Genomic DNA, 115,343 nt, shown 5'->3' with positions numbered 1-115,343 from the left:
ATATGGGTCTCATTAAACCTCCCCATCGTTCTAATTCAGGGTCTTCATTACTTGTATTAAAATTATACGGTCCTCTTTCTTTGGGATAAAAAGATACATCAAACGTATTCATGTATATTTGTTCTCCGGCTATGTAATCTCTATCCGTGAATATTTCTTGATATTTAACTCTTCGTTGTAAGTGTAAGGATAATGCATTATTATCTATACCCGATGGTTGACCTCCACCAATTCCAAAAAATCTAGGGTCAATATTATACCAACTAATCAATGCCCTTCCATCGCCATTTCTTATATCATTCATATAAGTATTACCAAATCCACCTTTTTCGGGTTTACTTGCGATTCCCCAATAGCCGGGTTCTTTAAGACTTATTTTTGATGCAGTTGTTTCAAAATCATCAATGTAAGAGTTATCATTGATTGTTTTATTTTCACCCGGTAATAAAGCTGCTCCTTCTACTTTAAAACTTACATTGGATTCTGCTTCCGTTTTAATTCCCGGAATCCAGTTGGTAAGCTTTGTTAAAAAAGGAAATTCTTTATTCAGCATCATGTTAAATCCGATCATTGAATTATTAACCGGTTCAGAGCCAAATTGTACTTTTTGCGTTAACGGTCTTTCTTTATAATTAAGAAAGGTGGCTCCCACTATAAATTCATCACTGAATTTATGTTCTACATTTAATCCCATGAACCTTTTTTTCTGCATATTGAATGCAAATTGATTCTCCAGGCTTATATTGATCGGAACTCCTGAATTTTTGTAGGTTTCATTAATAATGGTTACCATTCCCATTTGATAGTCTACTACATAATCAATTCCTTCATTTAATGTTTGACCGTTTGCCGTAACTTTAACTGACCCTCTCGGAACGTTAAATGCTCCCAGGGATATGCCGTTACCTATACTTCCTTTGAATCTACCTTCAATGGTGTATCGATTGGCTAGAGGATCTGATGTGACTATATTACCTCCTTTTAGATTTTTGTATAAATTTTCAAATATAAATTTTTCGTCTACTGATTTACTTTTTAAGAATTCCCCGAATGGTTCTACTTTAGTAAATATCAATTTACCTTTCTCTGAGTTTATGGTAATTCCTTCTACAAAGTCAAATATACCATCTCCTTTACCACTACTGGTAGCATCGTTATTTTGATTTAACCTGTCCCAATTTAATAATTGCAATAACTGTAAATTTCTTACATTGGGATCCGGTAAATAATTGATTTTTCCTTGAGAGGCGTCTTGGTACATAACATTAACCATAAAACCATCAGTAGAAATTTGAGATGCATCCATTGAATAGATGTTTTTCATCATCAAATCCCACATAGGTGATTCGGGAGAAACGATTTGATTAGGTTTTAGTAATTTTAAGATCAATACTCCGGTCACTTCATTGGAAAATTCCCCAACTTTATATATTTTGCCCGGATTTTTAGAATCTGTATATTGAAATGCTACCGCTAAAAGTTGATCATTATTTAGTTTTTGATTTAATGATATATATCCTAATTGTGGATTATAAGTATATTCTGATTCAGAAAGTTTTTTTACTCTTTTATGAACAACAAATTCTTTTCCACTTTCATAATTCTTCATAGTTGCTGAAGAACTTGAGGTGGGTACAACCGGTAAAGAAACACCATTCACGCTATTGTATGCTGTGGAAGCGTCCCTGATTCCCGATAGATTTGAAATGGTACTATATAAATTTAAATTTGAATTATCGGGAAGTTGTCCTGTGGTACTTTCTCCTAAGTCTCTTAATGCTATAACGGGATGCTGCTCTTGAAGGTTTGAGTTTCCTAAATCGATCCTCCACACTTCCATCTTAGTGATATTAATGGTTGAACCTATTACCGGATAATTCTCCAGAGCTTTATCGTAATTATTTCTGAAATAGTGCGTTAAGAAATAATGTTGATTTTCATCGTAATCAATTGCTTTAATTTTAAATGTATTGATTACTCCTCCTCCTTGAACTGTTATATTTCGTGCTTCGGATTGTTGTTCTGAAAATACGGTAGTCAAAAATGTTCTCCCGAATTGAAATTCCCCTTTGATTCCAAAAAGTGATTCAGCACCTGTAATTAAACTGGTGCTAAGGGGCATATTTACATTACCAAATTCGATTTTCTTAATTATATTATCCTCTCCACCGCTTGTCCCATTGGGTAAATTCGCCCCACTTCCCGAGCCCGGAATCCATGCTAAATTTAATTTATTTTCGAAGTTGAAACCTGCCTGAGTATCATAGTTTACCCCTAAATGTACATTATTACCAACATTTCCTATAAGACTCATTTGTATTCTTTGCCTTAAATCGATGGTAAAGTTCTTTCTGTTTTGTGGTAAAATTTGCGGATTGTCTATTTTTTGATGCAATATTCCTAAATCAAAGGATGCAAATCCTGAAGGTTTTAGTTCAATTTTATTACCTCCGAATATTTGCTCAAATAATTTGGATTTAACCGTAATTCCCGGAATAAAGCCTTTTTTTTCTACTTCTCTTCCTTCTTTTTTCGCTCTTCCTATTTCATCTTGTAAACGTGAACGTTCTTTGTAATATTCATCAAACTTTTGTTGCATTACATATTTAGTATAGTCTTCAGCTGTCATAGTTATCGGAGTACCGACAACTACACCTCCCAGCTTGGGATATAATATGTAATTTCCACTTTTATAATCATAATACGCCTCATATTTTACAGGGTCATCCAATTGCAAAACTTGTTCATCATCATTTTCCTGAGCAAATAAAACACTACCACTTAAACAAAATATGGTTGCCAATAGCAAATAGTCACGAATATACCTTAACACTTTCAACGTTTATAGTTTTTTTAAAGTATCCTTGATAAGCTCTTCTACTTCGATATCCGGATTATCCTTTAAAATTTTATCAATTATTTTTTCGGTAATTTTTTTAGAAATACCTAACACCTCCAATGCACTTAACGCTTCAGATTTGTTTTTATTGCCTAAATTATAATCTAATATTTCAGACGTTTCAAATATAGAAATTTTATCCCGCAAATCAACTATTATTCTTTGAGCGGTTTTAGCTCCTATTCCTTTAATTTTTTGAAGTGCCAGGTTGTTGCCGCCGGAAATAGCCGAGGTTATTTCCGATACAGACATTGAGGACAACATCATAATGGAGGAAGCCGGACCTACTCCATTAACACTTATTAAAAGATTAAATAAGGATCGCTCGGTTTTTGTTGAAAAGCCATATAAAGAATGGGAATCTTCCCGTATAATTTCTTGAATATATACTAGGGCTTTTTTTTCGTTTTGAATGGCTTTATAGGTTTGTAAACTTATAGTGGCAAAATACCCCACTCCATTGCAGTCTATAACTACACTGGAAGGGGATATTTCAAAAATAATTCCTGACAAATGGGTTATCATTTTTGTTTATTTTACGGAAATACTAATTATTTTCTTTATTGAGCAGCAAGGGCAGCAAGGGTTGCTAAATTTACTATATCTTCTACCTTAGAATTTTCTGTAATTATTTGAATAGATTTATCTAATCCTAATAGAACCGGACCAATAGATTTTATAGACCCAATACCTTTTGCTAAACTCGCACTTAAATTAGCCGAAGTTATGTCAGGAAATATTAAAACATTTGCCGATTTACCACCTAATTTACTAAAAGGAAATTTACTGATTAATTGATCATTTAATGCATATTCGGGCTGAATTTCTCCGTCAATCAGCAAATCAGGATTTGTTTGGTTAAGTTTCCAAACCACTGCATCAACACTTTTAGATGCTACTGAATTTCCAGCAAAATTTTCATTAGATACCATAGCTATTCTAGGTTCAATACCCATTTTCTTTACGAAATCGGCTGTAATTTGAACTATTAAATCTAAGTTATTACTGCAAGGATTGCTGCTTAATGAAGTGTCCGAAATAAATATCGGTCCATTTTTAGAAAGAAGAACCATGGCAGATGCTACTTTTATATTTGATAATTCAGAATAATCTACAACTTTTATAATTTGATTTAAAGCTTCCGTATAATCTTTAGTAAATCCGGTTAAAAATGAATCTGCTTCTCCCATTTCAACAGCAATGGCTCCTAAATATTCGCTGTTATTTAATAATTGAGCGGCTTGTTGTTGAGAGGTTATTCCTTTTCCATTTTTTTGTTTTAGATCATAAAGATACTCTACATATTTGTCAAATTTATGAGTAGACGAAACCGTATCTATATCCAATATTTCTGCCTCAATTTCTAAATTATAGTATTGCTTTGTTTTTTCTATGAGATCTTTTTTACCTAACAAAATTGGTTGAGCGATCTTTTCCTCAGCAATGATTTGCGCAGCTTTTAATACATTGTATTCTTCAGCATTGTCGAAAATTATTCTTTTTGGATTACTTTTAGCCTTTGACTTAAATTGTCTTATAATTTTTTCATCGTTACTCCCCATTCGATCTAATAATTCTTCCTCATACGCATTCCAATCAGTAATAATGTGTTGTGCTACCCCACTATCAATTGCAGCTTTAGCCACTGCCATCGAAACTTTAGTTATTAATCGCTTATCAAATGGCTTAGGGATGATATAATCTCTTCCAAACTTCATATTTTTAACATTGTAGGCTTGTATCACCTGCTCAGGAACGTTTTGTTTAGCCAAATCAGCTAAGGCTTTTACTGCAGCTAATTGCATTTCTTGATTTATGTCAGTTGCTCTAACATCTAATGCTCCTCTGAAAATATATGGGAAACCTAAAACATTGTTTACCTGATTAGGATAATCACTTCTACCGGTAGCCATAATAACATCTTTTCTAGTTTCAACCGCCAAATTATAATCAATTTCGGGAGTTGGATTAGCCATGGCAAAAACAATCGGATTTTCATTCATAGACAAAAGCATTTCAGGAGAAACCAAGTTTCCTTTAGATAATCCAATAAATACATCGCTGTTTTTCATAGCATCTTCCAAAGTTCTATCCGGAGTATCTACAGCAAACTCAAGCTTTTCTTCATTCAATCCGGTTCGTCCTTTATATATCACCCCTTTACTGTCGCACATTAATATATTTTGTGGGCTGGCTCCTAATGCTTTATATAATCGGGTACAAGAAATGGCCGCTGCACCCGCGCCACTGACTACAATTTTTACCTCTGCTATATTTTTTTTGGAAATTTCCAATGCATTTAATAAGGCAGCGGCTGATATAATTGCTGTTCCATGCTGATCATCATGCATTACCGGAATGTTTAATTCCGCTTTTAATCGTTTTTCGATTTCAAAAGCTTCAGGAGCTTTTATATCTTCTAAATTAATACCTCCAAAGGTTGGAGCTAACGATTTAACTATTTCAATAAATTTTTCCGGATCTTTTTCATTTATTTCAATATCAAAAACATTGATTCCGGCAAAAATTTTAAATAATAAACCTTTACCTTCCATAACCGGTTTAGAGGCATCTGCACCAATATCTCCCAATCCTAACACGGCGGTTCCGTTGGAAATTACTGCTACCAAATTTCCTTTTGAGGTGTATTTGTAACTATCTGCACTATTTTTTTGTATTTCTAAACAGGGTTCCGCCACTCCCGGAGAATAGGCTAATGATAAATCTGTTTGAGTTGAATGTGGTTTGGTAGGTATAACTTCTATTTTACCTTCTGGTTTGGAACTATGATATTCTAAAGCAGCTTCTCTTAAATTTTTTTCTCGTGACATTGTTTTAATAATATTTTGACATACAAAAGTAAATATTTTTATTTTATAACATAGATACTATTTTTCACCTAGAATTTATATGATAAAAATATATAGGGTTAATAATTTATTAACTTATAGACAATCACTTAATTAGTATATTTTTAAATTAAATGTTACATATCCATAAATTTATATTTTTTTAAAATATATAATCCTATTAATTATATCTTAATAATATAGTTACTTAGCTTTTCCAATGGTTTTTATATTTTATTTTTCAGATATTTATTTTTAACGGGCTTACCCTTACGAAATGCGCCTAAATATACATATTATAGGTAATATTTGTTTAATTTTGTAAGCTAATAAATTATTTATGAATAGTACTCTACAAAGTAAATTAGATAAATTAAAGGAGAACGGTTATAATTTATCTATTAATCAAGTAATTATGGATGGGTTTACCGCTTGGAAAAATATTATTTTTTATGGAGTATTTAGTATTTTGTTTACCTATATTTTTACTAACTTAATTAATAATTTATTGGGTCGCTATCTAGGAACTAATATAATTGATCTGGAATTTATTAAAGCGATTAATAAATTAAATAATCCTCAAGCGTTCAACAAAATTATCCCATTAGTTCAAAACTATATATCAAATCCTTTAATAATTGTAAAAAATTTATTGTCTTCAGTTATTGGTATTCTTTTATACCCTTTAACTGCAGGCGTTGTTTATTGTGCTTATCAAACAGATAAAAACGGAAAAGCAAGTTTTAAAGAGTTTATAAGTGGCTATCAAGGTACTAAGTTTTTTAAACTTATTGGATTAGCTTTCATTGTACTAATTTTACATATCATTAGTACTTTCCTTTTGTTTATTCCTTCTCTTTATTTTACACCTGCTTTTATTTTAGCCGGAGCTTTTATAATTATTGATGATGTCCCCTTAATTCAAGCTATTACTTATAGTTTTAGAATCGTAAATAAGAAATTTGGAAAAGTATTTTTATTATTAGTAATATCCTGTTTGATTAGTAAAGTTTTAGGAATCTTTTTGTGTGTTGTAGGTATTATTTTCACATATTCTTTTTCTCAAGCCATAGTTTATTCTTTGTATAAAAATACTGTTGGTTCAATAGATGTTGATGATGAAATAAATGAAAATTAATCAATCTATTATAAAAAAACATTTTGAGTCCTATTGGGATTCAATTAAAAAATTACGAGTAAAATATAACATCGTAATACGAAAATTCAGGAATCAAAATCCTCAAGCGTTTATTTACTTAGCAAGTACATTAATTGGAATAATTGGAGGAATAAGTGCGGTAATTTTAAAAAATTTAGTTAGTTTAACTGAAGAACTGATTTATCATAATAAAAATTTTAATTTCAATTATTGGACTATTTTTTTCCCTACCATCGGCATTATTTTGACCGTTATTTTTATTAAATATTGGGTTAAAATGGATATAAGTCATGGAGTTGAAAAAGTCTTATTTGCTATTTCCAAGAAACGTAGTATAATAGATAAAAAAAATACATACAGTTCGATTATAGCCAGTTGTTTAACCATCGGTTTTGGAGGATCTGTAGGTACCGAAGCTCCCATTGTATATACAGGAGCAGCCATTGGATCTAATATAGCCCAGGAATTTAAACTTAACTTAAAATTAAGAACTTTATTCATTGCTTGTGGATGTTCCGCAGCCATTGCTGGTATTTTTAAGGCTCCGATAGCTGCCATTATTTTTTCGCTTGAAGTTATTATGATCGATTTAAGTATGTGGTCATTAATACCTATTTTAATTTCTTCAACCACAGGGGCTTTAATTTCTTATTTTTTATTAGGTGATAATATATCGTTTTATTTTGCGATTTTTGAGCCATTCGATAAATCGAAAATTCCTTACTATATAATTTTAGGTGTTATTTGTGGTTTTTTTTCATTGTATTTTATAAAAATCGGTCGTTTAATTGAGAAGAAATTTTCTACCAGTAAAAGCATCTATTTAAAAGCTATTTTGGGCGGTTTAGCAGTAGGTATTCTGATCTTTATTTTTCCTCCGCTTTTTGGTGAAGGATATATCGGGCTGCAACATTTAATGAGTTCTCACCCGGAAAGTATAGCAAAAAATTCTTTCTTTTATATATTGAGAGAAAATGATTATTTTCTTATTCTTTTTTTAGTAGGCATTTTGTTTATAAAAGTGGTTGCCAGTAGCTTTACTACTTCGTCTGGGGGTATTGGCGGGGTATTCGCTCCTGCTCTTTTTACCGGAGGAATTTTAGGTTTTGTATTTACAAAAATTATTAATCTTACTAGCTTTACCAAGCTTTCTGAACATAACTTTACTTTAGTGGGAATGGCGGGTGTAATGGCAGGTATCATGCATGCTCCCATGACCTCGATTTTCCTTATTGCTGAAATTACAGGAGGATATAGTTTATTATTTCCTTTAATTATTACTTCTACCATTGCTTATCTTGTGAAATATCATTTTGATAAACATTCTGTTTATACCTATAATTTAAAAAGAAATAATGAGATGATTACTCATAATAAAGACAAAGAGGCTATTCGTAGAATGAATATTAAAAATCTTATAGAAAAGAATTTCGTTAAAATTTCTTTATCTTTATCCTTTTCTGAGTTTATAAATGAAGTAATTCCTTCTTCAAGTAAAAAGTTTTTTATCGTTGAAGATTCGGATCAGAAATTTAAAGGATATATCATTTTGGATGATCTTATTAATATTTTGCTCCATAAGGAACGTTATGAAAGTTTACATATTGTTGATCTTGTTACCCAACCGTCTGAGTGTATTTCTTTACTTGATGATAATGAAACTATTTTTAGAGTTTTCGATAAGTCAAATTCTTTGTATTTACCGGTAGTTGAAAATGATCAATTTATCGGAATGCTTTCTAAATCTAAATTATTGGATAAATACCGAAAATTAATCGTAGATTTTTCAGAAGATTAAGTTATTTATTTAATAATACATTACCGGAATTAAAAACTATTGGAATAATAGATTTCTTATGTCGCTAAGTATTAAGTGTAATGCCGGTAATGTTTACTAAAAAATTATTTTTATTTGTGTTTACTTATTTAATTCCAAGAATACATCGGAAAGACACTGTATTATACTTTGAGCTGTCATAGCTTCTTGAGAAAATTTCTCTGAGGCATAATCTCCTGCTTTGCCGTGAATGTAAACCCCTAAAATAGCTGCCAATTTCGAGTCATAACCTTGTGCCAATAATCCGGTGATAATACCTGTTAAAACGTCCCCACTTCCCCCTTTTGCCATTCCGGCATTACCTGTAGCATTATAATAACAAAGACCATCCGGTAATAAAATTGCTGTGTTATGTCCTTTAATGACTATAACAATTTCATGCTCTTTTGCTTTTTTCCTGGCAAGTTCGCATTGCTCTAAAGTAGAGTTAGTTTTACCAAACAATCGCTCAAATTCTTTAGGGTGTGGAGTGATAATAGAATTTTTAGGAACTAAATTTAATAAATCTTTGCTTTCTGAAATTATATTGAGTGCGTCAGCATCCAAAACCATCGGATTTTTTTCATTTTGCAGCATTTTTTCAAATGCCATTTTTGTTAAAACCTCTGTACCTAGCCCCGGGCCTATACCTATGGTATAATTTTTAAATGGAATTTGTATGTCTTCTATGTATTTATCTCCGCATGAGAAAAACATAGCTTCGGGAGCAACGGTTTGAAGTACTAAACTGCCGTATTCAGGAGCTCCGGTAAATACTAATCCGGTACCCACGCGTAAAGCAGACAAGGTGGAGAAGGTTATAGATCCCATTCTTCCATAGCTTCCCCCTATTATTATGGCTTTTCCGAAAGTTCCTTTATTACTGAACGGACTTCTTCTTTTATAATTTTTTTCAAAAAAATCATTTTCTATAAGGTAATTATCGGTTTGTTCATTTTCAATGAATTTTTTGTCCAAACCTATATCCAGTACATGTATTTTACCGGCATATTGTGCTGCTTCAGGATGTAAAAAAGATCTTTTATAAAATTCAAAAGTCAAGGTTTCATCTGCCCTAAACACCGTTTGGTTTTCTTCGGGAAGTGAATCTGTAAATAATCCTGAAGGTATATCAATTGAAATTTTTATAGCATTGATTTCATTTAATTTTGAAACTATTTTTTCAGCTTCTCCTTTCAATTTGTTATTTAATCCTATACCAAATAAAGCATCAATAATAATCGCTTTTTCTTCATTAACTTCAAAATCGTCTCCTTCAATAAAATCTACTGATTTTGGAAATTTATCAAAATTGATTTGAGTATCTTCTGTAAAGTCAGAAGAGGATTGTATAATAAAAGCTTCAACATTATAATTTTCATTATTCAACAATCTAGCTAAAGCTAAACCATCTCCTCCATTATTTCCTTTTCCACAAAAAATGTAATAGGTATATTCGTTCGAGTATCTGCTTTTTAGCCATTCAAAACAAGCTAAAGCTGATTTTTCCATTAAATCTAAGGATGTTGTCATTTCACTTTCAATGAATTGACTTGCACATTCTTTTATTTGCGTTGATGTTAATATCTTCATAAGTATTGTTAGTTTCAAGTTATTATAAATCTCCAAAGTTTATTCTTCCAAATTTCTCCTGCATAGTCTATTCCTACTCGTACGGTGGTAATAAAATTTGGTTTAATTTGAGAATCTTCAACCCAAATTTTTTTAGAAGAAGCTAAATCTTCTCCATAAAAATCTTTATTTAACTGTAATAATTTGCCAACTCGTCCCGGACCGGAACATTCCTCAACGCCTCTTATTAATACTGCTTGAGGTTGGTTCTCTTTACCCGTAACAAAGTTTAGCATCCAATATATTCCATATATCAGATAAACATATACTTTTCCTCCTTCATGGTACATAATCTCTGTTCTTTTGGTTCTACCTTTACTTGCATGACAGGCTAAATCTTCTTCTCCTCCGTATGCTTCTGTTTCCGTAATAGTATATTTTACTATTTCTCCGGAATCATAAGCTCTTACGATTTTTTTCCCTAATAATTCCTGCGCTACAAAAAATGCTTCTTTTTGAAAAAATTTAGTATCGATTCTCATTTTATCTTCACATCGGTAAAAATAAGTACTTTTTTTGAATTATAAGTTATTAAAATAAAATTTGATTAATAAAAATAACATTTTATTTTATTTATCTAAAATCACCTGATGAAATCAAGTTTTTTTTATTTATATATCAAACATTTATCAAATTATTTATAATTTTAAAAAAAATACTTAAAATATATTTTATTTTATAAAGAAATATAATATATATTGAATTTATTTTTTACTCTTTAGGAAGTTGAAATTCGATTTTATTTTCTTTTAAGCTTTCAAAAATGAAAATAAAGTTTCGCTACCTATACTAATTCTGCCGCTTTATTTTCAATACTGTTGTTATTGCTTAACTGTCTTAAGTTATCTAATGTTACTAATGCTATTTGTGTTAATGCTTCTTCTGTGAAAAATGCCTGATGCGCCGTTACTAAAACGTTAGGGAACGAAAGTAATAATTGTATTTTGTCATCTTCAATGATGGTTTCAGATAAATCCCTAAAGAATAATTTATCTTCTTGTTCATAAACATCAATCCCTAATGCACCAATTTTTTTAGATTTTAATCCGTCAATAATATCTTGTGTATTAATTAAACCTCCTCTACTGGTATTAATTAAATACACGCCGTTTTTCATTAAGCTTATCGTATGTTTGTTTATTATGTGATGTGTTTCAGGGGTTAAAGGGCAATGTAAAGAAATTATATCGGATTGTTTTAGTAACTCTTCTAAGGTAACGTATTGAAATCCTTCTTTTTTTAGTTCTTCATTGGGATAGACATCGTAAGCTAATACGTTTGTCCCTAAGGCTTTTATTGTTTTACAAAATACTTTACCAATATTACCTGTTCCTATAACACCCACCGTTTTTTTATAGATGTTGGTACCCAATAATCCATTAAGGGAAAAATTTTGCTCTCTAACTCTATTGTATGCCTTATGTGTTTTTCTGTTTAAGGTTAAAAGCATCGCCAATGTATGCTCTGCTACTGCTTGAGGAGAATATGCAGGAACTCTGCATACTTTTATTTCATATTTTTTTGCAGCTTCTAAATCTACATTGTTGAATCCTGCATTTCTTAATGCTATATATTTAATTCCTCTTTTTTTTAGTTTTTTAATTACCCCTTCGTTTAATTTATCATTTACAAAAACGCAAATGGCATCGGTTCCTTCTTCAATTATATTGACTGTATGTTCATCCAAATTGGGTTCAAAATATTCTAAATCAAAATTAAAATTTTTGTTACATTCATTAAAGAATTTTATATCATAGGGCTGTGTTGAAAAAAATGATACCTTCATATTTAAACTTTTATCATTAAACTTAATTTTTATATAATTACAAATATTGTACAAAATTATATATAAATTTTTTCCGGTATAAAGTTTATTTTTTTAAAGATAAAATATAAAGTGGCGGTATAATAGGTAATAAATTTATATTCAATAAGTTAATCTAAATAACAAATTTACATGTTGGTTATATTAAATAAAAAAAGAACCGTAAATAAATACGGTTCTTTATGAATTATTTTAGGAAATGGCTATATTATAAGGATTATTGTCCTTCTTCCATTTTTCTTTTTAATTCTTGTAATTCGTCTAAATCACCTAAAGTAGATTTTTCAACAGTTTGATTTTGTGATTTAACTTGTTTTTCTGTTTCTTCTCTATTTTCTTCTTCACGGAAAGTTCCTGTATGAGAAACTACAATTCTTTTGAATTCTTTATTAAATTCAATTACTTTGAATTCAGTTTCATCACCTTTTTTAATTTTGGAACCGTCTTCTTTTTCTAATAATCTAGATGGACAGAAACCTTCTACTTCAGCGTCTTCAAATTGAACAGTAGCTCCTTTGTCGAATAGCTGAACTACTTTACCTGTGTGTACAGTTCCTTCAGCATATTTAACTTCGTATTTTTCCCAAGGGTTTTCTGTTAATTGTTTGTGACCTAAGCTCAATCTTCTAGCATCTGTATCTAATTCTAATACTACTACATCTAGTACGTCACCAACTGAACAGAATTCGGAAGGATGTTTAATTTTCTTAGTCCAAGATAGATCTGAAATGTAAATTAACCCATCTACTCCAGCTTCTAATTCAACAAATACTCCAAAATTGGTAAAGTTTCTTACTGTTCCTTTGTGTTTAGAACCAATTGGATATTTTGCTGTTATATCAGTCCATGGATCCGGAGTTAATTGTTTCATACCTAAAGACATTTTTCTTTCTTCTTTATCTAAGGTAAGAATAACACATTCTACTTCATCTCCGATTTTAACAAAATCTTGAGCTGATCTTAAATGAGTAGACCAAGACATTTCAGAAACATGTATTAATCCTTCTACTCCCGGTGCAACTTCTACAAAAGCTCCATAGTCTGCTAAAACAACTACTTTACCTTTGATTTTATCTCCAACTTGTAAGTTTGGATCTAATGCATCCCAAGGATGTGGTTCTAATTGTTTCATTCCTAATTGGATTCTAGATTTTTGATCATCAAAATCAAGAATTACCACATTAACTTTTTGATCTAATTGAACTACTTCAGATGGATGATTTATTCTGCTCCAAGATAGGTCTGTAATATGGATTAATCCGTCTACACCTCCTAAATCAATAAATACTCCGTAAGAAGTTATATTTTTAACAACTCCTTCTAATACCTGACCTTTTTCAAGTTGTCCGATAATTTCTTTTTTCTGATCTTCAATATCTGCTTCGATCAATGCTTTATGAGAAACAACTACATTTTTAAATTCGTGGTTAATTTTAACGATTTTAAATTCCATAGTTTTTCCTACGTATTGATCGTAATCGCGGATTGGTTTTACATCAATTTGTGAACCCGGTAAGAAAGCTTCGATGCCAAATACATCTACAATCATACCTCCTTTAGTTCTTGATTTTACATAACCTTCAACGATTTCCCCGGTCTCATGAAGCTCATTAACTCTATCCCATGCTTTAAGCATTCTTGCTTTTCTATGAGAAAGTTGTAATTGACCGGTTTTATCTTCTCTTTGAGCAACCATAACTTCAACCTCATCTCCAACTTTAAGATTTGGATTGTAACGGAACTCATTCAAAGAGATAACTCCTTCTGATTTAAAGTTTATATCAACGATTGCTTCTTTGTCAGTAATACGAACAACTTTACCTTTGAAAACTTGATTTTCGTCAAGTTCTCTCAAAGAAGTATCATACATTTTTTCTAACTCAGACTTTTCTTTTCTATCCTCAGCATTTAATCCGGATTCAAAAGAATCCCAGTCAAATTGCTCAGGAGCAACATTTGCATTTTTAAGAGTTTCTTGCTCTTCTACTAAATTTTTAGTCTCTTCGGACATATTTTTATAAACATTGTATTCCTTTGCTTTTCAATGTAAGATAAAGGCGAAATTGATGCTTAGGAAGTGGTTATACTTGATGTTATTACGATTTTCTTACTTTCGCCAAATCGAGGCGCAAATATACTAAAAAAATTTTAATTAAACTTAATTTTTATCTTCTTTTTTACTGATTTACTTTAAGTTAATCAATATTTATTAAAAATTATTACCTTTTAGCTCATAGAAATATAAATAATTAAAAAAATAGTTTATTATACCTTTATTTAATTTATTAACCAACTATATTTCAATTGACTACTATCAAAAAAACTAATTTTCTTTTCAAAAATCCTAAGTAAAAAATATTAACAATTAAAATAAAATCAAATGTTAAATCCAAATAATTTTTTGTTTCCCTATGAATTCGAGTATCCTAAACACAAAGCCATATAAATTTATATTCCCGGTTCAATTATTAAATTATAATACAATATAAATTACTACTAGTAGTGATCTTTCAGTTTTTAAAATTAAAATAAGTTAAAATAAGACTTATCTATTATAAATAAAAAATCTTACTAATTCTAAGAATAATGTTATTAATAGGTAAAAAAATTGTATTAAATTTGAGGTATGGATTGGTTTGCAGAATGGTTTAATACTCCTTATTATCATATATTATATAAAAATCGTGATGATCAGGAAGCTCAAGAATTTATAACGAATTTATTAAAATATCTTGCCTTACGTAAGGAAAGTAAAATTTTAGATTTGGCTTGTGGTAAAGGTAGACATAGTATTTTTTTAAATAAATTGGGATACGATGTTATCGGCGTTGACCTTGCACCGGAAAGCATTGCTTATGCAAAGAGTTTTGAAAATGAACATCTTAAATTCTTTGTTGCAGATATGAGAAGAAGTAATTTCCCGAACCATTTTAATGCCATTTTCAATTTATTTACCAGTTTTGGCTATTTTAGTGATGATGAAGATAATTTAAACGTTTTTCAATCTGTTTTTGAACAATTGTTAAGTAAAGGAATATTTGTGATGGATTTTATGAATGTTTCCTTAGCAATGGATACACTTGTTAAACAAGAGGACAAAGAAGTAGACGGTATTTTATTTCATCTGCAGAGGAAAATTGAAGATGGATTTATTATAAAAGATATTACATTTCAAGATAAAGGTAAAAATTTTCATTTTCAAGAAAGAGTAAGAACTTTTAAACTGAATTATTTTGAAAGTCTGGCCAAAAAAGTAGGATTTACTTTAAAAAATGTATTCGGTGATTATCATCTCCTCCCATTTGAAGAAAAAAATTCTCCCCGTCTAATTTTAATTTTTGAAAAATAAATGGATTATATCGTATTGATTTCTGCTGTAATCATCGGAGCAGGAATAGCTTATTTTTTCCAAAATAATTCAAAATTTAATAAACAACTTTTAATGTTTAGTGCTGGATTGCTTTTAGCAATTACTGTATTAGATATGTTTCCTTCTTTGTATATAGATGGAGGTATAAATGCAGGAATATGGATTATTATCGGGGTTTCCATACAATTAATCTTAGAAGGATTATCTAAGGGAATCGAACACGGTCACTTACACAGCTCGGAACATCATACGGACAGCGTTATTCCGATTAGTGTAATGCTGGGTTTGTTTATTCATTCATTTTTAGAAGGAACTCCATTGGAAGTTCATCATATACATAATCATGGTGCTCATGATCATTCCATGCATTCATCAAATATTTTATGGGCGCTAAGCATCCATAAAGTTTCGGAATCCATTGTTTTATCTACTTTTTTATTTTCTTTACCTATTAAAAGGATATATTCTTTCTCTATTCTTGTTTTGTTTGCCGTTTCAGCTCCTATTGGGGCTTTCTTTGGTTCATTCTTAGATCCTCATATTTATCCTAAATTGTTGGGTATCGTAGCCGGAATTTTTTTACATATTTCTTCTGTGATTATATTTGAAAGTAATGAAAAGCATTCCTTAAATTGGCAAAAATTACTTTTAGTATTTAGTGGAATGTTCGTAGGTTTTTTAATTTCTGTAGTTTAAAATATGCGGTTTTTACCTAAAAAAATTCCCCTAAAATGTTAGGGGAATTGATCTTTATATAAAAATATGATTAGTTGACGGGTATATCTTTATTTACATTTTTACTTCCGATTAATGCATAATAAAGGATATAAGCAAATTCTATGATAATTAACCAATAACTGGATAAAAAGCCAAATAAATCAGCAAAATAATTTTGTATGAGGGGCAAAATTCCTCCTCCACATACCATCATCATAAAAATTCCGGATGCTGCTGATGTGTATTTTCCTAATCCTTCTACCGCTAAATTAAATATACCTCCCCACATTACGGAAGTACACAATCCACACAATACAAAAAATACGATGGTAATAGGTAATTCTGCAAAACCTATAGATATATCCGATTTAAATACTGGCATACTTACCGTAGAAGAAATAGGACTAATAATTGCTAAAATTATGAATATTAAACCTAGAAGTGAGGTAAAGGCCAACATAGCCTTACTGGATATACGAGCTCCTAATGATGCTCCTATTAATCGACCAATGAGCATTAAAAACCAATAGGTTCCTACTACCGTTCCAGCCACAGTTGTATCAATACCTAAACCTCCTTTGTCTGGTGCAGAAGTCATAAATAAATTGGCGGTATTGGGAATTCCTACTTCAATACCTACATATATAAATATGGCTACTACTCCTAAACAAAAATGTCTAAATGAAAATGCACTATATTTTCCTTCAATTTTTTCTTTTTTATCTAAAAAAGGTTCCGGTATATTTACCAACAACAACACGATAAAGGCAAGGACAAATATCCCCATAGCCAAGAAAAGAGCGGGATTTGCTTCTTTTATGGTTGCTCGTGATGCATTTCCGATTAAATACCCTACCAACACAGGTACAATAGTAGCTCCCATTGAATTTATTGAACCGCCTAATTGAAGCAAAATATTCCCTTTTTTACCTCCTCCTCCTAACGTATTTAACATAGGATTTACAACGGTATTTAGCATACACATAGAGAAACCGGAAATAAAAGCTCCTATTAAATAGGCAACAAAACTTTCCATTCCCCCGGATAAGTATTGAATTCCAACGCCTAAAAATCCAACCACAATGGCTACTAAGGCTGTTTTTTTATATCCTATTTTTTGTAACAGCATACCCGCCGGAATACCCATAAATGCATAAGCTATAAAGTTTGCAGCATTACCTAGTTGAGACATAAAGTTGGATGCCCCAAATTGATTTTTGACAATTATTCCCATAGGATTTTGTAAGCCTGTTACAAATGAAATCATAAAAAACAGGGCAAACATCATTGCTATAGGTAATGCGTAATTTTTTTCTTTATTAGTCATATTTAGTATTATTTTTTAATTATTATTATAGGTTAAAAAGAGTATTTAAGACCAAACTCAACTGTAAAAGGACGGATGTATGTTCCCGAAAGAATAGTTCCTTCCTTCTTTTTAGCTTCTTCGGAAGTTAAGATCAAATCAGAATCCCCCATATCTCCTTTAGCTCCCCTTTGATTGAATAAATTTATCACAGTTGATGAGAAACTTAAGTTTTTGGTAATAGCATATTGTAAACCGGCAAAAGTTTCCCAACGACTTGCAAAATATATTGTATTCGGTCTATTGGCATATTGTTTACTGAAATATCTTGCACTCGCCCAAATCCTTAAATCTTTCCAAACATAGCTCGGATCAATCTCTAATAAAACTTTAGAAATACCCGTTACATATTTATCTGTGAAATCGTATTTAGCTGCTGCACCGTCTTTAAATTTAACTTCTCCGACAAAATTTTTATATTTTGGACTTTGTAAAGTGATCAAAAAGTGTAATTCAAAGTTTTTTATGGGTTTTGATATGATATCTGTAGTCCATCCTATAGTTTCAATATCATAATTTGTAGTTTCTCTTTTCACTTCTCCCGGATTATTGGGATTGGAAAAATTTACTGTTGAACGATATTCATTACGGGTGATATAGGTTGCCTTAGAAACTATACTTGCTAACGGATGATTGAAATATACTCCAAACCCTGCAGTTGGTATTTTAGATTTTTTGATTTTAGGATCAACTCCAATGTTATAGTATTCTAAGTGTCCGGCTTGTTCATTGTAATTAACCTCACCTAGTAAACCAAATTTAGGGGTCATTTTATATACTGCATTTAACATGTAGGATTGATTAACCCAATCTTTATCAATATCAATTTTAGGTCCTGTTAATGTTTGCAATCCTAAATTTCTGTCCTGGTAATCTCCCCGTAATGCTTGATACTCAATACGTCCACCCAAATTTAATTCTAATTTATCGGCCAATAACCATTTATCTAATATATATAATGCTAATTTATTTTCATTCCCATTATGATATTCTAGTCCTTGATTTAAATTAAAATCTCCATTGGCATTTGCCGTACCTCCTACTTGAATTAATTTTCTTGGATTCGGTGCCACCTCTTGAAAATACATAGCAGATTCTGTAGCATATTTATCCACTTTATAATGCCATTCGTTTAAACCAACTTTCAAATCGTGGTTTCCTATCTTTTTACCTAATTCAACGGTACCGGTTATAGATTTAACAGGAGTTTTTCTTGTTGCTAATATTAATACCCCTTGTGCGTTATTTCCCATATAAGCTTCTCCCGTATCAGCATATACATACTCTCCCGGTTTTGCTTCGGAAACTCCTGCCATAATAGGTATGTAAATTCCCACTTTGGATGAATGGTAACGAACCATGTAATTTAAATAAAATCCATTATCAAATTTGTTATTACCCAGTAGATCAACTGTATGGGATTCTGTTCCGAAATCGTCTAATATATCTTTTTCTACCAAGTTTCCGGTAAAAGCATCCATTAATGTTATTTTTCCGGATCTTTCATGATACGATTTCCGCCCAATTTTAAATCCCGATATTTCACTTACATCCCCATCTTTTCCATACATAAAAGGGCTGTAATTATAGGTTAGATTTTTAACATTAACATATTTATATAATACTGAAACAGAGCCTTCTCCTCCTCTGTATTTATAGTCTTGAGTTAAGGCCATTTTATACATTTGAGTTTTATCGGCATAATATTTATCTATAATTGATGGTTTAAAAGTACCCGGGTCAAAGCTCAGATAAGCACCGGCTGAATATTTAAGTCCCTTAGTATTTATAGGTCCGCTCACATTTGCACTTCCTCTCATTAATCCAAAATGATTGGATTCCAGGTTAATTATACCTTGAAGCTTATCTGTGCCTAGATTATCAAACGTATTTAAGGAAAAACCTACATCTCCAATATTGATAAAGGTTTGTCCTAAGTCAAATAAACCCGTACGATTAAGCGTAACATCGGATCTCCATGCTTTAGTAGGTAGTTCCGGCCAATAGTGGAATACTACCGGCAGACCATTCTCAAGAATAGTAGTACCTCCTACTGAAGCGGGTAGACCGATATTTACATCTCTGGGACCGGTACTATTTGCTGCATTTAACATGACATTCCTATCATTTTTCTGTTCTATGTCTACTTTTATCGTATCATTTTTTGTTTGATTTTGACTATATATTTCATTGGTACTTATCAGTAATAAAAGTACTGATAATGAATATATACTTTTTTTATTTCTCATCTTTTATAAATTTTATTTCAGTGGTTTCGTGCTCTGCTCTTTTTTATATACACAGAGTTTTATGTTCTTTGAAATTGATGAATTATAACAGTATCAAACACTAAAAATTTTTAAGCCGACTTAATGATAGTTTTTTCATGAAAACCATATATTACAAATAAATTAAAGTATTTATACTATTATGTAAATGCGTATGCGTATAAAACATCTTATTCAATTATTTAGAATGCAGTAAATTTTAATTGATCTTTAACTTCTTATTTGATTTATTTTTATTTGCCTAATACCTTTTTTCCTTTTTCCACATAACTCATATCTCCAAAAGATTCAATCGTAAACTTTCCGTCTTTGTAGATTACCTTGGAAACTGCTGCATTTCCCATATGTGTACCTGTTATTTTTTTACCGCTACTGTCTAAATCTGAAAGAAAAACGCTAATTGCCATTCCATGAGCGACTAATAATATGTTTCCTCCTCCTGATAAAGCCTCTTTTTCTGCTATTTCACGAATGGCTTTCTGTCCTCTCGCTTTAACATCTTCATAATTTTCTCCTATTCCTAAGGTTTCTAACGTTTTAAATGTGTTCATGGCTTTCTTTAATATTTCAGGATTTTTTGCCATATCGGCAAAAAGTTCTTTTGATGATTTATAGTGTAAGTAGAGAGCCGCATCCCCCCACATTTTCGAGTTTAAATCACCTTCGTAGCTACCAAAATTGGTTTCCCTTAGTTGAGGTACTTCTGTTATTGCTAATTTTTCTTGACCTTTAGTATCTAAGACTATACGAGCTGTTTGTCTGGCCCGTCCTAAGTCACTGGAATAAGCTGCTTTAAAATTTACATCTTTAATTCCTTCCCCTAGAAACTTAGCCACTTCCACTCCTTCGGGTGTTAAAGGGGTGTCTGCCCAACCTTGCACTCTATCCATGGTATTCAATATAGTCTTACCATGGCGGGTAACATATAAGATTACCGTCTTATCTTGTTTCGATGCTTTTTTATTTTGCCCATAAACTTGTGGGTTAATTGATACGGTCAATAGCATGAAAACTATCAACTTAACGTTTAGTAGTACAGAGTTTTTCATTTATTTACATTTTATTTATTTAATTATTAAAATACAACACCACCGGATAATGATCTGAATAGAGATCAGTAAATTCATCTTTGATTACATCACATTTTATAAGATCTTTTTTCATATTTCCGCTAACATAGAGATAATCATATCTTACCGAAGATTTAGATTGATCATAAAATAATTTTGTTGGCGCGGTCGCTTCAAATTCAGGATGGAATAAACGAAGTGCATCTATAAATCCAAAATCAAGTATTTTTTGCTGGATAGTATAATCTAACTCGTTGTCTTTACCTAAATTCAAATTATACGGTCTTTTCTTTCTGTCTTCCCGTATAAAATTTCTGAGTTTATTATCTTTATATGCACTTTTATCCAATGGAGAAACTGAATTTAAATCCCCCATAAACAACCATTTATCATTAGATGGTTTGGATTGGATGGTAGCTAAAATTTGATCCACTTCATAACCTCTTTTCTCAGATGAAAATGGGTGAAAATGAGTAACTATAAAATGATATCCTTCAATTTCAGCTTCTATATATCCATGAATATTATTATCTAATACCCGATGAACATTTACAATCGGGTATTTTGAAGTTATGGCCACCGGAAAAGTTACAGAGCCATCGGTAGAAGGTTCTCTGACAATAACACAATAAGGGTGACCATAACTTTCAGCTAATTTTCTTAAATTTTTTGGATTCGCTCCTTCAGGGGCAAACTCATAAATTCCTGCAGTAAATCCATTCATTTCCTGCAAGGCCAAAATATCCGGATCTTGTTTACGAATCCATTCAGCAAATTTGGATTTATCTTTGGTTGAGTCCTGTTTCATTCCCCAGTATACATTATAGCTAATCAACTTTATTATTTTCTTTTTGGTAATGCCTTGTGCATGAATATGGCCTAAAGGAATTAGAAGAAATAAAAAGAAAACCAACCTATATTTAAAATAAATCCAATACTTGCTCATTTTTTATTTTTTAAAATTTAAACTTAGTTTTAAATTCCAGGGTAAAAGGTCGGATGTAAGTTCCTGCTACCGGTTTATTATAGTAAGGAGTTGGATCTATAGCTGTATTAGTTCCAGATATAGAGCCTTGTGCTCCACTTTGATTTAATAAGTTAACCGCACTTACTCCAAAACTCAGGTTACTGTTATATTTAAAATCTATACCCGCAAACGTTTCCCATCTTCCTGCAAAAAACAATGAATTCGTATAATTTGCATATTCTTTACTGAAATATCGCGCACTTCCCCAAAATTTAAATTTCTTCCAATTATAGCTTGGATCTAATTCTATTATGGTTTTTGAAACGCTTCTTGCTATATTCCCATCGTAATCATATTTTACATCATACGCTTCAAATTTGTAATTTTTGTATTCGGGATTTTGTAGGGTAAGTAACATATGAAATTGAAAATTTTTAAATGGTGTAACCAAAGCATCGGTTGTCCATCCTATAGTTTTAACGTCATAGCTAATAGTTTTTTTCATGTAATCAGTTGGATCTTTTGGATTGGTAAAAGTGGAATTATTCGTAAAATTACTTCTTTGAATGTAGGTAACTTTAGATACTACTCTTACCAAAGCATGGTTAAAGTATACTCCGAAAGAAGCTCCGGGTATTTTTGACTTTTTAATTCCCGGGTCGTCTGCACCTGCATAACTACTTAACTTTCCACCTAATTCTCCATAGGTTGCTTCTCCTTGAAGTCCAAATGAAGGCATGATTTTCCATAGTGCATTGACTGTAAAAGTTTTATTAATCCAATCTTTTTTAACTTTTGTTTTATTTCCGGATACCCAATTAGTCCCTGCTAATTTTCTGTCTTCCCCTTTATACCATTCTCCGTTAATATTTTGCCATTCTAATCTCACACCTCCTCCCACTTGTATTTTTTCGGAAGGCGTCCATTTTTCAGTACCATACACAGCCATTTTGTTTTCTCCACCGGTATAGTATTGCATAGCGCCGTTATGATTATATCCTCCGAATTCGTCTGAACCTTTTCTTGGCGTCCAAGTGCCGGTAAGTGGATCGTAATTTTCTTGAATTAACAGTGACGGATTTGGAGTCACTTCATGGTAATAGGAATAAGAAGCCGTATTATAATTGTTTATGTGGTAATACCATTCATTAAATCCAATATTCCAATTGTGTTTAGACGTTTTTTTGCTTAATTCCACGCGGCTCATATAAGTATTGAATGGAGCTCGGGGGGTGAAAAGCATTAAAACCGATTGTACTTTTCCATTATAAATGTTATCGGAACCTACATAACGGAAACGTGTCTTACCTTCAACCGGATTACTTATGGATGAATAGTACGGATTAAAATATCCGGATTCAGCATATTGATATCTAAAAATATAATCCAGCTTCATCCCATTTGTAAGGCTATTTTTTCCGATGATATCAAAAATATGATTTTCTCCTCCACTTCCTTTCATTATATCTCGAGTAGTATATTCTCCGGAAAGCGGATCTATATAATGCACCAATCCGGATTTTTCCAGATAGGAATCTCTGCCTAATTTGAATCCTTCTACAGCATCTACTTTTCCATTGGAACGATAGTAATAAGGATTTTGTTTAGTTGTTATTGCTTGTGAGCTGATAAATTTATATTGTACTCCAATTTCACCTTTTCCGTCATTATATTTTTTATTTATAAACACTTTATAAATTTGAGTTTTATCTAAAAATTGAGAAAAGGCTGATGTAAATGTTCCGGGATCCATGTTAGCATAAGCACTAACCGAATAATAAAATCCGTTTTTCATCGGTCCACTTACATTAAAGCTTCCTCTTAATAATCCGTAAGAATTGGTGACAAATTCACCTTTACCTTGCAATTTTTCTGTTCCTTTATTGGTATAAGTATTTACTGATACTCCCACATCCCCTACGCTTATAGCGGTCTTTGCAACATCTAATACGTCCATCTTTTCAAAACTGGAATCTGACCTCCAGGCCCTCACGGGCATTTGTACGACGTAGTCCATCACAACCGGTAACCCATTTTCTAAAATAGTAGTTCCTCCCACACTTGCCGGTAAACCAATGTTTACATTTCTTGGCCCGTTATCGGCTGAGGCATTTAACATCACGGATGTGTTCTGATCTTTTTTCAAATCTGTTTTAGTTTTTAAACTATCAGATTTATTCTCTTGTGCCTGTATCAAATTCATAGTAGAAACAATCATAAAAGCACTAAGAGACTTAACTGCTCTTCTCATACTTAATTAATCTTTTTGTGGTTTTAGTTTAATTATGACTTTATATTTTATATCATTATAATTTTGTTTTTTTTATTTATAGCATATCATTAATCAAAACTTATATTTATTTTTTTATTCCGTATTTTGCTGTCCTAGAATCTTTGATAACACCTTTCCAATCTAAACCAAAACCAAAATTATAGACATTCCCTTCGCTGTCTTGATGACATTCCATATCAAAAGGAATATCTTCTTTCTGTTTTTCAACCGTGTTCATATTTGCAGGCATTTGAAGGGGTAATAATCCGGAGGGTTCGTATTTCCCGGAAATAATATCCATTATGGCTTGTTCTCCAATTCCAAATCTTGCTATTATCCCATCCACTCTAGATTCAAATTCATTAAAAATCATAGGACGATTGATATTTACTACTACTATGACCGGTTTATTTCCCATTTGACTTTTAGTAGTTAATATGGTAGATAGATCGGATGAATTGGAAACGGTCACTGTTTTATCTTTATAACTTCGATCTTTAATTGAAGGATCTATTACGGGATCTCCTGCTGCTATACTGTGCTCACGAGCATTTGTAGCCGTATAACTGTTATATTGTAAGGAGATGGGAACGTATCCATTCCCTCCATTATTTCTATCGGCTATATCATATCCCCCTCCATCGTTGTTAGTTTGAGGGCTTGTAACAAAGACTATGGAAAAATCTGCTTTTTCAGGATCTTCTGTAACATGATAATATTTCTTAACTAACTCTATATTAACCGAATAATCTAATTTTGGTTCAGACCATTTTCCCCACCAATCTTTTATGGAAGGTTGATAGTTTTTTGGTATATATACCGTTTTTTTATCTTTTATAGGTAGTATATGTTTTTTATTTTTAAGCAATACCACTGATTTTATTTGTGCTTCATAACCCGCTTGCATAAATTCAGGATTTCCAACTGTTTTAACGCTTTGCTCAACGTTTAAATACGGATTTTCAAACAATCCCAGCCTGAAAATATTTTTTAATAATCGTATTCCTGATTGCTCAAAACGATTTCTCATATATTTATTCCCGTATTCCTTTACTCCCATTTTGTAGGCTTCTAATATGGGTTGCATAATATTGTTGCCTCCAAATTGATCCATTCCGGCCATTAAGGCAATATAATGTCTTTGAGCTATCGTTTTATTTTCCACTCCCCAAGGCTTACCTTTAAATTCATCCGGAGTTTTACCCTCATTGGCTGTTATCAGCCAATCTGTACATAATACCCCATCATACCCAAACTTATCTCTAAGTAAATCGGTAATGATATATTTATTGAAGCCATTTGCATAATTACTTCCGTCTTTTGATTGATTATATGAAATGGTGTAATAAGGCATAACTGCTGAAGCTTTGGAAGTTTTTCCATTGAGATTAAAAGCTCCGTTAACAAAAGGGCTCATGTGTGTATCAAAATTATTTCCTGGATATACTGCATATTTTCCAAACGCCCAATGTGCATCTCTACCGCCCTCTTCCGGTCCTCCACCCGGCCAATGTTTAACCATTGTATTAACACTTTTATATCCCCATCCGTCTGCAATTTCATCTTTACCAAAAGAAGTTTGGAAACCATCTATATAGGCCCTGGCCATATCTGTAGTTAGTTCCGGGCTTTCTCCAAATGTCATGTAGATTCTATACCATCGGGGTTCTGTTCCTAAATCTATTTGAGGAGATAAAGCTGTAGTTATTCCTAAAGCTCTATATTCTTGTGCTGCTATATTACCAAATTTTTGTACAAGTGACGGATCAAATGTTGCTCCTAAGCCTAACCCATCCGGCCAAAGTGATATGGCGCCTCCTGCTCCTGCATTAAATTCAGATTTTATATTTCCGGTAACTTGGTCAGAATGTCGGGGATCTGAACTTGTATTTCCCGGAATTCCTAATCCCAACCCCTCCACGTATGCTTGCATTTGATTATTCCATCGTGCTGCAACTTCAGGGCTTTGAACCGAAGTTATTAATATATGTCTTAAATTATCCTTTTGCAGAAATTTTTTCTGTGCGTCTGATAGTTCCCAAGGTTGTGCTCCACTGGCAGAAAAGATTTTTCCATTATAGGTTCCAGATGCAAATCCACTATCGTTTGAAGGTATAGCTTGATGATTACTATAAAGCATTAATCCTGCGATCTGTTCCAAGGACATTTTTTGAACTAAATCTTTAGCCCTTTCATCTGCGGATAATCTCCAATCTTCATATTTATCAAGTTTTCCGTTTCTATTAAGGTCTTTGAATTTCAAACCGTCAACAGTTATAATTTTTACACCTGATAATGGGGAATATCCTAAATTGACTCCATTTCCATTATCGATTAAAATAAATTCTTTTTGCTGCGCTTTTGAAAAAAAAAGAGACAAGATTGTTAAAGTAGTAAAAATCTTTCTTCTCATATATGTAGTTTTTAATTTATTTTTTATAAAAATTACTATAAACATGTAAGTTTAACGTGTTTATACAAATATAAATTAAATATCCTATTATAGTATAAATTATCAAAGAGACGTAAGCTCACCTTAAATAATTATATATTTAAATATATCATTATCATATAATTAACAATATTATAATTGATTAATATCATATTTAGAAATGACTAATTTTATCTAATATTAAGGTTAAAATGGTGATTTTGATACTAGGATATCTTACCATTTCATTGACTTATTTGAAGTAAATGTTAATTTTTTAACAAAATTTTAATTTCTCTATATTCTATTGGCAGAACAGGGTATCCATAAATTTAATACGTATAAATTAAATTTATTTTATTTTTTATACCTAATCGTATGATTTAAATCAACTATTGATAAATATTTACTGTTTCAATGATATCTTTTATTAATTTTAGTCTGTAAAGAGATAGTTAAACTATTTCAAACATTAGTATATATACTTATTAGTTGTAATAAATTGAGCACATTAACCATTACTAATAAGATAATTTTACCAACATTTATTGAATATTTATTTTTATTATAAATATTTTTATTTTGTACTTTTGAAACATAACTAAAATTAAAAACAAAAAATATGATTCTTCTAGCAGATTCAGGTGCTACTAAAGCCGATTGGATAGCCATTGATAATAATGGCAATCGTATATTCTCAACACAAACTAAAGGTTTAAGTCCCGAAGCCATAAATAAAGAGGAAATGATCAAAAGATTAAATGAACGTTTTGACATTTACCAAAATAAACCCGCTGTAAAAAAAATATTTTTTTATGGGGCAGGATGTGGAACTGATAATATGAAAGATATTGTAAGAAATGCTTTAACAGAATCTTTTCCTAATGCTGAAGAAATTGTGGTTGAAGAAGATACCTATGGAGCCGTTTATGCAACCACACCTCCGGGAACTCAAGCCATAGTATGTATCTTAGGTACCGGATCCAATTGCAGTTATTATGACGGTGAACTTTTACATCAAAAAGTTTTATCTCTAGGATATCTTTTAATGGATGATTGCAGCGGTAATAAATTAGGAGCAGATTTGATTCGTGCCTATAATTTCAAAACTCTTCCTCATGAATTATCAATAAAATTGTCGAAAGAATATAATATGGATATAGATTTTATAAAAGAAAATCTATACAAAAAACCTAATCCCAATGCTTATCTTGCCACATTTGCTAAATTTATTATTCAAAACAAAGATCATGAATTTATCCAGCAAATCATTGATAAACAAATTCAAACCTTTATCGATTTATATATAAAACAATACGATAATTGTACTCAAGTCCCAATCAATTTTAATGGTTCTATCGGTTTTTATTTAAAAGATGAATTAGAGAAAAAATTATCTGAAAATGGAATGAAATTAGGTATAGCTTTACGTAGACCTATTGATGGTCTGATTGACTATATCTGTACTCATAGACTTACTTAAAATTTGAATTTTAATTGGTTTAAAAGGAATGAGTATGTCATTCCTTTTTTCTTTTTGGGTAGCTAGATTTTAAAATTAATTTTATTTTTGTTTAGTATTAAACTATAAAAATGTCTAAAACAATTATAATTACAGGAACCTCATCCGGCGTGGGATTGGCATTGGGAAATTATTTATTTCAGAAGGGTTACAATGTATACGGTTTGAGTCGTTCAGTACCTAAAAATGCTAAATTTACTACTATTCCAACTGATATAACTAATGAAAAAGAAGTTGATGATGCATTAGATCAAATTCTTGCTAAAAATTCAACCATTGATCTGTTAATCAATAATGCAGGAAAAGGTATGGTCGGACCTGTTGAAAACGCTAAAAAAAATGAAATTATAAATTTATTTACCCTAAATATTGTAGCACCCTCTTATCTGATTTCAAAGGTTTTACCAATTATGCGTAAAAGTAATAAAGGTAAAATTTTTAATATATCATCGATTGGAAGTGAAATGGGTTTACCATTCAGAGGTTTTTATTCCGGTTCTAAATCTGCATTAGACATGATTACAGAATCGTTGCGTTATGAATTAAAAAATTCGGGAATTGAAGTATGTACAGTAAATTTAGGAGACATACGAACAGATATAGCAGCTCATAGGATTAAAAGTGATATTTCGGTTGACTATGCAAAAATTTTTGATAAGGTATATGATCATATGAATGCGGATGTTTCAAATGGTTTAGCCCCCGAAACTATTGCTCCCTTTATAGAAAAATTATTTACTCAAAAAAATAAATTAAAACCCCATTATTATTTTGGTACAACTATCCAAAAATTATCTATTTGGGTTAAAACCATAATTCCACAATTGTGGTTTGAAAAAATTATAGCTAAATATTCGGGTTTATAACAAAAAAAAACCTCTTTAAAAGAGGTTTTTTGTACTCAATTTATAATTATTTAGCTGAAGCACGTAGCATCCATGCCATAGATTCGTGCTGTTCCATAACTCCGGTTAAAAAATCACTGGTTCCATCATCTTTATTTTTGTCAGCAGTTGGTATGAATTCTGCTCGGATCAAACGGATGATCGTTTCATGATCCTGACATAATTCTACCAATATAGTCTTTTCATCATCCACTTCTTCCCCGTCATGTTCAAGTAGGTCTACTACAGCACTGAATTGTTTAAATGATCCCAACGCATAATGACCTAATTTCCTTATCCTTTCTGCCACTTCGTCAATAATTTCCGCTATTTCTTTATATTGCTCTTCTAATAATAAATGTATAGATCTGAAATGTGGACCTTCTACATTCCAATGAAATTTTCTGGTTTTCGTATAAAGAAAATATTCATTGGCTAACAATCTGTTTAGTGCATCGGACACTAATTGTTTATTTTCTTCACTAAGCCCTATGTTGGCTTCTATGTGCCTTACTTTTTCAGACACAGGTTTTTTGGTTTTTGTTTTCAAAATAAATTTATGTTATATAGGTTTTTCGTACTCTATAATAAATAATTGATTATTGTAACCTTTTCAATCTAAACAATAATTGTTGAATTGCTTCTTGATAATCATCAAAAATGGATAATGCATAGTCATCAACAAATAATTCTCTACCGTCTTGTAGTAACAGGTAAAAATTCTCACAATGTTTAATAATATCTTTAGGCGTAGGAGTTTCTTTGATAGTTACTTCAATATCTCCAAATTGAGCATAGGCTGTTTCAACCAAGCGGTCAATTACATCTAATACTGAATCAATAGCCTGATCTAAAGCAATATGTGTTGCATAACTTCCTTTGCCGGTTACTTGCCAATGATATAGTTTTAAACTGCTGTTATATGAAAAAATTTCACCAAAAAATTTACCTAATTTTTTGTTTTTTGAAGAGTCGTTGTAAGTGCTTTTCACTACGTTTTGTTCTTTGATCATAATTTTAAATTTTTAGTCTTCTATTTATTAATATTTGATTTGTACTTATAAAATGCAAATATCAGACCTAAAGCGTTTAACTCTATATTATTTTAAAAACCTATGATAAAGCTGTAATTTTTTTTATAGTAAACTGTAAACTTTTGATTTTTATGAATAAAAAAAGATCGTCTGATGAGACGATCTTTTTTTATTTAAACAGATATAAAATTATCTCATTTTTTTATAGGTATTTATCAGCCCATTAGTTGATGAATCATGTGTGGTTATTTCTTGATCTCCTGATAATTCAGGCAGCACTTTGTTGGCCAATTGTTTGCCTAATTCCACGCCCCATTGATCGAAACTGAAAATATTCCAGATAACTCCTTGTACAAATATTTTTTGCTCATATATAGCAATTAATTTTCCTAGTAATTTAGGTGTTAGAATTTTATACAAAAAGGAATTGGTTGGACGATTTCCTTCAAATATTTTATATGGTTTTAATTTATTAATTTCCTCTTCATTTTTGCCCTGATCTTTTAATTCTTTATAAACTACTTCTTCCGTTTTACCAAAAGCTAAAGCTTCTGTTTGAGCGAAAAAGTTGGATATAAGTTTTTCATGATGATCTGAGACTTTATTTAGTGTTTGGGCACCTGCAAAAAAATCACAAGGAATAAGTTTTGTTCCTTGATGTATCAATTGATAAAATGCATGTTGTCCATTGGTTCCCGGTTCTCCGAAAATTATTGGTCCGGTCTGATAATCAACTTTTTTACCGCTTCGGTCTGTATATTTACCATTGGATTCCATATCTCCTTGTTGAAAATAGGCTGCAAACCGGTGTAAATATTGTTCATAGGGAAGTAAAGCAACATCTTCCGCGCCAAAAAAGTTATTATACCAAATACCTAATAGGGCTAAAATTACCGGTATGTTTTTATTTAGTTCCGTATTTCTAAAATGTAAATCAATTTCATTTCCTCCTTCTAATAATTCGGTAAAATTGTCATATCCGACAGCTAAACATATGCTCAGTCCAATAGCTGACCAAATAGAATATCTTCCACCTACCCAATCCCAAAATTCAAACATATTGTCTTGGTTGATTCCAAATTTTGTTACGGCTTCTTGATTGGTTGATAGGGCGACAAAATGTTTAGCTACTTCAGATTCTAATTTTGCTGATTTTAAAAACCAATCCTTTGCTGTTTGAGCATTGGTCATAGTTTCTTGAGTAGTAAATGTTTTAGATGCCACAATAAACATTGTTGTTTCCGGATTTAACGGTTTCAATGTTTCTACTATGTGAGTTCCATCAATATTGGATACAAAATGTAAATTGAGTCTGGTTTTATAATATTTTAGCCCTTCTACAACCATTAAAGGTCCTAAGTCAGAACCACCAATACCAATATTAACCACATCAGTAATTACTTTTCCTGAAAACCCTTTCCATTCGCCCGAAATTACTGATTCAGAAAATTTTTGCATTTGCGAAAGGACTTTGTTTATCTTAGGCATTACATCTTCTCCATCAACTATAACCGGTGTATTTTTTCGATTTCTTAATGCTGTGTGTAAAACTGCTCTATTTTCTGTCTCATTAATTTTATCGCCACTAAATTGCTTTTCAATAGCTTCTTTAACTTGGGTTTCCTCAGCCAGTTGAATTAATAATTTCAATGTTTTTTCTTCTATTCTGTTCTTAGAATAATCAAAAAGAATATCATTAAATTGTATTGAAAATTTATCAAATCTTTGAGGATCTTCTTTAAACCATTGACGAAGGTGTTTATCTTTTATTTGGTCGTAATGTTCTTTTAATAATTGCCATGCGCGGGTTTCTGTTGGATTAATCTTAGATAATGCCATAATACTTTTATTAATTAGTAAATACTAGCAAATTTACTTATTTATCACATGTAATCAACAAAAAAACCTCTGAAATAAATCAGAGGTTTTTATATTATTTTTTTTAATTTATAAAATTAAAAACTGAATTTTTTAGTAACTCCTACGTGAATTGATTTTCCAAAAGTTAAGTCAAAATCTTTGCTTTTGTTATAATTTTTATAATCAAATTTCACGTTTTCTTTTGTGTCGCTCCATTCAACTCCTCCAAAAGAAACATTTAAACCAAAATTATTTTTAAAGTTTATAAATAAAGCAGGGGCAAAATCGATGTAATATCCGTAACCTCTAACTCTATTAGCCAGGATCATTTCAGACTCATTATAAATTGCATTTTTTGGAGCTAATCTGCTATCAGAACGATATTGTTGATATCCGGCCCCTAAATCTGCATATATACCAAAAGTTTCATTAAAAGGTTTATAATAACGAACAAATCCACCAATTCTACTTTCGTATGATTTATCTTGGATTTTTGTAATATGATTTCCATCATTGTAGGTATGTTTATCATAAGATAAACTGGTTTTAGCCCCTACAAACCAATTTTCAGCTACTTCATAAGCAATTATGGGAGTAAATGTTACATTATTGGTTTTTTCGTTATCAAAACCTGTTACTCTTTTAAAGCTAAAATCTGTACCCAAAAGGATAGAATTCTTTTGAGCTTGAGCTGACAACACGCTAAAAAGAGTAAGGGTTGCTATTATAATTTTTTTCATGCTTTTTCTTTTTAATTAGTTAGATAACTTGCATTAAATAATTTTCTATAATTATTTAATTATAGAGAAAAGTTTTTAGAAATACCAATATTGAAAGCATTTCCAAAAGTTATATCAACCCCGTTTGATTTGTATTTAGTTCCTTTTTGTTTTAAGTGGTTGTACTCAACTCCACCAATGCTAAAGTTCAATCCAAAATTATTTTTGAAGTTAATGAATAATGCCGGGTTAAATCCGATGTAAAATCCATTTGATTTATCTTCAAATTTTGATATAGCATTGTGTCCTTTGGTTTTTTGCTCTTGCCAACCTGCACCTAAATCAGCATAAACTGCAAAGGTTTCACTTAATGGTTGTGAGTAACGTATAAAACCTCCGATTCTTGAAGTTTTAGTATCTCCATCAAGTAGTTGTAAATCTTTAAGTGTTTTACTATCTAAATCCGCTTTTGTAAAAGCTACTTTTGCACCAATAGTTAAATTATCAGTAAATTGATATCCTAAATAAGGAGCCCATTCGTAAGTGTCCAATTTTTGTTTTCCTGAAGTTCCTCCAGTTTTGTTTTCGGTATGATTGTAACCTACATTACCTCCTAATAAAATACTGTTTTTTTGTGCATTCATAGTTGATAATCCAAAAACTACTGCTGCAAACAACACTAACTTTTTCATAATTTTCTTTTTTGTAAAATAATTTAATTCAAAAATTTATTTAATTTTCATTCTTCCACTTAAAACGTAGTAGAATCTAAATTTATCTAATTTCGTGTTAAAATTATACTAAATACCGTGCCAAAGTTAATATTATGTTAAAATAACATGTTATTTTCTATTGATTTATATCGGATCAATATACAAATAAATTAACTTTGCATAATTATTCGGTTATATTTTTATAAACGATATCTAAATTTAGCATGCAAATATAAATAAATACTCACTTATAAAGTAATTTGATACTTAATTTATTTTTTTTTTCATGCAAATTTTATGATTTCTTTTAAAATAATCTTAATTTTTTTATTAAAAATATTAATAAATAAAAATTCAAATTGATTTTTTTTAACAAATACTACCACCTTATTCATTGATTATATATCAAATTCAAATTTTAACATTTTTTTTATTTATTTGATTGATTTAATAATAAATAGGTTTTAATTACTTTGATTATTTATATTCTTAATTTCTCAAACCTTTTATTTACTATCAATTTATTTTATAATCATTAATTTTTAAGAATTCTTTCGAAATTATATACAATTTTATAACTATTCAATTTTTTTAAACGTACGATAAGCTAAAATAACATACCATATTATTATTTAAATAACCCAAATTAGCATTCAATTCACGTAACTGTTATGTGAACTATCAGTTTAATCTAAACCTATTCGTTCATAAATATAAGTAATAGTTAAGCACGTTGAGACTCATAAATTTTGTTTTTTTATATATGCTATAAATAATTTTTATTCGGCTTATTTAATAAATCTAGAATTTAATCTAACATTTCTAATGATTCATTAATAATAAGGCTATTGATTAAAATAATTTACATTTAACTAAATAAAGGCATATGCATGCCATGAGTCAAGGCATATGGATCTTTGTTTGTTTTAATCTTGGATATAATTTTAATAGTAAAGTATTATTGAACTTTAAAATCACATTTTCTACGTGATCAATAAAATGTTCGGTATATAAATTTCTGCCTTTTTATCAATAATTTCATTAGTTAATATAGAGAATGGTAAATATGCTTAATTAAATGAATTTTCTTGAATTAAAATTTAATTTGGAATAAGAATAAGATTTATATACATTTTCTAATAAAAAAAACCTCAGAATTAAAATTCTGAGGTTTTCCAATTATACTGTGTGTATTATTTTTATTTCACTTCTTCGAAATCTACATCTTCAACATTATCTCCTCCTTGATTAGAACCACTTGATGATCCTTCTCCTCCGCCTTGAGCTCCCGGATTTGCTCCTTCAGCTGTTTGACCGGATTTATATAAATCTTCTGAAGCGGAAGCCCATACAGCATTAATTTTTTCCATTGCTGTTTCAATTGCCGGAATGTCTTTGCTTTCATGTGCTTTTTTCAAATCTGCCAACGCATCTTCAATTGGTTGTTTTTTCTCTGCCGGTAATTTTTCTCCAAATTCTTTTAATTGCTTTTCTGTTTGGAAAATCATTGCATCCGCAGAATTTAATTTCTCAACTTCTTCTTTTCTCTTTTTATCTGCTTCAGCGTTAGCTTCTGCTTCTTTCTTCATTTTTTCAATTTCTGCTTCACTTAATCCGGAAGATGCTTGAATTTTTATGGATTGTTCTTTTCCGGTTCCTTTATCTTTAGCCGATACGCTTAAAATACCGTTAGCATCAATATCGAAGGTTACTTCAATTTGTGGAACTCCTCTTGGTGCCGGTGGTATATCCACTAAATCGAATTTTCCGATTTCTTTATTATCGTTGAACATAGGTCTTTCTCCTTGCCCTACTCTAATAGTAACTGCCGGTTGATTATCTGCTGCAGTTGAAAACGTTTCAGATTTTTTAGTTGGAATAGTGGTATTAGCATCAATTAATTTAGTAAATACACCTCCGTAAGTTTCAATTCCTAAGGAAAGCGGAGTAACATCTAATAATAAAACATCTTTTACATCTCCTGTTAATACACCTCCTTGAATTGCAGCTCCAATAGCAACCACTTCATCAGGATTCACACCTTTGGAAGGTTTTTTACCGAAAAATTTTTCAACTTCTTCTTGGATCACCGGTATACGTGTTGAACCTCCGACTAATAATACTTCATCAATATCTGAAGTTTTTAATCCTGCATCTTCTAATGCTTTTTTACAAGGTTCCATAGATCTTTTAACAAGATCGGCTGCTAATTGTTCAAATTTTGCTCTGGTTAACGTTTTTACCAAGTGTTTTGGACCGGAAGCTGTAGCGGTTATATATGGTAAATTAATCTCTGTTTGAGTAGATGAAGATAATTCTACTTTCGCTTTTTCAGCGGCTTCTTTCAATCTTTGTAATGCAATTGGATCTGCTTTTAAATCAACACCTTCTGCAGATTTGAATTCTTCTGCCAACCAATTAATTATTACATCATCAAAATCATCTCCTCCTAAGTGTGTATCTCCATTAGTTGATAATACTTCAAATACTCCGTCTCCTAAGTCAAGAATAGAAATATCAAAAGTACCTCCTCCTAAGTCATATACTGCAACTTTTTGGTCTTTATGAGCTTTATCTAATCCGTAAGCCAAGGCTGCTGCTGTAGGCTCATTTATAATTCTTTCTACTTTTAAACCGGCAATTTCACCTGCTTCTTTCGTTGCTTGTCTTTGCGCATCATTAAAATAAGCAGGAACTGTAATTACTGCTCGATCTACAGTTTCTCCTAAGAAATCTTCTGCTGTTTTCTTCATTTTTTGAAGAATCATAGCTGAAATTTCTTGCGGAGTATATAATCTTCCGTTAATATCTACTCTTGGAGTATCGGAATCACCTTTTACTACTTTATAAGGAACTCTTGAAATTTCACCAGCATCTGATGAAAATCTAGTACCCATAAATCTTTTTATGGAATATACGGTATTGTGTGGATTGGTTACTGCTTGTCTTTTAGCAGGGTCCCCCACTTTTATTTCTCCATCTTCCATAAAAGCAACTACGGATGGAGTAGTTCTTTTTCCTTCAGCATTAGTAATAACGGTAGGATCGCTACCTTCCATTACGGCTACACAAGAATTCGTTGTTCCTAAATCAATTCCTATAATTTTACTCATGTTTATATTTTTTCTTTAATTACTTATGGTTATTAATTATACTAAATACTACTATTACTTATATAATTGCTTATGCAATTTCAATGATTATGCCATGAAGCATTATATAAACATTTGTCATATTTAATTTTTTACAAGCTGACATATTGTCTAAGCATTTTTACTTCACCTTACGATTTAATCTAATTCCATCTACAATGTTAATTAAAAAGGTAGAACTTTAATGCTCTACCTTACCCATTTAATCTATTTAATCTATATATTGGTTTATTCTTTATCTTTTAGATAAATGTTTTACTGCATTTAATAAAACATTAGCACCGGCACTCATCCATTCCGGTCTAATTTCTTCCTTTTCATTATGACTTATTCCTTTAATACAAGGTATAAAAATCATGGAAGTCGGGGCTATTTTAGAAATATTACACGAGTCATGTCCGGCTCCTGAAACCATTGTTCTATGGGGATAATTTAAATTCTGAGCTACTTTGCGTACCACTTCAATGCAGGTTTTATCAAAAGGTAAGGGAGGAAAGGATAATATAGGGCGGATGCTATAGGTTAGATTTAATTTCTCAGCTATTTGATGTACTTTTTCAGACAATTGTTGATCCATCCTTTGTAGTCCTTTTTCTGAAGGATGTCTAAATTCAACTGAAAACCAAGCTTTATCGGAAATTACATTTCTTGAATTGGGTGTAATTTTTACCATTCCAACAGTTGCCCTGCCCTCCGGTTTTTCATTTTTTCCTATTGTGTTGACTTCAAGCACTGCCTCGGCGAGACCTAGTAAGGCATCTTGGCGTACTTCCATAGGAGTTGTTCCGGCATGAGAGGCCATCCCGGTGAATTCAACATCGTACCATTTTTGACCTAGAGCTCCGGTAACAATTCCTATTAATTCATTCTGGTTTTCTAATATCGGACCTTGCTCAATATGCAGTTCCAGTGAAGCATGGATTTTATAATTTGAAAAATTATCATTTCCAGCATATCCAATTCTTTCTAATTCTTGTTTAATAGTATTACCTTCACTATCTCTACACGACCAACCATCTTGTAAAGTAGTTAACCCTGAAAAAACGGCCGAACCTATCATGGCCGGAGCAAAACGTGAACCTTCTTCATTGGTCCAGCTTACAACATCTATGGGGCGATCAGTCTTTATATTATGGTCATTCAATGAGTAAACAACTTCCAGGGCTGCTAAAACCCCATAGATCCCGTCGTACTTACCTCCTAAGGGCTGACTATCTATGTGAGAACCTATAAGTACAGGACTCAAAAGGTTATCTTCACCGGGTCGTCTGGCGAAAATGTTCCCCATTGCATCTATTTTTATTGAACACCCGGCTTTCTTCGCCAGAGATACAAACAAATCACGAGCTTGTTTATCTAAATCTGTGAGCGTTAAACGATGTACCCCTCCATTTGGCGTACCTCCTATGGTAGCGAAATCGGCTAACCACGTTTGTAGTCTCTTTGAATTTATATGTAAGTTATCATTCATTGGAAATATCTGTTTTCCCTTTTTCTAGTTTATAATGAAAATCACAAAAACCGTCTCCGTTCATTATAGTATGGGGGCGGGTTAATTTTACATTTGGAGCATATCCTTCAATAAATTTAGCATCTCTGTTGCAGGAGAGTAAAAATCCAATTTCGCCCAATCCCATTTCATGATACATTTCTGCATATCGACATCTTTTCACGTTATAATCATATTGGTTCTCATTATTAACAACCACTTCAGTTTCAAGTGCATCATCTTTTTCCCATAAATATTGGAGAGCTACAAAGCTTTGTACTGAGGTTGGCCCATCTTCTTTTTGGGCAAAATCTTTTCCGGCCTGAATGGCTGCATTAGCTACGGCTTTTTCAATAATCGATTTTGCCTGTTCAAGTCCATACTCTCTCTTTAAAATATCGTATATAGGTTTTATTATTTCTGCTTCAATTTTTCGTCTTTGTAAAATACCTATTTCTTCTTTTTGATTCTTCATACTTGTATTTACTTATGTTTATTTTAAATAGTATAATCGATGGGAGCAACATTTCCAATGAATTTTAGTAATCTTTCATCCTTGGATTTTTTCATTTGTTGAGGTTCTTCATTGTATAAAATTTTTCCTGATTCCATAAAAACAATTCTATCTGATACTTCAAATGCGAATTTCATTTCATGAGTAACAATTATCATAGTCATGCCTTCATTAGATAATTCTTTAATAACTTTCAATACTTCTTGAACTAATTCGGGATCTAAAGCGGATGTCGGTTCATCAAATAACATAATGTCGGGCTGTATAGCCAATGCTCTTGCTATGGCTACCCGCTGTTGCTGCCCTCCTGATAATTGGTGAGGGTATTTATTGGCATGAACCAACATACCTACTTTATCTAACATTGCCAATGCATACATACGCAGCATCTGTTTATCTTTGTTTTTTTTATGATATAAAGGAGCCAACATAACATTTTCTAATACCGTTTTGTGTGGAAAAAGATTATACGATTGAAAAACCATACCTATCCTCATTTCCTGAAGTTTCTTTTTTGATTTATGAAATTTACTTTTATTTTTAAGTATAAGAGAAACTTCTCCCATTTCAATATCTCCTTCATCTATTGTTTCTAAACCGTTTATGGATCTTATTAAGGTACTTTTGCCGGATCCTGATGGACCTATAATACTGATTACTTTTCCCCAAGGAACGCTTAAACATATATTATTTAATACTAAAGTAGTTCCAAATGTTTTTGTTATATTTTTTAATTCTAAAGCGGTTGAACCTTTATTCGTATTTTTTATGTTCGAATATTCTCTTAATTTTTCAAAATCAACTTGTATTGAACTATCAATGTCTGTGCTTATTTTATGGACATCAAATTTTGCTTCAAATTTGTTAATAATCCATGTTACCAAAGTAACTATTAGTATATAATAGATAGCAACTGCTAACAGGGTTTCCATAACCAGAAAGTTACGTGTATACAATTGCTGTCCAACCATCAATATTTCGGTCAAGGAAATCACCGATACCAGTGAGGTTAACTTAACTATTGTTACGTATTGATTAGCGAGTGACGGTAAGGCTATCCTAAATGTTTGCGGGGCAACAATCAATCTCATGATTCCCCAGTAGGATAACCCCAGTGCTTTTCCAGCCTCATATTGTCCTTTGGGTATCGCTTGTAATGCTCCTCTATGTATTTCCGCTATATAGGCTGTTTCACTTAAAACTAAGGCTATTAAACCGGATATGAAAGGATTGGATAGTATTATCGAGCTTTGAGGCCAAATTTGAGGTAGATTATATATAAATATTAATAATACCAATAAAGGTAAACTCCTGAAAAACCAAATATAACCTTTGGAAATAGTTCTTATAAATGAATGAGAACTCTGTCCCATTAATGCTACTAAAAAGCCTAAAACTACTCCTATACACCAAGTTAATGTACTTAACTCGATTACAGTTAAACAAGCTTTCCAAAAATCTGTGTTAATAAATTGATTTTTAAAATATTTCCAATTGAAAATTGTATTCTTTTTTTGAGATGAAATCGATTCTTCTTCTATCTGATATTTATGTACTAATTCTTGACTTGGATAAGCCAAATTATATTTGTCCAATAACTGTTGATATTCTCCCGATTTTCTTAGTTCTTGGATAACTTGTGCGATTTTATTTTTTAAGGCTATGTTTTCATTTTTAAATGCTAAACCTATTAATACGGGATCTATCATTTCGTGTGTAGAAATTACCAATTTATCTCCTAATCTGTCAATTAACATTTTAGCTACTGCCGCATCTTCATATTGAACATCCACGCCTTTGGATAATAGCGCATGTGAAGCCTCGGGAGCACTGGGGTATTCTTTAACTTCAATTGCTTGTTTATTATTCTTAAAACAGAAATTCTTGGTAACATCATTTAATTTAGGAATCCATGCCGCCCCTTTCATGGAAGAAATTTTCTTTCCGCATAAGTCTTGTAAAGATAACGGTCGGTAGGATTCGTCTTTTCTAACAACTAATACACCTCCGGTTTGCAGATAGGGTAAAAATGAAACTTGTTGAGCTCGTTGCGGATTAATATACAATGCAGATGCTATAAGATCATAATGTCCTGCATTTAAGCCCATAATTATATTTTCTATTCTGGTATCTTTAAAGACTACTTTAAGATTTAATTTTTCCCCTATTAATCTCATTAAGTCAGGGTCAAAACCACTGGGAATTCCTTCTAAATAGGCATAGGGAGCATAAGTTAGGTCAATACCAACCGCTAATTCGCCTTTTTTTAGAGTTTGTGAATGATAAATCGTTGTACTAAATAGAAAGATTAGCACGTATACATATTTAGAAAGCAAAGTGTAAAATCGAAGATCTATTTTAAATAATTGGTTATTCACAAGCAATATTATTTTATTCAATATAAAAAACAACAAAGTTTAATTCCTATTAAACTGATAGGCAAACTTACTTATTATTTGAATTATAATAAACTTATTTTTTTATCTTTTTTATAAAATATAAATAATTAAATCTTTATTAAACTTCTGCTTTTTGCAGTATTTAAAATTTTATAAAAGACAATTGGTTAATCAAATATAATTACCATATAATAATTTAAAAATACAATTATATCACATAATCATAATATTATATACACTTTGAATTATAATTCAGAATATAAAATTAAATATTTTTTCCTATATTTGATAAATTTATAAATATTATGATTATGAAAAATTTTACTTTTTTTTTACTATTATTTTCATCTGCTTTCTTGGTTTCTTGTAATGAGGAATCATTAACTTCTGACATTTATCCTGAGAATAAATCCTCAGAAAATGAAAAATTTTGTGTAGATGTCTTTCTACCCGGAGATAATTTTCAGACCTCAGAATTGGATAAAGAAGTTTCCGGTTATGGTGTAACCACCATTATAAAAAAATGGAATCCCGGAGATACCATTAAAATCAAATTTTTAAATGGTTCATCGTATTTGCAAGATAAAGTCAGAAAATATGCAAGTGAATGGCTTCAGTTCGCTAATTTAACATTCAAATATGTTACTGCGGATCAATATGCCGATATTAAAATCAATTTTGATAACAGCGGAAAATCATGGTCTTATGTGGGCACCGATTCAAAATACATTTCTCAACAAAGTCCTTCTTTGAACTTTGGTTGGTTTACGGATTTTACTCCTGAAAATGAATTATCTAAAACAATTCTTCATGAATTTGGTCATGTTCTTGGATTACATCATGAACATCAAAACCCTAATTCAAATATAAAATGGAATAAACCGGTAGTATATGCTTATTTTGAAGGTGCACCTAATTATTGGAATAAGGACAAAGTGGATTTTGAAATTTTTTATAAATACAGCAAGGCATTAACTAATTATTCGGCTTTTGATAAACATTCTATCATGCTTATTTCATTTCCTGCTTCATTCACTTTAAATCATTGGCATAGTCAACCCAATTATAAATTATCTTCTACTGACAAGAAATTTATTGCTAAGCAATATCCAAAAAGTAAATAAATGTTAAAATCACTTTATATAACTTTAAGTATTTTATATAAAGTAATATTCTCAAACATTTATCCTGGATTTATAAAACCTTAAAAAATCTTGAATATGAAAAAATTTACGTATTTATTTTTATTAATTGTAAGCCTATTTGTATATATGGTTTCCTGTACTGAAGATTCATTAAATTCTGATATTGTACCGGACAAAAGTACAGCTCAAAAAGAACATTTTTGTTTAGATGCTTACTTACCTGATGACATTATTCAACCCCAAGATTCAACTCAAGAAGTTATTGCTAATGGAGTAATTAATAAATTTAATAAATGGAATACAGGACAAACTATAAAAATTAAATTTTTAAACGGAAACTCTTATTTACAGAATAAAGTAAAACAATTTGCCGGTGAATGGTTGAAATATGCTAATTTAAACTTTGAATATGTTCCTGCTTATCAATATGCTGATATAAAAATAAATTTTGATAATAGTGGTCAGTCTTGGTCTTATGTTGGAACAGATGCTAAATATATTACCCAACGTATTCCTACCATGAATTTCGGGTGGTTTACAGATTCAACTCCTGATTACGAGTTTTCAAGGACAATAATTCACGAATTCGGACATGCACTGGGTTTACAACATGAGCATCAAAGCCCCGCTGCTAATATTCAGTGGAATAGACAGAAAGTATATGAATATTATGCCGGAGAACCTAATTATTGGAACCAAGCGTATGTTGATAGTAATGTTTTAAATAAATATAATTCAACTACAACTAATTATTCTTCCTTTGACAGTCAATCAATCATGCTTTATTCTATTCCTGCATCTTTAACTTTAAATGGGTGGTCAAGCGGTTGGAATACCGCACTTTCCGAAATGGATAAAAGATTTATATCTGAACAGTATCCCGGCAGGTATACATATGTGGAAACAAAAAATTTCTACAGATATAATATAAACGGACAGCATTTTTATACATCAAATTATAATGAATTAGGAAATAAACATTTTGAGGGGATATTAGGAAAAATTTATGCTAATCAAGTGGAAGGATCTTATCCTATATACAGATATTATAATTTTCTAAACGGTGATCGTTTATCTACACTTGATTGGAACGAATTAAAAAACGGTGGACAAGGAGGATGGATTTTTGAAGGCATATCTGGTTATGCATTCAATACTCAAAAACCTAATACAATTCCGGTTTATCGTTTTTACAAATCATATAAAAAGAAATCGGATCATTTGCTCACTACCAACAAAAATGAACTTAAAATCTGGATATCCGAAGATGGTTCGTTAGTTTTAGGTAAAGGTAAAAGTTATATTCCCATTAATATATATAGATATGAAGGCATAGCATTTTATATTTTAAGATAATAGTAACAGATACTATTGTTCGTTAAAAAAAGAGAGCTAAATTTTTTTTAGCTCTCTTTTACAATGTTTTTTATATATTTTACCTAAAATTCATTCGTAAAATGAAGTTTTACCGATGGAAATTTTTCTTGAGTCATGGTTATACTAAATGCAGAATCAGCTAAGAAGACTAATTGCCCAAACTTATCTTTAGCTAATAATTTTTGTTTCACCCGCTTAAATTCTAAAAATTCCGATGATTTTTCATCCTCTGTTTCCACCCAGCATGCTTTATGTATATGAATTGGTTCATAACTGCATTTTGCTGAATATTCATGTTCTAAACGATATTGTATTACTTCAAATTGCAGCGCACCCACTGTTCCTATGATTTTCCTGTTATTCATTTCCAGCGTGAATAATTGTGCAACTCCTTCATCCATTAATTGATCAATACCTTTTGCCAACTGCTTAGTTTTCATAGGGTCTTCATTATTTATATAACGGAAATGTTCCGGTGAAAACGATGGAATTCCCTTGAAATTTAATTTTTCTCCTTCTGTTAAGGTGTCCCCGATCCTGAAATTACCGGTATCGTGCAAACCAACAATATCTCCTGGAAAACTTTCTTCCACAACTTCTTTTTTATCGGCAAAAAAAGCTGCAGGACTGCTAAATTTCATAGTTTTATTTTGCCGAACATGAAGGTAATTGGTATTTCGTTTAAAAGTTCCGGATACAATTTTCACAAAAGCTAAACGATCTCGGTGTTTAGGATCCATATTGGCATGAATTTTAAATACAAATCCCGTAAAACTCGTTTCTTCCGGTTTAACTAATCGTATATCGCTCATTTTAGGTAGCGGATTGGGTGCAATTTCAACGAATGCATCTAATAATTCCTGAACTCCAAAATTATTTAATGCGGAACCGAAAAAAACCGGCTGTAAGGTTCCGTTCAAATATTCTTCTTTTGAAAATTTTGGATAAACCGAGTGTATTAATTCTTGTTCATTCCTTAGATTTTCTGCTGCTTGGTCGCCAATAAGTTCATTTACTATTGGATCATTTATATCTTTAATCTCAATACTCTCTCCTACTTTTTGTTTTTTTTCTTCGGTGAAGAATTTAAAATTATTCTCCCACATATTAAAGATTCCTTGAAAATCTAATCCCATACCGATGGGCCAAGATAATGGTGTAACCCTTAATTGTAACTTTTGTTCAACTTCATCTAATAAATCAAATGCATCTTTACCCTCGCGATCGAGTTTATTGATAAATACCAACATAGGAATATTCCTCATTCTACAAACTTGAACCAATTTTTCGGTTTGTTCTTCAACTCCTTTGGCTACATCTATAACTACAATTACTGAATCTACGGCAGTTAGTGTTCTATAGGTATCTTCGGCAAAATCTTTATGCCCGGGTGTATCTAATATGTTTATTTTTTTTCCTTTATATTCAAAGGCTAATACGGAAGTAGCAACCGAAATACCTCTTTGTCTTTCAATCTCCATAAAATCTGAGGTTGCTCCTTTTTTGATTTTATTGCTTTTTACAGCTCCTGCTTCTTGAATCGCTCCACCAAATAAAAGTAATTTTTCTGTTAAGGTTGTTTTACCAGCATCCGGATGGGATATAATTCCAAAAGTTTTCCTTCTTTTAATTTCTTTTTCTAGAGTGGTTCCCATATATTATTAAATGTTTGCAAATATAAACTATTTAAAATTTCTAATTTTAATGTAACTGATTAGTTTTTTGTAGAATTTCTGTAATGAATAAGATAAATAATTAATAAAAATCCAATTCAAATTTTTTAGAAGAATATTAAAGTTTATTCATAAATATTTTTATTTAAAATAGTTTTAACTGAATTCTAAAAATATATTGATATCATTTTAAATGAATATAAGATTTTTAGATTTTGGATTTCACTAATTTATTTTAGAACAAGGAGTTTGTTTTGTGTAAATTACATTATTTCATTAATCAAAATAAATTAGTAATGAATATTATTTACTGATATTTTTAAATGAATTACTTTTGTAATTCTTATCAGGCAAATTTATGACGATTAATTTAAAACATGCTGTAATTTCCAAATTAACTTTACAATTTTCCGGTAATAAACTACGTGAAGAAAAAAACATTTATGCCGGTGATTTATTTCATTTAAATGAAAAAGAGGAAGAGGCTATGCAACCCTATTTCCTTTCACCTTTTAAAAAAAATTTGGAATACTATGAATTTACTCATTATACCCAAGACATAAATTTTAATATTTTATATTCTTTATGTAAAGATGTTTTTGAAGATGCCATCGATTTTGTAAGTTTTTCAGACAAAGTTTTAGATCATCTTTATGAAAGATCCAATCACCCACAAATTAAAAAAGGCGAAATTTTTATTGCTTTATTCAATGATATTGATATTGGACAGGAGTCTAAAATTTCCGGCATCGGGATATTCAAGCTAGAAAATAAAAACAAATTTCTTCGATTTAAACATTCTGACATTGTTGAATGCGCCATACAGAAAGGTTTTCGATTAGACTCATCCATTGATAAGAGTTGTTTAATACTTAATACACATAAAGAAAGTGGTTATAAAATATTGGTACATGATGATGCTCATGTAGAATCCGAATATTGGAAAAAGTCATTTCTGGAAGTAGATTATATTAAAGATGATTCGTATCAGACTAAAAATTATATTAATTTACTATCTGATTTTTCACAACAAGTAATTTTTGAGGAAAAAGGAAAAAAAATTCAAACTGAATTTATCAGTAATTGTCTTCAAGTATTTAATGAAAATGAAACGATAACTGAAGAAATTTTAGAGAAGGAATTATTGGAAAATTATGATATGGTTGATGAATTCAAATCATATAAAAAAGATTATTCAGAAAATTCAGGGGTTCAATTTTCGGAAATTTTTGATGTTTCCACCAATGCTTTAGCAAGGGAAAAAAGAAAAATTAAAACTGATATCAAATTAGATACATATATTCAAATTAAATTGGATATTAACAGACCCGAAGCTTCCGAAGATTTTCTAGAGCAAGGGTATGATGAAGAAAAGAAAATGTTTTATTACAAAGTATTTTACAATTCAGAGTTATAAGAGAATTATTATAATTTTATATATTTACTTACTAATCTATTTAAATTATCTTAAATGCCTATTGTAGATTTTATTATACCTGATTATTTTACGAGAATAGTTACTTGGAAAGTCAGTGAAACTAATGAGGAATTGTTACGGATATTAAAATTAGATAACATAAGACAAGGTAAATATGATTCTTTAACCCCTAAAAGAAAACGAGAATATTTGGGATTACGAGCTTGTTTAATGGCTTTAGGTTTAGATAGTACCGTGAAATACACTAAAGAAGGTAAACCCTATGTTGAAGGAACTTATAATATTTCCGTATCTCATTCACACGGAGTAGTCTGTGTTGGTGCTTCGTCTTTTAACATTGGAGTAGATATTGAATTGGAAAGGGATGAAAAAATTAATACCATAAAATACAAGTTTATTCGAAAGGATGAATTTGAATTCATACCAAAAGGTGAAGAAAAGGACTATTATCATATTTTATGGGGATTAAAAGAAGCCCTGTATAAAATACACCATGGAAACTTATGGTCTTTTTTAAATCACTATAGAGTAGAACCCTTTCAATTGAAAAGTGATAAACCTATTGTATGTTGGATTATTGATGAAAAAGCGAGTGTTAAATATTATGCCTACTATAAGAAAATAAATAATTATTATATGACCTATGTTCTTAATTATGAATGATTTTTTTTCTAATTTTGCCGAACTATTTTATTAAATATTATATTTTTGAAGAAAGCATTAATTATACAAAACAAATTTATCGGGGATGTTTTAGTAGCCAGTGTACTTGCTAAAAATTTAAAAAAAATATTTCCAAATATCGAAGTTCATTTTTTTTGTTACAACAATGCTATATATATCCTTCAAAACAATCCTTATATAGACAAAATAATAGAGTTTGATGATATTGAGTTAAAAAAGCTTTCTGTTTTATGGAAGTATACAAAATATATTAAAAATGAGAAATATGATATACTTTTAGATCCTTACGCTAAATTACAAAGTCGTTTCATAACGTTGTTTTCTAAAGCTAAAAGGAGAATTAGTTTTGATAAACCTTTTTTTAAATATTTTTATACGGATGTGTTTGTAGAGGAAAAATTTCCAAAATTTATCCATTGTACTTCCATTGAAAATAGATGCCTTTTACTTTCTCCTTTTATAAATAATATTACTAAAATTGATTTTCAAACCGAAATATTTTTAACCGAGCAAGAAATTAATAATGCTAAAAAATTAATGATCAGTTCCGGAGTCAGTTTTACTAAACCGGTTCTAATGGTTGGTATATTGGGAAGCAGTTTAAAAAAATCTTGGCCTCTATCGTATATGGCGGAGTTAATCAATTACTTATTAAAACATTATGATATAGATATTTTATTCAATTATATTCCTAAGCAACAAAAAGAAGCGGATGATCTTTTAAAAGAAATTGAACATAAAGAAAAAATATTTACTTCCATTCTTGGAAATAATATTCGAGAATTTGCTTCCATACTATCTAATTGCAATGCTCTGATAGCCAATGAGGGAGGAGCTGTTAATATTGCAAAGGCTATACAAAAGCCCACATTTTCAATTTTTTCCCCGCACAAGTTCAGAAAAGATTGGGGATGCTATGAAAATTTACTAATTCATAAAAGTTTTCATCTTATGGATATATATCCTGAAATTTATACGGAATATCCTCTTAAAGAAATCTTACGTAAGCCTGAACCTTTTTATAAACTAATGAAACCGAAAATGTTACTTAGTAAAATTGATCATTATTTACAAAATATTTTAAGTATAGATAAAACGAATTCTGATTTACCTCAAGATATTGAATGCAAAAAACCAAAAATTACCGCTTTATGTATTACCTATAATGAAGAAGATAATGTAGATCGTTTTATGAAAGATATTTCTTTTGCCGATGAGATAATTGTAGTGGATTCATTTAGCACAGATAAAACTAAAGAACTTTTCAAAAAATATCCTAATGTAGTTTTCATTGAAAGAGTATTTGATAATTTCACTAATCAAAAGAATTTTGCAATTGAACGCGCAACACATGAATGGATCGTCTTTTTTGATTTAGACGAACATATCCCCACTCCTTTAATTAATGAAATTTTAAATACTGTAAATTCCCCTAACCCTAAAGACGCCTATTGGATAAAAAGAAATTTTTACTTTAAAGACAAACTCCTGAAACATAGCGGATGGAAGAATGATAAAGTAATACGTTTATTTAAAAAAGATAAATCCCTATATAAAAGCAGTAAACTTGTTCATGAAGAAATAGAATGTAAAACCGAACCGGGATATTTAAAAAACAGATTGGACCATTATTCTTTTAATTCTGAAAAAAAATATTTAGATAAGTTAGATAAATATTCTCGACTAAAGGCAAAAGAATTATTTGAAAAGGGTAAAAAATCAAATTTTCTACATCACCATATTAAACCTATATATCGATTTCTCCATCATTATATTATTCAATTTGGTTTTTTAGATGGAAAAGAGGGATATATTATTTCTAAAATGTATTCTCAATATGTTTCCGACAGATATAAATATTTAGATCAACTTTGGAAAGCTAAAAAGAATAAAAATTAACTTCAAAAATTTGTATTTTTTTAAAATTTACAAATGATATATTCAATAAAATTGTTTATTACATCCTATGGGACAAGAAATTGAAAGGAAATATTTAATTACAGGAGAATTTAAATCGAAGGCTATTAAAAGTTTACAAATTAAACAAGGATATCTATCTTCAATACCTGAAAGAACTGTACGTGTTAGAATCCAAGACAATCAAGGTTTTTTAACCATTAAAGGTTCTAATAAAAAAAATAGTATAAGCAGATTTGAATGGGAAAAGAAAATCACAAAAGAAGAGGCTAATGAACTCATACAATTATGTGAAGTAGGTATTATAGATAAAAAAAGATATATTGTTCCCTTTGGAAACAAAATAATTGAAGTAGATGAATTTTACGGGGAGAATGAAGGACTAATCCTTGCAGAAATTGAATTAGATGATGAAGATGAAACTATTGAGAAACCGGATTGGTTAGGAAAAGAAGTCACAGATGATCCCAGATATTACAATTCAATGCTTAAGAAAAATCCTTATAAAAATTGGGATAATAAATAATTTTTATTTTAAAATAATCTTACAATTAAATTTATTAACCTAAATTTTAAATTATTAAATAATTTACCAATCACCATAGAAATAGCTAATAATACAAGAATATTTAAAGTGTTTTTATTTAATAATTTAATTGTTACTCTTAATATAATTATTTAATTAAAAACTTAAATAAAAATTATATTCAGAAATAGTATATTGAATCATAGAAACATAATAAATATATTATATTGATTTATATAGAATGACAATTAATAGTTTTCTTTTACATTTTCAGCTTACCCGAATTTATATTATATTAAGTATTTATAATGGTATAATGGCATAAATTTTGTCTGATATATCTAACCAAATCATTATCAAATTTGTACCATATTCTAGTGTTGTGGGAGGAAATAGCTATTCTGCTATTGCTGGTGAAAAGAAAGTACTTTCCAATGTATTCAATGAAATGTTGCAGCAAAGTTTGATATAATTCTACTAAAGGTTAATTGGGATAAGCTATTTGATCCATCGCCAACCTTTAGATATCAATTACCTCACGAGATTAATTTGCAAACATCAGTGATACAATGGTTAGTTTTTTATCTTGTAATCAATTAATTAGAGTCTCTATATTAATAGTTTAATAATTAATCGACACCAAACCGAATGGTCGGCACAGTTCGAAAATGAGAGGTTCTAGAAGATACTATTTCTTTTATACAAATGTAGCTTGGAAATCAATTCATAAATATATTGCCTTACATATAATGGATTCAAATAATGAAAGTGCCGGTATTATTTACTTATCAGGTAAAAAAACATTAAGATTAACAGTTAATGAAAAACGAGATTAAAACGATAAACCAACTATTTATATTAAGAACTAGCGTCTCAACATGTTTTGTTGGGTTGTCTTCAATCCAAAGATATTATTTTTGAAAGCTATGCAGAGTTTAATATAGGTAATAATGTTTTTCCTATTCAGCTTAAGTCAGGTGAGTCATATCTTTTATTTGATTGGTTAGTTGGTTCACAATAGCCATTATGTATGGTTGAGCCGGGAGTTATACCAACTGAAGAGTTAATAAATGAAGCTTTAAATAACATGCATAATTGAATAAAAATAATCAATTTATTAAATCAATTTCATATAAAAGGAGTGAATGTTATGCATCTACCATCGAAAGATATTATTGTGTTGGCTGTGGGTCAGGCATTAACTACAACTGTTGTTTCGATGCTAACTACAGTTTCAAGCCTTTCCGGTTCATATTTATCACCGAATCCTTCACTTAGCACACTTCCAGTAACTGCTACAGTTATTGGTACTTTATCGATGATATATCCTGCTTCATGGTTGATGGGAATACTCGGTCGTAAAGGTGGTTTTATGTTTAAAGCCGGTGTAGGAATCTTAGGTGGAACAATATGCTGTATAGCTTTGTTGTTGAATCATTTTTATGTACTCGTCTTAGGAGCTTTGTTATTAGGTATTTTTAGTGCTTTTGGTCAATATTATCGTTTTGCTGCAATCGATGCTGCTAAAAACCCGAAGGAGCATGCTTATGCGATATCTGTTGTAATAGGGGCCGGAGTAATAGGTGGTATTGCCGGCCCTTTTCTCAGTAGTCACTTTTCCGAGTTATTTTCACCGGTACCCTATGCTGGTTCTTTTGTAGCTATCATAGCTGTTTGTGTTTGTTTAGCCATATCACAGTTATTCCTTTCCAGTGATTTAGGACGTAAGGTTGGCCGTACTCCATATGTAAATAAAACATCAGATCACAATCATAAGTTATTAAGCTCGAATTTTATTCAGATTAGTATTATTTGTACTATTGCTTTTGCTGTAATGACTCTAACCATGAATGCCGCACCATTATCATTGCATAAATCTTGCTTTGCTTTAACGACAGCATCTAATGTCTTGCAGGTACATTTTATTATGATGTATTTGCCGTCCTTTTTTAATCCTAGCTTAGTGAAAATCATTGGGCTTAAGGGGCTAGTTACCATCGGAGTTTTAAGTAGTGCATTAGGTTGCTTATTAACTTTATTACCTAACCAAGCTCTAGAAATTTATATGATTGAACTCGGCTTATCCGGTATAGGATGGAATTTTATGTTCAATGGTGGAACACTTCTATTGACCAAAACATACAGTCCAGCCATGAAAACAAAAGCTCAAGGATTAAACTCATTGTTTGTATATACAGGTAATATTGTTGCTTCATTTTCAGCCGGCGCTTTAATGTACCTATATGGCTGGCAACTAGTTAATTTAATATGTATTCCATTACTAGGTATATCCATATTTATCTTATGGAAAACAAGAGTTAGTAACATTACTTAATTAGTATTCGCTTCAAACCCTCTTTTAGTGAACAGCTGAAATAAGTTACTTTTTCAATTTTTATTGTTTACAAAATAAATCAAGTTACGTATAAGCAAAATGAAGGCAATATCTATTCTCCTGACTATAATTTCTGGGAAATAGTATTAATATCTAGATATAAAAGACGATCCGGATGGATTTTTACTTGCTGTTGATAATATAATGCTGCTTACCTCCGGCCGGACGATAATAATAACAACCATTAACCAGTTTTTAGCGGGTTTATAGTGATGTCTTAATAAACTGGCAGCAATATCCAAATGGGTATACGGCTCAAGTAATTGGCAAGTAGATTTAACTCGTTGTCCAAAATAGCGAATATTCAGTTGCCCAAGTCTTACATCAATGCGTTTAGGAACTGTTTCTTTAGTGTTTGGAGAAGTTTTTGGCAGGCTTTTGCTTCAGTTTTTAAATCAATAGGCTTTACCGGCACTATTGAGTATGCAAGTCCAATGTTCATAAGACAGTGAATTTTTTTTGAAGTTAGTTTTAAGCCCTTTAATTTTAATAGGGCTTTTTTTTTATTTAATACAAAACATTAATTCTATATTTTAACAATACTCATCATTCAATTATAATTTTTTAAGGATATTTTAAACCTTATATTTAAAATATTTAATTCACTTGCGCAACTAAATTGCACAAATATTGTTTTATTATAAATGTTCATAAGGCAGTGAATTTTCGTAGTAGTTAGTTTTAAACCCCATTAATTATGGGGTTTTTTATTTATATATTTAAAATATTGATAGTATTTATTTTACAAAACACCTTATGATATAATTATTACTATTTTCATAGTAGTAAACATTAAATTTTAAAATTTATAAATTACTTGCACAACTCAATGGCACAAATATTGTTTTACTATAAATGTTCATAAGGCAGTGAATTTTCGTAGTAGTTAGTTTTAAGCCCTGTTATTATTAATAGGGCTTTTTTATTATGTTAATTAAGATTTTATCTTATATAATTATATTATTCCGAACATTTTATATCATTAAATTATTTTAAAATAAATATTATATACAAATAATAATTTCATAAAATTATGGCATGAATTTTGTTTTAAAATAATTGTTCATAAGGCAGTGAATTTTCATAGTAGTTAGTTTTAAGTCCCGTATTCATTTGCGGGACTTTTTTTTATTTAATACATTTTATCAATATATTATTTTAATTATATAATAATATTAGTAAAATTATAATATATTACTATTATATGATTTTATATTATGGCATGATATTTGTTTTTAAATAATTATTCATAAGGCAGTGAATTTTCATAGTAGTTAGTTTTAAGTCTCACTTTAAGTAGTGAGACTTTTGTATTTAAAGTAATCTATAAGATATATTATTTCATAACGTATAAAATTTTTCCATATTTATAATATATAAATAAATTAAATATAACTATTATGGCATAGAATTTGCCTGTAAACAATTGTTCATAAGGCAGTGAATTTTCATAGTAGTTAGTTTTAAGTCTCACTTTAAGTAGTGAGACTTTTTTTATTTGACATAATTTAAAAGATTATTATTTCATATAATACATAACATTAAGTATATTATCGTATTTAATTATATTAAATATAATTTTTATGGCATGAATTTTGTTTTTATATGAATGTTCATAAGGCAGTGAATTTTCATAGTAGTTAGTTTTAAGTCCCACTATCATTAGTGGGACTTTCTATATTTAGTACTTTATTTAAACTATATTATTTCAATTACAAATTTATTATCAATAGATTATTACAATTAAATAAATTAAACACAAATATTATGGCATGAATTTTGTTTTTATATAAATGTTCATAAGGCAGTGAATTTTCATAGTAGTTAGTTTTAAGTCCCACTATCATTAGTGGGACTTTCTTTATTTAGTACTTTATTTAAACTATATTATTTCAATTACAAATTTATTATCAATAAATTATTACAATTAAATAAACAAAACACATATATTATGGCATGAAATTTGTCTTAATATAAATGTTCATAAGGCAGTGAATTTTCATAGTAGTTAGTTTTAAGCCCCGTATTACGGGGCTTTTTTATTACCAGAAAAATTATTTTTAACTAAATTCATTATCGAATTAGTCAGCTAAAAAAATACATTTGAATAATAAGTTTGATTTAAGATAAGTTTTTTTAAATCCCGTTCTTTTTAATTTGAGAATAACTTTATTAATAAATTAAATACAGAATATTACTATTTTTCCAATATATGCTTCATATTATTCTTTTAAATAAATATTTGTTGAAATAATTTAAAATGGAAAATTTTATAACATATTAGATCAAAAAACGTTAATTCATATTTATTTTTAAAAATAAAAATAATGTATTCACTAAAAATTATCTTAAAAATCATATAAAAACATATAATTTATAATAATTTAACTAGTTGAAATTTTATGGCATGGAATTTGTCTTACTATAAATGTTCATAAGGCAGTGAATTTTCATAGTAGTTAGTTTTAACCCCGTTCTATAACGGGGTTTTTTATTATGATTAAATTAAAACAATAAAATAAATAGTATATATACTTACTAGTATTTAATTTAAAATAACTCTAAAAATATTATTGTTATATTTTTTCTATAATATTACCTCCACTTTGTATAAAATTTCTTTTAATATTTTCAAAATTTGATACATCAATAGCTTTTGTAGCATTTTCAATAATAGTGGATGTAAATCCTAATTCCAGAGCATCTTTGGCTGTAAAGTATACACAATAATCAGCCGCTAATCCACAGACAAAAATTTCTTTCACCCCTCTCCCCTTTAAAAAATCTCCTAAACCCGTACATTTTAATTTTCCATTATCATAAAAACCACTATAACTGTCAATAGTAGTATTCATTCCTTTTCTAAAGATCGCTTCTATTTTATTTTGATTCAGTTCCGAAGATATTTCGGCTCCAACAGTGCCTTGAACGCAATGATCCGGCCATAGAACCTGCTCTATACCATTTAAATCAATTTTGTCATACACGCTTTTATTACTATATTGTGAAGCAAAACTTTTATGACCTTTTGGATGCCAATCTTGAGTAGCCACGACCAAATCAAATTTTTCCTGAATGGAATTAATAACGGGGATTATTTCATTACCCCCTTGTACGGCTAAGCTTCCTCCTTGAAGAAAATCGTTTTGAATATCAACTACTATTAATGCTTTCATTTTAACTCTATATTGTTTTTGATCCGATAAATATAATCTTTTTATTTTTATCTTATATTCGATAAAAATAAAAGGTTTTATTAATTAATTGGCTTATTAATAATAGTTTTAATCATAAAAATTGTAACTTTGACAAATACCTTTTTAGAAAACATATTTTAATTATGATAATTAAGCATTTTACAGACAACGATTTATATAAATTTTCAGTAATGCATGCCATTCAAAAATTATATCCTTGGGCATATGTTAGATATGACTTTATAAATCGAGGAAAAGATGATTTTCCAAAAGGTTTTGCAGAAAGGCTGAAAGAAGAAATAAATAAAATGATTAGTTTGAAATTAACTAATGATGAAAAAAATTTTATTTTAAAAAGATGCTATTTTCTAGATCCGTTTTTTGTAGATTTTTTAGAAGGGTACAGATACAATCCTGATGAAGTTCATATTTCCCAAGAAGGTGGTAAATTAAACTTGTATGTTGAAGGATATTGGTATAGAACTGTCTTATGGGAAGTTCCGCTTATGGCTATGATATCGGAATTGTATTTTGAAATGATCGGCACAAAGCCAAAAGATATTGAAATTAAAGCTAAAGAAAAAGCGATTGGACTTAAAAATTTAAAAGCCGATTATTCTGAGTTTGGTACTCGTAGAAGGTATTCTTTCGACGTTCAAGATAAAGTTGTAGGAGTATTAAAGGAAAATTCCGATAAATATTTTAAAGGGACAAGCAATGTATATCTTGCCATGAAATATAATACAACTCCAATCGGCACTATGCCTCATGAATGGTTTATGTACCATGGAGCTTTATTCGGTTATCGCTCAGCTAACATTAAAGCTCTGGAAGCTTGGGTGGATGTTTTCCAGGGAAGCCTGGGTATTACCTTAACGGATACTTATACAACACAATCATTTTTTAAATCTTTTAATTTAAAATTGGCAAAATTATTTGACGGAGTGCGTTGTGACAGTGGAGATCCACTAGAGTTTACAGAAAAAACTATCGATTTTTATAAGAAAAATAGAATCGATCCTTCTTCAAAAACTATAGTATTTAGTGATTCATTAAATTTAAATGAGGTTAAAAAAATAAAAGAACATGTCAAAGATAGAATCCATGACACTTATGGCATCGGAACATACTTATCTAATGATGTGGGTGTTAAGCCTCTTAATATGGTAATTAAATTAACTCATGTAAAAGAAAAACCTTCTGATGATTATTTAAATGCTGTAAAGTTATCTGATGTTTTAGGTAAAAATACAGGAGACGAAAATGAAATCAATTTCAGCAAATTGTCCTTAGGTTTAAATGAAAATATATGATTGTAATTTCTATCTAATTAAATTTCATATATTATTAAATTATATTTTTTATATAGTATAAATTCGTTACGAGTAGTATATTACATTTGAAAAACTAATATATTTAAAAATTCATGATTGCAATATTACAGAATTGATAAATTATTTCTTATAAGCCTCAAAAAAGACTAATACATCTATTCCTAACTTAGGATTTATCGAATACGCCGGACAAATAAATAAAAAATAATCCAACCACGATTACAGTCATACCAATTATAGATGATATCCACTCTTTTTTGGTTTTTCTTTCTTCGTTAAAATAAACTCCCGCAATCACTGAGACAATAATCGATGCTTGACCAACCGGATAGGCTACTGATAATCCTAATTTCATTTGAGAAATCAATATAGCTAAATTACCTATAGCCCACACCACCCCTACAACACTATTTTTCAAAGAATTAAGACTATAGGGATTTACTTTGAAATATAAAAATGCTATAATATTAATACCAATTAGTTGGCCAACAGATTGAGGCAAAAGACTCGACCAACTATCAATATTATAGTATTTTAAAATACCAACATACAATGTAAAACCTAAGGAAGATAATAAATTAACTGAAATTCCTTTACTCCAATTTATTTTTTTAGCATCATCATTTTCGATTACTTCCTTATATGAAGTAAAAATAATTCCTACAATAATTAACGCTAATGCAGTAAAACCAAATATTTTTGAATTAAGAGTAGACCAATCTCCTAAAAATACGCCTAAAATAGAAGTTCCAATGATCTGAGTTCCATTGGATATGGGCATTGATTTTGAAACTCCCAAATATTTCAATCCCATAAATTGTCCAACCGATCCGATTGTCCAAAATAATCCCGATACGATTCCAATTCCTATAATATGAAGATTTAAAGCAGGATGTTTAATGGCATATATAATGCAAGCAAATATAAAACTCCCTATTGCAATACCAAATGATTGTTCTATAACCTTTCCACCTATAAGGGTAGCAATAACGGGAACAAAACCCCAAGATAAAATAGGAATACAGGCTATTAAAAAGTCTGTAATATTCATATTTTAAAGATATATTGTAAAATCACTTAGGCATTTTGCCCTAATATTGACAATGCTCCATCCACTGTATAAGTTGAACCGGTAACGTAAGAACTTGCATCGGAAGCTAAAAATAAGGCTACATTAGCAACTTCTTCCGGTGTACCGCCTCTTTTCATAGGAATAATATCTTCTTTTTCTTTTAATAACTTCGCTTCATCTGTAAATTGTTTGTTGATAGGAGTAAGTATCATTCCCGGAGCAATATTATTAACTGTTAATTCTCTTGATGCTAATTCAATAGCCAAAGTTCTGGCCAAATTCCTCATTCCGGCTTTAGCTGTATTATAATCAGCATCTCCCGGTCTGCAAATATATTCATGTATAGAAGTTACATTAATAATTCTTGATCCTTTATATGAATTGTTTTTTTTCTTAAGTTTTAAAAATTCTTTAATACAATAGAACGGTCCATATAAATTGGTTTTTATAGTTCTATCCCAATCTTCCAAGTTCATATCCTCCACATATGTATTTTTACCATTTATTCCCGCATTGTTAACTAAAATGTCTATATCGGTAAAATCTTGATTAACCAAATTGAAAAAACTTTGAGTTTCATTATAGTCTGAAACATTTACCTGATATGCTTTAACTTTTACGTTCAATCCTGATAATTCTTGCACCAAATTTTCCGCCCTTTCTTTTCCGGAATGGTAAGTTATAATAACGTTAGCGCCTTCATGCGCAAATTTTTCTGCAATCGACTTTCCAATACCTGAACTTGAACCTGTAACTAATGCTGTTTTATTATGTAAAATTCCCATGTCTTATTATTTAAATTATTTTATTTATAAATTGATAACTTTATTTGTATTTATTATTTATATATATAAATCATTTATCACATTACTATTTTATATAATTAACTATGTAAAGAATTAAATTAAATTTTTAAATTCTTTGTTTTCTCTTTTTGTTCATTAAATAAATTCTAATTATTTATAATTTAAATAGCACTTATTTAGATTTCTTTCCAAAAATTATGTAGTAGTAAGTAATTGTTGTAGAGTAGTTAAGTTATAAGATATAAAAACAAAATTTTTACGTCTTAATTTCGAAAAAACTCAAAAAAAGAAGTTATAAAATATATGTTTTTTTAATGTTATATCAAATATTGTACTTAACTGAAAAAAACAGAAATAAATATTCATTATATAAAACAGGATATTATATTATAAAGCATTTATACTTTATTTATATTTCAAAATTTTAAAAATAAAAATAATTTTATATAAATATTTTTTAATAATTTTAAATAATTATTTTAATACTAAAAAACAAAATGAAATTTTATTTAGTTATAGGTACTTATACTGATGGAGAAAGCAACGGTATCTATATATATGATTTTGATTCAGAAACCGGAAGTACTTCATTTATTGATAATGTTTCAGTTAATAATCCATCCTATTTGGTTATAAACCATAAAAAAAATCATATATATTCAGTTAGTGAAAATGATGATAAAGAAAGTTCCATAGTAAATTCCTTTTTATTTGATAAAGCTTCTGGAAAAATTTCCTTTCAAAACTCACAGGCAGCCTATGGCGCTGCACCTTGTTATATTACTATTGAATATCAAGATAAATACATAGTTACGGCTAATTATATAGGAGGAAGTATTTCTGTTTTTAAAACTGAACCTGACGGAAGTTTAAGTCCCATGATTCAACAGGTTAATTTTTCGGGGAGCAGCGTACACGATGTGCGGCAAAATCAATCGCATCTTCATTGCGTGGTGTTCTCTCCCGATTATAAATATCTTTTTGCTACGGATTTAGGAAGTGATAGAATTTATAAGTTCAATGTAAATTATTCTACTGAAAAGAATTTTCTTACGTTTTTTGATCCGGCTTATATAAATGTTGCACCCGGTTCAGGTCCTCGACACCTCGTATTTCATCAAAATAAAAAATTTGCTTATCTAATTAATGAATTGGGTGGAACTGTAGTTGTTTTTAAATATGAGGATGGAAATTTAGAAGAAATTCAGACGACTGTTTCCGATGAATACAAGGCCGAAGGAAGTGCAGATATTCATATACATCCTAATGGCAAGTTTTTATATTCTTCCAACAGATTAAAAAAGGATGGAATATCAATTTTCAGTATCGATCAGAATACAGGTAAATTAACTCCCATTGATTATGAAAGAACTAATATCAATCCCAGAAATTTCGTTATATCTCCTAATGGTAAATTTTTGATAGTAGCTAATCAAGATAGTGATACCATTCAAATATTTTCCATTGATCAAAATACAGGATTTTTACAAGACACCAATCAAAATATAAAAATTGATATGCCGGTCTGTTTAAAATTTATTTCTCCATAAATAATTTTATATTTTATAGCATCAACAATACAATAAAAAATAAACTTTTCATATCCTCTATATATTAATAAATGAGTATTTTTGTATAAAATTTTAACAAACAAATTTTATAATATTATGAGTCTAATAGCACAAATTCATGCAAGACAAATCTTGGATTCCAGAGGAAATCCAACAGTTGAAGTTGATGTAATCACCGAATACGGTACTTTGGGTAGAGCAGCTGTTCCATCTGGAGCATCAACCGGTGAATATGAAGCTGTTGAATTAAGAGATGGAGGAAAAGAATATTTAGGTAAAGGAGTTTTAAAAGCTGTTGAAAATGTAAATGATGTTATTGCACCTGAATTAGTTGGAGTTGATGTCTTTGAACAAGCTTTAATAGATAAAACAATGATTGACCTGGATGGTACACCTAATAAAGGTAAATTAGGTGCTAATGCTATTTTAGGCGTATCTTTAGCTGTTGCTCAAGCTGCTGCTAAAGAATTAGGATTACCATTATATCGATACGTTGGAGGTGTAAACGGTAAAGTTCTACCTGTTCCAATGATGAATATTATCAACGCAGGTGCACATTCTGATGCTCCTATTGCGTTTCAGGAATTTATGATTATGCCGGTTGCTGCAGATTGTTATTCTACTGCTATTCGTATGGGAACTGAAATTTTCCACTCTCTTAAAAAAGTTTTACATGACAGAGGTTTAAGTACTGCTGTAGGTGATGAAGGTGGTTTTGCTCCTAACTTTAAAAATATTGAAGATGCTTTAGATACCATTTTAGATGCTACCAAAAAAGCAGGATACACTCCGGGTCAAGATGTTATGCTAGCTCTAGATTGTGCTTCATCTGAATTCTTTAAAGACAATAAATATGATTATTCTATTTTTGAAGGTCAAGGAGGTAAAGTAAGAACCAGTGAAGAACAGGCTTCTTATTTAGCTGAATTAACTGAAAAATATCCAATTATTTCTATTGAAGACGGTATGGATCAAAACGATTGGGAAGGTTGGAAAATACTTACCGAAAAAATCGGTAAAAGAGTTCAATTAGTAGGTGATGATTTATTTGTTACCAATGTTAAAAGACTTGAAGACGGAATTAAACAAGGAGTAGGAAACTCAATCTTAATTAAAGTTAATCAAATCGGAACTCTTACAGAAACTATTGATGCTGTACAAATGGCTCAAAATGCCGGATATACTGCAGTAATGTCTCACCGTTCCGGTGAAACAGAAGATAATACGATTGCAGATCTTGCCGTTGCATTAAACTGTGGTCAAATTAAAACAGGTTCTGCTTCTAGATCAGATCGTATGGCTAAATACAACCAATTACTAAGAATTGAAGAAAACTTAGGAGAAGTTGCTGTTTATCCTCAATTCAAAGCTTTTAAAGTTAAAAGATAATTTATTTTATAAATAAAGATAAACGGAAAGATTAGTTAATTCTTTCCGTTTTTTTATTGCATAAATTCTCGACTAAATTATCTCCATTAAAAATTATTGACTTATATGGGAAGAATAAGAATTTTTTGGGATTTCCTCCCCTATTTGATAAGTACACTTATCCATACATCCAAAAAATTATAAAAATACTCGATATTTATTTTAACTTTTTCTTCTAATTTACTGTTTTTGAATGTTTTTTTTCAATATTTCTTTTATAATTTTTTTTCTACTAATTTTAATTTCATATATTCAAAGCATAAAACAACTAATAAAATAAGAAAGAACATAATATGTCAGACACAGTAAAATTATCCTATGAAGGCAAAGAATATGAATATCCCATTGTTGAGAGTGTTATTGGCGACAGAGGCATAAATATATCCAAATTACGAGATGAAACCGGACTAATTACTTTAGATGTCGGCTTCAAAAATACAGGTTCAACTAAAAGTAAAATTACATATCTTGATGGAGATTTAGGTCAATTATATTATCGAGGATATCCCATTGAACAAATTGCTAAAAAATCAACCTTCACCGAGGTTATGTATTTATTGTTAGAAGGAGAACTACCTACTCTGGAACAATTAAACAGATTTGAGGCAGATATAAAAAAGAATAGTTTGGTAAGTGAAGAAATGAAACAAATTTTAAAAGCATTTCCTCGTTCTGCTCATCCAATGGGTGTTTTATCTACCCTTACCAGTTCCTTAACTGCTTTCAATCCTCATGCTGTTAATGTTAAATCTGAAAGAGATCTATATAACGCATATACCTTATTATTGGGTAAATTTCCTGTATTATGCGCTTGGACATACCGATTAAAATTAGGGTTACCTTTGAATTATTCTAACAATAGACTGGATTATCCTCACAACTTTTATCAAATGATGTTCAGAATGCCAACTGAGGATCTAGAAATTGATGAAGTAGTTGTTGATGCCATCAACAAATTGCTTATACTTCATGCTGATCATGAACAAAATTGCTCTGCGTCGACTGTCCGAATGGTAGGTTCAGCTCAGACCGGACTATTTGCTTCAATATCTGCAGGAGTTTCAGCCCTTTGGGGACCTTTACACGGAGGAGCTAATCAAGCAGTAATCGAAATGCTCGAAATGATTAAAAATGACGGTGGTGATCTTCAAAAATGGATCGATAAAGCAAAATCAAAAGATGATAGTTTCCGTCTTATGGGATTTGGACATCGGGTATACAGAAATTTTGATCCTAGAGCTAAGGTAATAAAAAAGGTGGCAGACGATGTATTCAATAGATTAGGTGTTGAAGATGAAACCCTTGAAATTGCTAAGAAATTAGAAGAGGTAGCTTTAAATGATCCTTATTTTATTGAGAAAAAGCTTTATCCTAATGTCGATTTTTATTCCGGAATTATCTACAGAGCTCTAGGCATTCCTACAGAGATGTTTACAATTATGTTTGCTTTAGGCAGATTGCCCGGGTGGATTGCTCAATGGAAAGAAATGAGAATGAATAATGAGCCTATTAACAGGCCAAGACAAATATATATCGGTAGCCCTAAAAGAGATTATATCGATATAGATAAAAGATAAAAATATCAATTCATTGTAGAAAAAGTTTTAGTAATTAGCTAAAACTTTTTTTATTTTCATTAAATTTATCTTATTAATTACTTGAATAAGACTAAATTATGAGAGAAAAATTACTGCATTATATTTGGCAATTTAAAAAATTTAATACTTTAGATCTATATACTAATGATGGCAAAAAAGTTGAAATAATTCAAGCGGGAACTTATAATACGAATGAAGGCCCGGATTTTATTTTTGCTAAGTTAAAAATAGATGATATTGAATGGAACGGTAATGTTGAAATTCATGTAAAATCATCGGATTGGTTTAAGCATAAACATGATCTCAATAATTATTACAAAAATATAATTCTTCACGTTGTATACGAAATTGATGATAATAACAATAAAATCCGAAATTTATCTTTTCCTGTTCTTGAATTGAAATCCTATATTTCCAATGAGATTTATAATAATTATGAATTTTTGGATCATCAAACATTCAAATTTATCCCTTGCGAAAATTTAATTGACAACTCATTAATTTGTGATATTTTTTCTTTCTCAGAAAATTTATACTTGGACAAATTAAAAAATAAATGTGAACGTATCTATGAAATTTTGAAAAGAAAAAAGAATGATTGGGAAGCCACCCTAACTACTGTTTTAGGGTACACATTAGGTCTCAAAATAAATGCTTATGCATTTGAATATATATTTTTATATTTAGATTATGGGATTATTAGAAAAATTTCTAAAAATCTTTTTCAAACCGAATCTTTATTATTTGGAACAACTCATAAACTGGAAAATAGCGTTGATACGTATCCTCAAGATTTATATAAAGAATTTAAATTTTTGCAATCAAAATTTAACCTACCGGAAAAAATTACTGACGTAAAATATTTGAGATTAAGGCCTTCAAATTTTCCTACCATTAGATTATCCCAACTTGCAAACATTATCTCTACTTATCAAAATTTATTTTCTTATATCATAGGTATCAAATCTGTAAATCAGTATTATCGGCTATTAGATGATGTCAAAGCATCCGGCTATTGGAATGATCATTATGTTTTTGATAAAAAAACATCATCAACCTTTGAAAAAAAATTATCTAATTCACAAAAAGATTTGCTAATTCTAAATGCATTTCTTCCCATAAAATATGCTTATTCTTTAAGTATCGGAAAACCTATGGAAGAAGAAATTTTTGAAATACTTTCTGAAATTAAAGCTGAAAATAATGCGATTATAAAAAGTTATAATCAATTAGGTATTAAAATTAATTCTGCTTTAGACTCTCAAGCATTTCTATATTTATATAAAAATAAATGTTTAAAAAAACAATGTTTAAGCTGTAAAATAGGATATAAGATTTTAAAGTAAATAAGTAATTGTTTGTATGATCATTTTTAACCAATTAAGTTATATCTTAAATTTTAATTATAATACAATCACTATTACTTAAAATAAAAATCATTTATAAATTATAGTTGATTAAAAGTGCTTATTCTTTGCGTTTATTAACAATTAAGTAAATTAAATATGCGATAGGAATTAGCATTAATAATAAATAAATGGGTCTAAAATTAGTAAAAGGATAATAGGGATATTCACTAACAAATAAGAGTCCGCAAAGAATACCAAAAAGAGCTCCTCCTAAATGAGCATCATGTCCAATATTACCCAATTGAGTCTTCATCCCATATAAAGAATAGGTTAAATAAACAACACCAAAAATCCATCCCGGAATAGAAAATGGTAAAGGAAAAATTCCTATTGAAATTTCTGAATTTATAATAATTGTAGCAAATAAGATCCCGGATACACCGCCCGAAGCTCCTATTGCACTATATTGTGGATTATTTTTATGCATCCATAATGCCAATAAATTACCGCTAATAATGGATCCGAAGTATGTTATCAGAAAAAACAGATTTCCATAATTTAGTAAAAAGACTGAAAAAAAATAAAAGGTATACATATTGAAAAACAAATGAGCGATATCTCCGTGTAAAAATGCTGAAGTAATCATCCTTTCCCATTGTTTTCCTTTTAAAATAGCATCGATATTAAACTTATAACGGTTAAAAAAATTCTGATCTTTAAATCCTTTAAAACTAAGTACGCTGGTAATTATAATAATACCTATTACAATAATATTTGAATTTTCCATTTTATAAATTAAATCTATTAATATTTACTTCTGACATTAATTTTTTTCCATTTTCCATATAATCAAATAACTCTTCTGCCATAATAGGGGCTAACATAACTCCCCTACTGCCCAAACCATTAAATATAAACATATTTTTATGTTCAGAATGCTCTCCTAATAAGGGTCGACGATCAACAACTGTAGGTCGTATTCCTGCAAATTTTTTAATAATTTTATAATCAATAGTTAAAAATTTATTCAAATTATTAATTAGTTCGCTCTGTCCTTCTTCAGATATTTCATCATTTACTTCACGATAATGATAAGTAGCTCCTATATAATAATAGTCTTTTTCCATAGGCATAATAAAAACCTTAGCTTTTACGATATCAGTAAGGCCTAATCCATTGGCATGAATTACCATGGTTTCCCCTTTGACACCTTCCATAGGAAGATAGCTAAAAAAAGGGTTATACTTTAAAGCATAACCATCACAAAATACGACTTTTTTAGCTTTGATTCCTTTATATTCATAATGATTTATCTCATTAGTTAATTGATTAAAATCAAATATATCGTCAATTATCCTATTTTCATTAAGTAAAAATTTTCTAAATTCCCTTAAAAGTTCTCTAACAAATATCTTCCCTGCCTTATAAACTCTTCCCATTCCAAATTTTGCTATAATATTTGGATTGATCGAATCATAAATTTCAGGATCTAAAAAAGGTTTTAAATTTTCATTCCTTACAGACTTTTTTTTCCAAGTTTTAACTTCGTCCTCATTTGCAAAAATTCTGTATAAATTTGAATTATAAACTAGTTTTACCTGTAATAAATCTTCAAATTCTGTAAATTCTTTACGTAATTTATCAATTTCAATTTCTGCGTTCCAAACAGGCGTAAATCGTTTTAACACCACGGGATTATACATTCCCGATGAAACAAATGAAGCCGAATTGGAAACTATATCTATTATTTTAAATGATTTGTTTTCTTTATATAATTTATGAGCCAAACAGGAACCTGCCAATCCTTGACCTATAATAAGATAATCTAGCATACTTTTTATATTATCGGAAGTAGTATTTTTTATTTGTAAAGTTAAAAAAAAAGTCCTGAATCAATTTGTGTGATTCAGGACTGTATTTTATTAAAATTCATTTAATTAATAATTCCACATATTGTTTTCTTTCTGTAGAATTTCATTTTTAATTCTATTACTTTCTTCAAGCTGAGATTTTGCATCTCCGGGTATATAATTTGATATCAACCCGTCACCATATTCAGATTGTGATTTATAAATAATGGAACTGAATCGTCTTGCGTTAAGTACATCATCATAGGTAATTGATGAAGATCCGTTTTTAGGATTATACACTGTACAACTGGATAAAACCTCTCTGGCTCCAGGATAAAATATCCAAAATAAGTCGATCAACTCTTCATCTCCTTGATATCCAAGCATAGCAGCTTCTGAAAGCCCCATGACTTGAGGATCCGGTCCCATAGGTGCAATTCCCAACAAACGATATTTCATTTGACCTAATCGTTTATCTATATACCACATTCCTTTAATCTTAATTAATTTCACGCTACGTGTATCCGTTTTAAAATGATCTACTCCTTCAACCAAATCTTGAGCAGTAATTTCTTCCCCGGAAGCTCTTTTATCTTGAAGCCACTCGGATTCTCTTATTGCTTGGATTTTATTTTGAAGATTTTCGGGTGAAATTCTTGATGTAAAGTTATCATCATCATAAACTTCTGTTATATTACCTGAATCAATACCCTTAAAAAGAGCATCGTATAGGGAGACATAAGTAGCTGAAACATCCTCATAAGAATAGTAATAAGGTTGATTTAATTTTTCATTTAAATCTATAATCTCCCATACTACTTTAGACCATAAAATATCTTTATCTTCAATATACCCATAAGGTAAGACAGTCGGAGCTGTAGAAATTGTATCTGTTCCATTTACAATATCATATCTCTCTTCTCTCATTTCTCTTAATTCAACAGGGGACTTTGCATTTAAGATATTTTGTGCAAATGCTCCTGAACTTATTAAGACTGTTAAGCTAAGTAATAAAGATTTCATGTTAAAAATAGTATTATTAATTTCTTTTTTATTGAACATTTATAAGAATAGGTGAAATACTTTGTTGAGATATTCCGGATGCTGTAGCAGAAATATCAAATATTAATACTTGATCACCTGATTTTAATCCTTTTAAATAATCTGCAGCCGGTCTTAGCGAATTTCCGGAATAAGGTCTTGCTGCAGCTCCCGGTCTCTTCAATTTAAATCCGGTAACATTAAAGGTAACAGGGAATTCAAAATCCGGTATAGCTGCTGATACTGTTTGATTAGATACGGAGCTAGGCGGCATACTTACTACATTCGCACCTCGTATGGTACCTTGCGCTTTTGGTACATTCTTAATTCTAAATGCAACAGTTGTAGAAACAGTTTTTCCAGAAGAAGTTTTTCCAGAAATGGTAAAGTTTGTAGTTGTTCCTGAACCTGCTTTATATATCCAACCTTTTCCTGATCTTGAAAGACTACCGTTTGAAGTAATCATACTGATAGTAGATGCATCAACTCCTGTAACCGATCCGCTCATAGGGTTATCTACACCTCTATAAACTACATTCATCTTATCTGCTACTACAGTTCCTCCGGTTGGTAAATCCTTAACAACATCTTGTACAACTTCGTATGTTTCATCGAACGATTCTGTTTTAATACCATTTGCTGTTTGGTATGAGATATTACCTGATAAACGTTGTTTTCCTACTCCGGAAGCAACCATATTAACTATAGCTTTTCCTTCAGATAAAGGAATATTTCGTCCGTTCAAAGTTATAGATCCTTTTAATGTGTTATCGTATGCACCGAAACCAATTGTAACATTAAATTTCTCTCCTGCTCTAACAAATTTTGGTGCAGAAACAATTGGAACAAAGGCTTTCAATTCGATTTCATCTTGCAGTTTGTTAGCTAATAAATCTCTAACTCTGTTCCCTTCTTCAGTTCTAATATTTGATTGTAATCTTGTTAAGTTAGTTAGAGCTGAAATCATAGGTTGATCATAAAATTGATTAACAATCCACGGTTTATTTTGTTTATCTGTAAAATCAAACAATTGATCAATCCTTTTCTTTGCATTCTCATTCGCTCCTTGCAAAATAAATTGGGTAAATGTTTTAACCTTTGCAATCATATCTTGCACATCTTTTGTAGCTGTGTTATCATTTGCAAAGAATACTTTATTAACTACATCTGTATTTTGAAGTGAATTGTAATTAGTTTCTTCACCTGCTGAAGGAGGAGTATATTCTGCAGCTGTCGCTAAACGATTTTTTACTTCTTCAATCGCATCTACAGCTGTCTGTGCTTGTCTTTTAACTTCATCTGATTTTTTTGCTATCTCTACATACCCTTCATTTCCATCGGCTTTTTTAGCATCGATTTGTTCATAAAAGGTCTTATTGTTTTCATCCGTTAATTTTGTGGATAATTGTAAAGATTCATTTATACCTTCGAAAGAACGTAAAACCTCTCTGTCTACATTCATTGCCAACATAGCAATAAACACTAAATACATTAGGTTTATCATCTTCTGGCGTGGTGTCTGTTTTCCTGCTGCCATTTTTACTTATTTAATTTTTAAATTTAAAATTATTAAGCTTTCATGGCATTAAGCATACCACCATATACCTTATTTAAGTTGTTTAGATTTGCTGTTAATTCAGCCAATTGTTTTTGGAATGTATGAGAATACTCTCCTGCTTTGGATAAATCATCCACAAATTTTTGATTTGCTTCTGAATATTTTTTACCATTGTCTAATTGCAATTGGTATAAAGCATTTAAATTTTCTAAATGAGAGGAAGCTATACTTAATTGGTTTTTATATTTTTCTGTAACAGAACTAGCTTCTACGGTTTTGTTAATTCCTTCAACAGCTTGTCCAAAGTTTTCTATACCACCTCGTAATCTTTCCAACAATCCTGCATCTAATTTAGCTTGAGAAAGCATTTGGTCTAATTTAGTTGACAAAGATATTTCAGCTTCTTGTATGGATGAGTCCTGTATTTGAGATTTTGATTTTCTCTGTGCTGATGAACCGTCTAATAATTCCGGATATGCTTTTTCCCATTCATATTCAGCAGGAGGTGGATCAAACGCAAATACCACAAATATAAAAGCTTCAACAATTAAACCTATTGCTAATATGGTACTACCGGTTATAGGACCTAATCCCCAGTGATTAATTTTAAATAAAGCACCAATGATAACTACTGCTGCACCTAAAGAGTACACCATATTTAACACTTTATCCTTTGATTTCGTTTGATTTGCCATTTTTCTAAATTTTCTAAATTATTATCTATGTATTATTTAATTATCAGTACTAATTATCTTACCGGAGCATGTTTTTTAACAGCCGGATATTTACCCTTAGACCCTTCCGGTATAGTTTGAACACGTCTAAAACCAATAAAACTTCTTGCTGAATCTTTATGTTCCCAATCTCTTTCACTCACCATTAGCATGTAACCTATGTCTTTCCACGATCCTCCTTTTATAACTTTTCGAGGGTCTTCAATTCTATTTCCTAAATAAGGATTTAAGGTGGATGATATTATATAAGAACTATTATTATATGCGGAAACAGTCCATTCAGAAACATTACCGGCCATATCATATAATCCAAACCCGTTTTTACGGAAAGATTTAACTGGGGCTGTGTATAAATAACCATTTTCATTTTCCATGTAATCCCCTCTTTTAGGTTTAAAATTGGCTAAATAGCAACCTCTATCATCTATTAGATAAGGTCCTCCCCATGGATAAGGAGCATTTTCTAAACCTCCTCGTGCAGCATATTCCCATTCAACTTCTGAAGGTAATCTATACGGAAATACTTTATCTATTTTTCTTTTTCGGCTTTGGTTATAATCGTTTTTGGATTTTGTACTATAGGCACAAAAAGCTCTTGCTTGATCCCAGGTTACCCCTACTACAGGATATTTAGAATAAGCTTTATGCCAAAAATACTGTTCAAATAAAGGCTCATTAAAAGAATAATTAAAATCTCTCAGCCATACAGTCGTATCCGGATAAATAGCTATTTCTTCTCTTCTAAGAAAATCTTTACCTCTACCTTTATTTTTAACTGCCTCCAGTTGATCAATCCATGTGAATTGGTAAATTAATTTTCTAGCATCTATAACTCTTTCATTGTTGAATCTTTCTTCCGGCGGGTAATATAATGATTCTAATACTTCTGCATAAGCAACATCAGGGTATCTGGAAGTATTCCATTCTAAAGGCACCGACCAATCTAACTTTTTAGATTCGTCATATCCTTCTCTCCCCCCCTGTTCTTCCAACATTTGCTGATATGCAGTCTGTTCTTTTTCTGATTTTTTGTTTAAATAAGAATATCTTCCTATTCCTTCACCTCCTTCTTCTCCTCCTCTTTCTGCTAATAGGGAACGAACAATGGAATCTTTAACATAGTTTACAAATACTCTATATTCAGCATTGGTTACTTCAGTATCATCCATATAAAATGCTGATACGGTAACAGTAGTTAAAGGGGCTTTTGTGTTTGTTCCGGTGAAATCCATGTCAGATTGCCCTAAAACAAAAGCTCCACCTGGAATAGGAACCATACCATACGGTTTTTTGTTATTCCATTGCTGACTCTTTTGCGTAACTACAATCTCTCCTTGTGATCCCGGTTTTCCTGCTCTTCCTTTTTTGGATGAATTACAAGAAATTATTGTTGACGTTGCCAATAAGAGTAATAATACTTTTCTCATTATAACCAAAGTTTCTTTTAAAAATTGTAAAACTACTATTTTTTTATTTTATTTAAAAATTTTTTTATTCTTCTATTTAAATCAGCGTTAATTTTATCTGTGGCCGTTTATAAAAACTTTTTGAAAGTTTTCCAATATCGCTCGGGAACATTTCCTTCTAAAGCTTCTTTGTAATCATTTAATGAACAAGGAACTAAGAAAGGAAGATTTTCATTGTCCTCAAAATCGATAGCCAACCACCACCTATCGACATATTTATCTTTTAAAAAGACCAACTCTTTATCTTCATGTAAGACAGTATATTTTATGTATTCATCATTTTCATAATATTCTTGCTGATTTTTACCTTCTATCAGATACCACAAAATTTGAGAAACTAATTTTTCATTCATTTTATTGTATGAATATCCTAAAAAATTATAGATCCCTATTATTTTTACCTGTTTAGACAAACCTATATACCTTGATAAACCACAAATTTCACGATTGGTGAATCCGTTTACCGTACTTCCGGTTGAGAGAGTCCCGTCATAAGACTCTACAGAGTCCAAATTGATCCCTACAAAATCAGAGCTTCTGAATATAGGCTCTGAATCTTTTATATTTGTTGTTATATTTCCTAAACGTAAGCCTTCAAAATCTAAAGTGTTAAATTTTTTTAATGTTGATTGAGGTACGTAGTAACTTTGATATCCTATATTGGTAAAATTGAAAAGTAAATTAAAATCTTCAACTATCATCTTGGAAAGATAATTTTTATCCGTTAGCTTTCCTTCTGTATTTCCAATTTCAATTTTCGTATCAACTGCGGTATAATTTAAAGGCTTTTTTAGTATAGAAAGTGCTTTATAGGCGGTATAATTCAGTCCCATATTTCCACCTAAGATTATGGGTTGTACCTTCATTTCCAATAATTCTTCCAATACTTTTTTGAGAGCAAAATCTGTATCCTCCCATTCATTTCCAGGAATTATATCTCCCAAATCATACAACTTTAAATTCCAATCATTCCATACTAATTGATAGAATTCTTCACGGATCAACCTTAAATTGGAAAACTCTTTTTTATGGCCGGTACCTCTTAAATCGGGACAACCAATAATTACAACACTATTCTCTTCAAGTTTTTTATCCCAGTAAAATTGTATCTTGCTTCCTACTGAATCCGGTTGTGCATATATTAAGGATTCATCTACCGGATGCAAAAAATCTCGCAATGCTTCCACTTATTTCTTTTTTGATTTGGTTTTGGATTTAGGCTTGGTTTTACTACCTGATTCCGAGATTAATTTTTTGACATCTTCGAGAGTTAATTTATCGGCTTCCGTGTCTTTAGGGATTTTATAATTTTCTTTTCCTTGTTTAATATAAGGCCCCCATCTTCCATTTAAAATTTCAATAATTGGATCTTCTGATTCAAATGCTTTAATAAATTTATTTCTGTCTGCTTCCCTTTTCGCTTCTATTAATTCGATAGCTCTTTCTAAAGTAATGGTTGAAATTTCATCTCCTTCTTTAGGTTTCAAAGAAAAAAACTTGCTGTTATGTTTTACATAAGGACCAAATCTTCCTGTATTTACTTCAACTTTTTTATCTTCATAATCTCCTAAATACTTAGGCAATTCAAATAATTTAAGCGCTTCTTCTAAAGTTATTGAATTTATGTGTTGCCCTTTCATTAAACCGGCGAATTTTGGCTTTTCTTCATCTTCGGTTTCACCCATTTGAATCATTGGACCGAATCTCCCTATGCGAGCGTAAATATTTTTACCGCTTATAGGATCTTGTCCTAATAATCTTTCTCCTGTAGCTCTTTCTGCCGTTTCTTTTACTTCTTCTACATGGGGGTGAAAATCATCATAAAAACCGGTCAACATTTCTTTCCAGTTTTCATTTCCTCCGGCTATATTGTCAAAGTCTTCTTCAACCTTTGCTGTGAAGCCATAATCTAATATGGTTGGAAAATGTTCCGTTAAAAATTCATTTACAACTAATCCTATATCTGTCGGCATTAATTTTCTTCGATCCGCTCCATAATTTTCAATTTCAACACTTTCTTTTATAGTATCATCTTTTAAAAGAATCTTCTTTACCTCCCTTTGTTTGGGATCTAAATCTCTGATTTCCACATATTGTCTTTTTTGAATTGTAGAAATAGTAGGAGCATATGTGGAAGGACGCCCGATTCCTAATTCTTCTAATTTCCTTACTAAAGAGGCTTCATTATATCTAGCTGCCGGCCTACTGAATTTTTCTTCGCCAATAATTTGAGATAGTTGTACTTCTTCTCCTTTTTCTACGACAGGTAAGAGTCCTTCATTATTGTCTTCATCGGCTGAATCTTCTTCTTTTTGAATTTGGTATACTTTTAAAAATCCATCAAAGACAATAACTTCTCCTTTTGTTACGAACTTCTCTTTTAATTCCGGATTTGATATATCGACAATTGTTCTTTCTAATTTAGCATCGGCCATTTGTGAGGCCAAAGTTCTTCTCCAAATTAAATGATATAGTTTCTTTTGTGAATCATCTGCCCCTGCTTCTTGTACGGATAAATTGGTTGGACGAATTGCTTCGTGAGCTTCTTGAGCAGACTTATTTTTTGTGGTATATTGTCGTGTATTTAAATATTCTTTTCCATATTGTCCAATAATTACATCTTTTGCAGAATTCAACGCTTCTTCTGATAAATTGACGCTATCGGTTCTCATGTAGGTAATGTACCCCGATTCGTAGAGTTGTTGAGCTAACATCATTGTTCTACTAACTGAAAATCCTAATTTGGCAGCTTCTTGTTGTAAAGTAGAAGTAGTGAAAGGGGCTGATGGACTTCTTTTACTTGGACGAGTCTCAACATTGGATATAGTGAATGTTTTCCCTTGGGCTCTTTGTATAAAATCTAATGCCTTAGAATAGTCTTGAAAATCAGTATTTAATTTACTTTTTAATAAATTATGAGATTTATTGTAAAAATCTGCTTCAACTTTATACGTAGGAACCGGAATAAATTTTTCAATTTCCTTTTCTCTTTCACAGATCAAACGTACAGCCACAGATTGCACTCTTCCTGCAGATAATCCGGCTTTTATTTTAGACCAAAGAATAGGTGACATTTCAAATCCTACCAATCGGTCCAACACTCTTCGGGCCTGTTGTGCATTAACCAGATTAATATCTATATTTCTAGGGTTTTGAATGGCTTTTTGTATGGCATTTTTGGTTATTTCATGAAAAACAATTCTTTTAGTATTTTCTGATTTAAGTTGTAATTCATTAAATAAATGCCAAGCAATAGCTTCCCCTTCACGATCTTCATCGGAAGCCAACCATACAGTATCTGCTTTTTTTGCTAATGATTTTAGTTTTTTAACGACTTCTTTTTTATCTGAGGAGACTTGATATATGGGCTCTAGAGTTTTCATATCTATACCCATGTCTTTTTTTGCCAAATCAGTTATATGACCATAACTAGATTCAACTTCAAAGTCATTTCCTAAAAATTTTTTTATTGTTTTGGCCTTTGCGGGCGATTCAACAATTACCAAATTCATGCTAAGATTTTTTTGCGAAATTAGAAATTTTTTATCAATATTATAGTTCAACTTTGATTTTTTATTTTCTAATAAACAAATTTATCCAGATATAAATAATTAATACTCATAGCATTGTATTTTTCTTACAGTACCGTAACCGTAAAATTCATTTCCTTTATTTTATTTCATCTGTTCAAGTTTATTTAATGTTTTTTTAGGATAAATTTTATATTACTTGCACTTATTTTTAGTTGGTATTTTTAAAGTAACAATTAGTAGTGATAGATTCTAATATTGAAAAAATATAATTATCTTACATGTTATCTATTTTCAAAAATCAATTAGAATCATTACATCGATAAAATTGCATTTACAATTTAGATTTACAGCATAATTACGATATAAAAAATACCTTTAAGTAATTAACTTAAAGGTAATTTGAGTAATGATATATTTATTATTTAAATTTAACTAAATTATCTTATATTTTTAATATCCAAAAAGAGTTGTATTCAAAGCTTGTAATGCTTCTTTTTTACTTTTGCTGTCAATTACTACAGATATATTATGCTCACTTCCTCCATAAGATATCATATGCAGAGGAATATTTTTAAGAGCTTCCAAAATTTTAACAGCATAACCTGATTCATTTTTTGCAATATTTCCTACGATGGCAATAATGGTTTGATCTTTTTCATATTCTACATTGGCTATTTCTCTTAATTCCTTTAATATATATTCTAAATTAGAAGGATTGTCAATGGTTAATGATACAGCAACCTCTGAAGTGGTAATCATATCTATAGAGGTTTTATATTTATCGAATATTTCAAAAATTGTCTTTAGAAATCCATACGCCAATAGCATTCTACCACTTTTTATGGTTATGGCGTAAATACCGTCCTTTGCTGCTACGGCACGAATTCCTTCCGGAGTATTAATATTTCCTATTAAAGTACCTTTAGCTTCGGGTTGCATTGTATTTTTCAAAGCTACGGGTATTCCTCTTTTCTGTGCAGGTAGAATACAGGTTGGATGTAAAATCTTTGCTCCGAAATAGGCTAATTCTGCAGCTTCATCAAAACTTAGTTCATTTATGGGATGAGTTTTATTAACAAATCTAGGATCGTTATTATGCATCCCGTCGATATCGGTCCATATTTGTATTTCTTCAGCATCAATTACAGCGCCAATTATACAAGCTGTATAATCACTTCCCCCTCTTTGCAAATTGTCTATGTCTCCTTGAGCATTTTTACAAATATATCCTTGAGTAATAAAAAAATCTATATCAGGATACTTTTTAATTTCTTCTTTAATACGTTCTTCTATATAAGGAAAATCCGGTTCACCGTCTTTGTTTATTCTCATAAATTCTAACGCCGGAAGTAATATCGTTTTTTCTCCGATTTCACTCATGTAAAAATGGAACATATGAGTGCTCAAAAGTTCACCTTGAGCCAAAATTATTTTTTCTTCCTTGGAAGTAAATATAGGTAAATCCAAGAATGATGCTATATAATTGAAATAATCATCCAAAAGTTCGTTCCCTTTCTTGGCAATGGTTTCATTCTTGTACAGATCTTTTATTTCCTTTCTGTATTTATCTTCTAGAGATTGTATTAATTCTTTCGCCTTAGAAGTATTTTTTTCATAAAGAGCTTGGGATATTTCTACTAAGGCATTAGTTGTTCCACTCATAGCAGACAAAACAACAATCTTCGGTTTTTTACCTTTAGTTAATTCAGCTAAATTTTTTATACGTTCTGCACTTCCTACGCTTGTGCCTCCAAATTTTAATACTAACATTTTTATCCTATTATAGAAGAGATACAAAAATACATATTTTATGGTTTATCAACTATTTTTATATTAAAAACATTAGTAATTTTTTATCATGAATTTAAAACAAATAATAGGTTTTTAAACTAGATTTCAATTTCAGTTCTAATTAAATTAATTTATTAAAAATCTTTCTTATTTTTATAGCCGAAATACTAATTTCTAAATCAAAAAATGATTTTTTTAAATAAAAAAAGAAGCTTAATTGATAAGCTTCTTGCACAAATTTATATAAGTTAAAAACTTAATCTATTCTTTTTTAGATGCATCTCTAATTTTTCGTTTAGCATCTGTGGTTAAATCCTCTACCTTATCTCCTATTTTATCACCCCAATCTTCTGCCTTATTGGATATTTTACTAAAAAAATTAGATACTGAATCTTTAAAATGTTCGTATTTCCCTTTAAAGAATTTTTCCCAATCAACATGTAAATCTTCTTTATCCATATATTCTTTTATTACATTTAAAGATTTCACCGCTTGATCTTCACTGAGACCTACTTCTTTTTGAAGTTTTTCAATAATATTTTCCATACACTATGTTTTTTTATTGTTTTAGTAAAATAAAAAATCAAAAATTAGACCTAATAAATGATTTGCTTATAAATATTTTATATGTAATACATGTAAAATTTCAGGCTGTTAAGTTATATTTTCATTCAGTTTAAATGGAAACCAATCTTTCTTTACCCTGTAATTTTTTTAATGTAAAAATTCACTCTATTTTATTCAATTCCAATATCTTTCAAAGTTATTTTTAAGAAATGAAATATTGAAGGAACTTAAGATTTAAAAGTTACATTCATAAAGAAATCCCTAACTTTGTATTATGAAATTCCTAGTTTTTGATACTGAAACCACAGGTCTTCCTGCCAATGCAAATGCACCTGTTTCCGATTCAGACAATTGGCCTAGAATGGTTCAAATTGCCTGGCAGTTACATGATGAAAATGGTGATTTAATTGAAAACTATGACTATATAATTAAACCCGAAGGATACGACATCCCTTTCAATGCTCAAAAAATTCACGGTATAAGTACCGAAAAAGCATTAGCGGAAGGTCATGATCTTAAAACCGTATTGGATCAATTTAATGCGGTACTGGCAGATAATCCGATTTTAGTCGGACAAAATATAGCATTCGACATCCCGATTGTTGGAGCTGAATTTTATCGAAAATCAATAGAAAACCATATTGCGGATCTTCCGTTAATAGATACAGCCCGTGAGGGAACTAATTTTTGTGCTTTGCCCGGAGGTATGGGAGGTGGATTTAAATTTCCTAAACTTTCCGAATTATATGAAAAATTATTTGGGCATGGTTTTGATGAGGCACACAATGCTGCGGCAGACGTTAATGCTACTGCTCAGGCATTTTGGGAGTTGGTTAGACGAAACCAAATAAGTGCAAATAAGCTGAATTTTACAGAAGAAGAATTAAGTGCTTTTGTTGAAACTCATCCTGAACCTTTTCAACCTTTTGATATTGTTATTCGTGAACAGGTCAAAGATTTTAATAAGCAACTAAAAGGGAAATCAGAAAGTACTAAAAAATCTGTAGATGAAATAAATTATTCATCTTTTTTCCACTTTCACAATCATTCGGTTTATTCAATACTTACTTCTACCAGTAAACATTCTGATTTAATAAAAAAAACCTTAGAATATAACATGCCCGCTTTAGGTGTAACGGATACGGGCAACTTGATGGGTGCATTTGCTTTTCTCAATGAAATAAAAAAAGCTAATGGATCTATTAAAGATCATAATGCTAAAATTTTAGAAGGCGATGGTTCTGAACCTTTAAAAAATGAGATTTTACCAATTATCGGTTGTGAACTGTATATATCTGAAACTTATTTACAAAATAAATTTACAAAAGATAATCCGGATCGTAGATATACTCAGATATTACTTGCTAAAAATCATGAAGGATTTAAAAATATTTCTAAATTATCAACTTTAGGATATAAACTAGGTTTGTATGCAGGCTATCCCAGAATTGGAAAAGAACTTATTGAACAATATAAAGAAAATTTAATTGCAACTACCGGAAGTTTATCTTCAGAAATTCCCAGTCTAATTTTAAATGTGGGAGAAAAGCAGGCAGAAGAGGCCTTTATCTATTGGCATGGATTATTTGGTGATGATTTTTATGTAGAGTTATTAAGACACCATTTAGATGAAGAGGAACACCTCAACAAAGTTTTAATAAAATTTGCCAAAAAATACGGAGTCAAGGTTTTAGCTCAAAACGATACATTTTATATTAGTAAAAAAGAAGCAGAAACCCAGGATATCCTTTTATGTATAAAAGACGGAGAAAAACAATCTACCCCTAAGGGCAGAGGTTTTGGAAGAAGATACGGTCTTCCTAATGATGAATATAATTTTAAATCTCAAACAGAAATGGCTCAATTGTTTGCAGATATACCGGAAGCAATTGAAAATTTTGAAGATTTTATCAAAAAATTTGAACCTTATCAATTAACCCGAGATGTTTTACTTCCTAAATTTGATATACCTGATGAATTTAAAGACCCTCAAGATGAAGTGGACGGAGGTAAGCGAGGAGAAAATGCCTACTTAGCATATCTAACTTGGGAAGGAGCTAAAAAAAGATATGGTGACCAATTATCCGAAGATACTAAAGATCGTTTACAATTTGAGTTGGAAACCATAGCCAAAACGGGATATCCCGGCTATTTTCTCATTGTACAGGATTTCACCTCACAAGCGCGTAAAATGGGTGTATCTGTTGGTCCGGGTCGAGGTTCTGCAGCCGGATCAGCCGTTGCTTATTGCATAGGGATTACTAATATAGATCCTATTAAATATGATTTACTTTTTGAGCGTTTCTTAAATCCGGATCGGGTATCCTTACCCGATATAGACATCGATTTTGACGATAGAGGACGTGAAAAAATCATTCAATGGGTGGTAGATAAATACGGAGAAAATCAGGTTGCTCAAATAATTACTTACGGTACGTTAGCCGGACGTTCCGCGATAAGGGATGCAGGAAGAGTGCTTGAATTGCCCTTAAGCGATACAGACCGCTTATCAAAAAACCTACCCTCTACCTTAAATTTAACCAAGCTAAAAAATAAAACAGAAAGTGAGTTAATTAAAGATTTCGGTAAAGAGGAGTCTGTTCCTGTGCTTCAACTAAAACAAAAATTTAATGAATATGACCTGGAAGGGCGGGTAATACAAAATGCTTACCAACTGGAAGGTAGCTTACGGAACACGGGAGTTCATGCGTGTGGAGTAATTATTACTCCGGAAGATATTACTAATTTAATACCGGTTGCCGTTGCTAAAGATTCCTCTTTGTTGGTATCCCAATTTGATAACTCCGTGGTAGAAAGTGCCGGATTGTTAAAAATGGATTTTCTAGGTTTACGTACCTTGACGATTATTGCCGATACCATTGAAATTATTAGAAAAAGGACCGGAGAAGTTTTAAATCCCGATGATTTTCCTTTGGATGATGATAAAACCTATGAGATATTCAAAAATGGAAATACAGTAGGTATCTTCCAATATGAGTCCCCCGGAATGCAAAAGCACCTCAAAGCATTGCAACCCGATAAGTTTGAGGACTTGATTGCCATGAATGCCTTGTATCGTCCCGGACCTTTACAATATATTCCGAACTTTATCAATCGTAAACATGGAAAGGAAGAAATATCTTACGATTTAGAAGATATGGAAGAGTATCTTGCGGATACTTACGGTATTACTGTTTATCAAGAACAAGTAATGCTTCTTTCTCAAAAATTAGCCGGATTTAGTAAAGGTGATGCGGACGTGCTTAGAAAAGCTATGGGTAAGAAGCAAATTCAAGTCTTAAATAAAATGGAAGCTCGTTTTCTCGAGGGAGCTATCGAAAGAGGTCATCCAGAAGATAAATTAAAAAAAATATGGGAAGACTGGAAAGCTTTTGCTCAATACGCTTTTAACAAATCTCACTCCACTTGTTATGCATTTATTGCCTTTCAAACCGCTTATTTAAAAGCTCATTTTCCTGCAGAATTTATGGCCGCATTGCTTAGCAATAACCTTAACAATCTTACCACTTTGAGTTTCTTTATGGAAGAATGTAAAAATATGGGATTGGAAGTGCTAGGACCTGATGTTAATGAAAGTGATTATGAATTCACTGTAAATGAAAAAGGTGCTATCCGTTTTGGAATGGGAGCTATTAAGGGAATCGGTGAAAATGCTGTTGAAGCTGTAGTAAGTGAAAGACAAACTAAGGGAAAATATAAAAATCTGTTTGAATTTTTTGAAAGGACAGATTTAAAAAATATAAATAAAAAAGTTCTGGAAAATTTAGTATTGGCAGGAGCTTTTGATGGACTAGCCAATAATAATCGTGCTCAATTTTTTAAAGAAGAAAATGGTACCAGCACTATTGAAAAGCTGGTAAGATACGGGATTGCCTATCAGGATAATAAGAATTCTGCTCAAAATTCTTTATTTGGAGACTTGGGGGATGAAGGATTTGATGTTATGAAACCGGTAATTCCTGAAACGGAAGAATGGAGTACCATGTATAAATTGGGCAGAGAAAAAGAAGTAGTAGGTATCTATATATCCGCTCATCCAATGGATAATTACAAATACGAAATTGCGTTGATTAAACCTGTTGATATTTCCGAAATTAATGAAAATAAAGAAAATTATATTAATAAGGAAGTGTATATCGCCGGTATGATCTCACGTTTTGAGCACAAGGAAATAAACGATGGCAGAACAAGAATCGCCTATTTTGATTTGGAAGATAAAACAGGTACTATTTCTCTTAAGCTTAAAAAGAATTATCTGGATTTGCAAAAATATCTTATTCCTAATTTATTTGTTTTAGTAAAAATCACGGTAGGAATGATTAAAGATAACGGCTTTGTATATATAAATGTGCTAAATATCGAAGAACTTAGCGATGTAATCGGAAAACATGCTAAAAAATTAACCATTAAGATAAACTTGGAAAATTTAGATGAAAATACCATTACTACTTTAAACAAAGTATGTGATGAAAATGCAGGTTCAAAAGATATACACTTTGAAATTATCGATAAAAAGAACAATGTATATTTAGAATCACAATCAATGAACCGAAGAGTAAATATAAATAAACAAATTTTAGATGTATTAAGAAACGATCTGTATTTAGATTTCAGGTTGAATTAATAAAAATTCCGACTCTATTTTAAAGTCGGAATTTTATTTTAGGTTTTATTATTGTAGATAAACCTTCAGATCTTTAAAATATCCTTCAGTGCCTACATCAACAAAGAGTCCGATAGCTCCTGTCGCATTTCCTCCTAATTTTAAATCATTTACGATGAGTGAGGGTTGTTTATTATCATTTATATATAATTGAGCTTTTTGCCCTTGAACTTCAATTCTTAATTGTATCCATTCGTTTAGTGCCATATCTGCATAGGACTCGTATTTATTTTGAAATTCATTTCTCAATCGTTGATACTTATAATTCGGATAAGAAAAATATTGTATGGTCCTGTTTCTATGTTCTTGATTCTCGGATCTTCCGTTTAAAGGGCGAACATATATACTTTCAAACTTAGAGTTTGAATCATTTATATGAAAGGCTATACCAATAAAACCTCGGGCAAAATTCGGAGCATCATCCAAAATTCGACTTAACACTTTTACTTCTATGATCCCATTGGCAAAATTTACATTATTGATTCGTACATAAGTAGGTTCATCAAATTTCTTGATTGATGGATCCTTAATGACTCTTACTACTTTATCGCCATCCATTTTTTCAAATGTCATAAATGTATTTATCGCTTTCAAATGAGTCTCCGTTAAATCTATAACTTTTTGTGCTTTTATTTCAGAAATGTTTATAATCACAACAAAAAGTAGAAAATATGCATTTTTTATAATATTTATTTTCATCGATTTTCAATTTACTTGATTTATATATGTTTTATTACATGATAAAATTTAATCTATATACTTAAAAGTTGAATTCCATTTATTATATAAAATACCTTGAGCTACATATAATTGTCCCATATACTCTAATGCTCGTGAAGATTCTAGTTTACCTGCATAATAGGTATTCCAACCTAAAGATTTAATTATTGTAGAAATTGTATTTTTAACCTCTTCATTATTTCCGGCAATAAATGCGGTACCGTTTTCTTTCAGTGAGGGCTGATACATAAGATGCGCACCTATGGTATTCATTCCTTTAACAACATGCGATAATGGCAAAAGCTTTTGTACACTTTCTGACAGAGATTCTTCGGGAGATGAAATTAATTTTATTACTCCATTAGTCGGAGCTTCCGATGAAAATGCATTTGTAATATCCCAAAGTATTTTACCTTCAAAATTTTTAATTCCAATATCCTTTATGGTTTCTATAAGCGCAAATCCGGGAATTGAAAGAAGTATAATTTCACTTAATGCTACAGCCTCTTGGTAGGAAACAATGGATAGGGTTTTATTAACTTGTTTTAGTTTTTCTATATTTTCACTTCCTTTTTCGAAATTTCTTGAACCAACTACCACATTATACTTTTCATTAATTAATCCGTTAATTAACGCTTGTGCAACATTTCCTGTTCCTAGTATTGATATTTTCATTTTTATATATTTTTAAATAAATTTATGATTCGAATTTAGCCCGAACAACTTATGTTCACAAGCAGGATCGTAACGAACCGCTAAAGTTAGAATTATTGATTATCAGCTAATTATATGTTTAATTTTAACATTTATTTAACTATAAATTATTACTTTATTATTTATAGTTGTACTCTATTGGAGAGTAATATGTATATTTGATAGAAAAATGAAAGCTCATAAACTCGATTTAAAATATCCCATCTGTCCCATAAGAAATATATTAAGCCGATTTAGCGATAAATGGTCTTTATTACTATTAGCTATTTTATATTCCGGCAAAACGATGCGTTACGGAGAAATAAAAAATGAACTTCCTGATATTTCTCAAAAGATGCTTACCAACACGCTTAAAAATTTGGAAAAATATAACTTAATTAAAAGAAAAGCCTATGCTGAAATCCCGCCTAGGGTTGAATATAGTCTTACGGAAACAGGTATCAGTTTAATGCCTTCCATTCAGATGATGATCACTTGGGCTGAAAATCATTTTGAAGAAGTTTTAAAAAATAATAAAAACCACTAATTCTAAAAGATCATTATTAGTTTTTACTTTTTAAAAATCGAATATGCAATAAACTTAAACTCATAATTAATATGGCAGATACTCCTCCAATCGAGGTGGCAATTAATCTGTCCATAGCTATTTCATTACCCGATGACCCATTAATTGCAAACATTAATACGGTTGTAATGGTTAAAAAGGTTGACAAAATTGCATATCTGTGGTTAGCAAATACATAGCATACATATAAAGATATCAGAATTTCCAATGCCATGATATATCTTGATGGAAACCACCATATTAAAAATGTAGCTATGACAATGCCCAGAAGTGTACCCATCAACCTTATACTTGCTTTTTTCAGGGTATCAATAAAATCAGGTTTCAAAATAACTAAGGCAGTCATAACAGCCCAGTAATAATATTTGATATCGAAAACAGTAATGAAGAAAAAGCAAACTAATATGGTTAATGCGGTATAGATGATGGTCATATGGAAGCGTATTTTTTTATCAATATCTTCATATATGTTTTTAAAAATGATCAGAAGCTCCTCAGGATTACTTATATTTCTTTCAAATGATGATTTCTCAATGAGAAAAATAATACAAATTGATTGAAATAAACCTCCTGCAAGAATTAAAACACCTCTATGCAGAGCGGCATAGATATCTCCCACATAATAGCCTCCTACAAAAAATGCAATAGACCATTGTAAAACAATCCACCAAGCATTTTGATCGATAGTTCCCACACAGGTTGCTAAACAGGCTAATAATACACAACAGACTATATACCAAAAATAGAAATGTCCTATTAATGATCCCAATGCAGCACATATACTCATTCCTAGAACGGCTATGATCATGGGCGCGAAAGGATATTTTAATATTTTTTTATTTGCTCCATATCCCGCCGTCACAGCACCTCCTGCAGCTATACTTGCAAAAATGATATTATTGAAGATAAATCCGAAACTATAGATTATTAATATACCCGGTAAGGAATATAGCGCTATAATTAGGTCTTTTTTGTAATCTTTCAACATTTAAAATTAAAATTTTAAATTTTTTAAAATAAGTTGTTTCCGATTGGTATGAACTATTTTATTTAAACTTTCTAAAGTATTTAATTAGTAACTGAACCCAAAGTACTCTTCTTTAAATTAATTTTTTTTCTAATTAAATAAGCATGAAAAAAACTCGGTACGTCATGCATCCAATGAGGTAATAGTATAAGTATAAGTAAAACATCTACATAGGAAATATATCCCACAATTATAGTCAGATATGAAAAGAATCCACCGTAATTAAAACCCAGTATTGATATAAGTGCTAAAAATAACGTTATTCCCCAAAATTTTGAAGAATACGCATGGGTACTTGCTTCTTTTCCGAATCGCAATAAACTAATTAGCGCACTTATTCCTTCTAATATTACTAAACCTACAATAAATATCAAATTGGCTTCTATGATCCCAGGTCGAACTATTCCTGTTGATATTGCAAGAGATAGCCAAAATATAATATCTATAAAACTATCCATTCTTCTTAAATTTTCAGTTGCTACCTGATACTTTCTGGCAATAATTCCATCCAATATATCGGAAATCAACCCCAGGCATAGTATTAAAACAAGCATGTGAACACATGCTTCTCCATAGTGACAAGATAAAATAATGCTTAGGGGAGCTAGTAAGAGTCTGAATATCATAAGAATTTTAGGGACAGTACGCATATGTCTAATATTAATCTTATGTAAACTCAAAAATAATGCAAATGCTAACTTTATTGATTTTGGATCTTTTTATTTTTAGATTTTAAATAACCGTTAAAACAGATGGCAGCAATCATGACAGCTGTTGAAATATAAAATACAGGACTCATTTTTTCTGAATCTTTCCAAATTAAAAAGGCTATTAAAATAGCATATACAGGCTCTAGGTTTATGGAAAGCATAAGTGTAAAAGGCGTAATGTGTTTCATCAGCTTCATGGTCATAACTAAAGGAAAACTAGTTAAAAGTCCGCCCAACACTAAAAGCCATAGGATATCCCAAGCATTTATGGTAGCTATGGCTTCCCAATCATTGAACAAAAACATAAAAACCGTCAAGGTTACAAAAGCTCCTGCCATTTCATAGAAAGTTATTATTTCTGGACTTTCTTTTGAATGCATTATTCCGTTTACTACAGAAAACAAGGCCGACAAAAATGCACATCCGATACCAAGTAGTATACCTTTCCAATAACTCATTTCTGTATTAAAGATAAAAAGTATACATATTATAATAACTAAACTTAAAATTATTTCAGAAATTTTGATTTTTCGTTTGAAAAAAAAGGGCTCTAAAAAAGCCACAAATAAAGTTCCTGTTGATAGGGTTGAAGTGGCAATAGAAATGTTGGATATTTTAATGGATCCATAAAACAATGACCAATGAGTACCTACAATTACTCCACACCCCAAAAGTTGGGATATCAGCTTTTTGGAAATTTTAAAATTTTTTCCTTTTGAAAAATATAAATAACAAAATAAAATAAAAGCTGCAACCAAGGTCCTACCCCATACCAAAGGTATAGCATTAAGAGAGATAAGCTTACCAATTACACCGGTAAATCCCCAAATAAATACGATAATATGCAATTGAACTATTGCCGGTAATTTCATAAATAATTAATTTGTTAAATAGTGGATGCAAATTTAATCATCTTTGTTTAAATTTTAAAAAAAAGAGTCATTTAATAAATAATTTGTAATTTTTACGGATAAATACTCTAAAAAATTACATTATTCGCATTTTACCATCCATCTTTTAACCCATAAATAGATCGTATTAAAGGCAATAATCGGATATTTTAGTTAGTAATTGAGGTTAGATTGGTAGTATGAGTTTATATTATCCATAAAGCAAGAATAAAAAAAGGATGTATAGTGTAATTAAACATCCTTTATACTAAACGATTACTATTTAATTATATTTCGTAATCGATAGCTACTCTTTGATCAACCACTGTTTTTATAAACTCCACCACTCTAAGATGTTCCGGATGGTTTGCATACAGAGTGAGATCTTCAAAATTTTTAAATCGGGAATCTAACAGTATATCAAAATTTGACTTTGGAGCAATCTCCATATTGGTATTTACTTGGATATATTGTAATTCCTTAATTCGATCTTTTAAGGCTTCTAAATCATTTTTTATTTTTAAAACGTTATTTTTTTTATCGCTTTCTTTAAGCTTCCACATTACAATATGATGTATCATTTTTATTATTATTTAAATTATTTTGAATTTTTTTATATAGATTTTAATTTATTCAATCCAATAGTAATTGCCAAAATTCAACATCTATCAATTGATTAAATTTTTTTCCTGATTCTTTAAAATTTCCTATCAGATTAAATCCTGTTTTCCAATGCAATTTTCTACTGGGCTCATTCGGTAAAGATATTACTCCTATAATGGAATGTATATCTATCTTTTTTGATTCTTCAATCAGGGCTGTAAGCAATTCATTACCTATTCCTTGATGGGTTTGATTATAATCCAGGTAAATACTGTTTTCTAATGTTATATCATAAGCCGAACGTTCTCGCCAAGTATTCAAATATGCATATCCTAGTATGATTCCTTCTTTTTCATATACTATATAAGGATAGCCTTTTGCCGATATTTTTTGAATTCTGTTTTCTATCTCCCGAGCACTAACTTTTTTTTCTTCAAAGGTAATGACCGTATTTTCTATATAATAATTATAAATTTCAGCTATTCTTAATGCATCGGATAGTTGAACATTTCTTATCATAATTTATTATTATTTTCTTTGTTCAAATTAATAATAATTTTTCAAAAATTTACATTTATTTACACCATCCTTCCCGATCAAGACTACGATATTGTATAGCTTCTCCAATATGGTGTGCTTGGATAACTTCAGATTTATCTAAATCTGCTATCGTTCTGCCTACTCTTAAGATTCGATCATAGGCTCGGGCAGATAAACCCAATTTTTCAATGGCAGATTTTAGTAAATTTTTAGAGATGTCATCCAACAAACAAAATTCATCTAATTGTTTAGGACCTATTTGAGCATTATAATGGATTCCTTCCGCTGTTTTATATCTTTGAGTTTGAATTTTCCTTGCTTCAACCACTCTTGCCCTTATTTCTGAACTTGACTCTCCTTTCCTTTTATCCGATAAATCATCAAAAGGAACGGGTGAAACTTCCACATGAATATCGATTCGATCGAGTAACGGGCCGGATATTTTATTCATATATCTTTGCATTTCTTGTATAGTGCTCGTATTTTTAGGGTCATTTGGAAAATATCCGGAAGGAGAAGGATTCATGGAAGCAATCAACATAAAACTGGCCGGATAGGTGATCGTAAATTTTGCTCTTGAGATAGTTACAATCCTGTCTTCTAAAGGTTGTCTCATGACTTCCAATACTTGCCGATTAAATTCAGGCAGTTCATCCAGAAAAAGTACGCCGTTATGAGAGAGAGAAATTTCTCCGGGTTGCGGATAGCTTCCTCCTCCAACTAAAGCTACTCCCGATATGGTATGATGAGGATTACGATAAGGTCTTACTGTCATTAAAGAAGATTCTGATCCTAATTTTCCGGCAACGGAATGTATTTTGGTTGTCTCTAGTGCTTCCGATAAGGTCAATGGAGGTAAGATGGAAGGAATTCTTTTTGCCAACATGGTTTTTCCACTTCCCGGCGGACCGATTAAAAGTACATTGTGACCTCCGGCAGCAGCAATTTCCAAAGCTCTTTTTACATTTTCCTGACCTTTAACTTCTGAAAAATCAAATTGAAATTTATTATTATTCTCAAAAAACTCTTCTCTTGTATTTACTATGGTTGGATTTAATTGAATGTTTTTATCAAAAAAATTAATGACTTCTTTTATATTGTCAACTCCATAAACTTCGAGATCATTGACTATAGCAGCTTCTTTAGCGTTTTGTTTAGGAAGAAAAAAGCCTTTAAAACCATCTTCTCTTGCTTGTATTGCAATAGGTAAAACACCTTTTATGGGTTGTAAAGAACCATCTAAAGATAATTCGCCCATAATTAAATATTGATCGAGATGATCTCCTTTTATTTGCTCGGATGCCGCCAATATTCCCATAGCAATAGTTAAATCATAAGCTGATCCTTCTTTCCTTAGATCTGCAGGTGCCATGTTTACTGTGATTTTTTTACCCGGCATTTTATATCCACAGTTTTTTAAGGCTGCCGAAATTCGATGTGCGCTTTCTTTTATTGCCATATCCGGCATACCTACTAACTGATACCCTACTCCTTTATCTACATTTACTTCAACGGTGATTAATTGAGCATTGACTCCATAGACAGAACTTCCATATGTTTTAATTAGCATAAAAAATAGTTTTATCCGTATAAAGATAAAACTATTTTAGTTTATTTTAGATAATGTATGATGATGAATATCTGTTTGATACTTAAAATACTACTTTCATTATTTTTTAATACGTTCAAAGACGATAAAAAAATATTCAGTTATTACTTGGATGCGGCATCGACTAATTGCATATACCAATTTCTAAGATTTTTTTGTTGTTCGGTATCTAATTTTTTTAAGACCTTTTTGTAATTTTCATCTATATCATTGGCTTTAAGTTGCAATTCTAAAATTTTACTATCATTACCTGCTTGGGTAGCTTCTGCTATTTGTTCAAAATATAATTTAGTTTTCTGTACAAAGTTGTCCACCTCTTTATTTTCAAATTTCGGTACTTTTTTAATTGGAGATAAACTTATCGTATCTAATGACGTAGGCTGTACCACTATAGTACTATCCTTTGATTGGTTAGTATTTGGATCCTTCTCTGATTTTTTAGAATTGTTACATGAACTTATGCTTAAAGCAATACCTAAAAAAAATACGATATAAGATATTTTCATTTTCTTATTTTTAAATACTAATCAAAAGTACAATTAAATTATTCATTTTAATAGTGTTTTTAAGTTTCTATTAATAAAACCTTAAATTATGAATAATACTATGCTTTTATTTACTAACACAAAACCATATATTTAGCAATAATATCTTACATTTGCACCTGAATTTTAATATCATATATGCAATCAATTAGAAATATAGCAATTATTGCTCATGTCGATCATGGAAAAACAACATTAGTAGATAAAATTATTCAGTCTTGTAATGTTGTTGAAAAAAATGACGGGGATTTGATTCTGGATAATAATGATCTGGAACGTGAAAGAGGAATAACCATTTTATCCAAGAATGTGTCGGTTAACTATAAAGGTGTCAAAATTAATATCATTGACACTCCCGGACACGCGGATTTTGGAGGAGAGGTTGAACGTGTTCTTAAAATGGCTGACGGTGTATTATTGCTTGTGGATGCGTTTGAGGGACCAATGCCTCAAACTCGCTTTGTTCTTAGTAAAGCGATTGAATTGGGATTGAAGCCCATCGTAGTAATTAATAAAGTTGATAAAGAAAACTGCCAACCGGAACATGTACATGATCAGGTATTTGAATTGATGTTTAATTTAGACGCTACTGAAGAACAATTGGATTTTGAAACGGTATACGGTTCTTCTAAACAAGGTTGGATGTCCGGAGATTATAAACAACCTACTGATAACATTACATATTTATTAGATAAAATTATTGAATTAATACCGGAAGCACCTTATGTAGAAGGAACGCCTCAAATGCAAATTACCTCTCTTGATTTCTCAAGTTTTGTGGGAAAAATTGCCATAGGTCGTGTGTATCGTGGAGATTTAATTTCCGGTAAAGATTATACTCTTTGCCAGGAAGATGGTAAAAATAAAAAAATACGCATAAAAGAATTACAAGTTTTTGAAGGTTTAGGAAGAAAACCTGTTGAATCTGTTAGAAGCGGTGATTTATGTGCTGTAATCGGTATCGATGATTTTGAAATTGGTGATACTATTGCTGACTTGAACGAACCGGAAGCTTTACCTCGTATTGCGGTTGATGAGCCTACGATGAGTATGTTATTTACTATCAATACTTCACCGTTTTTCGGTAAAGAAGGAAAATACGTTACTTCAAGACACCTTAGAGATCGATTAATGAAGGAAACTGAAATCAACTTAGCCCTTCGAGTGGAAGAAACTGATTCCGAAGAGAAGTTCAATGTTTTTGGTAGAGGTATTCTTCACTTATCTGTCCTTATCGAAACTATGAGACGTGAAGGATATGAATTGCAAGTAGGTAGACCAAAGGTAACTATTAAAGAGATTGACGGTGTTAAGCATGAGCCCTATGAGCACTTAGTAATTGATGTTCCCGATGCTGTATCCGGCAAAGCTATAGAATTGGTTACTCAAAGAAAAGGAGAATTAAAAGTGATGGAACCTAAAGGTGATTTACAACATTTGGAATTTGATATTTCTTCTCGAGGTCTTATCGGATTACGTAATCTTCTTCTAACAGCAACTTCCGGAGAAGCTATTATTAATCATCGTTTTAAAGATTTTGAACCGGTAAAAGACATTATTCCACAAAGACAAAACGGATCTATGATTTCATCTGAAACGGGACAGGCTTTGGCTTATGCAATCGACCGACTTCAGGATAGAGGTAAATTTTTTGTTGAACCGGGAGATCAAATATATAAAGGTCAAGTAGTCGGAGAACATAGTCGTGATAATGATTTGGAAGTTAATCTTATTAAAGGTAAAAAGTTAACTAACGTGAGAGCTTCCGGATCTGACCAAGCTGCTAAAATTTTCCCTAAAGTTGAATTTTCATTAGAAGAAGCTATGGAATATATTAAAGATGATGAATATCTCGAAATAACTCCTAAGAGCTTACGTATGCGTAAAATTTAATATACATTTAAATAGCATTTTATATAAAAAAAAATATCCTGAATATTTCAGGATATTTTTATTTTCATCATTTAATTGGATTAATCCAATAATGCATTCATTTTTTCTGCTAGCTTTTCTTTTGGCTGAACCCCTACTACTTTGTCAACAACTTGCCCATTTTTAAAGAATAAAAGCGTAGGAATATTTCTGATTCCATATTCTACCGAAACTTCTTGATTGGCATCAATATCAATTTTAGCAACTTTTACTTTTCCTTTAAATTCTTCAGACAATTCATCAACTATAGGTTTTAAACTTCTGCATGGTCCACACCATTCAGCCCAAAAATCAACCAAAACCGGTTCTTTGGAACTTAATACCTCATCTTTGAATGTTTGATCACTAATTTCTAAACTCATATTTGTATTATTTATATCTATATCTTCACTAATTTTTAAAGCAAAATTAATTTAAAAATTTCATTTTGCACTAGTAAAGAAATTGCATTTTTAATGATTTATGTGAATAAAAAATTAATATATATTAATTCTTGAAAATAAAATGAGCGCAAATTATTTTTTTACCTCAAACTTTAGCCTTAACATTATAGTAACAAGTTTAAACGTTTTATTAACAATTTTTACTTAAATCTATTAAATAATTTTGTATTTAAGAAAAATGATGTATATTTGCATCAATAATTAGTTGTTCTTTAATAAAGTTTTTTAGTGTTAATGAACCCTTTCATAGTTTCTATTGAAAGGGTTTTACATATAATAATGTTACATTAATGTTAAAATTTTTTTCCTTTATCCCAATCCCCTGCTATATTTTAACAATTTATTAATCTTAATATTTCATTTATAACATATATAAATATTATCTTTTTTATATTTATACAATTATTTTAGTTTAATGAATAAAATCCAAAATAAAAAAGTAATATATAAAGATTTACTTCATGCTGATTATCTTAAAACTTGGAAGTTGCAAGAAAAATTACTCCAATATATTGTTTCAATCAAATTAAAAAACAAAAAATCAATAACTAACGAAATAAATCTTACTCCCAATTATTTTTTATTTGTTTCTCATCCGCATATATTTACCTTAGGTAAAAATGGTAATTTAGATCATCTTCTTATCAGCAATATCAAACTTCAAGAAATTAATGCTCAGTTCATTAAAACCAATCGAGGCGGAGATATTACGTATCATGGTCCCGGACAAATTGTTGGATATCCTATATTTGATCTTGATAATTTTTTTAATGATATCCATAAATACATGCGCTTGTTGGAAGAAGTAATTATAAAAACCATAAATTTTTATGGAATTAAAGGAAAAAGATCTAACGGGGAAACAGGCGTATGGATTGATGTAAATAAACCTATGGCCAGAAAAATATGTGCTATTGGCGTAAAGGCCTCTCAATGGGTCACTATGCACGGTTTTGCCCTTAATCTATCCCCCAACCTTTCCTATTTTGACTATATCGTTCCTTGCGGTATACAAAACAAATATGTTACTTCTTTAGAAAAAGAATTGGGTATATCCGTAAACCCGGATGAGGTGAAAAAAGTTATTAAAAAATACTTTTCTGAAATATTTGATCTTGAATGGATTTAATATTTATATTCTATAATTTTTAATTATACATTACTATTTCATCTTCCATAAATTAAATTCTCACCAATTTAATTCTTCATCTTAAAATTCGATATAGTAAAAAAAGATAAAAATTTTTATTATTAATTTTTACATTGTGCTTTATATCTTTAAGAATTTGTTAATATAATTTTTAGATTTTAAATATTTAAAAACTAAAAAAATTTAATTTCTACTTTATTTAACACTTTTTGTGATTTATTTAACTCTAATATTTTTTTTGTGATTTATTTATTTAACAACATAAAAATCATGTTTTTTTGAATATTTAATCCATTTACATTTTATTATCACTTATATAGCACATTTGCAATATTTTTTATATTTTTGTTTGGAAAAATATCAAAAATATGGGTACTGAATCGGATAACCTGCATAATGCAGAAGGAAATGAAAAAAAGGTTGAATCAACTCAAAATTTAGAATCAACATATAATAAAAATTCTTCTAAGGAAGATTCTATTGATGAGCTAAATTCTGAAAACAACAAGGAGGATCAATCCGTTGAAGAAACAACCATTCCTGAAAAAGATTATGAATCTTTTTCATTAGAAAAACTCATTGATGAGCTTAAATATCTTCACAATCATTATCCAGTTCAATTAATTGGAGAAAATATTAATTCCATAAGGGATATATTTTTAAAAAAATTTGATGAACATGAAACGGAACGAAAACAAAAGTTCCTTGATGAAGGTGGAGACGAGCTAAGTTATCAACCCGATCAATTCTTAAAAAACAAATTCAATTCAGCCTACCACGACTATAAAACAAAACTAAACTCATATTATAAAGAACAAGAACAAAACGAGCAAAATAATCTCAATAAAAGACTTCAGATAATTGAAGAATTAAAAGAGCTGTATACAACCCCTATGGAATCGATCAGTTCTTTTTTTAAAAAATTCAGAGATATAAAAGAAAGATGGCATAATGCAGGTAAGATACCTAAATCAAGAGCCGGTGATGTTTTCAGAACCTATTTTCATCATTTAGATAATACACATGAATTTATCAAATTAAATAAGGAACTTGAAGAATTGGACTATGCTCATAATTTGGAACAAAGAAGGGCTATTATTAGCAGAGCCGAAGAATTGACAACTGAGCCTAGTGTGCAAAAAGCATTAAATGAACTGCAATATTTGCACAAGCTATGGAAAGAACAAGCAGAACCTGTGGCGGAAGAGTTTAGAGAAAGTACTTGGCAAGAATTTAAAGCAATAACCCAAAAAATTCATGAACGCAAATCTGAATTATTTGAAAAAATTAAAGAAGAGCAACAAGCGAATTTGGAGAAAAAACAAGCCATTATTTCTCAACTTGAAACCATAGCATCCGCTGAAAATCCCGATCATTCCTTCTGGCAAAATAATGTTAAGAAAATAGAAAATTTAAGAGAAGCTTTCTTTACTACAGGAAGAATTCCTAAAGAAACCAGTAGTGACACGTGGAGTAAATTTAAAAATCTGCTTCATGAAATCAACAATAAGAAAAATACATTTTATAAAGATTTAAAAAAGATCCAACAAGAAAATCTTAAAAAGAAAAACGACCTATTGGAAATCGCTAAAGCTAATAAAGACAGCGAAGATTGGGAAGTTGCTTTAAATCTTTATAAAAAGATTCAGAATGAATGGAAAAATATTGGTCATGTTCCAAGAAAATATTCTGATAAACTTTGGGATGAATTCAGAGAAAATTGCAATTATTTCTTTAACCGATATAAATTAAGAAATAATAAAGTTAATGAAGAATGGATCGAAAATTTAAAAAGAAAGCAAAGTCTTTTGGAAGAAATATCCTCCATTTCTGCTACTGATAAAGAAGATGCCCTTGCTAAAATCAATGATTACAGCATTCAATGGAATTCTATAGGAAAAGTTCCCAGAGAGAATATGAACATCAATAAAGAATTTAATTCAGCTATTAAAAATCTTATTAAAAAATTCGATATTGATAAAAACATCATTGATGAAATTCAGTTAAATATTAAAGTAGAAAATTATAAGCAATCTAAAGATGATAAAAAGCTGGATGAAGATCTACGAAAAATGAGAAAGCAAATCCAAGATTTGGGACATGAAATTGTTCAATTGGAGAATAATTTATCATACTTTTCAAATGCCAATCAAGACAATCCGCTTTTACAGAATACATTAAACAATATTGAATCTAAAAAAACTAAATTGGATGAATTAAAACAGACTTATTCAAAACTGGTTAATTTAAATTTGTCTGAAAGCGATTCAAATTATGAAGATGGTGAAGGTATTTCTGAAGAAACTGAGGAAGAATAATCTATTTCACCGCTTATAAAAAGTATTTATGGGTAATACTGTCGATGAAATCTACATGCGGCGTTGTATAGATCTTGCTCAAAATGGTTTGGGAACCACTTATCCTAATCCTTTAGTAGGTTCTGTTATAGTTTACAACAATACAATAATTGGAGAAGGCTGGCATAGAAAATCCGGTGAAGCTCATGCTGAAATTAATGCCATTTCCTCGGTTAAAGATCAAAGTTTACTTAAAAAAAGTTCCATTTATGTTTCCTTAGAGCCTTGCGCTCATTACGGAAAAACCCCTCCTTGCGCTTTAAAAATTAAGGATTTAAAGTTTAAAAAAGTGGTGATCGGTACTCAGGATCCAACGAGTAAAGTTAACGGTAAAGGAATTGAAATAATTCGCAATTCGGGTATAGAAGTAGTTACCGGTGTTATGGAAAAAGAATGTAAAAGATTAAATAAAAGATTTTTTACTTATCATTTGAAAAAACGACCGTATATTATTTTAAAATGGGCAGAAACTTTAAATAAGAAAATAGATAACGGCAGAGATAGAAACCATCCGTTCTGGATCAGCAATCCGTTTTCAATACAAAAAACACATGTGTTAAGAAATGAAGAACAATCTATATTAGTCGGAAAAAATACTGCTTTAATAGACAATCCTAGTTTAACTACCCGATCTGTTTATGGTAATAACCCAATAAGATTACTCATCGATAAAAATTTAGAAATTCCCCTCAGTCATTCTATTTTCGATGACCAAGCTGAGACTTTTATCTTTACGGAAAAAAAATCTCAATCAACTACCCATTTAAACTATTTTCAATTAGATTTTGACAAGGATTTAGTTCCCCAAATTATAAATGTGTTATACGACAAAAATATTCAATCGGTAATCATCGAAGGCGGTAAACAAACCTTACAACATTTTATTGATAAAGGAATGTGGGACGAAGCAATGATCATCACGTCTCCAAATATATTAAAAAATGGTACTAGTGCCCCTATTCTTTTCGGAGATATTAGTTATCAAGAATTGGTGGGAGACAATCTTATTTCATATCTTAAAAATCCTTCAACGTTATATTAATCAATTATCTACAAATCAATATCTTAAATTTACATGGATGATAAATTTATTTATAAAACTGTTGATACTGAAATAACGGATGCTCTTTTAAAAATTAAAGGAAGTAAATTTTACGGACTAATATTTAATGTCAATAATGAACAAGAAGTAAAAGATTATCTAAAATTTAGTGAAACACTATATCCCAATGCAACGCATTATTGTTATGCTTTTCGAATGGGCATCTCGGGAGAGCTATACAGAGCCAATGATGATGGAGAACCTTCGGGTACTGCCGGATTACCAATCTATAATCAATTGCTTTCTTCAGGACTAACCAATGTACTTTTAATTATAGTACGATATTTTGGAGGGACTAAACTTGGGGTTGGGGGATTGATAAAAGCTTATAAAGAAAGTGCTCAACATACTATTGAATGCGCAAAAATCATTTCTAAGGAATTAAGTGAGAACTATGAGCTCTTATTTGATTATGCGTATCAATCTTCTGTTATGACTCTTTTAAAAAAATTATCGATTGAAATATTATCAAGCACTTTTTCCGATAAATGTTATCTTGTAGTTGAAGTTCCCATGAAAAATAAAGAATTATTTTTTGAAAAATTCGATTCTTATTTGGCTCAAAATTTTATTGCCATAAAAAAAATTTTATAGCTCACTTATCGTACTGAGCAACAAATTTTCTACTGATTTATTAATCCAAAATAACACTAATTTTCCTTCTTTAAAAGCCATAAAAAATCATCTTGTTTTTTTGATTTAACAGACCTAAAATATACCTATTTCTTTAGAAAAATGATGGATATTAAAATAAATAATTTGTTCAACAACATTTCGATTCTATTTTTGCCTATTTGATGAATAAATTGTTTTTCACAAATATTGGCTCATATTCTGCAATCCCTTTATTGGCCCTATATAGATCGAATTTATACAATCCAAATTATTACTAATAATCAATATTTTTAAACTATTGTTTTTTATCCAATTCATCCTATCTTATTCTTATTTTTACGCTTTATTTCATCCAAGATAGAATATATATTTACTTACTAATAAATTTCTAAAAATACAACAGGTAATCCTCTTTTTTTTTCTAAAATAAATTAACAATTTTGTGATCTAAAAGGTGGGTAAAATTTTATCCTTTATTTTTTATACAAATTTAAAAAAATGTTAAATTCTGCGATTTCAATATGGGAAGCCTGTCTACAATATATCAAAGATAATATCTCTGAGAAATCCTATTTTACATGGTTCCAACCTATCAAGGCCGTAAAGCTTCAAGATAAAATATTAACCATACAGGTACCCAGTAAGTTTTACTATGAATATCTTGAAGAAAATTACATAAAGATAATAAAAAGTGCCTTAACCAAAAATTTGGGAAAAGATGCCAAATTGGTTTATTCCATTATGATGGAAAAAAACCAACAATCTGAAAATTCCTATACCGTTAACATTCCAAGTTCCCAAAAAGCACAAATAAAGGTTCAGGAAGTGGAAGCTCCCCTATTTATTGAAAGAGGAGTTAAAAATCCATTTATTATTCCCGGATTACAAAAATTAAAGATTGATAGTCAACTCAATACAAATTATACATTTGACAATTTTATTGAAGGAGATTCTAATCGTCTTGCCCGTTCTGCGGGAAAACAAATTGCTAAAAGACCCGGCGGTACTTCTTTTAATCCTTTATTTATTTATAGTAGTGTAGGTTTAGGAAAAACCCATTTGGCTCATGCTATCGGCTTAGAAGTTAAAAGAATTCAATCGGAAAAAACTGTCTTGTATGTTTCCATGGAAAAATTTTGTCAACAATTCCAGGAAGCTACTAAATCAAACAATAGAAATGATTTTATTCATTTTTATCAAATGATTGATGTGTTGATCGTAGATGATATTCATTTCATATCGGGTAAAAAAGGTACACAAGAAGTATTTTTCCATATTTTTAATCATTTACATCAAAACGGAAAACAGATTATATTGACCTCGGATAAATCGCCTGTAGACATTCAAGATGTTGAGCAGCGATTAATCTCTCGATTCAAATGGGGGCTTTCAACTGAAATACAATCCCCTGATTATACTACGAGGTTAGCAATTCTTCAACAAAAAATGGAATTTGATGGTATTGCGCTTTCTGATGAAGTTTTAGGATATATTGCTAAAAATATTAAAACCAATATTAGAGAACTGGAAGGATCTCTAAATTCCATAATTGCTCAGGCAACTTTCAATAAAAAGGAAATAACCTTAGATCTTGTTGAAAAAACACTATCTAATCTTATTACTAATTCCAAAAAAGATATTACCATAGATTATATTCAAAACTTGGTTTGCGATTATTTTAAAGTATCAATTGATGCTTTACAATCAAAAACCAGAAAAAGAGATATTGTTCAGGCGAGACAATTAGCTATGTATTTCGCAAAAAAATATACCAATGCCTCTCTTTCTTCTATTGGTATTCAAATTGGTAAAAGAGATCACGCAACCGTATTACATGCTTGTAAAACGGTTGACAACTTATTTGAGACAGATAAGTTATTCAAATCTTATGTTGACGATTTAAATAAAAAATTGACTTCTGATATATGAAAATATTAATGGTTTGTTTAGGTAATGTTTGTCGTTCCCCTATGGCAGAAGGAATTTTACGTTCAAAACTTCCTGATAGTTTTACTGTAGATAGTGCCGGGATAACCGATTATCACGTAAATGAAAAACCTGATAAACGTGCGATTCAGGTTTGTAAAAAAAACAATATTGATATTTCTCAGCTAAGAGGCAGAAAATTTATTACTTCTGATTTCGACGAGTTTGATGCCATATATGTTATGGATCATGCCAACTACAGCGATATAATCTTCAAAGCAAAAAAAGAAGCAGATAAGAAAAAGGTTAAGCTAATTATGTCTGAATCTCCTACTGCTGTTAAACAAAGTGTTCCGGACCCTTATTACGGTGATATAGAAGATTTTGAAAATGTTTTCAATCTATTGAACGAAGCTTGTACTAGTATTGCTGAAAAGCTTACAAAGGATTAATGGATAAGTTACTTACCCATTAATCGCTTCTACTGCTTCAATTTCATTAGGTAACATTTGTTTTAAAAGTTCCTCAATTCCATTTTTTAAAGTATATGTTGAGGATGGACAACCATTGCATGCCCCTTGTAAAAGCATTTTAGCTACCTTAGTTTCTTCATCGAAAGAAATAAGTTCTATATTACCTCCGTCTCCGGCAATTGCAGGTAACACATATTCATCCAAAATATTTTTAATTTTAATTTCAATTTCTGAAAATTCTCTTTCCGTATGATCTGTAGTTTTATAGGTGGAAAAATTTTTTATATTGCTAATCTCTTTTTCTTCTCTTAAATATTCAGAAATAGTATACCTTAATTCCATAGAGATATCTTCCCATTGATAATCTTCAGCTTTAGTTATGGAAACGAAATTATCCGATATAAACACTTCTTTTACATAAGGAAAACTAAATAAATATTGTGCTAAAGGGACTTCTTTAGCTTCGCTCTCATTTTTTAATTCAATTATTCCTTCAACTAAAATTTTGTTGGTAACAAATTTCATTACAGAGGCATTAGGCGTCATTTCAACATACACAGATATGGGAGTATTACGCGGCTGTAAAACAACTGAAGGATTCGCCAGTAATTCGTCTTCAATTAATTCTTTTACTTCATCTAAGACCATATCCCATTCTACCATATCATTTTTTTGAACAGCAATAAAATTTGCTGTAATAAAAATATGAGTAACAAATGGCAATTGAAGTAATTCTTGTGCTATAGGAATATCACCCGCTTTTTTTATATCCGATATTTCATAACTGCCTTCTACTAATGTTGAGGGGGCAACGAATTTAACTATATTTTTATTGGGAGTTTTTTCAATTTTTAATTTCATGTCATTTAGTTTAATTCTTCAAAATTACATAACTTGCTAGTATCTATAAACAGATTCTTATAATATTATTTAAAAATATGGCGCTACTTAAAAAAGTATTAGATAAATTTCCCTCAATTGAAAATGATTGTTATTTATCAGAAACATGCGTAATCATCGGAGATGTGACTATAGGAAGCCAAAGTTCTGTTTGGTTTAATGCTGTAATCCGTGGTGATGTTAATTTTATAAAAATCGGCAGCAGAGTTAATATTCAAGACAATGCAGTTATTCATTGTACCTATATGAAACATCCTACCCTTATTGGAAATAACGTATCTATAGGTCATAATGCAATTGTCCATGGATGTTCCATTCACGATGATGTTCTGGTTGGTATGGGAGCTATAGTCATGGATGAGGTAACCGTAGAAAGCAACGCAATTATTGCTGCCGGAGCTGTAGTCACTCAAGGTACGTTTATATCACGTGGTGAAATTTGGGCAGGAATTCCGGCAAAAAAAATAGGTATGGTTTCAGAAGATTTAATGAAAAATAAAATACATCAGACGGCTTCCAATTATCTTAAATATAGCAAATGGTATAGTAATGAAGAAGATGATGATGACAACGGCATTTAAGGATTCAACGCAAAAACTTATTAACTAAATATTCTTTTTGTTAATAGTAAAGATTTAGATAAAGATAAATTTATTTTATGATTTATAATATATTTTTAGTTGGATTAGGTGGATCTATAGGTTCAATCATTCGTTATCTATTATCTCTTTATATCCATAAATATTATGGAGGAATATTTCCTTTAGCTACCTTTCTTATAAATTGTAGCGGATGTATTGTCATCGGATTATTTTTGGGATTGTCAGAACGATTTAATTTTATAAACAATGAAATAAAATTACTATTAATAACCGGTTTTTGTGGTGGATATACTACTTTTTCAACTTTTTCAGCTGAAAATTTGCAATTATATCAAAATCATCAATTCTTCACTTTAGCTTTATATATAGGTATCAGCATCTTGATAGGAATTTTGGGTGTTTGGATAGGAAATTTTATTTCTAAAATCTGATATACCAATAAATTTTAGAGTAAAAGTCGAACTATGATTATTGTTTCTAAGAATGTTAAGAAACCGGATCTTTAAGCTCAGATCTACTATTCAATTAAATTTCTCTCCTCAAAAAGAAAGATAGAAAGAGTGTGTAATGAATGAAAAATAAGTATAGAGTTTAATTTGAAAATTTATAGATGACTTCCTTCTCTTCGTTTTGTATTTGAAATTCAAGATATTTAAAGCTGTCTCTAGGAATTACCCTAATCCATCTTTTGTAATTTAGAAACCATTCATTACGTATGCTTTTAATGCCTTTAGTTAAATATGCCGCAACAAATGGATGTGTATGCAAATACAATTTGCCTTTATTTGAAACTATGGCATTTAAGATTTGTTGTTGAATTTTATCTACTAATACAATAGGAGATTCTACTTTTCCATTAATATTAGGATTTTCCTCTGTTGTATTCAACTGTTTTTGAGGACGTACTCTTTGTCTGGTGATTTGAACTATTCCAAATTTACTTGGAGGTAAGATTTTATGTTTTGCTTTATCATCTTTCATTACCTTTTTTAGATACTCATAAAGATCTTTTTTGTGCTGAGATGAAGTAAGATCAATAAAATCTATAACGATGATCCCTCCGATATCCCGTAAACGCAATTGACGAGCAATTTCTGCTGCAGCTAATTTGTTGATATGTAAGGCTGCATCTTCTTGGGATTTTTGATTGGCTGTAACGTTCCCTGAATTAACATCTATAACATGCATGGCTTCAGTATGTTCAATTATCAAATACGCGCCTTTCGATTGATAAATATTAACATGCTTACCAAACAATTGTTTTATTTGCTTATCTATATTGTAATATTCAAAGATGGGAATATGGGAATCGTAATATTTAACTAACTTAGATTTTTCGGGAGCAATAATATTAAGGTATTCTTTCATCTCTCCGGCCAATTCCTCATTATCACAAACGATACTAACAAAATCTTCATTTAAATTATCCCTAAGAATTGATGAAGCTTTATCTAATTCTCCCAAAATTTTGGCAGGTGCTTTGCTTTTTTTAATATTACGAAAGCACACATTGTTCCATTTATTTAAAAGATTAGTTAATTCCGATTGTAATTCTTGAGCGGATTTACCTTCAGCTACCGTTCTAATAATAAGTCCGAAACCATTAGGGCGTATTTGTTCTCCGATTTGTTTCAACCTGTCTTTTTCTTCAGCAGTAGAGACATTTCTTGAAACTGATGTCTTGGATGCAAAAGGTATCAATACAAGATACCTTCCGGCTAAAGAAATTTCGGAAGATAATCGAGGACCTTTAGTTGAAATGGGCTCTTTGGTAATTTGTACGAGTATATCCTGATTAGGAATTAGAACATCTTGTATAACTCCATCCTTGTTTATATCTTCTTCAAAAGGGAACGAAGTTAATTTGGGTGAATTTATTTTACCGGAAGATACTCCTTTACAGTATTTTAATGAAGATTTAATTTGTGGACCTAAATCAAGATAATGTAAAAAAGCATCTTTTTCGTATCCGATGTTTACGAAACAAGCATTAAGACTTGGAGCAAGTTTTTTTACTTTGCCCATAATAATATCTCCAACCGTAAAATTATTTCCTATTTCTTCTTCATGAAGTTCTTGAATCCTCCCTCCTTCTAATATTATAATTCTAACTTTTGAATGTTCGTATGATACTATTAATTCTTTACTCATCTTTTACATTAATTATCCACCCTTATACACATTCATTTTTGAACAAAAACATTCTTTACCTATTGTTTTTGAGTTTAAACTTTGGTAAAGAATGTACAAATATCTTAAGTAAAAAAACCTTAGTTTTATGTTAGAAGAAAATTATTTATTTTTCTTTTTATGACGGTTTAATCTTCTTCTTTTTTTACGTTTATGGGTCGCTACCTTATGACGTTTTCTTTTTTTTCCGCTTGGCATAGTGTTCTTTTATTTATTAATTATTACTAATTTTTGACTTTAACATTTGTTTTTACGTCTTCAACAAAAGACTTAGCTGGTTTAAAAGCAGGTACATTGTGAGCCGGAATCTTAATAGTTGTATTTTTAGAAATGTTTCTTCCTGTTTTAGCTGCTCTTTTTTTAATTAAAAAAGTTCCAAAACCTCTTAAATAAACATTATCACCCTTAGCCATAGCAGTTTTAATCTCATCCATAAAAACTTCCACGACTTTTTGAGTTTCAACTTTTTCAAGACCCAGTTTACTTGAAATCGAATTTACGATATCTGCTTTTGTCATACTTTTAATATTATATTATTATACTTCTAATTAAATTTTGAGTTTGCAAATATAATATTATTTTTGGAAAGTAAAACTTATAAACATTTAAAAGTGTGAATTTTATTAGTCTTTTACAGAAATGGTATAAAATTAATAAACGCTTACTGCCATGGAGGGAAACTCTTTCTCCTTATAACATTTGGATTTCGGAAATTATTTTTCAGCAAACTCGTATTAATCAAGGATATGAATATTATTTAAATTTTATTCAACGGTTTCCTAATGTTGAAGTTCTGGCAAATGCCTCCGAAGATGAAGTATTAAATTCCTGGCAGGGATTGGGGTATTATTCTAGAGCGCACAATTTACACTTTACCGCAAAATACATTGTAAATGAATTAAATGGTATTTTCCCTGTTTCTTATAATGAAATAATTAAACTTAAAGGAATCGGAAAATATACTGCCGCTGCCATAGCTTCAATATCTTTTAATGAAAAAGTGCCTGCTCTGGACGGTAATGCATTTCGAGTATATTCCAGAGTTTTTGGCTCAGAAAAAGATATAAGTAAAAGTAGTACTTTTACCTATTTTTTTGATTTAATTAAACCTTTAATGCCCGAAAATCCGGGTGATTTCAATCAAGCGATCATGGATTTCGGTTCGATGGTCTGCACACCGTTACATCCAAAATGCGATCAATGTATTATTCAGGAGGAATGTTTGGCCTATACTAATAATTTACAAAACGTTCTTCCAATTAAATCTTCCTCGGTTAAAATTAAAGAAGAAAATATACATTATGCCTATCTTTTTTGTAAAGACTTAACATTAATAAAAAAAAGAAATAATAATTCGATTTGGAAAGGTTTATATGAATTTCCCTTATTTGACCAAAATTTCAAAAATTACCAAATTATCCATAACCATCAGATCAAACATAAGCTTAGTCATAGATTGTTAACTATTACCATTTCAGAAATTGAAATTGATGAAAATGATTTTTATCAAGTCGCCCATAAAATAAATGCTATAATTTTGAATAAAAACAACTTAAAAAGCTACGCTTTTCCAAAACCCATGGAAAATTTTTTATTTTATAATTAAATTTTTTATTATTTTTGCTCATCAATGCGATCAATTTATATATAAAAATGAGTACATCTATTAATAAAGTAATTTTAGTTGGGAATTTAGGTACTGACGTAAAATCTTATAGGTTTAGTGATGGAAATATTGTTGTTAACTTTCCGGTTGCCACATCTGAAAGTTATATGAATAAAGAAACCGGAGAAAAAGTAGATGTAACTGATTGGCATAATATAACTGCAAGAAATAAACTGGCAGAACTTTGTGAAAAATTTTTGAAAAAAGGAAGTAAAGTTTACATTGAAGGAAAACTTAAAACTCGTAAATTTGATGATAACGGTATTACTAAACATATTACCGAAGTTATTGCAGATAATATTTTATTTTTATCCAACTTATTGGGTAAACAACCTGAAAATGAAGACATAATTCAGCATGATTTTTAAACTTCAAAAATACTTATAATAAAATTTCAATTTATATGGACGAGCCCGGGCCCACGAGTATTTCATTAATTTATATCCTCTTATTTTATAATTTTCTCTTCTCCTATTGTTTTAAGAGAAAAACTTTCTTTAAGTTATTTAGCAAAAATCTACAGGTATGTGCATTGACTGCTTTTGCATATACTTTATCCCCTCAAAAATATTTTTATTACAAGATAAAATATTTATATAAAAAGTTTCTATTCATAGGTAATAGATGGGATAATATACGTATTGTATCTAAAAATTCGTTATATATATTATTTAATTAAATACTAAATTTATTTATTTAGATGAGTAAATCAATAAAAAAATTATATATTTTATATTTTATTATTCTATTTTCTATGTTATTACTTAGTTGTAAGAAAGAAGAATATTTACCTAAGCCAATCGGCCAGGTAAGATTAGAATACCCTGCACCCAATTACATACTTTTTAAAAAAGAAAAATGTCCTTTTGAATTTCAGTATTCGAACCTCACTAAAGTAGAGGATAAACACAAAAATTGTTGGTACAATTTTAGTTATCCATTCATGAAAGCAACTCTATATTTAACTTATTCTGAGGTAAACGGAAATTTAAATTCGCTATTAAAAGAAGCTCAGAGACTTGTATATGAACATACCATAAAAGCCAATTCTATAAAAACCAAATCATTTTCTTATCCGGAAAAAAAGGTATTTGGGAATCTTTATCGATTGGGAGGCGAATCTGCTTCAAATATTCAATTTTATGTAACAGACAGTATTAAACATTTCCTTTCAGGAAATTTATATTTTAAAGTTCAGCCTCGGCCTGATTCTTTACAACCTGCTGTTGAATATATTGAAAAAGATATTATTAAAATGATTGAAACAACTACCTGGGAATAAACTTAATTTTTTTATATTAAAATGTTAGAAATAGGAATTCTTTTATTATTAACTCTTTTAAATGCCTTTTTCGCTATATCTGAGATTGCCTTAGTATCAGTTAAGAGGCAAAAAATTGAAAACAAAGTAAAAAAAGGAAATAAAAAGGCTAAAATAGTACTCAATCTTTTAGAAAAACCGGAAGATTTTTTATCTTCTATTCAAGTGGGTATAACTTTGATCGGTATTGTATCGGGTGCTTATGGAGGCGCTACCTTAGTAAAATACGTTACTCCATTTTTTGAGCATTTCTCATTGACAGCAACCCATGCTAATGAACTGTCTTATATGGTAATTATAGCATTGATTACTTATGTGTCCATAGTTTTGGGAGAGTTGATTCCTAAGACCTTCGGCATGAGAAATCCTGAAAAAATAGCTTTGACTGTTGCTCCAATTATCAAAGTTTTTTCAATGGCTTTGTATCCGTTTGTTAAAATCCTTTCATTTTCAACCCATATATTTAACAAGATATTTAAAATTTCAAATGTGGAAGGTGAAAAAATTTCTGAGGACGAACTAATTTATATGCTTAAGACAGCAAGTTTACAAGGGGTTTTAGAAAAAGAGGAAAGTGAATTGCATCAGAATGTTTTTGCTTTTTCAGAACAAAAAGCTAAAAGTTTAATGACATACCGCAAAAGAGTTGAATGGATTAATTTAAAAGATAGTTTCGAAGAAATTGAAAAGCAAATTAAAGACAGCAATTTTACCAAATTTCCCGTGTGTGACGGTAATTTAGATGAAGCTAATGCCTATTTGGCTATAAAAGAATTTTATGAAAATATAAACACGCCAAATTTTGATATAAAATCCATTTTAAAAACTCCGATCTTCATTCATGAAAATATGCATTCTGTTGATATTTTACAGGAATTCCGTAAAAATAAACAACATATGGGTTTTGTTGTTGATGAATATGGTACATTCCAAGGTATTATTACTTTGCAAGACCTTATTGAAGGTATTGTGGGTGACATGCCTGAGAGCGATGAAGAGGAGACAGAAATTGTGCAACGTGAAGATGGTTCATATTTAGTTAACGGTAATATAGGAATTAGAGATTTAAATTCTTTTTTTGATGATACCATTATTGAATTAGACGATGATGAATATGTTACGTTAGCCGGATTTATTATTTATCATATGGAGTATATTCCTGAAGTTGCCGAAAAATTCAATTATAACGGATTTTCATTTGAAATTGTAGATAAAGATGCAAATAGAATAGATAAAGTATTAATGGAAAAACTTAATTCTACGGAAGAAAACGAGGAGAGTTCCGCTGAAGATGAAATTACTGATTAATACTATTTTTTATGATTTACTTTATTTATAGTTTGCTCTTTATTGGATTTATTATTATTTCATTTATGCTTTATCGGTTTTTACTAAAAACTACCGATATAATGAAGTATATGTTTTTCATTATTTTATACATAGTCGGTATATTACTATTTTTTCAGGCAGCAGAAATGATTATTATCTATTGGTATGATCCCATACCTGCTAAGTATTTAAATTTTATGTTCTTAACCTATCTTTTTGCTACAATGATTGGATTTATAAGTATTTCAATTATTACCATTAAAAAGTTGAAAAAGAAATGAGTTATTCATTTGATTTATAGACTTTAACATAAAAATTTTCATCAACATAAAATTTATTGATTAAATTCTTAGATTTGAAGGATTTCCAATTTTCTGTAGGTTTAATTTTACCTATAGACGTGTTTATTTCCATTGAAAAGCCATTAACAACGTTTGACCATTTATAAAATAAGGTATTATCTTTTATATAATAATTTAATACGGGTATATCTACAGTTCTTAAATATTGGTCAAAAATTTTAGAAAAATTAATTCCTGATTTTTCTGATATATAATTTTCTATTTGACTCGAAGTAACAGTTTGATGATAAAAATCTTGGTTTAAACCTCTGAGTATATTTCTGAATAGTTCATCATTTCCGATAATTTGTCTTATGGTATGTATCATATTGGCTCCTTTATCATACATATCTGTACTTCCTTTTTTATTTTTAGAATACGTTCCTATAATGGGAATATCATTTTTAATATTCTTTCTTTGTCCTATTATATACCTATTTGCTTTTTCCTTTCCATAAAAATATTCAACAAATAACGTTTCCGAATAGGTAGTGAATGCTTCATGTATCCACATGTCCGCAATATCCGCATTAGAAATATTGTTGCCAAACCATTCGTGTCCAGATTCGTGAACTATAATAAAATCCCAATCCAACCCTATACCCGTGTCACTTCTGTCTTGACCTAAATAGCCATTTTTATAATTATTGCCATAAGCAATTGCACTTTGATGTTCCATGCCTAAATAAGGCGCTTCAACGATCTTATAACCATCCTCATAAAAAGGATACGGGCCGAACCAATATTCAAACGCTTCAAGCATCTTTTTTACTTGTGAAAATTGAAATTTAGCTTTATTTAAATTTTCAGGCATAACCCAATAACTTAATTCTAAATTTCCTTTTTCTCCCTTATATTCATCTTTAAAATTTACATAATCTCCTATATAGGGAATTATATTGTATGAATTTATGGGATTAATCACCTGCCATTTAAAATAATTTTTTTGTGATTCATTCCAGTTATCTTTAAGTTTCCCATTGCCTATACCTTTTAAATGGTTATTGGTAACAATAGTTAAGGTCATTCCTTCATCCGGCTCATCTCCCAAATAGCCCTTGCATGGAAACCACACACTAGCTCCAATGCCTTCACAAGCAACGGTCATCCAATCTTTACCATTTCTATCTTTAGAAAATATCCAACCTCCATCCCAGGGAGCATTTTCTGCAATTTTGGGTTTTCCGCTAAAATAAATAATGAGTTCCTGATCAACATTTTCTTTTTCTGCATTGCGACTTATGTCTAAATAATAAAAATTTCCTTTTTTTACATATGGTATACGGTTATTTTTTACAGTCAAAATACTATCAATATTCATTGGATTTTGAAGGTCTATTTGAATTATTTCAGATCCTTTATTTTGGAATTTAATTTTGTTTGATCCTTTTAGAAATTTTGCTTTAAAGTCCGGTTCAATGATTAGGTCATAATGTTTTACATCCCAATGTTCTATATACTTATTTTTATTACTCTCTATCGAATCTTTAAATATAAATAAAGCTCTTTCTTGAGCAACAAAAATTAGTGGGAAGAATAAAAATATAACGTGTTGAAATTTAAGAGATTTCATAAAGAAAACTTTAACGATGGATCTATTTGCTAAACTAATTATATAAAAGAACGTATAGGATGTAAGTATCTTGTACTTTACTTTAATTATTGTAAAATAGTTTTAGAACATGAAAAGTTTATTATACGTATTGGTAAAAAATTTTAGACACTAATGAACATCACTCTAATTTAATCGTATTTCACATTTGAAGCCAAATTACTTACTATGTAGTTAATTTCAATTAATAAATCCTAACAAACTATTTTGATGTAATTTAATTAAACATTATACATTAATTAAAATTGTTAAAATTCTAATTTCAATAAAAAAAGTCATTAAAAACAAGCTATTTAACTCGTTTAAAATGACTTACTTTAGTGACCGCGGAAGGAGTCGAACCCTCAACCTTCAGAGCCGTAATCTGACGCTCTATCCAATTGAGCTACGCGGCCATTTATTTTGCGTGCAAAGCTAATAAATTTTTTTTTTCTATTAAAATCTTTTTGAATTTTTCAATAAATTTTCATTATTCTTTCAAATCCTTTTATTTAATAATACTTTTTTTAAAACTCTAGTTATAGGGCTTTCTAAATATTTATAGCTTAGTAATGAAAAAATGCAAGCTAATGAAGCAATAAGTAAAGGTATGAAAAGTATTTCCTTTCCTAAAAAATTATAGATACTATTTATGGTAGCCACTCCAATATGATAGTGAATTAAATATAAAGAATATGAGGCAACGCCCAATCTACAAACCCATTTATTATTTAAAAAAGAAAGATATTTTGGAAAATAAACGAAAATTAAAAACAATAACAAAATGGAAAGGTAAATAAACAATAGCTTTATATCTTTCCCCCAAATTGTTAAAATAACTATCAATATAATCATTATGCTTAAGTTCTTATATTCTTTTTTATTGTTGTATAATTTATATAAAAAAAGCCCCACAAGAAACCATAAACATTCATGAAAAAAAATAAATCCTCTACTGACAAATTTATAGTATTTAATTTTTTCCGGAGATATAAAATTTTTCAAAATTTCATGTCCCATTTCACTTGAAAATAAAAGAAAAATCGGTATGCCTATTATACAAGTCAATATATAATTTCTTATCATTTTTTTAGGCGACAGAAAATATAAAAATCCTATTAAAAAATAAAAATTCACCTCAACCCATAAGCTCCAATATGCATTATCTATATAGTAATATTTGGTATAACCGACGAATATATCTACGAAATTTGGATCTATAAATGTATTAGCTATGTAATAATTAATTATATTTTTAGAACTGTAATATCCTTCGCCTGTATATATATAACTAAAAAATAAGAAAGTACATGTTGAACAAATAAACATCCCCGGAGCTAACCGAATATATCTTTTTTTTAAGAATTGTAGATAATTTTTAGAATTTTCCAATGATATAGAAATAACAAAACCGGATATAATGAAAAAGATTTGAACCCCTAAATATCCTTGATAAGCTAAAAATTTAACTATTTCATTTTTTGAAAAATTATAATAATGTCCTAAAACAACCATTCCTATAGCTAACACTCTAAGTCCATCTAATATAGGCACTCTTGAATTTTTCATAATTTAATTTACTTATGGCAGTTAGATTTTAATTATTTTTTACCAACCTTAAAATTTCTTCAGGTCTTTTTACTATGTATTCGGCTCCATATTTTTTAAGTTCTTCTTCAGATCTAAATCCCCATAGAACCCCTATACTTGTTATGCCTGCATTTACAGCTGTTTGCATATCTGTTCCGGTATCTCCAACATAAATTATTTCTTCTTTATTTGTTATACCTAATTCATTCATAATATCGTAAACAATCTGTGGATTCGGCTTCATGGGAACGTTAGTTCTTTGTCCAAAAACAGATGAAAATTTTATTTCACTAAAATATTTTTTTACTAATTCTTGAGCACCTACCATAAATTTATTGGATGCTACTGCCATTTTTATATTCATGGAACTCAGTGATTTTAACATTTCAATTACTCCGTCATAGGGTGCTGTCTTTATAGCTGAATGCTTAGTATAGTATTCAATGAATTCATCTTTAATTTTTTCAATTACCTCAAGATCACTTTTTAATTCGGATGGCAAAGCTCTTTCAATCAATTGAGTCATTCCATTACCTACAAAATTTTTGTATGAATCTAAAGCATGTACCGGTAAATGATTTTTTTCTAAAATATAATTACATGAATCAGCTAAATCATTTAGCGTGTTAAGTAAAGTTCCGTCTAAATCAAAAATAGCTAACTTAATCATAATTTTATTTTTTTTTTATTTTACAAATATAGTTTTAAACATATAGTTAAAATCTCCCTTTAAAGACCAATTTTTTACATAATCTTTATTTATATTAATTTTATCCTTCCAAATGATCGTATCATTATATAATTGTGGATCTTCAACTTTAGATAAAATTTCCTCTTCATTTCTGTATTTTAGTTGAGCCGGACCTGTAATCCCAGGCTTTACGGAAAGAATAATTTTATCTTCCCCTTCTAATTTGTCCGCATAACCCGGAACATCGGGCCTGGGACCCACCCAAGACATATCACCCATAAGAATATTTAAAATTTGGGGTAATTCATCCAATTTATATTTTCTTAAAAATTTACCTAATTGGGTGATTTGCATTTTATCTGTAGTGACCGTTGATGTATATACCCCTTTCATCGTTCTAAATTTGAACAAACTGAAATGTTTACCATTTTTACCTATTCTATTTTGAGTAAAGATTCCAATCATACCTGTGTCAAATGTAACCGCAATAAATATAATTATCATGGGTACAAGAAAAATAATAAAGCATATTAATGCTAATAAATAATCTGCTATAATTTTATTTTTCTTCATACTATTTATTATACAAAATTATAAAAGAAAAAGGATTTCTTACGAAATCCTTTTCCTATTAAGCACCTTTTAAAATAAACATTGAATAAATATTCTAATAACTATTAAAAAACTTTTTCACCGTGTTGTGATATATCTAAACCTAATTCTTCTTTATCAGGGTCAACTCTTAATGGAATAATTTTATTTACAATAAATAATAATAACAACGTTCCAAAAAAAACAAATATGGAAACGGCAATCATTGCTATAAAGTGATTAACAAACAATGTGATCTCTCCAAAAAACAATCCGTTTGAAGGAATATCTTTATTTATAGACTTATCCGCGAAAACTCCGGTTAAGAGCATTCCTACCATACCTCCCACTCCATGACAAGGAAAAACGTCTAAGGTGTCATCTACACCGTTAGTATGGAAAAATTTAACCATGTAAAAACTAATCACGCTGGCAATTAATCCGATAAACAACGAATGCCCTAAAGAAACAAATCCTGCACCCGGGGTTATAGCTACTAAACCGACTACCGCCCCTACACAAACTCCTACTGAAGATAATTTTTTTCCATTTATTTTTTCTAAAAATCCCCAAGTTAAAGCACTTAAAGCAGAAGCTGCCGTTGTATTTGCAAAAGCTAGTACACCTAACTCATTAGCCGCAAACGATGATCCCGCATTAAATCCAAACCAACCAATCCAAAGCAAACTGGCGCCTAAAATTACATAAGGTATTTGTGCAGCTGCTAGAGTTGTATCTCTTCTTTTTTTCAAAAAAATAGCTCCTGCTAAGGCAGCCCAACCGGAACTCATATGAACCACCGTGCCTCCGGCAAAATCCAATATTCCTGCCTTTGCCAATATTCCTTCCGGATGCCATGTAGCATGTGCCAGGGGGGAGTAAATAAAAATTGAAAACATAACTATAAATAATAAATAACCCCAGAATTTTATACGCTCTGCTACACCTCCCGAAATTAATGCCGGAGTTATAATGGCAAATTTTAATTGAAAGAGGGCAAATAAAAGTATGGGTATGGTAGGAGCTCCTACCCAGGCAGAAGTTGTTCCAATTCCTTGCATAAACATATGAGGTAATGGATTTCCTATGACCCCCCCTATATCCGGTCCGAATGCCAATCCAAACTCAAAGATAAACCATAAAACGGTTATTGTCACCATAGCTATAAAGCTCTGAAATATAGTGCTTATTATATTTTTACTGTTAACCATTCCTCCATAAAAAAAACCTACTCCGGGAGTCATTAAAAAAACAAGCACTGAGGCTACTAACATCCAAGCTACATCAGCAGAATTAAAATTTATGCCTTCTGCAACTGCTTTTGAAGACTCTGCTGAAAATAATGTATTTGAAAAAAGGCTTACTAAACCTACAAATATTAAAATTAGAATTAAAATATATTTACGCATACCCAATATTTTATACAGCAAAAATATAATTTTTTAATTAAAAACAAAATAAACATATGTTTTTTAACGGGTATAAATTATAAATATTTAAATATTTAAGAATACACCCCTATTTTTTAATGCCAAAATTTATTTTTATTGCATTTAATTTATATATTATATTGGATAAAAATTTAATCTAAACATTTGATTATTTAAATCGTTTAATATATTTATCTCTTATTTAAAGAACTCTTCGTGCACTTTCTTAAAAGAAAGTAATTCGTTACACAATGAATTATTCAACTTATAAAAACTATAAAAATATATTTATAAACATCTGTAAGTACTCAAATTAAATTTATTTTATATAATTTTTTTAAAAAATTTTTATAATATTTGCGATTCATTCAATAGTATTTTAAAAATAAAACCCACAAGTTCTTTTCAAACTTGACTTGCAAAATTCTTTTAAAAATGTACTTAGTATTAAACATTTCTTATGCAAACACCAATTCTATAAAAATTATTACATATAAACTACTATATAATTATACGTTAAATGTATTTAGATAAATATTAATGTATTTTATTTCTATATATTAAAAAATAATATATATTTATCCGAAATTAAAAACTATATTAATGGAAGTTATAAACAACTGATTTTAAATGAATTACTAATTTTTTAATAACAATTTTTATGAAAAAAATTCTTTTAACACTTAGCACTATTTTAGCGCTATATTCATGTAATAATGAAGACTTACATGATGGTTCATCCCCCTCTCATTCTTTGAATGATAAGAAAATTATCAATCAGTCCGGCTCTATACAAGGAGTTACCTATTCATTTGATAATGTGGAAGTAAATCCTAATTTAGTAACCTTGAATACAGAAAATAGTTCTATTCTTAGTACTAAAGAGGAGTTATCAAGAGGATTTATTAGTTTACAAAACATATCTGAAAAAATCGGTAAAGAATTAATCCCGGGTAATACGGTTTATTTAATTACCCAAGATTCGACGTATATAAGAAATATTACCTCAATTAATCAGAAAAATGATATTTATAATTTAGAAACAACGGATGCCAATATAGGCGATGTTTTTGAAAACGGTACTTTAAGCTTATCTTTAAATATTGATGATACTAATAAGAATAGTTCTTTACTTGCGCTTAAAAATGCATACGATAAAGAATACGTTTTTCATCCTTTGATTTTTAATAAAGAATTTCGTGTAAAAGGGCTAATTTTTAATCCGGACAGTAAATTAACCCCTTCTATCGCTGTAAAATTAGGTTTTGATAAATCACGCATTATACCTAGCGTAATTGAGATGTATTATAACAGCCATACAGAATATAATCCAACTTTAACATTAGATAAAGACTTTAAGGGTAAATTTTCTCATGATTTTATCGATAATGTTCCACAAATCCTGATCGATTATTTAAAAAAATATAGTGTAGAAATTAAAATTCCTACCGGCAAATATTTAGGAGACGTTCCGGTTAAAATAAGTGTAAATCAAATTA

The 115,343-nt window shown here is 30.1% G+C and carries 88 protein-coding genes, 1 tRNA gene and 1 pseudogene (2 of these 90 running past the window's edge); 34 read left to right on the top strand and 56 right to left on the bottom strand.

Annotation, left to right across the window (positions count from 1 at the left end; all coding sequences use genetic code 11):
• The 3 genes in view from sprA to J3U20_RS05850 are tightly spaced (at most 35 nt apart) and all read right to left on the bottom strand, a layout consistent with a single transcriptional unit that may run on beyond the window.
• Window positions 1-2,833, bottom strand: the 5' end (the start) of a protein-coding gene (gene sprA / locus J3U20_RS05860) for a cell surface protein SprA (RefSeq protein WP_267434695.1). 4,256 nt of this gene lie to the left of the window's left edge; the window shows 2,833 of its 7,089 coding nt (coding positions 1-2,833); it begins with the start codon at window positions 2,831-2,833; its stop codon lies beyond the left edge, outside the window.
• A gap of 9 nt (window positions 2,834-2,842) precedes the next feature.
• Entirely contained in the window at window positions 2,843-3,424 is a 582-nt protein-coding gene (gene ruvA / locus J3U20_RS05855; RefSeq protein ID WP_160542012.1) for a Holliday junction branch migration protein RuvA, read from the bottom strand.
• A gap of 35 nt (window positions 3,425-3,459) precedes the next feature.
• Window positions 3,460-5,730, bottom strand: coding sequence for an NADP-dependent malic enzyme (locus tag J3U20_RS05850; RefSeq protein ID WP_160542011.1), 2,271 nt, complete (start codon window positions 5,728-5,730; stop codon window positions 3,460-3,462).
• A 358-nt stretch (window positions 5,731-6,088) separates the two neighbouring features.
• Here J3U20_RS05850 and J3U20_RS05845 point away from each other — a divergent pair, with 358 nt between their 5' ends.
• On the top strand, window positions 6,089-6,886 hold the full coding sequence (locus tag J3U20_RS05845) for a hypothetical protein (RefSeq protein ID WP_160542010.1): 798 nt from the start codon (window positions 6,089-6,091) through the stop codon (window positions 6,884-6,886).
• On the top strand, window positions 6,876-8,705 hold the full coding sequence (locus J3U20_RS05840) for a chloride channel protein (protein ID WP_160542009.1): 1,830 nt from the start codon (window positions 6,876-6,878) through the stop codon (window positions 8,703-8,705). The genes J3U20_RS05845 and J3U20_RS05840 overlap by 11 nt, the downstream gene beginning before the upstream one ends.
• Before the next feature lie 120 nt (window positions 8,706-8,825).
• Here J3U20_RS05840 and J3U20_RS05835 read toward each other — a convergent pair whose 3' ends face one another.
• The 4 genes from J3U20_RS05835 to rpsA all read right to left on the bottom strand — a co-directional run bounded on the left by J3U20_RS05835 (window position 8,826) and on the right by rpsA (window position 14,191).
• Window positions 8,826-10,316 (bottom strand): NAD(P)H-hydrate dehydratase, encoded by a 1,491-nt coding sequence (locus J3U20_RS05835; RefSeq protein ID WP_160542008.1) that lies wholly within the window; start codon window positions 10,314-10,316, stop codon window positions 8,826-8,828.
• 14 nt (window positions 10,317-10,330) lie between these two features.
• Window positions 10,331-10,837 carry a DNA-3-methyladenine glycosylase gene (locus J3U20_RS05830; protein ID WP_160542007.1) on the bottom strand — a complete coding sequence of 169 codons (507 nt, stop codon included), beginning with the start codon at window positions 10,835-10,837 and terminating at the stop codon, window positions 10,331-10,333.
• A 302-nt stretch (window positions 10,838-11,139) separates the two neighbouring features.
• The gene (locus tag J3U20_RS05825; protein ID WP_160542006.1) at window positions 11,140-12,141 is read right to left on the bottom strand and encodes a 2-hydroxyacid dehydrogenase; all 1,002 of its coding nucleotides are present in this window, start codon (window positions 12,139-12,141) and stop codon (window positions 11,140-11,142) included.
• A 256-nt stretch (window positions 12,142-12,397) separates the two neighbouring features.
• A complete protein-coding gene (rpsA, locus tag J3U20_RS05820) occupies window positions 12,398-14,191 on the bottom strand; it encodes a 30S ribosomal protein S1 (RefSeq protein WP_105297958.1) in 1,794 nt (597 codons plus the stop codon).
• Window positions 14,192-14,806: 615 nt separating this feature from the next.
• Here rpsA and J3U20_RS05815 point away from each other — a divergent pair.
• Both J3U20_RS05815 and J3U20_RS05810 read left to right on the top strand, forming a co-directional pair.
• Entirely contained in the window at window positions 14,807-15,529 is a 723-nt protein-coding gene (locus J3U20_RS05815; protein WP_160542005.1) for a class I SAM-dependent methyltransferase, read from the top strand.
• Window positions 15,530-16,246: a ZIP family metal transporter gene (locus tag J3U20_RS05810; RefSeq protein WP_160542004.1), complete on the top strand. Its 717-nt coding sequence runs from the start codon at window positions 15,530-15,532 to the stop codon at window positions 16,244-16,246.
• 70 nt (window positions 16,247-16,316) lie between these two features.
• Here the strand turns inward: J3U20_RS05810 and J3U20_RS05805 are convergent, their stop codons facing one another.
• The 6 genes from J3U20_RS05805 to J3U20_RS05780 all read right to left on the bottom strand — a co-directional run bounded on the left by J3U20_RS05805 (window position 16,317) and on the right by J3U20_RS05780 (window position 26,643).
• Window positions 16,317-17,594 (bottom strand): MFS transporter, encoded by a 1,278-nt coding sequence (locus J3U20_RS05805; protein ID WP_160542003.1) that lies wholly within the window; start codon window positions 17,592-17,594, stop codon window positions 16,317-16,319.
• A gap of 32 nt (window positions 17,595-17,626) precedes the next feature.
• Window positions 17,627-19,882, bottom strand: coding sequence for a TonB-dependent receptor (locus tag J3U20_RS05800; RefSeq protein ID WP_221410873.1), 2,256 nt, complete (start codon window positions 19,880-19,882; stop codon window positions 17,627-17,629).
• A 272-nt stretch (window positions 19,883-20,154) separates the two neighbouring features.
• Window positions 20,155-20,970 (bottom strand): histidine phosphatase family protein, encoded by an 816-nt coding sequence (locus J3U20_RS05795; RefSeq protein WP_160542002.1) that lies wholly within the window; start codon window positions 20,968-20,970, stop codon window positions 20,155-20,157.
• Window positions 20,971-20,989: 19 nt separating this feature from the next.
• Window positions 20,990-21,937: an endonuclease/exonuclease/phosphatase family protein gene (locus tag J3U20_RS05790; RefSeq protein WP_160542001.1), complete on the bottom strand. Its 948-nt coding sequence runs from the start codon at window positions 21,935-21,937 to the stop codon at window positions 20,990-20,992.
• 10 nt (window positions 21,938-21,947) lie between these two features.
• Complete coding sequence (locus J3U20_RS05785) at window positions 21,948-24,209, bottom strand: TonB-dependent receptor (protein ID WP_160542000.1); 2,262 nt, start codon at window positions 24,207-24,209, stop codon at window positions 21,948-21,950.
• A 106-nt stretch (window positions 24,210-24,315) separates the two neighbouring features.
• Entirely contained in the window at window positions 24,316-26,643 is a 2,328-nt protein-coding gene (locus J3U20_RS05780) for a glycoside hydrolase family 3 protein (RefSeq protein ID WP_160541999.1), read from the bottom strand.
• A gap of 640 nt (window positions 26,644-27,283) precedes the next feature.
• Between J3U20_RS05780 and J3U20_RS05775 the strand changes: the two genes are divergently transcribed.
• Together J3U20_RS05775 and J3U20_RS05770 are read left to right on the top strand one after the other, a co-directional pair.
• A complete protein-coding gene (locus J3U20_RS05775) occupies window positions 27,284-28,144 on the top strand; it encodes an N-acetylglucosamine kinase (RefSeq protein ID WP_160541998.1) in 861 nt (286 codons plus the stop codon).
• 110 nt (window positions 28,145-28,254) lie between these two features.
• The gene (locus tag J3U20_RS05770; protein ID WP_160541997.1) at window positions 28,255-29,049 is read left to right on the top strand and encodes an SDR family NAD(P)-dependent oxidoreductase; all 795 of its coding nucleotides are present in this window, start codon (window positions 28,255-28,257) and stop codon (window positions 29,047-29,049) included.
• A 46-nt stretch (window positions 29,050-29,095) separates the two neighbouring features.
• Here the strand turns inward: J3U20_RS05770 and J3U20_RS05765 are convergent, their stop codons facing one another.
• From J3U20_RS05765 to J3U20_RS10090, 10 genes and pseudogenes are all read right to left on the bottom strand, one after another.
• Window positions 29,096-29,617: a Dps family protein gene (locus J3U20_RS05765; protein WP_185149979.1), complete on the bottom strand. Its 522-nt coding sequence runs from the start codon at window positions 29,615-29,617 to the stop codon at window positions 29,096-29,098.
• A 49-nt stretch (window positions 29,618-29,666) separates the two neighbouring features.
• Window positions 29,667-30,080 carry a hypothetical protein gene (locus J3U20_RS05760; protein ID WP_185150282.1) on the bottom strand — a complete coding sequence of 138 codons (414 nt, stop codon included), beginning with the start codon at window positions 30,078-30,080 and terminating at the stop codon, window positions 29,667-29,669.
• 210 nt (window positions 30,081-30,290) lie between these two features.
• The gene (gene pgi / locus J3U20_RS05755; RefSeq protein ID WP_160541996.1) at window positions 30,291-31,940 is read right to left on the bottom strand and encodes a glucose-6-phosphate isomerase; all 1,650 of its coding nucleotides are present in this window, start codon (window positions 31,938-31,940) and stop codon (window positions 30,291-30,293) included.
• Window positions 31,941-32,056: 116 nt separating this feature from the next.
• Window positions 32,057-32,701 (bottom strand): hypothetical protein, encoded by a 645-nt coding sequence (locus J3U20_RS05750; protein ID WP_160541995.1) that lies wholly within the window; start codon window positions 32,699-32,701, stop codon window positions 32,057-32,059.
• A 59-nt stretch (window positions 32,702-32,760) separates the two neighbouring features.
• Window positions 32,761-33,372 carry an outer membrane beta-barrel protein gene (locus J3U20_RS05745; protein WP_160541994.1) on the bottom strand — a complete coding sequence of 204 codons (612 nt, stop codon included), beginning with the start codon at window positions 33,370-33,372 and terminating at the stop codon, window positions 32,761-32,763.
• 1,220 nt (window positions 33,373-34,592) lie between these two features.
• A complete protein-coding gene (gene dnaK / locus J3U20_RS05740) occupies window positions 34,593-36,506 on the bottom strand; it encodes a molecular chaperone DnaK (RefSeq protein WP_160541993.1) in 1,914 nt (637 codons plus the stop codon).
• Between the two features lie 274 nt (window positions 36,507-36,780).
• Window positions 36,781-38,016, bottom strand: a complete 1,236-nt coding sequence (locus J3U20_RS05735; protein WP_160541992.1) for a M20 family metallo-hydrolase — start codon at window positions 38,014-38,016, stop codon at window positions 36,781-36,783.
• Window positions 38,009-38,509 carry an L-2-amino-thiazoline-4-carboxylic acid hydrolase gene (locus J3U20_RS05730; protein WP_160541991.1) on the bottom strand — a complete coding sequence of 167 codons (501 nt, stop codon included), beginning with the start codon at window positions 38,507-38,509 and terminating at the stop codon, window positions 38,009-38,011. Before J3U20_RS05730 ends, J3U20_RS05735 begins: the two co-directional genes overlap by 8 nt.
• A gap of 23 nt (window positions 38,510-38,532) precedes the next feature.
• Window positions 38,533-39,318 (bottom strand): amino acid ABC transporter ATP-binding protein, encoded by a 786-nt coding sequence (locus J3U20_RS10095; protein ID WP_267434726.1) that lies wholly within the window; start codon window positions 39,316-39,318, stop codon window positions 38,533-38,535.
• An 87-nt stretch (window positions 39,319-39,405) separates the two neighbouring features.
• Window positions 39,406-40,863, bottom strand: a pseudogene (locus J3U20_RS10090) (ABC transporter substrate-binding protein/permease); the annotation flags it as partial.
• 395 nt (window positions 40,864-41,258) lie between these two features.
• Between J3U20_RS10090 and J3U20_RS05715 the strand changes: the two are divergent.
• Entirely contained in the window at window positions 41,259-42,071 is an 813-nt protein-coding gene (locus tag J3U20_RS05715) for a M12 family metallopeptidase (RefSeq protein ID WP_160541989.1), read from the top strand.
• Between the two features lie 96 nt (window positions 42,072-42,167).
• Window positions 42,168-43,448, top strand: a complete 1,281-nt coding sequence (locus tag J3U20_RS05710) for a matrixin family metalloprotease (RefSeq protein ID WP_160541988.1) — start codon at window positions 42,168-42,170, stop codon at window positions 43,446-43,448.
• A gap of 83 nt (window positions 43,449-43,531) precedes the next feature.
• Here the strand turns inward: J3U20_RS05710 and J3U20_RS05705 are convergent, their stop codons facing one another.
• Window positions 43,532-45,124 (bottom strand): peptide chain release factor 3, encoded by a 1,593-nt coding sequence (locus tag J3U20_RS05705; RefSeq protein ID WP_160541987.1) that lies wholly within the window; start codon window positions 45,122-45,124, stop codon window positions 43,532-43,534.
• A 376-nt stretch (window positions 45,125-45,500) separates the two neighbouring features.
• On the opposite strand from J3U20_RS05705, the gene J3U20_RS05700 reads away from it, so the two are divergent.
• The 5 genes from J3U20_RS05700 (at window position 45,501) to J3U20_RS05680 (ending at window position 52,042) form a co-directional block, all read left to right on the top strand.
• A complete protein-coding gene (locus J3U20_RS05700; protein ID WP_160541986.1) occupies window positions 45,501-46,559 on the top strand; it encodes a nucleoid-associated protein in 1,059 nt (352 codons plus the stop codon).
• 54 nt (window positions 46,560-46,613) lie between these two features.
• Complete coding sequence (locus J3U20_RS05695) at window positions 46,614-47,243, top strand: 4'-phosphopantetheinyl transferase family protein (protein ID WP_160541985.1); 630 nt, start codon at window positions 46,614-46,616, stop codon at window positions 47,241-47,243.
• Between the two features lie 45 nt (window positions 47,244-47,288).
• Window positions 47,289-49,163, top strand: coding sequence for a glycosyltransferase family 9 protein (locus tag J3U20_RS05690; RefSeq protein WP_160541984.1), 1,875 nt, complete (start codon window positions 47,289-47,291; stop codon window positions 49,161-49,163).
• Between the two features lie 67 nt (window positions 49,164-49,230).
• The gene (locus tag J3U20_RS05685; RefSeq protein WP_160541983.1) at window positions 49,231-49,707 is read left to right on the top strand and encodes a CYTH domain-containing protein; all 477 of its coding nucleotides are present in this window, start codon (window positions 49,231-49,233) and stop codon (window positions 49,705-49,707) included.
• A 1,150-nt stretch (window positions 49,708-50,857) separates the two neighbouring features.
• Complete coding sequence (locus J3U20_RS05680) at window positions 50,858-52,042, top strand: MFS transporter (RefSeq protein ID WP_160541981.1); 1,185 nt, start codon at window positions 50,858-50,860, stop codon at window positions 52,040-52,042.
• Between the two features lie 2,636 nt (window positions 52,043-54,678).
• Here J3U20_RS05680 and pncA read toward each other — a convergent pair.
• The gene (gene pncA, locus J3U20_RS05675) at window positions 54,679-55,278 is read right to left on the bottom strand and encodes a bifunctional nicotinamidase/pyrazinamidase (protein ID WP_160541980.1); all 600 of its coding nucleotides are present in this window, start codon (window positions 55,276-55,278) and stop codon (window positions 54,679-54,681) included.
• A gap of 164 nt (window positions 55,279-55,442) precedes the next feature.
• Here pncA and pncB point away from each other — a divergent pair, with 164 nt between their 5' ends.
• Entirely contained in the window at window positions 55,443-56,612 is a 1,170-nt protein-coding gene (pncB, locus tag J3U20_RS05670) for a nicotinate phosphoribosyltransferase (protein ID WP_105297985.1), read from the top strand.
• Window positions 56,613-56,799: 187 nt separating this feature from the next.
• On the opposite strand, the gene J3U20_RS05665 is transcribed toward pncB, so the two are convergent.
• Entirely contained in the window at window positions 56,800-57,684 is an 885-nt protein-coding gene (locus tag J3U20_RS05665) for a GRP family sugar transporter (protein WP_160541979.1), read from the bottom strand.
• Between the two features lie 26 nt (window positions 57,685-57,710).
• The gene (locus J3U20_RS05660) at window positions 57,711-58,490 is read right to left on the bottom strand and encodes an SDR family NAD(P)-dependent oxidoreductase (protein ID WP_160541978.1); all 780 of its coding nucleotides are present in this window, start codon (window positions 58,488-58,490) and stop codon (window positions 57,711-57,713) included.
• Between the two features lie 518 nt (window positions 58,491-59,008).
• Between J3U20_RS05660 and J3U20_RS05655 the strand changes: the two genes are divergently transcribed.
• The 4 genes from J3U20_RS05655 (at window position 59,009) to J3U20_RS05640 (ending at window position 64,454) form a co-directional block, all read left to right on the top strand.
• Window positions 59,009-60,061 (top strand): lactonase family protein, encoded by a 1,053-nt coding sequence (locus J3U20_RS05655; protein ID WP_160541977.1) that lies wholly within the window; start codon window positions 59,009-59,011, stop codon window positions 60,059-60,061.
• A 117-nt stretch (window positions 60,062-60,178) separates the two neighbouring features.
• Window positions 60,179-61,471 (top strand): phosphopyruvate hydratase, encoded by a 1,293-nt coding sequence (gene eno, locus J3U20_RS05650; RefSeq protein WP_105297989.1) that lies wholly within the window; start codon window positions 60,179-60,181, stop codon window positions 61,469-61,471.
• A 332-nt stretch (window positions 61,472-61,803) separates the two neighbouring features.
• The gene (locus J3U20_RS05645; protein WP_105297990.1) at window positions 61,804-63,087 is read left to right on the top strand and encodes a citrate synthase; all 1,284 of its coding nucleotides are present in this window, start codon (window positions 61,804-61,806) and stop codon (window positions 63,085-63,087) included.
• 98 nt (window positions 63,088-63,185) lie between these two features.
• Window positions 63,186-64,454 carry a DUF2851 family protein gene (locus J3U20_RS05640; protein ID WP_160541976.1) on the top strand — a complete coding sequence of 423 codons (1,269 nt, stop codon included), beginning with the start codon at window positions 63,186-63,188 and terminating at the stop codon, window positions 64,452-64,454.
• 121 nt (window positions 64,455-64,575) lie between these two features.
• Here the strand turns inward: J3U20_RS05640 and J3U20_RS05635 are convergent, their stop codons facing one another.
• From J3U20_RS05635 to J3U20_RS05590, 10 genes are all read right to left on the bottom strand, one after another.
• Window positions 64,576-65,244, bottom strand: a complete 669-nt coding sequence (locus tag J3U20_RS05635; RefSeq protein WP_160541975.1) for a rhomboid family intramembrane serine protease — start codon at window positions 65,242-65,244, stop codon at window positions 64,576-64,578.
• Between the two features lies 1 nt (window position 65,245).
• Window positions 65,246-66,289, bottom strand: a complete 1,044-nt coding sequence (locus J3U20_RS05630) for an NAD(P)/FAD-dependent oxidoreductase (RefSeq protein WP_160541974.1) — start codon at window positions 66,287-66,289, stop codon at window positions 65,246-65,248.
• A 105-nt stretch (window positions 66,290-66,394) separates the two neighbouring features.
• Complete coding sequence (gene gldN, locus J3U20_RS05625; protein ID WP_160541973.1) at window positions 66,395-67,330, bottom strand: gliding motility protein GldN; 936 nt, start codon at window positions 67,328-67,330, stop codon at window positions 66,395-66,397.
• A gap of 28 nt (window positions 67,331-67,358) precedes the next feature.
• Window positions 67,359-68,885 (bottom strand): gliding motility protein GldM, encoded by a 1,527-nt coding sequence (gene gldM, locus J3U20_RS05620; protein WP_160541972.1) that lies wholly within the window; start codon window positions 68,883-68,885, stop codon window positions 67,359-67,361.
• A gap of 32 nt (window positions 68,886-68,917) precedes the next feature.
• Window positions 68,918-69,601 carry a gliding motility protein GldL gene (gene gldL / locus J3U20_RS05615; protein ID WP_160541971.1) on the bottom strand — a complete coding sequence of 228 codons (684 nt, stop codon included), beginning with the start codon at window positions 69,599-69,601 and terminating at the stop codon, window positions 68,918-68,920.
• A 53-nt stretch (window positions 69,602-69,654) separates the two neighbouring features.
• A complete protein-coding gene (gldK, locus tag J3U20_RS05610) occupies window positions 69,655-71,067 on the bottom strand; it encodes a gliding motility lipoprotein GldK (protein ID WP_160541970.1) in 1,413 nt (470 codons plus the stop codon).
• Window positions 71,068-71,174: 107 nt separating this feature from the next.
• The gene (locus J3U20_RS05605) at window positions 71,175-72,293 is read right to left on the bottom strand and encodes a hypothetical protein (RefSeq protein ID WP_160541969.1); all 1,119 of its coding nucleotides are present in this window, start codon (window positions 72,291-72,293) and stop codon (window positions 71,175-71,177) included.
• A complete protein-coding gene (gene topA / locus J3U20_RS05600; protein WP_160541968.1) occupies window positions 72,294-74,618 on the bottom strand; it encodes a type I DNA topoisomerase in 2,325 nt (774 codons plus the stop codon).
• 471 nt (window positions 74,619-75,089) lie between these two features.
• A complete protein-coding gene (locus J3U20_RS05595; RefSeq protein ID WP_160541967.1) occupies window positions 75,090-76,409 on the bottom strand; it encodes an aspartate kinase in 1,320 nt (439 codons plus the stop codon).
• A 282-nt stretch (window positions 76,410-76,691) separates the two neighbouring features.
• On the bottom strand, window positions 76,692-76,976 hold the full coding sequence (locus J3U20_RS05590) for a hypothetical protein (protein ID WP_160541966.1): 285 nt from the start codon (window positions 76,974-76,976) through the stop codon (window positions 76,692-76,694).
• A gap of 295 nt (window positions 76,977-77,271) precedes the next feature.
• Here J3U20_RS05590 and dnaE point away from each other — a divergent pair, with 295 nt between their 5' ends.
• Window positions 77,272-81,642, top strand: coding sequence for a DNA polymerase III subunit alpha (dnaE, locus tag J3U20_RS05585; RefSeq protein WP_160541965.1), 4,371 nt, complete (start codon window positions 77,272-77,274; stop codon window positions 81,640-81,642).
• Window positions 81,643-81,690: 48 nt separating this feature from the next.
• On the opposite strand, the gene J3U20_RS05580 is transcribed toward dnaE, so the two are convergent.
• Both J3U20_RS05580 and J3U20_RS05575 read right to left on the bottom strand, forming a co-directional pair.
• On the bottom strand, window positions 81,691-82,380 hold the full coding sequence (locus tag J3U20_RS05580) for a family 16 glycoside hydrolase (protein WP_221410874.1): 690 nt from the start codon (window positions 82,378-82,380) through the stop codon (window positions 81,691-81,693).
• A gap of 48 nt (window positions 82,381-82,428) precedes the next feature.
• Complete coding sequence (locus J3U20_RS05575) at window positions 82,429-83,076, bottom strand: NADPH-dependent F420 reductase (RefSeq protein ID WP_160541964.1); 648 nt, start codon at window positions 83,074-83,076, stop codon at window positions 82,429-82,431.
• A 208-nt stretch (window positions 83,077-83,284) separates the two neighbouring features.
• Here J3U20_RS05575 and J3U20_RS05570 point away from each other — a divergent pair, with 208 nt between their 5' ends.
• Window positions 83,285-83,641: a winged helix-turn-helix transcriptional regulator gene (locus tag J3U20_RS05570; RefSeq protein ID WP_160541963.1), complete on the top strand. Its 357-nt coding sequence runs from the start codon at window positions 83,285-83,287 to the stop codon at window positions 83,639-83,641.
• Between the two features lie 16 nt (window positions 83,642-83,657).
• Here J3U20_RS05570 and J3U20_RS05565 read toward each other — a convergent pair whose 3' ends face one another.
• The 7 genes from J3U20_RS05565 to J3U20_RS05535 all read right to left on the bottom strand — a co-directional run bounded on the left by J3U20_RS05565 (window position 83,658) and on the right by J3U20_RS05535 (window position 89,565).
• Window positions 83,658-84,668, bottom strand: coding sequence for an FUSC family protein (locus J3U20_RS05565; RefSeq protein WP_160541962.1), 1,011 nt, complete (start codon window positions 84,666-84,668; stop codon window positions 83,658-83,660).
• Between the two features lie 80 nt (window positions 84,669-84,748).
• On the bottom strand, window positions 84,749-85,357 hold the full coding sequence (locus tag J3U20_RS05560; RefSeq protein WP_160541961.1) for a CDP-alcohol phosphatidyltransferase family protein: 609 nt from the start codon (window positions 85,355-85,357) through the stop codon (window positions 84,749-84,751).
• Between the two features lie 50 nt (window positions 85,358-85,407).
• Entirely contained in the window at window positions 85,408-86,289 is an 882-nt protein-coding gene (locus J3U20_RS05555) for a DMT family transporter (protein WP_160541960.1), read from the bottom strand.
• 305 nt (window positions 86,290-86,594) lie between these two features.
• On the bottom strand, window positions 86,595-86,888 hold the full coding sequence (locus J3U20_RS05550) for a Dabb family protein (protein WP_160541959.1): 294 nt from the start codon (window positions 86,886-86,888) through the stop codon (window positions 86,595-86,597).
• Window positions 86,889-86,940: 52 nt separating this feature from the next.
• A complete protein-coding gene (locus J3U20_RS05545) occupies window positions 86,941-87,429 on the bottom strand; it encodes a GNAT family N-acetyltransferase (protein WP_160541958.1) in 489 nt (162 codons plus the stop codon).
• Between the two features lie 55 nt (window positions 87,430-87,484).
• Window positions 87,485-89,020: a YifB family Mg chelatase-like AAA ATPase gene (locus J3U20_RS05540; RefSeq protein WP_160541957.1), complete on the bottom strand. Its 1,536-nt coding sequence runs from the start codon at window positions 89,018-89,020 to the stop codon at window positions 87,485-87,487.
• Between the two features lie 143 nt (window positions 89,021-89,163).
• Complete coding sequence (locus J3U20_RS05535; RefSeq protein ID WP_160541956.1) at window positions 89,164-89,565, bottom strand: hypothetical protein; 402 nt, start codon at window positions 89,563-89,565, stop codon at window positions 89,164-89,166.
• Between the two features lie 177 nt (window positions 89,566-89,742).
• Here J3U20_RS05535 and typA point away from each other — a divergent pair, with 177 nt between their 5' ends.
• Window positions 89,743-91,497 (top strand): translational GTPase TypA, encoded by a 1,755-nt coding sequence (gene typA, locus J3U20_RS05530; protein ID WP_160541955.1) that lies wholly within the window; start codon window positions 89,743-89,745, stop codon window positions 91,495-91,497.
• An 80-nt stretch (window positions 91,498-91,577) separates the two neighbouring features.
• Here typA and trxA read toward each other — a convergent pair whose 3' ends face one another.
• The gene (gene trxA / locus J3U20_RS05525) at window positions 91,578-91,898 is read right to left on the bottom strand and encodes a thioredoxin (protein ID WP_105298011.1); all 321 of its coding nucleotides are present in this window, start codon (window positions 91,896-91,898) and stop codon (window positions 91,578-91,580) included.
• 496 nt (window positions 91,899-92,394) lie between these two features.
• Here trxA and lipB point away from each other — a divergent pair, with 496 nt between their 5' ends.
• From lipB to J3U20_RS05495, 6 genes are all read left to right on the top strand, one after another.
• Window positions 92,395-93,108, top strand: coding sequence for a lipoyl(octanoyl) transferase LipB (gene lipB / locus J3U20_RS05520; protein WP_160541954.1), 714 nt, complete (start codon window positions 92,395-92,397; stop codon window positions 93,106-93,108).
• A 389-nt stretch (window positions 93,109-93,497) separates the two neighbouring features.
• The gene (locus J3U20_RS05515) at window positions 93,498-95,447 is read left to right on the top strand and encodes a DUF349 domain-containing protein (RefSeq protein ID WP_160541953.1); all 1,950 of its coding nucleotides are present in this window, start codon (window positions 93,498-93,500) and stop codon (window positions 95,445-95,447) included.
• 28 nt (window positions 95,448-95,475) lie between these two features.
• A complete protein-coding gene (gene ribD, locus J3U20_RS05510; protein WP_255448163.1) occupies window positions 95,476-96,528 on the top strand; it encodes a bifunctional diaminohydroxyphosphoribosylaminopyrimidine deaminase/5-amino-6-(5-phosphoribosylamino)uracil reductase RibD in 1,053 nt (350 codons plus the stop codon).
• Window positions 96,529-96,561: 33 nt separating this feature from the next.
• A complete protein-coding gene (locus J3U20_RS05505; protein WP_160541952.1) occupies window positions 96,562-97,182 on the top strand; it encodes an IMPACT family protein in 621 nt (206 codons plus the stop codon).
• 519 nt (window positions 97,183-97,701) lie between these two features.
• Window positions 97,702-99,132: a chromosomal replication initiator protein DnaA gene (gene dnaA / locus J3U20_RS05500; RefSeq protein WP_105298016.1), complete on the top strand. Its 1,431-nt coding sequence runs from the start codon at window positions 97,702-97,704 to the stop codon at window positions 99,130-99,132.
• Window positions 99,129-99,581 (top strand): low molecular weight protein-tyrosine-phosphatase, encoded by a 453-nt coding sequence (locus J3U20_RS05495; protein ID WP_255410618.1) that lies wholly within the window; start codon window positions 99,129-99,131, stop codon window positions 99,579-99,581. The genes dnaA and J3U20_RS05495 overlap by 4 nt, the downstream gene beginning before the upstream one ends.
• A gap of 12 nt (window positions 99,582-99,593) precedes the next feature.
• Here the strand turns inward: J3U20_RS05495 and J3U20_RS05490 are convergent, their stop codons facing one another.
• Complete coding sequence (locus J3U20_RS05490) at window positions 99,594-100,463, bottom strand: NifU family protein (RefSeq protein ID WP_160541951.1); 870 nt, start codon at window positions 100,461-100,463, stop codon at window positions 99,594-99,596.
• 77 nt (window positions 100,464-100,540) lie between these two features.
• Here J3U20_RS05490 and J3U20_RS05485 point away from each other — a divergent pair, with 77 nt between their 5' ends.
• On the top strand, window positions 100,541-101,083 hold the full coding sequence (locus J3U20_RS05485; protein ID WP_160541950.1) for a gamma carbonic anhydrase family protein: 543 nt from the start codon (window positions 100,541-100,543) through the stop codon (window positions 101,081-101,083).
• Between the two features lie 77 nt (window positions 101,084-101,160).
• Window positions 101,161-101,535 carry a fluoride efflux transporter CrcB gene (gene crcB, locus J3U20_RS05480; RefSeq protein WP_160541949.1) on the top strand — a complete coding sequence of 125 codons (375 nt, stop codon included), beginning with the start codon at window positions 101,161-101,163 and terminating at the stop codon, window positions 101,533-101,535.
• A 160-nt stretch (window positions 101,536-101,695) separates the two neighbouring features.
• Here crcB and J3U20_RS05475 read toward each other — a convergent pair whose 3' ends face one another.
• Window positions 101,696-103,255: an Rne/Rng family ribonuclease gene (locus J3U20_RS05475; RefSeq protein WP_160541948.1), complete on the bottom strand. Its 1,560-nt coding sequence runs from the start codon at window positions 103,253-103,255 to the stop codon at window positions 101,696-101,698.
• Between the two features lie 263 nt (window positions 103,256-103,518).
• A complete protein-coding gene (locus tag J3U20_RS05470) occupies window positions 103,519-103,812 on the bottom strand; it encodes an HU family DNA-binding protein (protein ID WP_105298021.1) in 294 nt (97 codons plus the stop codon).
• 95 nt (window positions 103,813-103,907) lie between these two features.
• On the opposite strand from J3U20_RS05470, the gene mutY reads away from it, so the two are divergent.
• The 4 genes from mutY to J3U20_RS05450 all read left to right on the top strand — a co-directional run bounded on the left by mutY (window position 103,908) and on the right by J3U20_RS05450 (window position 107,589).
• Window positions 103,908-104,900 (top strand): A/G-specific adenine glycosylase, encoded by a 993-nt coding sequence (mutY, locus tag J3U20_RS05465; RefSeq protein ID WP_160541947.1) that lies wholly within the window; start codon window positions 103,908-103,910, stop codon window positions 104,898-104,900.
• Between the two features lie 47 nt (window positions 104,901-104,947).
• The gene (locus J3U20_RS05460) at window positions 104,948-105,328 is read left to right on the top strand and encodes a single-stranded DNA-binding protein (RefSeq protein WP_105298023.1); all 381 of its coding nucleotides are present in this window, start codon (window positions 104,948-104,950) and stop codon (window positions 105,326-105,328) included.
• Between the two features lie 332 nt (window positions 105,329-105,660).
• The gene (gene gldD, locus J3U20_RS05455) at window positions 105,661-106,242 is read left to right on the top strand and encodes a gliding motility lipoprotein GldD (RefSeq protein ID WP_160541946.1); all 582 of its coding nucleotides are present in this window, start codon (window positions 105,661-105,663) and stop codon (window positions 106,240-106,242) included.
• 21 nt (window positions 106,243-106,263) lie between these two features.
• Entirely contained in the window at window positions 106,264-107,589 is a 1,326-nt protein-coding gene (locus tag J3U20_RS05450) for a hemolysin family protein (protein ID WP_160541945.1), read from the top strand.
• Between the two features lie 303 nt (window positions 107,590-107,892).
• On the opposite strand, the gene J3U20_RS05445 is transcribed toward J3U20_RS05450, so the two are convergent.
• The 6 genes from J3U20_RS05445 to J3U20_RS05420 all read right to left on the bottom strand — a co-directional run bounded on the left by J3U20_RS05445 (window position 107,893) and on the right by J3U20_RS05420 (window position 113,823).
• A complete protein-coding gene (locus J3U20_RS05445) occupies window positions 107,893-109,524 on the bottom strand; it encodes a M1 family metallopeptidase (protein ID WP_160541943.1) in 1,632 nt (543 codons plus the stop codon).
• A 360-nt stretch (window positions 109,525-109,884) separates the two neighbouring features.
• Window positions 109,885-109,958: transfer RNA gene (locus J3U20_RS05440), tRNA-Arg, on the bottom strand.
• A gap of 82 nt (window positions 109,959-110,040) precedes the next feature.
• A complete protein-coding gene (locus J3U20_RS05435) occupies window positions 110,041-111,111 on the bottom strand; it encodes an acyltransferase family protein (RefSeq protein WP_160541942.1) in 1,071 nt (356 codons plus the stop codon).
• Between the two features lie 28 nt (window positions 111,112-111,139).
• Entirely contained in the window at window positions 111,140-111,802 is a 663-nt protein-coding gene (locus J3U20_RS05430; protein ID WP_160541941.1) for an HAD family hydrolase, read from the bottom strand.
• 15 nt (window positions 111,803-111,817) lie between these two features.
• Window positions 111,818-112,396: a sugar transferase gene (locus tag J3U20_RS05425; RefSeq protein ID WP_160541940.1), complete on the bottom strand. Its 579-nt coding sequence runs from the start codon at window positions 112,394-112,396 to the stop codon at window positions 111,818-111,820.
• Between the two features lie 104 nt (window positions 112,397-112,500).
• Window positions 112,501-113,823 (bottom strand): ammonium transporter, encoded by a 1,323-nt coding sequence (locus tag J3U20_RS05420; protein ID WP_160541939.1) that lies wholly within the window; start codon window positions 113,821-113,823, stop codon window positions 112,501-112,503.
• Between the two features lie 682 nt (window positions 113,824-114,505).
• Here J3U20_RS05420 and J3U20_RS05415 point away from each other — a divergent pair.
• Window positions 114,506-115,343 carry the 5' portion of a hypothetical protein gene (locus J3U20_RS05415; protein ID WP_160541938.1) on the top strand. It continues 827 nt past the right edge of the window, so 838 of the gene's 1,665 nt are visible here — the first part of the coding sequence; its start codon is at window positions 114,506-114,508; its stop codon lies beyond the right edge, outside the window.

The sequence above is a fragment of the Apibacter sp. B3919 genome (assembly GCF_026537405.1).
Lineage (GTDB): Bacteria > Bacteroidota > Bacteroidia > Flavobacteriales > Weeksellaceae > Apibacter.
The sequence above is the reverse complement of the archived record's forward strand: the minus strand, read 5'-3'. Positions and strand labels throughout refer to the sequence as shown.

Bases quoted from the DNA above. Each gene is read 5' to 3' on its own strand.
- ruvA (WP_160542012.1), bottom strand. From the start codon at position 3,424: ATGATAACCCATTTGTCAGGAATTATTTTTGAAATATCCCCTTCCAGT.
- J3U20_RS05850 (WP_160542011.1), bottom strand. From the start codon at position 5,730: ATGTCACGAGAAAAAAATTTAAGAGAAGCTGCTTTAGAATATCATAGT.
- J3U20_RS05845 (WP_160542010.1), top strand. From the start codon at position 6,089: ATGAATAGTACTCTACAAAGTAAATTAGATAAATTAAAGGAGAACGGT.
- J3U20_RS05840 (WP_160542009.1), top strand. From the start codon at position 6,876: ATGAAAATTAATCAATCTATTATAAAAAAACATTTTGAGTCCTATTGG.
- J3U20_RS05835 (WP_160542008.1), bottom strand. From the start codon at position 10,316: ATGAAGATATTAACATCAACGCAAATAAAAGAATGTGCAAGTCAATTC.
- J3U20_RS05830 (WP_160542007.1), bottom strand. From the start codon at position 10,837: ATGAGAATCGATACTAAATTTTTTCAAAAAGAAGCATTTTTTGTAGCG.
- J3U20_RS05825 (WP_160542006.1), bottom strand. From the start codon at position 12,141: ATGAAGGTATCATTTTTTTCAACACAGCCCTATGATATAAAATTCTTT.
- rpsA (WP_105297958.1), bottom strand. From the start codon at position 14,191: ATGTCCGAAGAGACTAAAAATTTAGTAGAAGAGCAAGAAACTCTTAAA.
- J3U20_RS05815 (WP_160542005.1), top strand. From the start codon at position 14,807: ATGGATTGGTTTGCAGAATGGTTTAATACTCCTTATTATCATATATTA.
- J3U20_RS05810 (WP_160542004.1), top strand. From the start codon at position 15,530: ATGGATTATATCGTATTGATTTCTGCTGTAATCATCGGAGCAGGAATA.
- J3U20_RS05805 (WP_160542003.1), bottom strand. From the start codon at position 17,594: ATGACTAATAAAGAAAAAAATTACGCATTACCTATAGCAATGATGTTT.
- J3U20_RS05800 (WP_221410873.1), bottom strand. From the start codon at position 19,882: ATGAGAAATAAAAAAAGTATATATTCATTATCAGTACTTTTATTACTG.
- J3U20_RS05795 (WP_160542002.1), bottom strand. From the start codon at position 20,970: ATGAAAAACTCTGTACTACTAAACGTTAAGTTGATAGTTTTCATGCTA.
- J3U20_RS05790 (WP_160542001.1), bottom strand. From the start codon at position 21,937: ATGAGCAAGTATTGGATTTATTTTAAATATAGGTTGGTTTTCTTTTTA.
- J3U20_RS05785 (WP_160542000.1), bottom strand. From the start codon at position 24,209: ATGAGAAGAGCAGTTAAGTCTCTTAGTGCTTTTATGATTGTTTCTACT.
- J3U20_RS05780 (WP_160541999.1), bottom strand. From the start codon at position 26,643: ATGAGAAGAAAGATTTTTACTACTTTAACAATCTTGTCTCTTTTTTTT.
- J3U20_RS05775 (WP_160541998.1), top strand. From the start codon at position 27,284: ATGATTCTTCTAGCAGATTCAGGTGCTACTAAAGCCGATTGGATAGCC.
- J3U20_RS05770 (WP_160541997.1), top strand. From the start codon at position 28,255: ATGTCTAAAACAATTATAATTACAGGAACCTCATCCGGCGTGGGATTG.
- J3U20_RS05760 (WP_185150282.1), bottom strand. From the start codon at position 30,080: ATGATCAAAGAACAAAACGTAGTGAAAAGCACTTACAACGACTCTTCA.
- pgi (WP_160541996.1), bottom strand. From the start codon at position 31,940: ATGGCATTATCTAAGATTAATCCAACAGAAACCCGCGCATGGCAATTA.
- J3U20_RS05750 (WP_160541995.1), bottom strand. From the start codon at position 32,701: ATGAAAAAAATTATAATAGCAACCCTTACTCTTTTTAGCGTGTTGTCA.
- J3U20_RS05745 (WP_160541994.1), bottom strand. From the start codon at position 33,372: ATGAAAAAGTTAGTGTTGTTTGCAGCAGTAGTTTTTGGATTATCAACT.
- dnaK (WP_160541993.1), bottom strand. From the start codon at position 36,506: ATGAGTAAAATTATAGGAATTGATTTAGGAACAACGAATTCTTGTGTA.
- J3U20_RS05735 (WP_160541992.1), bottom strand. From the start codon at position 38,016: ATGAATGATAACTTACATATAAATTCAAAGAGACTACAAACGTGGTTA.
- J3U20_RS05730 (WP_160541991.1), bottom strand. From the start codon at position 38,509: ATGAAGAATCAAAAAGAAGAAATAGGTATTTTACAAAGACGAAAAATT.
- J3U20_RS05715 (WP_160541989.1), top strand. From the start codon at position 41,259: ATGAAAAATTTTACTTTTTTTTTACTATTATTTTCATCTGCTTTCTTG.
- J3U20_RS05710 (WP_160541988.1), top strand. From the start codon at position 42,168: ATGAAAAAATTTACGTATTTATTTTTATTAATTGTAAGCCTATTTGTA.
- J3U20_RS05705 (WP_160541987.1), bottom strand. From the start codon at position 45,124: ATGGGAACCACTCTAGAAAAAGAAATTAAAAGAAGGAAAACTTTTGGA.
- J3U20_RS05700 (WP_160541986.1), top strand. From the start codon at position 45,501: ATGACGATTAATTTAAAACATGCTGTAATTTCCAAATTAACTTTACAA.
- J3U20_RS05695 (WP_160541985.1), top strand. From the start codon at position 46,614: ATGCCTATTGTAGATTTTATTATACCTGATTATTTTACGAGAATAGTT.
- J3U20_RS05685 (WP_160541983.1), top strand. From the start codon at position 49,231: ATGGGACAAGAAATTGAAAGGAAATATTTAATTACAGGAGAATTTAAA.
- J3U20_RS05680 (WP_160541981.1), top strand. From the start codon at position 50,858: ATGCATCTACCATCGAAAGATATTATTGTGTTGGCTGTGGGTCAGGCA.
- pncA (WP_160541980.1), bottom strand. From the start codon at position 55,278: ATGAAAGCATTAATAGTAGTTGATATTCAAAACGATTTTCTTCAAGGA.
- pncB (WP_105297985.1), top strand. From the start codon at position 55,443: ATGATAATTAAGCATTTTACAGACAACGATTTATATAAATTTTCAGTA.
- J3U20_RS05665 (WP_160541979.1), bottom strand. From the start codon at position 57,684: ATGAATATTACAGACTTTTTAATAGCCTGTATTCCTATTTTATCTTGG.
- J3U20_RS05660 (WP_160541978.1), bottom strand. From the start codon at position 58,490: ATGGGAATTTTACATAATAAAACAGCATTAGTTACAGGTTCAAGTTCA.
- J3U20_RS05655 (WP_160541977.1), top strand. From the start codon at position 59,009: ATGAAATTTTATTTAGTTATAGGTACTTATACTGATGGAGAAAGCAAC.
- eno (WP_105297989.1), top strand. From the start codon at position 60,179: ATGAGTCTAATAGCACAAATTCATGCAAGACAAATCTTGGATTCCAGA.
- J3U20_RS05645 (WP_105297990.1), top strand. From the start codon at position 61,804: ATGTCAGACACAGTAAAATTATCCTATGAAGGCAAAGAATATGAATAT.
- J3U20_RS05640 (WP_160541976.1), top strand. From the start codon at position 63,186: ATGAGAGAAAAATTACTGCATTATATTTGGCAATTTAAAAAATTTAAT.
- J3U20_RS05635 (WP_160541975.1), bottom strand. From the start codon at position 65,244: ATGGAAAATTCAAATATTATTGTAATAGGTATTATTATAATTACCAGC.
- J3U20_RS05630 (WP_160541974.1), bottom strand. From the start codon at position 66,289: ATGCTAGATTATCTTATTATAGGTCAAGGATTGGCAGGTTCCTGTTTG.
- gldN (WP_160541973.1), bottom strand. From the start codon at position 67,330: ATGAAATCTTTATTACTTAGCTTAACAGTCTTAATAAGTTCAGGAGCA.
- gldM (WP_160541972.1), bottom strand. From the start codon at position 68,885: ATGGCAGCAGGAAAACAGACACCACGCCAGAAGATGATAAACCTAATG.
- gldL (WP_160541971.1), bottom strand. From the start codon at position 69,601: ATGGCAAATCAAACGAAATCAAAGGATAAAGTGTTAAATATGGTGTAC.
- gldK (WP_160541970.1), bottom strand. From the start codon at position 71,067: ATGAGAAAAGTATTATTACTCTTATTGGCAACGTCAACAATAATTTCT.
- topA (WP_160541968.1), bottom strand. From the start codon at position 74,618: ATGAATTTGGTAATTGTTGAATCGCCCGCAAAGGCCAAAACAATAAAA.
- J3U20_RS05595 (WP_160541967.1), bottom strand. From the start codon at position 76,409: ATGTTAGTATTAAAATTTGGAGGCACAAGCGTAGGAAGTGCAGAACGT.
- J3U20_RS05590 (WP_160541966.1), bottom strand. From the start codon at position 76,976: ATGGAAAATATTATTGAAAAACTTCAAAAAGAAGTAGGTCTCAGTGAA.
- dnaE (WP_160541965.1), top strand. From the start codon at position 77,272: ATGAAATTCCTAGTTTTTGATACTGAAACCACAGGTCTTCCTGCCAAT.
- J3U20_RS05580 (WP_221410874.1), bottom strand. From the start codon at position 82,380: ATGAAAATAAATATTATAAAAAATGCATATTTTCTACTTTTTGTTGTG.
- J3U20_RS05575 (WP_160541964.1), bottom strand. From the start codon at position 83,076: ATGAAAATATCAATACTAGGAACAGGAAATGTTGCACAAGCGTTAATT.
- J3U20_RS05570 (WP_160541963.1), top strand. From the start codon at position 83,285: ATGAAAGCTCATAAACTCGATTTAAAATATCCCATCTGTCCCATAAGA.
- J3U20_RS05565 (WP_160541962.1), bottom strand. From the start codon at position 84,668: ATGTTGAAAGATTACAAAAAAGACCTAATTATAGCGCTATATTCCTTA.
- J3U20_RS05560 (WP_160541961.1), bottom strand. From the start codon at position 85,357: ATGCGTACTGTCCCTAAAATTCTTATGATATTCAGACTCTTACTAGCT.
- J3U20_RS05555 (WP_160541960.1), bottom strand. From the start codon at position 86,289: ATGAAATTACCGGCAATAGTTCAATTGCATATTATCGTATTTATTTGG.
- J3U20_RS05550 (WP_160541959.1), bottom strand. From the start codon at position 86,888: ATGATACATCATATTGTAATGTGGAAGCTTAAAGAAAGCGATAAAAAA.
- J3U20_RS05545 (WP_160541958.1), bottom strand. From the start codon at position 87,429: ATGATAAGAAATGTTCAACTATCCGATGCATTAAGAATAGCTGAAATT.
- J3U20_RS05540 (WP_160541957.1), bottom strand. From the start codon at position 89,020: ATGCTAATTAAAACATATGGAAGTTCTGTCTATGGAGTCAATGCTCAA.
- J3U20_RS05535 (WP_160541956.1), bottom strand. From the start codon at position 89,565: ATGAAAATATCTTATATCGTATTTTTTTTAGGTATTGCTTTAAGCATA.
- typA (WP_160541955.1), top strand. From the start codon at position 89,743: ATGCAATCAATTAGAAATATAGCAATTATTGCTCATGTCGATCATGGA.
- trxA (WP_105298011.1), bottom strand. From the start codon at position 91,898: ATGAGTTTAGAAATTAGTGATCAAACATTCAAAGATGAGGTATTAAGT.
- lipB (WP_160541954.1), top strand. From the start codon at position 92,395: ATGAATAAAATCCAAAATAAAAAAGTAATATATAAAGATTTACTTCAT.
- J3U20_RS05515 (WP_160541953.1), top strand. From the start codon at position 93,498: ATGGGTACTGAATCGGATAACCTGCATAATGCAGAAGGAAATGAAAAA.
- ribD (WP_255448163.1), top strand. From the start codon at position 95,476: ATGGGTAATACTGTCGATGAAATCTACATGCGGCGTTGTATAGATCTT.
- J3U20_RS05505 (WP_160541952.1), top strand. From the start codon at position 96,562: ATGGATGATAAATTTATTTATAAAACTGTTGATACTGAAATAACGGAT.
- dnaA (WP_105298016.1), top strand. From the start codon at position 97,702: ATGTTAAATTCTGCGATTTCAATATGGGAAGCCTGTCTACAATATATC.
- J3U20_RS05495 (WP_255410618.1), top strand. From the start codon at position 99,129: ATGAAAATATTAATGGTTTGTTTAGGTAATGTTTGTCGTTCCCCTATG.
- J3U20_RS05490 (WP_160541951.1), bottom strand. From the start codon at position 100,463: ATGAAATTAAAAATTGAAAAAACTCCCAATAAAAATATAGTTAAATTC.
- J3U20_RS05485 (WP_160541950.1), top strand. From the start codon at position 100,541: ATGGCGCTACTTAAAAAAGTATTAGATAAATTTCCCTCAATTGAAAAT.
- crcB (WP_160541949.1), top strand. From the start codon at position 101,161: ATGATTTATAATATATTTTTAGTTGGATTAGGTGGATCTATAGGTTCA.
- J3U20_RS05475 (WP_160541948.1), bottom strand. From the start codon at position 103,255: ATGAGTAAAGAATTAATAGTATCATACGAACATTCAAAAGTTAGAATT.
- J3U20_RS05470 (WP_105298021.1), bottom strand. From the start codon at position 103,812: ATGACAAAAGCAGATATCGTAAATTCGATTTCAAGTAAACTGGGTCTT.
- J3U20_RS05460 (WP_105298023.1), top strand. From the start codon at position 104,948: ATGAGTACATCTATTAATAAAGTAATTTTAGTTGGGAATTTAGGTACT.
- gldD (WP_160541946.1), top strand. From the start codon at position 105,661: ATGAGTAAATCAATAAAAAAATTATATATTTTATATTTTATTATTCTA.
- J3U20_RS05450 (WP_160541945.1), top strand. From the start codon at position 106,264: ATGTTAGAAATAGGAATTCTTTTATTATTAACTCTTTTAAATGCCTTT.
- J3U20_RS05445 (WP_160541943.1), bottom strand. From the start codon at position 109,524: ATGAAATCTCTTAAATTTCAACACGTTATATTTTTATTCTTCCCACTA.
- J3U20_RS05435 (WP_160541942.1), bottom strand. From the start codon at position 111,111: ATGAAAAATTCAAGAGTGCCTATATTAGATGGACTTAGAGTGTTAGCT.
- J3U20_RS05430 (WP_160541941.1), bottom strand. From the start codon at position 111,802: ATGATTAAGTTAGCTATTTTTGATTTAGACGGAACTTTACTTAACACG.
- J3U20_RS05425 (WP_160541940.1), bottom strand. From the start codon at position 112,396: ATGAAGAAAAATAAAATTATAGCAGATTATTTATTAGCATTAATATGC.
- J3U20_RS05420 (WP_160541939.1), bottom strand. From the start codon at position 113,823: ATGCGTAAATATATTTTAATTCTAATTTTAATATTTGTAGGTTTAGTA.